Raw genomic sequence first — 112,380 nt, forward strand, 5'->3', positions numbered from 1 at the left:
ACACATCATTGGCGATGCTGATCACCTGGTAGCGCTGCCGGACGACGAGTTCCTCCCGTCCGATCCGCAGATGAAGATCCGGATTGTGTTCGGCCACCACTCTCTCCTTTCCCGCTGAATCCTTCCCACCGCGAGCCTACCGCCGCCGCCCGGGCTCGGACTCCGACCGGCGCCGAATCTCATGTCAGGGGCTGCGTCTACCGTGAGGACATGGATCAGAAGTCGAAACCGTTCGATTCCCACGCTTCCGAGTCGCTTGACCGTCACTTGCCGATGCCGTGGGATGAGCTGCTCGCCGCTGTTCGTCGATCCCCGCAGCTCTCCGCCGTCGAGGCGGCCCGCACTGTGAGGCAGAGGTCCGATCTCACGACCGATGGTCTCAGTCCTCTGCGCGCGGCGAGCACACCCACCTGGGACGGACTGCGCACCGTCATCAACACGGTGCAGCGGAAGAACCTGCTGCCGGACGATCTTCCGGACACGCGCAGCGCCTCCGTCATGCTCACCCATCTCCTCAGCGAACTCGCACTCAGCCTCTCCGGCCACCGTAGGCCAGGGCACGATGTCGGTGCGGCGTCGGCCGAGCCGAGGACTGAGGGTGCGCAGGCACGTTTCGAAACCGAGTGCACCACCTGGCTCATCAACGGACGACTCGGTGTGAGGGCCGCGGCAACAGGGTCACTCAAGGGCTATCTCAAATACGGAGAGCTCATGCCCGAGTTCTCCCGGGACCGCGTGCTGCGGACTGTCGACACGATCGAGGGACTCTTCGGAGGTGCGCTCGCCTTCGGGAACATGATCCGAGAGGAGATGCCGAGCCTGTTCGAACTCGGTGACAGCTTGGCTGTCTGAACCCTGGCAAAGCGCCCTCGACACTGGTGCACTGCCGCCCACCGGAGCAGAATGACCTTCATGTCCACCTCACCACGGCGTTGGAGCATTGCCACCGTCTACCCCGATATGTGGGCTGATCCCGGGAGCAACCGACCATGAGCCGAACAATCCAGGTGACCGTCGACTGCCACGACCCCGAAAGGCTCGCCCGCTTCTGGGCCGAAGTACTCGGCTACATCATTCCGGGTCCTCCCGGAGCGCGACTCGGTGCTGACGAGGACCCGATCGCTGCCTGGAAGGAATTCATCGCCGGCCTCGGCATCGAACTCGGTCCCGAAAACATGCGTGCCGCCATCGAAGACCCTGAACAGGTCGGTCCCCGGGTCTTCTTCCAAACGGTGCCCGAGCCCAAAACGGTGAAGAACCGCGTGCACCTCGACGTCCATGTGGCTCCGGGGCTCGACGGCGATGAGCGGATGGATGCACTCGAAGCAGAATGCAACCGACTGACGGAACTCGGAGGCACTCGGCTGCGCCGAGTCGATCCGGACCCGCCATTGGAACACGGCTTCATCGTCATGTCCGATCCTGAAGGCAACGAATTCTGCCTTGACTGACCAGCAGTCTCGAACCCCTTCAGATGAGATTGTTCTCAGAAACCACTGGTGAAAGGCGTTCCCTTGCTAGCGTGGCAGACATGAAGACGAATCGCATGGCAATGAGCACAGTGGCAGGACTGGCAGCACTCACTCTCGGCCTGGCCGGGTGTGGCGGAAGTGATTCCGGAAACGGAGCCGATGAGGCGCAGGACTCGCCCGCAGCAAGCGAATCGGCCCAGGCCAGCCCTGCCGGAGCCGAGGATCAGAGCGACGACGACCAAGACGATGACGGCGATGAAACCAAGTCGGCGGAGGAATCGTCCGGGAAGGGCCTGAGCGCCGGTGCCGACCTGAGCAAGGAATCGCCGGCCATCAGTGCCGAAGACGCGATCAAGACAGCCGAGGAGGAAGTCGGGAACGGAATCGTTCACGGCATCGAGCTCGACTGGGACGACAAAGACGGGGCCTGGCAGTACGAAGTATCCGTCCTCGACGGTAACACCGACCATGACGTCGAGATCGACGCAGAGACCGGGAAGATCGCCGAACACGAGCAGGACTCGACCGATGACAAAGAGAAGGCCATCGACCTCAACGACCCGATGACCTTCGACGACGCCCTCAAGCGTGCGCAGAAGAAAGCCGACGGAAAGCTCGTGAGCTGGAAACTCGAATTCGACGACGGCAAGCAGGAATACCAGTTCGACTTCGAGAACGGCAGCGAAAACACGGAAGTCACCGTTGACACCGACTCCAAGAGAGTCAGCGTCGATGACTGACACCGGTCGTCTCACGGTCATCGCCGGACCTATGTTCTCCGGAAAATCCGAAGAGCTCATGCGCAGGGTCCGGCGGGCCACAATCGCCGGAATCGATGTCCTCGTCGTGTCCCACTCACTCGACACCCGATCGGACATCTCCACGATCACCTCGCACACCGGGGTGAACATCCCCGCAGTGCCGCTCGGAGACGTCGCGTCCCTCGCCGAGGCGGCCCGACAGAAGGACTATGAACTCATCGCCATCGATGAGGCGCAGTTCTTCGGCCCAGAGCTCGTCCCCGTCGTCGAGGACCTCCTCAGCCGTGGACTCGACGTCATCGTCGAAGGACTGTGCGTAACCTTCGACGGGCAGCCGTTCGAACCGCTGCCCAGCTTCATGGCCGTGGCCGAAGACGTCCTCCGACTCACCGCAGTGTGCACCGTCTGCGGGAAGGACGCTGTGTTCCACCAACGCTTGGAGCAGACAGAGAACCCGAACGGCCCAGACGCAGCCCAGACAGCTCAGCCACCCGAGGCGACTCTTGCCGCGACAGAGATCGACGCCAGCCACATCGGTGGGCTGGATACCTATGTCGCTCGCTGCCGGCAGCACTTCACCGGGGCCGAGTAGCTTCACTGGACCCGTTCAACGGTCCTAGCCGTCGATGCTGTCCCAGACCTCTCGCCAGATCCGCGCGAGGTCTGGTATCTGATAGTGGGCGTTGAGGCCGCTCGGCTGCGGAACCACATGCAGCGCCACATCAACCGGCCACCCGTCGATCAGCGTCGTATCCTGCCGGCCGAGCTGAGCTTTCGGCACCTGAAAACCGGTGCGAAACGCTGTGATCCCGGCGATCGCGACCGCCCGGGGCCGGATATCGGCAAGACGCTCGATGAGGTGAACCGCACCCTCACGAAGCTCCTGCCGGGAGAGTTCGTCGGCACGGACAGTAGCTCGCCCGATGAGGTTGGTCAGACCGATTCCCCGACCGAGCAGCTGCTGTTCATCCGCGGGCTCGAGCCCGCGCGAGGCATCGACCTGGTGATCGGTGAGACCCGCCCGATGCAGAGACGGCCAGAAGCGATTGCCGGGACGTGCGAACGGGGCATTCACCGCGGCCGTCCACAGCCCCGGATTGATGCCGACGATGAGCAGCTTCAGCCCGGAGGGATCGGTCGGCAGGATATCGTCGATCGCATTCGGGTCGTCCGTGGCGAAAGCCGCAAGGTCGTCTTTGGTCGGTTTGCGACCACCCAGCGGGGATGGCCGACGTTTGCTGACGAAGTTGTCCTCACTCACACCTTTCACATTACCGTCGTACCATGAGCCACGATCATTTGACCCCACAGCCCGGAGAGTCCGCACCCTTCCATTTCGAGCACCGGTGGATCGCCGATGCTGGAATCGAGTCAGTCTGGACGGTTCTGGAACAGGTCGATGAGTGGCCTGGGTGGTGGCCGGGACTGACCGCTGCCGAGAGGGTCGTGGACGCACAGGCCGACGTTGATGCCGTCGATCTGCCGGTGACCCCCGGCAGCCGGGCCCGCCTCCTGGTCCGGGCCCCGATCGGGTGGTCTCTGCGGTTCTCCATCGAAGTCGACGAGGTCGATGCACCCCATCACATCCGGTTCTGGGCGAATGGTGATCTGCGCGGCGAAGGCCGATGGGCTCTGACCGCCTCCGAGGGGGTGACGACAATCGATTCTCTGTGGTGCGTGACGACGAGCAGAACGATCGTCAGGGCGATGCGACCGCTGTCCGGACTCATGCACGGAGCAGTGATGAGAGCCGGCGAACGGGGACTGCGATCACGGCTGGCCGACCGGTCCGGCTCCTGAGCGAACCGGTACCCAGGTCCTCGAATCTGCCGGTCGCTAGTCTCTCTGGTCTGCCGAGGCCCGAGCGGTGGCCTCCCACGCATCGATGCCCCCGGCAAGAGAGCGCAGACGGACTCCGGTCGGCACCGAACCGGACAGAATTCGGGCGGCCTCGGCCGATCTGGCCCCGGACTTGCAGTGGATGACGATATCGATGGGCGCCTCCGGCCGGCCGGAGGCACCGACCAGCGACTCAAGCGCCTGCCACCCGCGGTCTCGCAGGGCGCCGAGGGGCAGATGCACTGAGCCGGGGATGGCCGCCAGTTCACGTTCCCAGCCTTCCCGCACGTCGACGACGAGCACATCGTCTTCGACGGACAGGAATTCGGCGACGTTGATCTCATTCGCCGCAGGCTCTGCCACGCCGCCGCCGTCGAGGTCCACAGCACAGGCGGCAGCCACCTCGGTGAGGTCGGTGACCGGGGGACGGTCGGGATCGGGGGAGAACCGCAGGGTCGAGTACTCCCCGGTCAGCGCCTCATAGCGCAGCAGTCGACCGATGAATGGGGCACCGATGCCGCAGATGAGCTTGATCGCCTCAGTCGCCATCGCCGAGCCCACGGTTCCGCACAGCACGCCGAGGACTCCGCCCTCGGCGCAGTTGGGCACCGAATCGGGTTCCGGGATATCCGGGAACAGATCGCGCAGCATCGGCCCGTGACCGGGAACGAACGTGCTCACCTGACCGGCGAAGCGGAAGATCGTGCCCCACACCAGCGGTGTGTCGGTGAGTTCAGCGGCATCATTTGATAAGTACCGGGTGGCGAAGTTGTCCGCCCCGTCAACGACGACATCGTGTTCAGCGAAGAGACCGAGCGCATTCTCCGGGCTCAGCCGTTGCTCGATCGTGCGCACCTCGAGGTTCGGATCGAGCCGGTGCACGGCATCGGCGGCAGAGGCGACCTTCGGTCGGCTCACATCAGCATTCCGGTGGATGATCTGGCGCTGCAGGTTCGAGGCCTCCACCACGTCATCGTCGATGATCGTGATCGACCCGACCCCGGCGGCCGCAAGATAGTTGAGGACTGGAGCCCCGAGTCCACCGGCCCCGATGACCAGCACCGAGGCGGCCCGCAGACGCCGTTGTCCCTCGAATCCGAATCCCGGCAGGCTCAGGTGCCGGGAGTAGCGTTCCAGCTCCGTCCGGGACAGAGATTCAACGGGGTCAACGAGAGGAGGCAGCGATAGAGGAGTGGCGGCAGCGGTGGTCATTGTGCTGCGACCATTCCTTCGAACGGCGATGATGCCAATGCCAACGGTCGTTTGGGAATCCTCCCGGCTCCGGCCGCCAGATGCCCGGCCTCGACGGCCAAAGCCATCGCCCGGGCCATGGCGTGAGCATCGTGGGCGCGGGTGACCGCCGAGGCCAGCAGCACTGCGGTGCACCCGAGCTCCATCCCCAGAGCGGCATCGGAGGCGGTGCCGACACCGGCGTCGAGGATGACGGGCACCTGTGCACGGGAGACGATGGTCTCGATGTTGTGGGGGTTGAGGATGCCCAGCCCGCTGCCGATCGGAGCACCGGCCGGCATCACCACAGCCACGCCAGCGTCCTCCAGACGTTTCGCCAGGGCCGGATCGTCGTTCGTGTAGGCGAAGACCGTGAACCCGTCGAGGACGAGCTCCTCGGCTGCGGCGAAGAGTTCGATGGGATCCGGCAGCAGAGTGTCCTCATCGGCGATCACCTCGAGCTTCACCCAGTTCGTCTCCAGCGCCTCTCGGGCCAGTCGGGCGGTGAGCACGGCATCCCGGGCCGTATAGCATCCGGCGGTGTTCGGCAGCACCCGAATCCCCAGACGCTGGAGCATGGTGAACACCGAGTCCCGGGACTCGGCATCGAAACGGCGCATCGCCACTGTGGTCAGCTCGGTTCCCGAAGCCGCGAGTGCGTCTTCGAGGATGCTCAGGGAACTCGCCCCGCCCGTGCCCATCACGAGGCGAGACGACATCTCGACATCATCGATCGTCCAGGTCATCTCAGCCTCCCTGCACGGCGGTGACGATGTCGACGGTGTGCCCGTCGGCAAGGGTGCAATCGGACCAGGCACCGCGACGGATGACTTCACCGTCGACGGCCAGGGCGATGCCCAGGCGGCCGCCGTCGGCTGGTGTCCCATCGGGGTTCAGTTCCCGTCCGGTGACGTCGGCGATGAGGTCGAGCGCCGAGGTGGCACCCGGCAGCTCGTGGCGATCGCCGTTGAGGACGATGGTCGGTGAGTGTTCGCGGTCGGTCATGCGTTGCTCCTCATCGGGTAGGCAGTGGTGTGGTCTGTGGTGAAGCGGTGTGGGGACACGGACTCGAGCGCCCCGTCAGGAGGCCAGTCGCAAGTGACGCCCAGGGTGAGCTCGGCGCCGAGCCTGCCGCCGAACGGGGCCAAGAGGATGCCGTGGCGGAAGTACCCGGTGCTCACGATGCAGCCGGGATCGATGCGGCCGATCATCGGCAGGTCGTCGGGGGAACCGGGTCGGGCACGGGTGGTGATGTCGGTGATCTCCGCGTCGAGGATGCCCGGGACGAGTCGCTGCCCGTCGGCGAGCAGCCGGTGGATCGCTCCGGCCGGTGTTCCGGAGAGCCCGTCCTCACGGGAACTGGCACCGAGCACGATCTCGCCGTCCGGGCGAGGAACCAGGTAGACGGGGCGACCGTTGACCAGTCCGCGGATGGTGCGGCTCAGCAGCGGAGTCGCCTCGGCGGGGGCGCGCAGTCGCAGAACATCACCCCAGACCTCACGCAGAGGCAGCTGTGGGGCACCGACGATTGCGGACACAGCGCTGCCGGCGCAGATGATCACCTGATCGGCCTCCAACCGACGGCCATCGCCCAGCTCGACTCCCACAGTCGTATCGCTGTCCTTGATCAGGCCGGCCGCCCGCTGGCGGACGAAGCCTCCTGAGTCCGAGGACAGGACAGTCAGCAATGCGGCAGCGAGCCGCCGAGGGTCGATCGAGTGATCGCCTGGAATGTGCACTGCCCCGGCCACGGCAGGTGACAACGACGGCTCAACCCGGCGGGCAGCACTGCCGGTGATGAGCTCGGTGGCGAAACCGGATCGCGATTGTGCATCGCGCAGCTCCCGCAGAGCCTGCAGATCAGCTCGGTCACCGGCGCACACCAATGTTCCGGCATCCGAAAAGCCGAGATCGCTGCCGGCGGCGCTCGCCACCTCGGCGGAGAACTGAGGATACATCTGCGCGGAGGCTCGCATCAGCGGGTACAGGGGAGTCTGCCCCCAGACCACTTCGGCGGCGGGAGCGAGCATCCCTGCGGCAGCATGGCTCGCGCCCTGGGCTGGCGCAGGATCGATGATGGTGACTTCGGCACCGAGGCGGCGCAGATACCAGGCCGTGGACAGGCCGATGATCCCGGCGCCGACGACAATGACTCTCACAGCTTCTCCCTCCGGCGGCATGATCCGCATCAGGTCTGACGGTCGGCTCTTACGCCCTCTCAGCCTCGTTGGGAGGCTCCCGCGAACTCCTCTACTCTATGACCATGACCACACAGATGCCACCGCGCACCGCCGCGCAGCAGACGAAGAGAGCCTGGAGAGAGGCCAGACTGGCAGAAGCGAAGCTCTACCTGTGCACCGATGCCCGGACCGTTCAAGGCGACCTCGCCGAGTTCCTCGACGCCGTCTACCTTGGGGGAGTCGACATCATCCAACTGAGGGACAAGAGCCTCGAGGCCCGCGCCGAGATCGCGGCATTGGAGGTCCTCAAAGACATCGCCGCCCGTCACGACAAGCTCTTCTCCGTCAATGACCGTGCCGACGTCGCGCTCATCACCGACGCCGACGTCTTCCACGTCGGTCAAGGCGACCTCACCAGTGCTCAGGCCAGGGCCGTCCTCGGACCCGATGTCATCCTCGGCCGCTCGACCCATTCCCTCGAGCAGGCGCTCGCCGCCGAGGCGGACCCGGAGACCGACTATTTCTGTGTCGGGCCGGTCTGGGAGACCCCGACGAAGCCCGGCCGTGCCGCTGTGGGGACGGCACTGCTGACCGCCACCGCCGCCGAGGCAGCCAAACCGTGGTTCGCGATCGGCGGTATCGCGACAGGGGAGAGGCTGGACGCGATCCGGCAGGCGGGCGCGAGGCGTGCCGTCGTCGTCCGTGCGATAACCTCGGCTGAGGACCCCGCTGCGGCCGCGCGGGAGCTCAAGGAGGAGTTGGAATGACCCAAGCAGCTGACAGCGCATCCGACGGAATCGGTGCTGGTGCCGACCTGTCGATTCTCATCGCCGGAGCGGGGGCCACCGGCGGAGCGTTCGGCACCTATCTGCAGGAGGCCGGACGCGATGTCACGTTCCTGCTCCGGCAGGCACGGGCGGACACGGTCCGCGCGGAGGGGCTGCGCTTCACTGCACCCGGTGATGATCGGACGAATCAGGTCGATGTCATCACCGCTGAGGAACTCACAGCCGCACCACGAACCTTCGACCTCGTCATCGTCGCGGTCAAAGCGGGCGGACTCGACTCGGTCATCGCCGATATCGGACCGGCTGTGGGCGAGCAGACGACGATCATTCCGTTCCTCAACGGCATGGCTCAGATCGAGAAGCTGCAGAGCAGATACCCCGGACAGGTGCTCGGAGGGTTCGTCAAGATCGTCGGCACCATCAGGGACGGAGCCGTCGTCCAGCTCACCGACCTGGCCGTGATGACCATCGGAGATCTCCACGGCGCCGAAGTGCCCACACGCATTTACGAGGCTCTCGATGTGCCCGGATACAAACTCCAGACCGTCGGTGGAATCATCGACGGGCTGTGGGAGAAATGGATCTTCATCGCTGCGGCGGGAGTCGTCACCTGCCTGTTCCGCGCCCCGGTCGGAGCGATCATGGAAGCCGGCGGCAGATCGCACGTGCACGCCATCGTCGATGAGCTCGAAGCCGTGGCGGCTGCGGCCGGACACCCGGTGTCGGAAGCCTCCCACGCCATGACAATCAAGATGCTCACCGAGGACGGTTCCGCATTCACCTCATCCCTCTACCGGGATGTGACGGCAGGGCTGCCGAGCGAAACGGAGCACATCCTCGGCGACCTGTCGCGCAAGGCTGAGGAATTGGGAGCGGCGACTCCGCTGCTCGACCTCACGCTTGTGCAGCTGCGGGCAGGGGAAGCCCAGAAGCGGCTCTGACTTCGGCAGCGCCCGTGCGCAGCATCGCCAGATACGGCTCCTGCGGCTGAGTGTGGCCGACGTCTGACGAACCATGGGCGGCGGTGAACGTGACCATCGGGACACCGTCGACATCATCGAGGACGAGCAGCGTCTCGTATCCGCCAGGTCCCAGAGAGTGGGAGCTGCCGGCCGCCAGATCGAAGACGAGGCGTTCCAGCGGACTGTCTGGTTCGGGTGGGCGGTGCATCTCCTGTGCCGCCACATCGGCGAACTGTTCGGCGGTGATGAGGTAGGCCTTGGCGGGGGTCGGTCCGGGGACGAAATGATCGTAGAAGGCCATGCCGCCGCCCCACACCTTGGACTCGCCGGCGAAGTAGATCGTACCGGGCAGTTCGATCCCAGCTTCGACGCGGGGCAGTGTTCCGTCCCTGGCACCTGGATAGGTCACCATCGCCCCGGGCGGTCGCCCGCCCTGCAGATAGCAGGCGAGCCGATCGCGAGCCATGTTCGATCCGTAGCTGACGTACCACACATATGTTTGAGACATCCTTGCCATCGTGACATCTCGGTCTTGGAATTCGGTGAATCGGTGACGTGCGCGTCTTCTGCGGCGCCGGCGTAATCGGCGGACGAGTTCGGCACTGCCGGTGATGGCCAGGGCGATGCCGATGCCCACGGCGACGCCGAGCAGCGGCCGGTCCTCGAAGATCATTCCCCCGATGAGTCCGATCACCGTCGAATAGAGCGCCCAGGCAAGACTTCCGATCCCGTCCCAGAGCAGGAAAGTGCGGATCGGGAACCCGAGCAGACCGGAGCCGATGGTGGCCAGGCTGCGGCCCCCTGGAACGAATCGACCGGCGATGAGCACGGTCCCGCCTCGGCGAGAGAAGACCGTGTGGGCGGAGTCGAGCAGGTTCGCGATGCGAGCCCACCGTCGCCATCGGCCGACCCCGGTCGCAGCGAATCGGCCGACGAGGTGAGCCGCCAGATCCCCGAGGAGAGCCCCTCCGGCAGCGGCGAGGATGAGCCCTGCCGGGTGAGGGTGCCCCGTCGCGGCGAAGGTCGCAGCGGTGATGAGCAGAGTCTCCGACGGCACAATCGGCACGAGCGAGTCCAATGCCGCGGCCACGGCGATGAGCAGGTACACCCATGGAGAGGTGAGGGTGGCAGTGAGCAGCTCGAGTGCGAGATCCATACTCAACCACGCTAGGCACAAGGCGGCAGGGCCGGTACGCGGCCAGGCACACGGTCAGTGCGGCCGAACAACAGCCGCCATTGCGGAAAACCGGAATCCGAGACTGCGGCCGAACCCCTGGGAGGCGGCGACGGGCGTTGCTACGATCGACTCATGCCCTGGCCGAGCGCGCTGTCCACCCGCCTTCCTCCCGAAGTACGGATGTTCACCGCGCGGTGGGCGCGGTCCGTACTCGCTGTCGCATGGGGAGGTGTGCTGTGTCTGCCGCTGCTCATCGCCTCCGTGCTCCCGCCCACCTCACGCATGGCCGCGAAGGTGCGGAGCTGGGAACTCGCTCGGCACTCTCGCGGGTTCGGACTCGTCCTCGCCGACGAGCCGACCAAACGTCGGTTCCTGCTCGGCAACGGCCTGGTCGCAGCACTCGCCATCATCCCCACCGCGAACCTCCTCGGCGGATTCTTCGTCGTGACTCTCGGATCGCTCTTCCAAGGATTCTTCATCGGGGGAGCAGTCAACATCGGGTTCGACATGTGGTCGATCTCCCAACCCACGCTCTTCGTCGGTGTCCTCTACGGGGCGGCGAACCTCATCGGCGCCGTCGCCCTGGCCGAGGCGGCAAGCTGGGCACATGGTCGCATCGACGCTCATTTCGTCGAGGTGGAGCGTCCCTTCGCCGTGTACACCCGCATCAGCGAGCTGCTGACGACCCGTCGTGGAGTCGTGCTCGCCATCGACGAGGAACGACGCAGGATCGAACGGGACCTGCACGACGGCGTACAGCAGAACGTCGTCTCCCTGTCCGTGCTCATCGCCCGAGCCAGGCGCGCCTCTGACCCGGCGAAGTCCCAAGCGCTGCTCGACGATGCGCTGGTCCAGTCCCAGGACCTCATCGACGAGATGCGCGAAGTCGCCTGGCGGGTCTATCCCACTGCACTGGACGACCATGGTCTTCGAACCGTGCTCGAGAGGATCGCCGGTCGCAGTCCTATTCCGCTGACCCTCGTGACCGTGCCGGAAGGCAGATTTCCGCCCGCAGTGGAATCTGCCGCCTACTTCGTCGTCCGCGAAGCCGTCACCAACGTCGTCAAACACGCCGAGGCGTCCGCGATCACGGTGAGCATCGTCGCCGAGCCCTGGGCCGCGTTGACCGTGACCGTCTCCGATGACGGTGTCGGCGGAGCCGATCCGCGCGGGGGAGGGCTCCAAGGGCTCACACGGCGGGTCGGAGCACTCGACGGGAATCTCGAGGTCGACTCCCTTGAGGGCGCAGGCACCACAGTTCGAACTCGGATCCCGCTCGGGACCGACGCGCAGGACGGCAGCACGACGAAGGAGAAGAGACAGAAGTGATCACGACAGAAGTCCAGACCGAGAACCGGATGCGCGTCGTCCTCGCCGATGACGCGGTGCTGCTGCGTGAGGGTGTCCGCAGTCTGCTCGAAGACGAAGGGATCAGCGTCGTCGCGTCCGTCGGAGACGGAGGAGAGCTGCTGCGGGCGGTCGCCGAGCTGCGGCCGACCCTGGCGATCGTCGATGTGCGGATGCCTCCGACTCACACCACCGAAGGACTCGAAGCGGCGTTGGCGATCAAACGTCGCTTCCCGGATATCGGAGTCCTCGTCCTCAGCCAGTACGTGCTGCGCGAGTATGCGACCGAGCTGCTGAGCACCGAATCGGTGGGCGTCGGCTACCTCCTGAAGAACCGGGTGACCGACATCGACCGGTTCCTCGAGTCGGTACAGCGGATCGCAGAGGGAGGTACGGTCATCGACCCCGACGTCGTCCGGCAGCTGCTCACCACCTCGGAGAGGCAGAGCACACTGTCGACCCTGACCCCACGCGAGAGCGAAGTGCTCGAGGCGATGGCCGAAGGACTGTCGAACCGGGGAATCGGCGAACGGCTCTTCGTCTCGGTCAGCTCCGTTGAAAAGGCGATCAGCTCCATCTTCGATAAACTCGGCCTCCAGGCAGGGGAGACAACGAGCCGTCGTGTCGCGGCAGTGCTCGCCTACCTCAACCGAGAACGAGGAGAGAGATGAAGCGCCGACTGCCCGATCTGAGAGAACTCGCCCCCTTGCTGCAGTTCGACCTGCCCCGACTCGACCGGGTCGCAGCCAGATTGGAGTCGGCCGCAGACATCTGGGACCTTCGCCGCATCGCCAAGCGCGTGACGCCGACCGCGCCGTTCGACTATGTCGACGGTGCTGCTCTGGACGAGCGGACCTTGGTGAAGAACCGTGAGGCGCTCGGCAACGTTGAGCTCCTTCCGCGCATCCTCCACGGAGTCGATGCACCGGATACGTCGACGACGATCGCCGGTGCCCGAACCCGGCTGCCCTTCGGCATCGCCCCGACCGGCTACACCCGCATGATGCACTCCGAAGGCGAGGTCGCCGGAGTGCGTGCCGCGACGAAGGCCGGAATCCCGTTCTCACTGTCGACGATGGGCACGACCTCGGTCGAAGACGTCGCGCAGGCGGCGCCGGATTCCACCCGGTGGTTCCAGCTCTACCTGTGGAAGGATCGGCAGCGCAGCCTTGACCTGATCCAGCGGGCCGCCGCCAGCGGATACGAGACGCTGCTGGTCACCGTCGACACTCCGATCACTGGTCAACGTCTGCGCGATCACCGCAACGGTCTGACGATCCCGCCCCGACTGACGCTGGGAACCATCCTCGACGCCTCCTATCGACCCGGCTGGTGGTTCAACTTCCTCACCACCGAACCGCCGAAATACGCGTCGCTGTCGAACACCTCCCAGTCCCTCGCGGAGATGACGAAGACGATGTTCGACCCGACCCTCGACCTCGATGACCTGCGGTGGATCCGCGAACAGTGGAACGGACGCCTGTTCGTCAAGGGAATTCTCACCGCCGAGGATGCCCGCCGCGCTCAGTCGATCGGAGCCGATGGACTCGTCGTCTCCAATCACGGCGGCCGCCAGCTCGATCGGGCCCCGGACTCGCTGACCTCACTGGCCGAAGTCCGTGCGGAGGTCGGACCGGAGATGGAGCTGATCTTCGATTCCGGGATCATGTCCGGCACCGATGTTGTCGCCGCGCTGTGCGCCGGAGCCGACTTCGTGCTCATCGGCCGGGCGTACCTGTACGGGCTCATGGCCGGAGGCCAGCGAGGCGTCGAGAGGGCAATCGAGCTCATCGGACAGGAGATCCTCACCGCCATGGGGCTCATGGGTGCCCGGAGCATCTCTGATTTGGGTCCCGACCTCGTCCGCGGGCTGCCGCAGGCACCGGCCGCTGACGGGGAGTTGCGGACCGACGCTGTTTGAGCCTCGGCCCGACGAAGGAGTCCACGCATGATCATCGCGGTAACAGTCAACGAGCAGCTGAATCACGTGGACTCGGACGAGCCGCGCATTCTCATCGTCGGAGCCGGAATCGCCGGGATCACCCTGGCGCAGCTGCTCCGGGGTCGCGGGATGCACCCGATCCTCATCGATCGGTCGGCCGATTCCGGTCGGATGATCGGTGACAATCGTGCCGGATATATGCTCGCCCTCATGCCCATGGTCGATCCCATCATCGAAGAACTCGAGTGCCGGGAAGCCTACCTCGAAGCCAGCGTCGGCATCGATCGCTATATCGCCCATGCACATACCGGGAAAGTCCTCCGACGGGACCACCTCGGTGATCTTCTGGCCGACTTCGGCGACTATCGCGGAATCTCCCGCTCAGCGTTGCTCGACGTGCTCACCGGCAGCGACTGCCCGATCGCCTTCGGCACCACAGTGACCGGTCTGTCCGACGACGGCGACACTGTGACTCTGGCCCGGGAGGGCCAAGGAGGACAGCTCCAAGGAGGACAGAAGATGGGCCATGGCCGGGAGCAGATCCTCGAGTTCGATGCCGTCGTCATCGCAGACGGAATGAATTCCCACACCCGCCGGCTCGTGACCAGAGAACTCGCCGCGATCGCCACGAGCGACTCCGACGGTACCGCCGTTGCCGGCTTCGACACGTCCGCGCCGGTGTCGACAGTGGACACTGTCTGGGGCGGATGGGTCTGCTGGGCCGAGGCGGATGACGATCAGGGCGCCGTCGATGAGATCTGGGGCGATGGATTCTTCCTCGGCATGTATCCGGTCAAGGGCGCCATCGGCGTCTTTCTCGGCAGTCCCGACACCCGGCAGCCGCTCGGACCCCGGCGGTTCGCAGCCGAAGTCCGCAGTCGACTCACGGTGCTGACTCCGCGGATCGACGCCTGCCTCACCGCAGTCCAAGAGGCCGAAGCGCCGTTCTTCTGGCCGCTGAGAGATTCGCGGGCGCGCAGGTGGAGTCATGGTCGCGCGGTTCTGCTCGGCGATGCCGCCGCCGGGTTCCTGCCCACCGCCGGAGTCGGTGCCGGAATGGCGATGGAATCGGCCGGAGTGCTCGCCGACGAACTCTCCGCCCTGTCGACCGGGCCAGGTGCAGTCTCCAGCGAGGGTGGGCCAGCCGCACCCTCAGGTACTCGCAGGCCGGCCGCACCTTCCTCGATGGTCGCCGCGCTCGAACGCTTCGAGGCCCGCCAGCGGCCGCGAGTCGAGGCCGCTCATGACAATTCGCGGTCGCTGGCCCGACTGATGTTCGACAGGTCCCGCCTCTTCGCGTTCGCCCGCGACCAGGCGTTCCGCTTCATCAGCATCCGCGCCGCGCTCAAACCGATACTGCAGCTGCTCGAATCTCCGCCGAAGACGATGTGACCCTCCTCCCACCCTGCATCCTCATCGGCCGCCGACGTCGCCGTTTGTGGTAGGAATGGCCAGGGTCCTCGTGCGCGGACCTGCCGAACCACGAACGAGGATGACCATGGGAATGCCAACCGCCTCGGCGAACGAAGACCGCCGACTCCGACGGGGACTGAAGTCCCGCCACCTGCAGATGATCGCCATCGGCGGTGCCATCGGCACCGGACTATTCCTCGGCTCCGGCGGCACGATCTCACAAGCCGGCCCCGGCGGCGCCCTGCTGGCCTACGCCGCGATCGGCATCATGGTCCTCTTCGTCATGCAGTCCCTCGGCGAGATGTCGACCCACCTGCCCGTCGCCGGATCGTTCCACACCTACGGGACCAAATACGTCAGCCCCTCGTTCGGCTTCGCCATGGGCTGGAACTACTGGTTCAACTGGGCGATCACCTTGGCCGCCGAACTCGTCGCCGCAGGCGTCATCATGTCCTTCTGGTTCCCCGACGTGCCCTCGTGGCTCTGGGCGGCGGTCTTCCTCATCCTGCTGGCCGGGCTGAACTTCCTGTCGGCGAAGGCCTTCGGCGAAGGCGAATTCTGGTTCGCCGCCATCAAGGTCACGGCCGTGCTGGCGTTCCTCGTCCTCGGTGTGCTCATGATCGCCGGCATCCTCGGCGGAACCGCACCCGGGGTGAGCAACTGGACGACGGGAGAAGCTCCGTTCGTCGGCGGCTGGATGTCCGTCATCAGCGTGTTCATGATCGCCGGTTTCTCGTTCCAGGGCACCGAGCTCGTCGGCGTCACCGCGGGGGAATCGGAGAACCCGCGCAAGGACATGCCGCGCGCCATCCGCACCGTGTTCTGGCGCATCATGCTCTTCTACATCGGCGCCATCGCCGTTATCGGCTTCCTCCTGCCCTATACCGACCCCTCGCTGCTGGCCTCGGCGAACAATGAGGACATCACGGCCTCACCGTTCACTCTCGTCTTCGAACGCGCCGGAATCGCCGTGGCCGCCGGCATGATGAATGCCGTCATCCTCACCGCCATCCTCTCCGCCGGCAACTCCGGCCTCTACGCCTCCACCCGCATGCTCTATGCCATGGCCAAAGAGGGAACCGCGCCGAGGCTGTTCGCCCGACTCAACGAACGCGGAGTCCCCGTCATGGCGCTGCTGGCCACCGCCATGATCGGACTGTTCGGATTCCTCACCGAGATCATGGGCGACGGTGGAGCCTACACCTGGCTGATGAATGTCTCCGGACTCTCCGGCTTCATCGTCTGGGTCGGCATCGCCTGGTGCCACTTCCGGTTCCGCCGCGCCTATGTGCGGCAGGGGCACGCTGTAGCGGACCTGCCGTACAGGGCTCCGCTGTTCCCGATCGGCCCGATCATCGCGCTCATCATGCTCATCGTCGTCATCATCGGGCAGAACGTGCAGGCGATCGTCAACGGGCAGCTGCTCCAGGTCGCCAGCGCCTATGCAGGGCTTCCTGCGTTCCTGCTTCTGTGGATCATCCACCGCATCGTCACAGGCCGCCGCTCACGCATGGTCGCCCTCGATGACATGGACGTCGAAGGACTCGAGATCAAGGCTCCCTGATCCCTTGATCGATTCCTCGCCGAGGCGGCCGTGCGGTCGGATTCGAACCGCCGGAGAAATGGGTTAAGCTAGGCTCGCCTAACTACTCAAGAAGGATTCCATGCGCCGTATTCTCGCCCCAGTGATTGCCTCCGTTCTCGTCCTCGCCGGCTGCGGCGGAGGAGCAGATTCAGCCGACGAGGCCTCGGGGCCCACCGTCGACACGAAGTTCGGCGCCGTCGAGGTGCCCGCCGACCCGCAGAAGGTCGTGGCGCTGGGATGGGGCGATGCCGAGACCGCTCTGGCGCTCGGAGTTCAGCCCGTCGGCGCCTCGGACTGGGTCGAGTTCGGCGGCAAGGGCGTCGGGCCGTGGGCCGAAGATCTCTACGACGAAGCTCCGGAGATCATCGCGACGATGGAACCCGATTACGAGGCCATTGCCGCACTCGAGCCCGATGTCATCCTCGACACGAACAGCTCCGGAGAGAAGGAGCGCTACGACCGCCTCTCCGAGATCGCTCCCACGGTCGGAGTGCCAGAAGGCGGCGACAACTACCTGACGACGATGGACCAGCAGGTCGACCTCGTCTCCCAGGCGCTCGGCAAGGAAGACGACGGGAAGACGCTGCTCGACGACCTCGATGAGACCTACGCCGATGCGCGCGAAGCCCATCCTGAGTTCAAGGACAAGTCCGTGACCGTGGCAGCGAAGACCTCCGAGGGCTGGGGTGCCTACGTCGAGGAATCAGGTCGCGTGCAGGTCATGGAGCAGCTCGGCTTCAAGCAGTCCGAGACGATTGCCGGAATGAAGGCGGACGGCTTCTCCGTGCCGATCTCCGAGGAGAACCTCGATCAGCTCGACGCGGACCTGCTCCTGACGTTCCCGATCTACATCGAGGACAAGGATGTCACCGAGGATGCTGCCTACAAGCGCATTCCTGCCGTCAAGGACGGGCACGACCTCGTTCTGACCAACGACAATGACGACATCCGCAAGGCATTCTCACTCAACTCGATCCTCTCGGCCAAGTACACCGCGGAGGAGCTCCCGGGACTCATCGCCGACAAGGTGAAGTAACCGACTGACGAGCGCTGCTGCGCGCCCCTGCGCAGAACTCACACAGCGGCACGCCACGCATCCAGGCCGAGGTCGATGATGCGGGCGTGCCGCACATTTTGAAGCGAATCGATCGGCAGCCATTCCGCCCGATCCGTCGTCCCGTCGACCTCGAGCGTGCCCAAGGTGCCGCCGGTGATCCGCGCCTCGTAGACGACCCGTACGCCTTTGAAAGGACGATCCGTCGAATCGCTGAAGGCCGGATTGCGACGTGCCTCGGTGAAGGAGTGCGTCGTCAGTGGGCGGACGACCTCAGCGTCGAACCCGGTCTCCTCTTTGATCTCACGGACCGTGCCGGCTTCGATGCTCTCGTCGAACTCGATTCCGCCGCCGGGCAGCGTCCAGATCGCGTGCAGTCGGTCCTTTCCGCCGTTGAACCAGCTGAGGAGGATTTCGTCGTCGTCATTGACGATGACCGCGTAACCGGCAAGTCGGGTGTCATATTCGGAGAAGTGCATGACCTCACCCTACCCGCGTCAGCAGTGACCGCCGGGGGAGAACCTCAACAGGGCTGCTGATATGCAGAACGGCACGGGCTAGGCTGGGATCGTGACCATCATCAACAGTACTCGAATCGGCGAATCCGGGCGCCTGGTCGTCTTCCTCCACGGCCTTTTCGGCCGAGGCAAGAACTTCACCCGAATCGCCAAGGACATCGAGCCCGAATTCTCCAGTCTCCTCGTCGACCTGCCCAACCACGGCGAGTCCGAATGGACCGAGACCTTCGACTACGTCGAGCTCGCCGATGCCGTGGCGGCCCATATCGCCGAGGCGGTCGATCCCGGCGATCAGCCCGTGCACCTGGTCGGACATTCCCTGGGTGGAAAGGTCGCCATGGTGCTCGCCCTGCGCCACCCCGAACTCATCGACCGCCTCGTCGTCGTCGACATCGGACCCAACGCCGGCGGGTCCACCGGAGTCTTCGACCATCTGCTCTCCAGTCTCGCCGCCCTCGACCTCGACCGGATCGAATCGCGCACCGACGCGGATGAGGCGCTTCGGGACCCGATCCCCGAGGCCGCGATCAGGGGATTCCTGCTGCAGAACCTGCGCCCCACCTCGGCGGGCTATTCCTGGCAGCCCAACCTGCCGCTGCTGCATTCGAGCCTCGACATCATCGGGGACTTCCCGGACATGGGCGGTGCCGTCTTCGACCATCGGGTCCTCTGGGTCGCGGGCGAGAAATCGGACTACGTCGACCGTGACGACCTGCCGCAGATGCGCAGTCTGTTCCCTCGCACCACCCTTCTCACCGTCAAAGGGTCGGGTCATTGGGTGCACTCGGAGAAACCGCGTGAGTTCGTCTCAGCACTGTCGGCATTCCTCAGCCGCCCCTGAAAAGGAATATGCTGAACGCGCTCGACGTTGCCACAGCGAGCACAATTGGACTCAAACCCTCAGGAGGAATGCGTGAGCACTTCGATCCCGGCCGATCCCGCAGAGAAGTTCGCCGAATACGCGGACGGAACCCGACTGGTCAGCACCGATTGGGTGGCTGAGCATGCAGGCGATCCCGGACTCGTCATCGTCGAAAGCGACGAAGACGTGCTGCTCTACGAAACGGGGCATATTCCCGGAGCGGTCAAGGTCGATTGGCACACGGAACTCAACGACCCGGTGACCCGTGACTACGTCGACGGCGAAGGATTCGCCGCACTCATGTCCGCCAAGGGCATCTCCCGCGATGACACCATCGTCGTCTACGGCGACAAGTCCAACTGGTGGGCTGCCTACGCGCTGTGGGTCTTCACTCTCTTCGGCCACGAAGACGTCCGCCTCATGGACGGTGGTCGCGCGAAATGGCAGGCCGAGGGTCGTGAGATGACCACGGACAAGCCGCAGCCTGTACCGACCGAATACCCTGTCGTCGAACGCGACGATTCGGTCATCCGCGCCTTCCTGCCCGAGGTCCGCGACAGCCTCGGCGACCTGCCGCTCATCGATGTGCGCAGCCCGGAGGAATACACCGGCGAACGCACCCACATGCCCGCCTACCCGGAGGAAGGCGCACTGCGCGGCGGCCATATCCCCGGCGCGAAGTCGATGCCCTGGGGCAAGGCGGCCAACGAAGACGGCACCTTCAAGTCCGCCGCCGAACTCAAGGAGCTCTACACCGAGCAGGCAGGGCTGGGCACCAGCGATGAGGTCATCGCCTACTGCCGGATCGGCGAACGCTCCAGCCACACCTGGTTCGTCCTCAAGCACCTCCTCGGATACGAGAACGTGCGCAACTACGACGGCTCCTGGACCGAATGGGGTAATGTCGTCGGCGTGCCGATCGTCACCGGAGCGGAGCCCGGAGAGGTGCCCGGACGCTGATGAGCGAGACGACGACGCCCAAGACCGATGACCTGCCGGAGGCGCTGGCAGAGATCGTCACGGACTTCGCCGAAACCCCGGCCGATGACCGCCTCCAGGTGCTGCTGGAGTTCGCGACGGACCTTCCCGACCTGCCGGAGAAGTACACGGACCACCCGGAGCTGCTCGAGCCCGTGCCCGAATGTCAGTCGCCGATCTTCCTCGTCACCGAGGTGGCCGACCCCGAGGCGGGGGAGCGGGCGGAAGTGCGCCTGCACTTCTCCGCACCTCCGGAAGCACCGACGACGCGCGGCTTCGCCGGGATCCTGCACGAAGGGCTCGACGGAGCCACCGCCGAGGCGATCCTGTCGGTTCCGGCCGACCTGCCCCTGCGGCTGTCGATGTCGGAGCTCGTCAGCCCGCTGAGGCTGCGCGGAATGAGCGGAATGCTCTCGCGGATCCAGCGGCAGGTGTCCGAGAGGATCGGCAAGATCACAGCCGAGTGAGACCTCTCTCGCTTGGCTGAGGTGGTCCAGTGAGTTACAGTGTGGTTAGCCTGCCCTTAGTCACCTGACCGCCACCTCACTCAAAGGACCACCTCGATGACCGGTTCCGCCACCTCTGCCGAGGCGAAACCGCATACCGACACCAGTCATCCGACCGGTGGGAGCCTGCGGATCAGAAGAGTGCTGGGACTGGTCGCAGCGATCATTGCGCTCATCGTTGTGATCGCAGCCTCCTTGGCGATCGGCGCCAGGGACATGCCGATCTCGGAGGTCCTCCGAGCCTTCTTCGCGCCCACCGGCAGCGACGATCAGCTCGTCGTCCTGGAACTGCGCCTGCCGCGGACCGTGCTCGGCATCCTCGTCGGCATGGGATTGGGCCTGGCCGGCGGTCTCATCCAAGCCCTGACGCGCAACCCCCTGGCCGATCCGGGAATCCTCGGCGTCAACGCGGGTGCGTCCCTGGCGATCACGATCGGCGTCGCTTTCTTCGGGATCTCCTCGATCACCGGGTACATCTGGTTCGCGTTCGCCGGTGCCCTCGTCGCCACCGTCGGCGTCTATGTCATCGGGTCCGCGGGTCGCAGCCGCACGGTCGATCCGATTCGCCTGACTCTGGCCGGAGTCGCCGTCGCTGCTGTGCTCACCGGACTGACCAAAGCGATCCTGCTGACCAACGAACGCGCCTTCGACGCCTTCCGATCCTGGGACGTCGGCGCGATCGCCGGCCGCGATTTCGATACGATCACCGCGATCCTGCCGTTCATGGTCATCGGCACCGTGCTCGCACTGGCACTGTCCCACTCACTCAACGCCGTGGCCCTCGGCGACGACCTGGCCGCCAGCCTCGGCACCTCGGTCAACCGCACCCGAGTGCTCTCCATCCTCGCGGTGACCCTCCTGGCCGGAGCCGCTACGGCCGCCGCCGGACCGATCGGATTCATCGGTCTGATGATTCCGCACATCGCCCGGTGGATCGTCGGTCCCGACCAGCGCTGGATCCTCGGCTACTCACTCGTTCTCTCTCCCATTCTGCTCCTGGCCTCGGACGTCATCGGCAGAGTCGTGATGAAACCCGGCGAACTCCAAGTCGGAGTCGTCACCGCGTTCGTCGGTGCTCCGGTGCTCATCGCCCTTGTCCGTCGAAAGAAGGCGAGCGGCCTGTGAAGACCACCAACCTCGCGGTCACCGACCGCAGCCTCAATCCGCACCCGCATGCACTGCCGGGGGAGAAAGTCGACTTCGGCCGGCCCATGCTGCGAGTCTTCGGATTCCGCATCGACCTGCGGGTCGTCATCACCGCCGGAATCATCACGCTGATCGCGCTGGCCTGCGGCTTCGCCGGTCTCATGCTCGGCAAGTTCTCGCTGACTCCGACCGAAGTGTTCCAGGGCCTGTTCGGGGCGGCGGAGAAGCGCATCGTCAATACCGTCGTCGGGGAGTGGCGGGCACCGCGCATCATCGCCGGCATCGTCCTCGGTGCCGGACTCGGCGTCTCCGGAGCCGTGTTCCAATCGCTGACACGCAATCCTCTCGGTTCTCCGGACATCATCGGCTTCTCCACCGGTGCCTACACCGGCGGCATCGTCACGATCATCGTCTTCGGCACGAGCTTCGTCTCCACTGCGGCCGGTGCGATCATCGGCGGGCTCCTCACCGCCGTGGTCGTCTACCTGCTCACCTGGAAAGGCGGGGTCCAGGGCTTCCGGCTCATCATCGTGGGTATCGCACTGACGGCGATGCTCAACGCCTTCAACACCTGGCTGATCATGCGCGCCGATCTCGAGCTCGCCATGGCCGCTGCCACCTGGGGTGCCGGAACCCTGAATGGAATGGGCTGGTCGACGATCGCACCGGCGGCTGTGGCCACCATCATCCTCGGCCTGGCCTGCGGACTCTTCTCCCGAGATCTCGGCACTCTGGAACTCGGCGACGATACGGCGAAAGCCCTGGGCGTACGCAACGAGCCCATCCGTGCGGTGCTCATCGTCATTGCCGTCGCCCTCGTCGCCGTGGTCACGGCGGCCGCCGGACCGATCGCCTTCGTCGCCTTGGCCGCACCGCAGATCGGGCGGCGGATCGCGCGGGCACAGGGCACCAGCCTGCTGACCTCCGCAGCTGTCGGAGCACTGCTCCTCGTCGCCGCCGACCTCATCGCCCAGCATGCGTTCGGCGACATCCAACTGCCCGTCGGCGTGATCACCGTGAGCATCGGCGGCATCTACCTCATCTGGCTCCTCATCCAAGAAGCTCGGAAGGCATCATGAGCATTCCCAACCCTGCAGGCGCAGCCTCCCCGCTGATGGCCGAGAGCCTCGATCTGGCCTATGACCAGCGCCAGATCGTCAGCGATCTCGACGTGAGCATTCCCGACGGAAAGTTCTCGATCATCGTCGGCCCCAATGCCTGCGGCAAATCGACCCTGCTGCGGGCCCTCGCGCGACTGCTGCCGCCGGCGAAGGGCACTGTGCTTCTCGACGGGAACAACATCGAGAAGATGAAGACGAAGAAGATCGCCCAGCGTTTGGGTCTTCTCCCGCAGTCGTCCATCGCTCCGGACGGGATCACGGTCGCCGAGCTCGTCTCCCGCGGGCGCCATCCGCATCAGTCATTCCTGCGCCAGTGGACCGACGCCGATGAAGCAGCTGTGCTGTCGGCACTGCGGGCGACGAACACCGAAGAGCTGTCCTCACGGCTCGTCGACGAGCTCTCCGGCGGCCAGCGCCAGCGCGTCTGGGTGGCCATGGTGCTCGCCCAGGAGACATCCCTCCTGCTGCTCGACGAACCGACGACCTTCCTCGACGTCGCCTATCAGATCGAGCTGCTCGACCTGTTCTCCCAGCTCAACCACGAATACGGGCACACGCTGGTCGCCGTCCTCCACGACCTCAACCAAGCCTGCCGTTATGCCGACGAGATCATCGCCATGAAGGACGGTTCGATCGTCGCTCAGGGGGCTCCGGAGACGATCATCACCTCGGAGCTCGTCAACGAGGTCTTCGGCATCGACTGCACAGTAATCGACGATCCGGTCACGGGTGCGCCGATGATCGTGGCGGGAGCACCGAAGAAGACATTCGCTCAGCGCTGAGTCGGAGTCGACCGGACGACTACGTTCGTGTCTGATCCGAGTGCGGCCCCGCCTCGGCGGACGTGTGCGTCCCATCCGAAGTGCTCCTGCCTTTGAAGAGCGCTTTGACGCCGAAGATCACGCCGACCACGATTCCTCCCCAGATCGCGCCGAGGATGAGGGAGAAGAACGTGTTGACCAGCCAACCCAGGAAGCCGCCGATGACCGCGATCGCGGCGACGGGCTCCTCGAGGTGGTGGACGAAGCCGTAGAGGGCGTGGAAGCCGAGCTCATCGGTGCCGACGAGGATGATGTGTCCTCCGACCCACAGCATGGCGAAGGTGCCCACGACAGAGAGCAGAGCGAGCAGCTTCGGCATCGCCCCGACGAGGAACCGACCGAACTTCTGCTGTCCGGGGGAGTCCTTCTTCGCCATGTGCAGACCGATGTCATCCATCTTCACGATGAGCGCGACGACTCCGTAGACACCGACAGTGATCGCCACGCCGACGACGGCGAGGATGACGGCACGGCTGGTCAGGGACTCGGCGGCCACCTCGTTGAGGGCGATGACCATGATCTCGCAGCTGAGGACGAAATCGGTGGTGATGGCCGATCGCACGACCTTCTTCTCTGCCGCCTTGCCATCAGTCGTCTGCTCTGAGGCCGGGGTCTGCTTCTCGTGATGGGCGATCCACCCGAACTTCTCGAAGACCTTCTCGGCACCCTCATAGCAGAGGTAGGTGCCGCCGATCATGAGCAGCGGGGTGAGGAGCCAAGGCAGAAACTGGCTGAGCAGCAGAATGACCGGGAGGATGATGACGAGCTTGTTGAACAGCGATCCCAAAGCGATGCGCTGGATGATCGGAAGCTCGCGTTTGGGGTCCACTCCTTCGACGAACTTCGGCGTCACCGCGGCATCGTCGATGACGACGCCCGCGGCTTTGGCACTGGCACGTGACGCACCTGCGGCGACGTCGTCGAGGCTGGCAGCCGAGAGTTTGACGAGTGCGGCCACATCGTCGAGGAGTGCGATCAGACCCCCGGCCATCTAACGACCGCCGAGCTTGTGCGTGGGGCCAGGCGGCTGACGATGAAGGTCGCCGAGGTGGTTGTCCGCAGCATCGAAGAGCTGCAGACGGTCGCCATCGGGTTCGACCCTCTTGGCTTTGGGAACCCAGGTGACCATTCCGGGAGCGGCCTTGAGCGTCATGAGCGATGATTTGATCATCAAACCCTCGGGCTCAGCCGACCATGAGGTTACAAGGTTGTTGGCGCCGTCGCTACCGCGCAGTGAGCCGTCCTCGGAGAACTCGAGGAAGGCTCGCTCGTTCGTCTCGGCCGTCCAGCGGCCGATGAGTTCCTGTGTCATTTGTCTTCCTTCTCCAGTCCGCCGATGACTTTCCCGTTGCTGTCTTTGACCTTCATGACATCGCCTTCGATAGTCGCCGTTGAGGCTTTGCTCAGCCACGTGTCGACGCCGGCGCAGGCCTTCTGAGTCGACATGAAGGAGTCGATGGCGATCTCGTCGCCTTTGATCTTCCAGCTGGTGACGATCGCGTTGCAGCCGTCAGAGCCTTCGAGCGAGCCGTCGTCAGCGAATTCGAGGAACGGGTCGCCCTTCTCCGGTGAGGTCCACTTTCCGGTGGGATCGAGCTTAGAGACGTCGTCGCTGGGAGACGTGGTTTCGCTGGACTCGGTGGGGGAGGGGGAGCTGGGATTGCGTGGGTCGTTACCGGTGTCGCAGGCTGCCAGCGGCAGTGTGAGGGCTAGGGCGGCGAGTCCGAGCGCGAGCCTCGAGGCGGGCCTCGCAGGGACCAGGGTGCGAAGTATTGTGTGGTTCGGCATGCCCCTGATCATAACGGCACCGTTTTCGAGTGACCTGGACGAGCACAGGACAGCTTGTGTAGTCGGACTTCTGTAAGTTGTGTTCACCTGCGACATTGATGGTTCTTGCATTGCGTCGTGATCAAACCGTAACCTTTCACACGGTTGGAAATCTGACACCGGAGACGCGAACCGCCGAATCGGCGCGAAGCCCGTTGACGGGGTCGGGCAATCGAAGCATCGACAACGATCAAGGGAATCAACCTTATGCAGAAGAAACTCGTGCAGAGTTCGCTGGCAATCAGTGCCGCAGCTGCGCTGGGTCTGAGCGGCGCGCTCGTCGCCTCGCCGGCGATGGCTGACAACGCTCCGCAGAAGCTGGACCTCCAGAGTGAAGCTCATGTCCAAAAGGCACTTTCCGGTATCGAAGGCGTCAACGCCTACGGCACCGACGGTGGCGAGCTCAGCATCGGCGTTGCCAAGAAGACCGACGAGATCAAGAAGCTCGAGAAGAAGTACCAGAACATCAAGGTCACCGAGGGCATCAAGGAACTGAAGCCCTACGCGAAGAATGACCTCGTCGGCGGTGCCGGCTACCTGGTCAAGGCCGGCGAGAGTGGCGGAGCCTGCTCGACCGGCTTCTCCGGCTGGGATGGAGACGGCAAGCCCGTCGTCCTGACCGCCGGTCACTGCTCGAAGATCATCAACGAGCAGACCAACGAGTTCGATGGCGACACCACTGTCGATCAAACCGAGAAGCCCTCGATCTCCGAGGCCAACGGCGGCGAAGGCTTCCAGGCCTCCGGCAACGGCGTCATCGGCAAATGGGGCTTCCACAACTTCGGCGGCGACCTCCTTGAGGGCGCCGACCAGAACAAGTGGCCTGAGCCCAGCGAGTCCGACATCGACTTCGCCGTCATCAACGTTGACGAGTCAAAGTACAACGTCAAGAACGGCATCACCGACTGGTCGACCGCCGATTCGGACGATCTGGCCAAGTCGACCACCGAGATCACCGAGGTCGGTGCGCACAAGGACGGTGCCATCAGCAAGGCCGGTCGCACCACCGGTAAGACCGACGGCGAAGTTCTGCCCCGCTCGGAGTACGACTTCGACTACCAGAACGTCGGCGGTCGCTGGGTCCACGGATTCGGCGTGACCGCTCCGATCGACAAGCCCTTCTCGCAGCCGGGCGACTCCGGCGGCGGCGTCTACCAGGGCAACACCGCCGTGGGCGTCATCTCCGGCGGCGGCGACCTCGATGCGAACACCTCGTTCACCTGGGTTGCCGACCTGGACCACTCGCTCGAGGAATCCGGCACGGACTTCAACCTCGAGAAGCCGGGCGAGGAGACCCCTGAGGCACCTGCCGCTCCGAAGGCCGAAGACCAGACCATCGAGCCCGAGGGCAAGATCAAGGGCAAGGCCGAGGCCGGCGCCGAGGTCGAGGTCAAGTGGGAAGCCGCTGAGGGCGAAAAGGGCACCCAGGCGAAGCCACAGGCCGAGAACGGTTCTGAGACCGTCACGGCTGACAAGGACGGAAACTTCTCCGTCGAAGGCCCCAAGGCAGAGGGTGACTACAACTTCACTGCGACGGCGATCGTCGATGGACAGGAATCCAAGACGACCGAATTCGACGTGACCGTTGAGAAGGACGAGTCCGAGACCCCTGCTCCTGCCGAGCGTGAGATCAGCATCGATCCCAAGCAGATCGCCGCTTCCGACTTCGTGAAGGAAGACAACGGCGTGACGATCACGGTCAAGGGCTTCGACGAGGGCGAGAAGGTGACCCTCGAGGTTGCCAACGGACCCGAAGGCGTCGAAGGCATCAAGCTGGACGAGACCGCAAACGAGAACGGCGCTGCCGCATTCTCGATCTACGGCACCAGCGCCGAGAACCCCGAGGCCTACCTCGGTAAGTACGACGTCGAGGTCACCGGCGACAACGACACCGAGGATGAGTCGGCACTGACCGGTTCGTTCGAGGTTGTCGCTGACGAAGACGGATCCGGTGGCGGATCCGGCGGTGATGACGACGGCAACAACGACGACGGCAATGCCGATGGCGGAGCCGGCGACGGAAACGACGATGACGGAAACGGTGACGGCGGTTCTGACCTGCCTCGCACCGGTGCCGAGCTGACCGGCCTCGCTGCCGGAGCCGGACTGCTCCTTGTGGGCGGAACCGCGGTCGTTCTGACGATGCGTCGCAAGAACAACAACTGAGTGCAGTGATGCTGACCGTCTGACGGTCGGTTGAACTCACCGACGGTGCCCCCGGTCTTCTGACCGGGGGCACCGTCTATTCATGGCGGCGGTCTCCCGGAAGATGCCGGCAAGTCGCTTTGTACATCTGCTGAAGTTTCGGTCATTAAGTTCACAGTTTTGGACGTACTTTTTTGGTAGTTCCTGAGTGCGGCCCGTAACCTTATCGTGACTTAGGTCATCAACTTGTGACATTGATCCCTCAGAACAGAGAGACAACAACTTATGCAGAAGAAACTCGTGCAGAGTTCGCTGGCGCTGGCAGCAGCGACAGCACTCGGCCTCGGCGGCGCGCTTACCGCCGGTCCCGCAGCGGCAGATACGCCAGTCATGACTGAACAGCAGGCAGTCAAAGCGGCTAAACAGGTCAACGAAGTTAACGCGTTCGGCTTCGATGAGAAGACGAAGACCCTGCATCTCGGCGTAGAGAATGAAGCAGACGCTGACTCGGCTCAGATCCAAGATCTGAAGAAGAAGTACGGAGCCGATAAGGTCGAGGTCGTTTCCGGCATGAAGAAGGCAGAGCCTTACGCCAAAAACGACGCTGTGGGTGGCATGGGGTATATCTCAGACATTCCGAGCCAGCCAGGATACGTGGGAGCTTGCTCAACTGGATTCTCGGGATGGAACGCGGCCGGAAAGCCTGTCATCCTGACTGCAGGACACTGTGCTGAAGATTCCGGACCGGGCGAACTGGTGAAGCTGAAGGACGCTGAATTGCCGTCAACGGCCCCTGCAGTCACGGGCGATCACGAAAAAGGCGGCTATGATCCGCAGGGCATCGGGCCTCTCGGCGAGTGGGGTTTCAATAGATTTGGTGGGCCCGTAACCGATCCGAAAAACCCTGACGAAGCAGCCGAAGATGACATCGATTTTGCGGTGATCAACCTTGATGACTCGAAGTACAACGTTAAGCCTGAGGTTACCGATTGGAGCACGGCGAAGACGGATGATCTTTCCGGATCCACTATCGACATCAGCTCTGTCGCTTCTCATTCGCCGGGTGAGATCCAGAAATCGGGCCGAACGACTGGTCTGACAACTGGTCAGGTCGCCGCGGGTGAGCTGTGGCCATTCGACTTCCAGCAGGTCGGAGATCGTTGGGTGCATGGATTTGGAGTTACTTCGCCGGTTGGTGGAGACTTCTCGATGCCCGGCGATTCTGGCGGTGGAGTGTTCCAGGGAGATAAGGCCGTCGGAGTGATCTCTGGTGGAATTCCCGATCCAGTGACGATCGATGGAGAGACCTTTATGTGGGGCTGGGTCGCTGACCTGGACTACTCGCTGAAGCAGACCGGACAGAAGATCTCTTTCACCGACCCAAATGAAGAACCTCCGGGTGAGGATGATAAGGACGCAGATGCATCCGCAGCCGCCGAAGGCGACGATGCAAACGCTTCTGCCGCTGCCGACGGCGAGGACGCAGATGCATCCGCTGCCGCCGAGGGCGACGATGCGAACGCGTCCGATAGCGCTGACGCCGACGCCAAGGAAGCAGACGCTTCCTCCGCTGCAGAAGGCGACGACGCTGAAGCATCGGCCGACGCAGACGGAGCAGAAGCAGACGCTGCCGCTGATGGCGATGACGCCGATGCATCCGCTGCCGCCGACGGCAAGGATGACAAGGCCGATTCCGACGCTGACGGTGACGAGAAGCCTGAAGCTCCCAAGGTCGGAGACCAGACCGTCGTTGAAGGTGGAAAGATCACCGGCAAGGCTGCTCCGAACGCTGAAGTGAAGCTGACCTGGAAGCCCACTGGCGATGCCCAGGCGGGTTCCGCTCAGGCTCAGGCCGCACCGGCTGAGGGCAGCGTCACGGTCGAGACCGATGCTGACGGAAACTTCTCCACCGAGGCTCCTGCTGAGGCTGGCGAATACGCCTACTCCGCCACGGTCACAGCTAACGGACAGACCTCGGAAGCCGCTAACTTCACGGTGACTGTCCAGGCTGCAGAGGCCGAGCGCAACCTGACCGTCGAGCCGAAGGAGATCGCTGCTTCGGACTTCGTGAAGGAAGACAAGGGCGTGCAGATCACGGCTGAAGGCTTCGAAGAGGGAGAGAAAGTGACCCTCAAGGTTGTCGACGGGCCTGAAGGCGTCAAGGACTACGAGATGACGCAGACTGCCAACGCTGACGGAGTCGTCGGATTCTCGATCTACGGCACCAGCGCTTCGAACCCCGAGGCCTACCTCGGTAAGTACGACGTTCAGGTCACCGGCGCCAACGACACCGAAGACGAAGAGGCCCTCACCGGCTCCTTCCAGGTTGTTGCCGACGAAGACGGCAACGGCGGCGGCAACGATGGTGACGACAACGGCAACGATGATGGAAACGGTGACGGCGGCGGATCTGATCTGCCTCGCACCGGTGCCGAGCTGACCGGCCTGGCCGCCGGAGCCGGACTGCTCCTCGTCGGTGGAGCCGCTGTTGTTCTGACCATGCGTCGCAAGAAGAACAACTGAAACACACTCTGACGGTCACTCGTTGACCGACTGAGAGAAAGTGCCCCTGGCCGGAAGGCCAGGGGCACTTTCACGTCATCGGACGAAAGCACGGACCGCCGCCCCTGCAGACGGGGCGGCTTCGCTGAAGCCGAGCGACGTGTAGAAATCAGCCAGTCCGGGATCGGCGTCGGTGAGCAAGACGGTCTGTCGGACATCGGCGAAAGGTTCGAGGACGCGAGCGACCAGTTCAGCCCCGATGCCGCGCCGCTGCATTCCTGGAGCGACCAGGACATCTTGGAGGTAGACAAGTGTTCCGAAGTCACTGACCACACGCGCCAAACCGACGAGCACCCTTGCCTGGCGAGCACAAACCACGTGAGAAGAGTTGAGCACACTGCGGACCAGCCGTTCCGGGTCGTTCGTGTACGCCGACCATCCCACCGAATCGTAGAGCGCGAGCATCTCACTGCGCGATGGCAGAGTATTCGACGTATACGTGATCCCGGCACGAGCTTGCTCACGGAAATGACGGCGATCGTGCCAGTGCAGCTCGTTCACGACGCCTGTCTCCCATTCCTCGCGCAGGATCGCATAGCCGACCGAATCCAGCGGATCGCCGCCAATTACAGGCCACGAGCGGCGATAGTGAGCTTCTTTCGTCCAGCCCGCCCGGTCGAAAACCGACCTCATGGCGTGATTGTCTTCGCGGGTCTGACCCTCCAACCGATTTGCTCGTGTGCTGGAAAAGACATGAGCGGTAATGGCGGTCAATGCCTCAGCGCCGAGGCCCCGACCTCGAAATCGCGAAGCTAATCGAAGGTCGAACATCGGCGTCTCGTCACGAAGATCCTCGAGGCGGACGATGCCGATCCGACCACGCTCGCTGTGAACGAGCCAGAACGTCTCGGTCTCCTCACTGTTGAAGTAGCCGTCCGCGATCCGTTCGCGCACTTCTTCCTCCGAGCAGCCAGACATCCTGGCGTGGAAAGGGAACTCTTCCGTGGTGTAGAAATCAATAAGATGATCATCGTCGCAGCCATGTGGGTCGACCCGGGTCAGCTTCACACTCATGCGCTTAGACTAATCGGTGAGCGCTCACAGCAACTCAACGCAGAGATGAAAGCGCCAAAGTGCGCCCGACGTAGGAGTCCAGATATGAGCCTTGAAGACGATCCATTCGACTACCAGGTCACCAAATCCGGCATCCTCCTCATTCGTCGAGGCGGCCGCACCGTCACGGAGCTCGGCGGAAAGAAAGCTGCCGCGCTCATCCCCAAGCTCGGCCGAGATGACGACACCGACCAGCAGCTGCTGGCACGGGCGACAGGAAACTATCGCCACGGCAACGAACGGCAGTCTGGTCGGAATTGAATCTGGCTGGACGTTCGTTCAGTTGTTGGTACTGTATGTGATATGAGTCAATCGACCGTCAGTGAGTTCTCACAGGCCATCGCAGTCACCCGTCAAGGCGACCACAGCTTCACCGCCGAACTCGACGCCGGCTGGAAAGTCGCCGGAGCCGTCAACGGAGGCTACCTCCTCGGAGTCGCCGGACAAGCCCTGCGCACCGTCAATCCGAGCACCCCGGACCCCCTCGTCATCTCCACCTTCTATCTCGGACCGAGCAGAGAAGGCCCAGTCGACATCACCACGCGCACACTGCGCGAAGGTCGATCGACTGCGAGCTACGGCATCGAACTCTCCCAGAACGGGGCACCGACGATCTCGGCAATGGCCACGATGGGCAACCTCGGCGAGCTTCCCGACGATGTCGGCACGACAGCCACGCCGCCCCAGCTGCCCCCGCCGGAAGAGTGTGTCGGTGTCGCCGAAGCCAGCGAGGACTTCAAGAAGGCGGCGCCGCTCATCGAACGGTTCGATATGCGCCTCGACCCGGCCACCGCAGGATTCGCGGTCGGCAAACCCAGCGGTCGCGGAGTGCTGCAGGGTTGGATTCGGTTCGTCGACGGGACCGACCCGGACCCGCTGTCATTGCTGACTTTCCTCGACTCGTTTCCGCCGGTGATGTTCGACCTCGGTCGCTTCAACTGGGCGCCGACGATGGAACTGACCGCACATGTCCGCGCCCTGCCCGCCCCCGGCTGGATCAGCGCGCGACTGTCCACTCGGAACATCGCCGGCGGAATGTTCGAAGAGGACTGCGAACTGTGGGACTCGACCGGTCGCCTCGTCGCTCAGTCGCGGCAGCTGGCGCGCCAGCCCCGCGGCTGACGTGACGATGACGGCGGATAACCGACGATGACGCCTTCGACGTGCCATGTCGGTGGGGTGCTCTAGAGTCGGGTCAACACCTATCCGACTGCGAAAGGACTACGCTCATGGCGTCGCTGGCATCTTTGAGCATCACCTTTGACTGCCTCGATGTGGAAGCTCAATCGATCTTCTGGGCAGACCTCCTCGGTGCCGACATCGACCCCGGCGCCAATGAATTCGTTGCAAGCATCGGGGGAGTCCACAACAGCGAGTCGCCGACCCCGGGAATGCTCTTCCTCAAGGTCGACGAACGCGCCGAGGGGAAGAACCCGCTGCATATCGACCTCGACGATCCGCACTATCCGGCGGACGTCGACCGCGCGGTCTCCTTGGGTGCACATAAGCTCGCGTCTTTCGACGAATATGGGATCGAATGGACGACTCTGAAAGATCCTGAAGGAAATCTCTTCGACATCGGTCGGCGAAAACTAGACTGAGCCTCACACGCCTGGTTCGAACATCAGGCCGTCTGCATGATCAGAGAGGCTCAGCATGACCCTGCCATTGACCGATCCGAGCAATGCCCCGAACGAACGTCGTGGGCTCGAAGAATTCGTCGAGTACTTCCGACAGGTGGTCAGACGCAAGGCCGACGGGCTGACGCCCCAGCAGCTCGACCACACCGTGGCCTCATCGTCTCTGACGATCGGCGGCATCCTCCGCCATCTCACACTCGTCGAGGAGAGCTGGTTCGTCGAAGTGCTGCGGGGCAGAGAGCTGGGGGAGCCGTGGTCGAGCGTCGACTGGAACAGCGATCGCGATTGGGACTTCGAGTCTGCGTCAGGGATGACCGCGGACGAGCTCCTGGCTGACCACGAGCGGGCCTGTGAGAAGTCCCGTGAAATCCTCGCCGAGGTTGCCGACCTCGACACCCTCACCGCGCGTGGAGACAGTGGCGGAGAGAAGTTCAACGTCCGATGGATCCTCATCCATCTCATCGAAGAGTACGCACGCCACGCAGGTCATGCGGACATCCTGCGCGAAGACATCGATGGTGAGATCGGCGACTGAGTCGCGACTCATCTGCACGGGGTGGATCAAATAGGCTGGAAGGTATGACGAAGTCCCTGCCGACCGATACCGACACTGCGCCGAAGAGATCCAAAGCGCTCCTCCCGCTCGACCTGATCCGGGGCTTCCTCATCGGCAGCGCCGAACTCGTCCCCGGGGTCTCCGGCGGAACCATCGCCTTGGTCACCGGAGTCTACGACCAGCTCATCGACTCCGCATCTCACGTCGTTTCGGCCGCGAAGACCCTCGTGACAGGACCGAACCGTGCCGCGGGGGCACTGGCGGAACTGCGGCGCACCGACTGGTTCCTCGTCATCCCTGTTCTGTTGGGCATGGCCGCGGCAGTGTTCACCATCGCCGGTGTCATGGAAGGCTTCGTCACCAGCAACCCCGAGCTCTCCCGGGGTCTGTTCTTCGGTCTTGTCGCCGCCAGCATCGCGGTCCCGTTGAGGATGTTGCCGTCCCGTTCTTTACGGCAGCCCGTGATCCTCGGCGTTCTGGCGTTCATCGTCGCCGCCGCTCTCGCATTCTGGATGACGAGTCTGGCAGGTGGGGCAGACGTGGAGAATCCACCGCTCATCGCCGTCTTCTTCGTCGCCTCGATCGCCATCTGCGCACTCGTCGTTCCCGGAGTGTCCGGATCGTTCTTCCTGCTGGCAGTGGGCATGTACTCGACCACTCTACGGGCCGTCGACTCCCGCGACTTCGGGTACCTCGGAATATTCATGCTCGGCGCGATCCTCGGCCTGGCGGTCTTCGTCAACATCCTCAAATACTTTCTGCACAACCACCGGTGGTGGACCCTCATCGTCATGGCAGGCCTGATGCTCGGTTCCCTCCGTGCGCTCTGGCCGTGGCAGTCATCTGCACAGGTGGGCGGCGACGGCGAAGAACACGGAGCGGGCGGCCTGCTGGCCCCCGTCGATCCGGTGCTCGGTCCGATCCTGCTTGCGGTCCTCGGCGCGGCAATTGTCATCATCCTCATCATCGTCGAGGCGAAATCTGCGTCTGCGAAGGATGAAGCTGTCGGAGCCGATTCCACCACAGCGTGAACGCAAGAGAGTTTGTGCAAATTTCTCTCAAGATCCATTCAGAAAACGATCAGCGCCCACTAGCGTAAGAGAGTTGGATCACTTTCATCCTCTTTGACCAGTTCTCTGGAGACTCATGCGTCTGCGCACCCTGTCCTCGTTCACACTCGCCCTCGCTCTCATCGTCACCGGCCCCGCGGCCGCCTCCGCGACCGGCCTCGGCAGTGCCGATGCCCCCGCCGACTCTCAGGCGGCGACAACCGGAGAACTGACTCTGCTGGCGACGACCGACGTTCACGGCAACGTACTCAACTGGGACTACTTCGCGAACAAGCCCTACCCGGCAGGGGAGGAGCTGGGCATGTCCCGAGCCTCGACTCTCATCAAGGGAGTACGTGAGGACAAAGGTGCCGATTCCGTGCTCCTCGTCGACAACGGTGACACGATCCAAGGCAATCCATTGGCCTACTACTTCGCCAAACAGGAACCGATCACGACGAGTGGCCAAACCCACCCACTGGCCAAGACCTTTAACCACCTGGGATACGACGCACAGGTCGTCGGCAACCACGAATTCAACTATGGCCTCGACCTGCTGGCCACCTACCGCGACCAGATCGACTTTCCGCTGCTCGGAGCCAATGTCATCGACGATGCCGACGGAGAGACCCATTTGGACCCGTACGCGATGGTCGACAAGCAGGTCGATGGTGAGACGATCACCGTCGGCGTTCTCGGCGTGACCACACCCGGCAGCCGCATCTGGGACAAGAACAACCTGTCCGGGAAGGTGCACTTCGACGATCCGGTCGAGACGGCACAGAAGTACGTCCCCGAGATGAAACAGAAGGGCGCAGACGTCATCGTCGTACTGTCCCACTCGGGCAAAGATCCGAAGGGACAGAGCTGGGATCCGGACCAGCTGCAGGAGAACGTCAGCACCTCGGTAGCGAAAGTGCCCGGAGTTGATGTCCTCGTCGCCGGCCACACTCATCAGAACGAACCCAGTCAGGTCGTGACCCGTGACGACGGCACCCAGGTGCTCATCACCCAACCGAACTATTGGGCACGGTCAGTATCCGAGGTGGGACTGCCGATCAATCTTGACACCCACCACGTCGACTGGGGCGAGACCGAGCCGCACGCAGACGCTCTTGCCACCCAGGGGGAGGTCGCTGAGGACCAGGAGATCAAAGACCTTGTCGATGAGCAGCACCAGACCACGATCGACTACGTGAACACGAAGATCGGATCGGTCACCGAAACACTGTCGGCGAAGACCTCCTATTATGAAGACACGGCCATCCTCGACTTCATCTCCCACGTCCAAACCGAGACGATTGAAGAAGGGCTGAAAGGAACGGATTATGCCGATCTTCCCGTGATCTCGCAGGCATCACCCTTCAGCCGAACCGCAGAGTTCCCGGCCGGCGACATCACGATCCGAGATGTGGCCGGACTCTACGTCTACGACAACACTCTTGCCGGAGTTGAGATCAACGGTGCTCAACTGCGCGACTACCTCGAATACTCGGCACGCTATTTCAAACAGACCGAGGAAGGCGCCGAATTCGACCCGGTCGACGGCACGAACGCGATCGACGAAGTCTCGGAATCTCCGATCCCGGACTACAACTACGATGCTCTGGCCGGAATCGACTACGACATCAATGTCTCCAAACCGACCGGGGAGAGGATCGAGAACCTCACGCAGGCTGACGGCAGCGAAATCGGAGACGATGACCGGTTCATCCTCGCCATCAACAACTATCGTCAGTCCGGTGGAGGCGGCTATCCCGTCGACGGACTCAAAGAGGTCTACAACGAACAGGTCGAGGTGCGTCAGGCACTCATCGACTGGGCGGAGGAGAAGCAGATCGTCGACCCCGCCGACTTCTTCGACGAGAACTGGAAAGTCGTCACCAGCAGCCGTGCACCCGGCGGAGACGATGACGATTCCGGTGACAGCGAGGATTCCGACAGTTCCGGCGAAGCCACTGCCGAGGCAGGCTCGAATGCGTCCGCCGGAGGCGAGTCCGATGCCGGTGGTGCCTCCGACAGCTCGGGGCCCGGGAGCTCCGGAAGCGCTGACGGGGAGGACAATGCCGGAGAGGCAACATCCGAGAACGACGACTCGGCGAACAGTGCATCCGACGGTGGTACATCGGACGGCAATGCTGAAGGCAGCGAAGCTGACGATTCGGCAGCCGGTGCAGATGGCGGGGCTGACCTGCCGCGGACCGGCTTCGAGCTTGCCACAAGCATCGGCATCGCAGCTGCGATCATCGCACTCGGTTCGGCACTCGTGGTCGTCTCACGTCGCCGTCGTCGCTGAGCGGCTGTCGGCCACCGGTGGGGATCAGCGGTCCGAGAGGCGGTCGAATGACCGGTCTGCGTTCATCAGGTTCCCCTCGGCGCCGTCTCACGTAGAGTGAGGGTGACAGCAGTCAGCTCTGAAGAAGGAGAGAGTCAAGCATGGCCAACACAGCATTTCAGGGATCTCCGGTCAAGACCGTCGGCGAACTGCCCGCCAAGGGCGAACAGGCCCCGGCATTCAGCCTCGTCGGCGCCGACCTCGGTGATGTGAACTCACAGGACAATTCGGGCAAGCGCGTCGTGCTCAACATCTTCCCCAGCCTCGATACGGGAGTGTGCGCCGCCTCGGTGCGCAAGTTCAACGAACTCGCCTCCGGCCTGGAGAACACCACCGTCCTCTGCGTGTCCAACGACCTTCCGTTTGCCCAGGCCCGCTTCTGCGGCGCCGAAGGCATCGAGAACGTCGTGACGGCATCGGGGTTCCGCAGCTCGTTCGGCAAGGATTTCGGTGTGACCATGGTCGACGGTCCGCTCGCCGGTCTGCTCGCCCGGTCCGTCGTCGTCCTCGACGAGAAGGGCACCGTGACGTACACGCAGCTCGTTGACGAGATCACCACCGAACCCGACTACGATTCGGCAATCGCAGCTCTGGGAGCCTGATCTCCACTCCGCGGGCCGATGGCAGACCCGCGAAGTACGAACCGGGCGGGACGCACACGCGTCCCGCCCGGTTGTTCTATATCAGCAGCGAGCCGGTCGAAGTGGTTCGGAGCGCCGGCTGCTGACGAGGAGCAATTGGCGAAGTACTCACATATCGACGACTGTGATCGGCAGGGCATAGTCAACGCCGGCGAGTTCTCCACCGCTCGTGGCGATGCCGGGGATCATATCCTTCGGCGCCGGATGATCGCCGAGGGCGTCCAAATAGACCTCGTGTGCCTCAAGCGATCGCACACCACGGTTGACGTGCTCCGCGGTAAGCGCCACGGCGTGAGTGGGCTGGGCGCCATTGATGAGCAGCCGATCTGCCTTCCACGCTTCAAGTCCCTCATCCTTGAGATCGGTGAAGACCCAGGGATTGTCCGCATCGCGAATAGCGTCGACGGTGGCAACTCCGGCATGGCGGTGGTCGACATGATTGAGCCCCCATTGCACCTGGAGGTCGAAGGTCGTCACGACAACCGCATTCGGGCGGAACTCGCGGATCTTCCGCGCGATTGCCCGACGCAACTCGTGCGTGGGTTCCAGCAGACCATCCGGGAAGTCGAGGATCTCCAGATCGTCGACGCCGACGATATTGCATGCCCGACGCTGTTCCTCGGCGCGCAGCGGTGCCACTTCGTCCGGGCTCATGTCCCGGATTCCTGCTTCCCCTCGGGTGAGCAGAAGATAGGCGACTTCTTTGCCCTCATCGGTCCATTTCGACACGGCTGCCGAACCCCCGTATTCCATATCGTCAGGGTGGGCGACCACGCAGAGCACACGGTTGATATCGGAGTCATCGAAAAGCGGGATCTCAGTCATGAGTCCAGGCTAGGCGGCAGTTGACGCTTGCGCCAGAGACCGGGGACGACCAGATGATTGGGTACGATGTGGAGGACCCCACCGATCGAGTGAAGGCAGACAATGATGAACAGACCACTCGTAGCGGTGACGCTGGCCCTGGGCCTGACTCTCAGCGGATGTTCGGCGTTCAAGGTCAGCAGCTCCGAAGATGCGGGATCCAAACCGGCGAATGTGGGAATCGGCGACGGACAGTCGCCTTCGCCGACCGCAACCGGCCCGACGATTCCCGACGGGATGAGCGAGACCACTGTCGACCTGGGCGGACAATGTCCCGTCGAAGTCAGTTTGGCTTTGGGCGCCGCCTGGGCCGATGGCTCCGGCTACGACGGATATCGGCTCTACGAAGCTGATTCTGGCGCGATCATCACTGTCAACTGCATTGATGACGATGGGTCGTCACCACAGGGGTTGGTGGACAAGGCACGGGAAAGGATGTTCAGTACCTCGGGATCGTCCATGGCCAGTGAGTCCACCGGGTCACTGAGCGGGGGAGAGTACTGGGTTTTCCACGGCACACTCGCTCCAGACGACATGCGGGCCGTCGACAAAGAGGACTCCGTGATCTTCGGTGCCGTTGCAGGAGTATCCGTCGACGGTCGGCTCTTCAAGGTCAGCGTCGACATGCTCGCGCAAGCCGATGACATCGAGGCTCAGGACCAGTTTCGACAAATGCTGCCGACGATTCGCCTCGACGATCAGGTGCTCAAGGCCCCTGACCTGCGCTGAGGCTGTCGACTGCCAGACATGCGTTTGAGCAGTTCCCGGGCCGCTATCCTTCCGGCCCTGGTCGCGCCCACCGTGGAACTGGCTGATCCGTAGCCGACGAGGAACAGCCGCGGATCGTCTTTGACCGCGACCTCGGTTTCCATGGAGATCCCGCCATCAGGTGTGCGCAGGCGCAGCGGTGCAAGGTGTTTGAGTGCTGCTCGGAACCCGGTGTTCCAGAAGATCACGTCGACCTCTTCGACACGGGGTTCGTCGAACGGCGCCCATGATTCGGGCACTGCCAGGTGGTCGCTGGCCGAAGGGCCCAAGCCTTCCGACGTGGCAGGCAGCTCCGTGGCGCCGAGTCCGGGGAAGTGGACGCCGTGGGGAAGGATGCGGTCGAACATGCCTCGAGACACCAGAACTCCCGAGTCGATTCCGTCCCGGAATTCTCTGCGGATCGGCAGCCCGGTCGTGCGGACGACGCTGGCTGGGGCCAGACCGGACAGAGTTCGTTCGCGAACGGCTCGTTCGACTTCGAGGCCCCACTGGCCGTCGAATTCCCTGGACGTGAAGTTCGGGGGACGGCGTGTGGCCCAGAGAGTGTCGGTCACCTCGGCAAGTTCGAGGAGAAACTGCGTGGCGGAGATCCCGCCGCCGACGACGAGCGTGCGCAGTCCTCGGAAGTCCTCGACGTCACGGAAGTTCACGGTATGCAGCTGGTGGCCCTCGAACTCCGCGATGCCGGGGATGAAGGGGACGTAAGGCTGGGTCCAAGTGCCGGTTGCGTTGATGAGGTAGTCGCTGGAGAGCGTCACGTGTTCACCGTCGACGGTGGCAGTAATGGTGAACCGTCCCTGTCCGGGTTCTTCGGACCGGACGGTGTCCACTTCAGCCGGGCGGATGACGCAGAGTTCGAGTTCGCGTTCGAACCGGGAGTAGTAGTCGGACACCACCTCCGAGGCGGGGACGTTCGGGTCGGGCCGTCCGAGAGGAAACCCAGGTAGGTCGGAGATGTGGTTGGTGGTGCCCAAAGTCAATGAGTCCCACCGTTCTCGCCAGGCACCACCGGGGCCGTCTCCGGCATCGAGGATGATGAAATCTTTGCCCGGTGCGAGGCCGTCGCGCCACAGGTAGTGTGCTGCGGACAGTCCGGCCTGGCCCGCGCCGATGATGACGATAGGCCAATGAGATTCGATCAGGAGCTCGTTGATTCGGCACACCATGGGGCCATTGTTTCAGGTTTCTCTCGTCAAGGGCTCACTGATTATGTCCGGGCGATGGGCTGAGCCTTTCCGAATGAGAACGTCACGACGTCATCGGGCAGATTGGGCACAGTCTGGCCCGCGAGGATTTGAGTAGCAGTCTTCGTCGACAAGGTAGCGGTGATATCGGTAGACCTCGATGCCGATGTCGTTGCTGGCGACGTGAGCGAATCCGTCAATGGGAAGCCAAGGGCCGCCGTCGACCGAGAATTCTCCGCTGAATGTCGCGGTCATCGACGCGGATACCTTGCCGGATTCTTGGTATTCGTGTCCGATCTGGGGTGTGCCGCCGGGCAGTGGCTTCGCGCCCTTCACAGTAGTGGTCGTGCCCGAGCCGTCTCCGAAGTCCCAGTTGAAGCGCTCTGGGGTGACTTTGACCTTGACGGCATAGGTCAGCAGGGTCATGTCGATATAGCTGACGTCGATGTCCGTCCAGAAGGCGGCTGGTTTGCCGACGACGGCCCAATCCTTCGGCCAGGCGTAGATTGTGGGAGCCGGTATGTCGAAATTCTGAAACTGCGATTCAGGGATGTGCGTCGGGGGATCGGGCCGCGTTGGGGCGCCGCCTCCACCGCCCCCTCCGCCACCGGGGCCGGGTTCACTCACACACAGATAGCCGACGTCTTCAGTCGGGCAGTCAGGCTGACCGCCGCCGCCTCCTCCGCCGGCGCCACCTCCACCTCCGGAACCACCGCCGCCGTTGCTGCCTCCACCAGAGCCGCCACTTCCGGAGCCTCCGCCGCCGGAGTCGCCCCCGCCAGGAGGTGGCTGGGGTGCAGGGGGTTCTACAACTTTGCACTTCTTTAAGCTGAGTGCACTACATCCTGGCCCGGAATGGACACCACCAGACGGACCAAAACCGCTGAGCATGATCAGACAGAGTAGAGAAGCTATAAGCCCTATTTGCCGCAAGGCGTACTCCACAAGCTCTGAGACTCGATTTTCCAATCGCTGTTATCCAACTCAGCAAGAAACCTGACTCGGAGTGGTTCGGGTTCCTGATCAGGTAGCGACTCTCCAGCACCCACCTCTGCAAAATTGGAATTATCAACGCAGGTGAGAACTACGACTTCGTCTGTTCCTGAACCTACGTCTTGAATTACTCGATCTTCAATGCGGAACTCGCCTGCCATGTGCTTTTTATTCTTCTTGAGTTCCTTGGAATCCTGTTTAAGGGTTTCGAGCGCTTCCCCTTTTGCTGCGCCATCAATATTTTCAGTTTTCTTTCCGCCGCTTGAAAACGCCTCGTTCAATGTCGTCACATATTCATCCAACGCCACCAGCGCGCCCTCGACGGCCTTCTTTTCCTCTTTATCGAGGTCAAGGTCGGTTTCGTAGTCGGGGATGGCCACCTCGGCGGGACTATCGGTCGACCCTCCGTCGGTCTGCTGCGCGGGCAGGGTCGACGTCGGTGCGGCTACCGGCGAGTTGTCGGCACAGCCGACAACCGCGACCAAACTCAGCGCAGAGAAAACGGCAACGAATATTTGGGAAGGTCGACGATACGGTCGGGACGATCCAGTTCTCATTCCACGCCTCTGTGGTCTGCAACTGCGGCGCGACCCAGTCGGCCGACACCCGGATTCCCTACATTATTCGACAGGCACGCTTTTTAGAACAGGCGAAGTCGAATCTGTGGATAACTCACGCCCGAGTGCGTGGGAGTACCGACCTGTCGGCGACTGCGGCTACTTGTTCGCTGCCTTCGCAGCCTTGGCCGCGGCCTTCTGCTGTTTCTTGAAGGCACGCACCTCTTGCAGAGTGACGTCATCGACGACGTCGGCGATCGATCGGCGGGCGTCTGCGTCTCCATAGTCACCGGCAGCCTCCTGCCAGCCTTCGGTTTGGAGTTCGAACTGCTTGCCGAGCAGCGCCAGGAAGATCTTGGCCTTCTGATCGCCGAATCCGGGCAGCTTCTTCAGCCGTTTGAGGACCTCGGCGCCGCTGGGGTCACCCTCAGTCCAGATCGCCTCGGGCTTTCCGTCGTACTCGTCGACGATGGCCGCGGCCAGCTTCTGCACCCGGCCAGCCATCGACTTCGGGAACCGGTGGACTGCCGGAGTCTGCGCGAAGATGTCGAGGAAGTCATCCGGGTTCATCTCGGCGATCTCGTCGATATCGAGCTTGCCGAGTCGTTCGGCGAGCTTGGCCGGCCCGGCGAAGGCGCTCTCCATGGTCACCTGCTGGTCGAGCAGCATTCCGACGAGCAGAGCGAAGCGGTCTTCGGCCAAGAGTTGATCGGCCTTAGGATCTCCAGACAGGAACAGTGAAGTCATGACTCCATCTTCGCACGCCGCCTGCGGCTGTCCACTGCCGATATCATCGACAGATGATCTGCCCCTGCTCCGGAATGCCTCCCGGCACCGCCTACGACGACTGCTGCCGCCCGGCCCTCGACGGTGAAATCTGGCCCACCACCGCCGAGGCGCTCATGCGCTCCCGCTACACCGCCTTCGTCCGCGGCCACGAAGACCACCTCTTCCGCACCTGGCATGCCAAGACCCGACCCGACGATGTCGGCGTCGATGATGCCGCCACGTGGCTCGGTCTCGAAATCGTGTCCACCACGGGCGGGGGAGTCGACGATGCCACCGGCACTGTGCACTTCCGAGCACGATTCCGGGACCACCTCGGCGATCATGTCCTCGAAGAGAACTCCTCCTTCGTCCGCCGAGCCGGGCGGTGGATGTACCTCGAAGCGCTCGAGAGCTGACAACCGGCAACGGCTTCGAACACCGACCGCTGCGTCTATACTGGTGTTCGGCGCATCCAACGCCCAGCCGAGGTCGTGTTCCCAGCACATCGACCGCATGGCGAAGGGGAGAGAATCCTCGGACGAAACCGGCACGGTGATTTCCTGACCAGGTTTCGTGCTGGGGGAGACTTGGTCGTTTGAGGAAGTGACACCATGACCAAGGACAAGGATTTCAAGAAGCTCGTTCGCACGCGGATGACCGAAACCGGTGAGAACTACACCACGGCCCGCACCGCGCTGGTCGCCGCGAATCAGGGTCCAGGAATCAACAGCGATTCAGGCAGTGAATCCGTCATCGCCCCGGAGATCGCACGGTTTCGGGCGAAGACGCTGAAGACGTTCATGCCTAACGGTCGCATCGTCGCGATTCCGACGAAACGCCGCGCCCTCGTGCTCGTCCTCATCGAAGTCCTCGCCGCCTTCGACCCGGACCAGGTCTACGCCGAGAAGCGACTCAACGGCATCCTCGGAGAATTTCATCCGGACTTCGCCCTGCTGCGTCGCGAACTCATCGACTACCGCCTGCTCGAACGCAATGCCCACACCGGGGAGTACTGGGTCAACCCGAACCCACCGTCGCACACCGGTTCACAGGCGCAGGAGATGGCCGGACTCGAGGTATTTCTGCGCTGAACCGGCGACAGCGTATCCTTGAAGCTCGAACCACAAACGGGCAGACACGAGGAGCATCCATGGCCTATCACGCCGATTCGACCGATCTCGACGAAAAGGAGATTCTCAGCTGGGACATGTTCGGCCGATCGGCGCGTGAGATGGCGCAGACCATCGCGGATTCCGATTACGATCCCGAGATCGTCATCGCCGTAGCCCGCGGTGGACTGCTGCCCGCCGGAGCACTGGCCTATGCGCTCGGACTCAAGCTCTCCGACGCCATCAACGTCGAGTTCTACACCGACGTCCACGAGACCCTGCCCGACCCCATCCTGCTCGCCCCGATGCTCGACATCGAAGCGATCAAGGGCAAGAAGCTGCTCGTAATCGATGACGTCGCCGACTCCGGCCGCACCCTGGCCCTCGTCCTCGAACTGCTGCGCAAACACGGCGCGGAAGCCCAGTCGGCCGTCATCTACGCCAAGTCCGCATCGATCATCGATCCGGACTTCGTGTGGAAGCGCACCGATCAGTGGATCGTCTTCCCCTGGTCGGCCGAACCCCCGGTCGAACCCAGCAAGTAACCTGACCAAATGGAGGAGACACGGGACATCGCCGCCCCGTGCGGACGCGTGCGCGCCTACGTCAACGACGACGTGATCCGCGCACGAGGCATCCGCTATGCCCGCGCAGGTCGTTTCCTCCCTCCCGTCGATGAACCTCCGGTGGACTTCATCGACGGCGGTCAACCCGGCCCGGCAAGCCCGCAGCTGCGCCGCGACCCGAACGCCGGAATGACCTTCGACCAGCTCGGCGGGCTGCCCATCAGCGAAGACTGTCTGCGCGTGAGCGTGACCATGCCGAAGGACACCATCACCGAGGCGGGGCTTCCCGTCCTCGTCTGGATCCACGGCGGAGCCTACGTCGCCGGGGCCGGGGACGCGGAGATCTACGATCCGCACGCCCTGGCCGCCGAGCAGAACATCATCGTCGTCTCCGTGACCTATCGCCTCGGAGTCCTCGGATACCTCGGAACCGGTCGAAACGAGCACCTCAATCTCGGAGTGCTCGACCAGATCTCTGCCTTGCGCTGGGTGCAGACGAACATCTCCGCCTTCGGCGGCAACCCGGACAACGTCACGATCGCCGGGCAGAGCGCCGGAGCAGACGCCTGCGCCCACCTCATGATCGCCGAAGGCACCGAAGGACTCTTCCATCGTGTGCTCATGGCCTCAGCACCCTTGGGGCTCGCCGGCGGCACCGACGCAATGAACTGGGCAATGGGGAAAGTCGCTGCGAAGATCGACCCTGAAGCCAGCGTCGACGACATCCTCCGCGCACAGGAAGAAGTGCACAGGGCCGCCCTTGTCGGTGGTCTGCATGCCGGAATGTGCTTCGGAGTCCGCTACGGTCAATACCCTCTGCCATCGCGATCGAAGGCCGCCGAGGCCTGGGTCGAAGTCGCCCCGAAATTCGACGTGCTCATGACCCGCACGGAACGCGAGATCGCGTTCTTCGCCGGTTTTGTTCCCGCACTGCGTCGCCTCCACGACCGCACCCTGACCTCTCCGATGCTCGAATCCCTCATCTCCGGAATCACGTCGGCGGTCTACACCCGGGCCGGCCGCGAATTCTACGACCGCCACCGGATGTCCGGCGGTCAAGGAGCCCGCCTGCTCATCGTCTCCCGCGGAGACGGCAGCTTCTTCGACGCCGCGCACTCGGGAGATCTGCCGCTGATCTTTCCCGGAGACATCTGGCACGAGTCTTTCCTCGACTACGGTGCGACCACCGATATCGCCGGTCCCGAGCTGCGCCGGATCTGGGGTGTCTTCGCCACCTCGGGCACACTGCCGCGCGTGCGGGTGCCCGGACTCATCGACATCATGGGCTGAACAGCCTCGACTGCGCAATCCCTCGATTTCGCCATCCCCGAACTGTCGTCTTTTCACAACCCCCGTGTCACCGGCGTGCACTACCGTTGGACCATGGACGCACATCAGATCTCGGCAGCCCGTCTGATCTCTCAGGGACTCGTCGGACCTCCATCCCAGTCACCGACAGGAACCGACCTCTCAACCGCCGGCGCAGTCGTCGAGCATCTCGGCTGCGTCCAGGCCCAGGCTCTCGGCGGAGCACTGGTCTCCATAGCCCTGCGCCTAGGACCGGATGTCACTGACGGTGTGGCCGCGGTCCGTGCCGCCATCGATGCGGGAGAGATCGTGCGTTCCTGGACCCAGCGCGGCACCATCCATCTGACCACGGCCAAGGACATCGGGTGGATCCTCGGCCTCACCGGGGCACGGATCATGAAATCCACGGCCAAGCGGCGCGAGTATTTCGGCATCACCGACGCCATGCTCGATACTGCAGCGGAACTCGCCACAGCGGCCATCCGGGACCGGGGACCGCTGACGCGCGAAGAGCTGCTCGAGGCGTTCGCTCCCATCGGTGCCGGAGACGAATACGGCCACGCCCGATACCTCATCACGTCCCTGGCGCTGCAGAACATCATCGTCCAAGCCCCCGTGATCGAAGGCAAGGATGACATGAAATACGTGCTCACCGCCGATTGGGTGCCCACACCCACAGACTTGGACACCGAGGCGGCCGACCATGAATGGATGAGACGCTTCGTCACCAGCCACGGACCGGTCACGATCGATGACGCGACACGGTGGACGGGACTGCCGAAGACGAGGATGAGAAAGGCCATCCACGCCGGAATCGCTGCCGGAGAGATCGTGAGCACCGACATCGACGGCACCGACTACGTTCACGCACCGGATCTTGAGGACCGACTGGCCGAATGGGAGACGGCGGCGCAGGAGACCATGCTGCTGCCGGGATTCGACGAGATCATCCTCGGGTACAAGGATCGCAGCGCCACACTCGACCCTGCGAATGAGAGACTCGTTGTGCCCGGAGGCAACGGAATGTTCAAGAACACGGTGGTGACCGGCACCCGCGCACGCGCGACCTGGAAACGATCACCTCGCAAGACCGGTCCGCGAGTCCTCGTCGACACCTTCCCAGGGGAGAAAGCTGACCTCGAGGCCGTCGAATCGGTGAGTGCAACTCACCCGGCCTTCGTCTGAGCACGCAGAGACGACCGACGGTGGACGATCGCCACATGCCAAGCACACAGTGGGCCGGCCAGGTGGGTGAAGGCGACCGACCGGCATCGCCCGTGGGCCGAATTGCCGTTGGGATCATCCTCAATCCCAAACATCCGGCGACCCTGCGATCGTATGCCGAGCTCGTGCCGGAACTGCGCAATGCCGGCGCGCACTACCGAAGCATGACCACCAGCGTCGACCGTTCCGGTCGTTGGCAAGCCGAACAGCTCGTCAAGTGGGGCGCCGACATCGTCATCATCCTCGGTGGCGACGGCACCATCCGAGCGACAGCCCCGGTGCTCGCCGAGGCGGACATCCTGACGTTCCTCGTCCCGACCGGGACCGCGAACGTGCTCAGCCGCCATATCGGCCTCCGATCCTCCCGGCACGCCATCGACCATTGCATGCGCACGATCGCGTCGATCATCTGTGGCGGTCCGCCGACCTTCCGTGCAGTCCCGATCAATACTGCGGAGTTCCAGAGGGCCGACGGCAACCGGCATCGCACCGAGTTCGTCAGTCTCGCAGGAGTTGGGGGAGATGCCCGGGCCGTCGCCTACCACCATGCTTCGCTCGGGCTGCTCGGCTATGCCTGGGGAGCCGCGCGGGCCCTCTTCGCCGCGGACTTCACCGCAAGGACAGACTTCACCGCAAGCATGAAGGACACCGCAAACATGAGGCGCATCGCAAACACAGTGGAGGGAACCGCCTCGGCACCGGTGTGGTCGGTGATGGCGTCGAAGGTGGCTCGTCCTGCAGGACCCGTCGCCGTGTTCCCCGAAGCGCACATCGATGCTCAGACCTTCTCCATGCTCACCGTCGGCCCGTTCCCGCACTCACCCATGGCGCGGTGCCGAGCCTGGGCAGAAATCGCCGCGGCATGCCTGCAAGGCAGACCGGGCGCCCACGCGCTCATGACCTATCGCCGTACGACCGAGACGACGGTCACCGTCGAATCACCGGTACCAGCACAACTCGACGGAGACCTCATCGGCGACTGTCTGGAACTGCGGGTGAGCGCCGGTGAGAAGACACTGCGGGTATCAGCGCCGGCGTCGTGAGGTGCCGAAGATTCCGCGTGCGATCTCGCGTGCCGCGGTCCTTGTGAACTGTTTGAACGCCGAGGACTTCACGACCTGGGAAAACAGGTTCTCGTTGTCTTTCTTCGCCGACTTCTTCCCAGAGCCGCCTGATTCCTCAGGGAAGTCGATCTTGTCCGCCGAGGCGTCGCGACCCTGACTCTCGGCGGGCGCATCGGCAGATGCTGACTTCTGTTCCTCGGCGTGAGCTTCTGACCCGCCTTCGAGGCGCTCGGCGAGGATCTCGCGGGCAGATTCGTTGTCGATCGGCGTGCCGTACTTCTCATGCTGGGGCGACGCCGCCACAGCCGCTTTGATCTCGTCCTCGCTCATCGGCCCCATCTTCGACTCCGGGGCTCGCATCCGCGTCGGTGCCACGGGGGTCGGAGCACCATCGGGGTCCATGACGGTGACCACGGCTTCGCCGATGCCGAGCGAGGTGAGCAGCTCTTCGAGGTCGTAGTCGGACTTCGGGAAGGTCTGCACGGTCGCTTTGAGCGCCTTCGCGTCGTTGGGTGTATGTGCCCGCAGCTGGTGCTGAATGCGCGAACCCAACTGTGCGAGCACATCTTCGGGAACATCCTTCGGCGTCTGAGTGACGAAGAAGATGCCGACACCCTTCGAGCGGATGAGCCGCACGGTCTGCGTCACCGACTGGAGGAAGGCCTTCGACGCGCCGGCGAAGAGCAGGTGGGCTTCGTCGAAGAAGAACACAAGCGAGGGCTTGTCCGGGTCGCCGACCTCCGGCAGGTCCTGGAACAGGTCGGCCAACAGCCACATGAGGAACGTGGAGAACAGGGCCGGCGACTGACTGAGTTTCTGCAGTTCGAGCACAGAGACGATTCCGGCACCGTTGTCGTCGGTGCGCAGCAGATCAGCGGTGTCGAATTCCGGCTCTCCGAAGAAAACGTCTCCGCCCTGGGCGGCGAGTTCGGAGATCTTGCGCAGGATGACGCCGACGGTGGCCTTCGACGCCCCGCCGATGCCTTCGAGATCGGCCTTTCCTTCGTCAGAGGTGAGGAAGGTGAGTACGGCTTTGAGATCGGAGAGGTCGAGCAGCGCCAGCCCTGCCTGATCGGAATAGTGGAAAACCAGAGAGAGGACAGATTCCTGGGTGTCGTTGAGTTCGAGCACTTTCGCCAGCAGGATCGGACCGAAGGAGGTCACCGTCGCTCGCAGGGGCGTGCCGAGTCCCGAATCACCGAGAGTGTAGAACTCGGTCGGATTGGACCGCGACTGCCAGTCCTGACCGGCGGCATCGAGGCGCTTGCGCAGTTTGTCGGATTCGACACCGGCAGCGCCGATGCCCGAGAGATCGCCCTTGATGTCAGAAGCGAACACCGGTACTCCGGCCCGGGACAGCTGCTCGGCGAGCACCTGCAGGGTCACGGTCTTACCGGTTCCCGTGGCACCGGCGACGAGGCCGTGCCGATTGAGCATGGACAACGGAATGGAGATCGGGGTCTCCTTCGACGGCTCTTCACCGTCCAGGGCGACCCCAAGATCGAGTGTCTCGCCGTCGAAGGTATATCCGTCTTTGAGTGTCTGCAACGCCTGCTCAGTCATGAGTCAATCTTTACACAGCGGCACCGAGGTGGTGGAGGAATTCTGCGTGGATTCGTCCATCCGTGCCCAATTCCGGGTGGAAGCTGGCACCCCAGACCGAGCCCTGCCGGACGAGGACGGGCACGTCGTCGTGACGGGCGAGCACCTCGGTGTCGGGCCCGAGTCCGAGGATCTGCGGGGCCCGAATGAATGTGCCCTCGACCGGTTCGTCCAGTCCGCGTACGGTCAGCGGGGCGGTGAAGGACTCGCGTTGACGACCGTAGGCATTGCGGGCCACGGTGACAGCGAGCCCGCCGAGGCGGTCATACCCACCCAGCGAATCGTCGCTGAGCCGGTCGGCCAAGAGAATGAGTCCGGCACAGGTGCCGAAGACCGGCAGACCGCCGGCCATCTGTTCGCGCAGAGTCGCGAAGAGATCCGTGCCGGCGGCGATGCGCACCATGGCCGTGGACTCACCACCGGGCAGAACGAGCGCATCGAGGCCCGCGAGGTGTTCGGACTTGTTGACTTTGCGGGTGTCGACCCCCAGGGAGCCGAGCATGAGCAGGTGCTCACGGAAGGCTCCCTGGAGGGCGAGGACGCCGACTCTCACCAGCCGCGCTCGGCCAGGCGGTGCGGTGCGGGGACGTCGGTGACGTTGATGCCGACCATCGCATCGCCGAGTCCGCGGGAGGCCCCGGCCACGGCCTGCGGGTCATCGAAGTGCGTGGTCGCCTCGACGATGGCTTTCGCGCGTGCCTCCGGGTTGCCGGACTTGAAGATGCCGGAGCCGACGAAGACACCGTCGGCGCCGAGCTGCATCATCATCGCTGCGTCTGCCGGGGTGGCGATGCCGCCGGCGACGAAGGTCACGACGGGCAGACGACCGAGGCTGGCGACCTGCTTGACCAGGTGGTACGGGGCCGCGATCTCCTTGGCCGCGACGTAGAGCTCGTCTTCGCACTTCGCTCCCAGTGCACGGATCTCGGAGTTGATGGTCCGCAGGTGGCGCATCGCCTCGGAGACGTCGCCGGTTCCTGCTTCGCCTTTCGAGCGGATCATCGACGCGCCCTCCTGGATCCGGCGCAGAGCCTCACCGAGGTTGGTTGCTCCACAGACGAACGGCACCTTGAAGACGGACTTGTCGATGTGGTTGACGTAGTCGGCGGGGGAGAGGACCTCTGATTCGTCGATGTAGTCGACACCGAGGGTCTCGAGGATCTGGGCCTCGACGAAGTGTCCGATGCGGGCCTTGGCCATCACCGGGATGGACACGGCGCTGATGATCGAGTCGATGAGGTCGGGATCGCTCATCCGGGCGACTCCACCCTGTGCGCGGATGTCGGCTGGGACGCGTTCGAGGGCCATGACTGCGGAAGCGCCGGCCGCCTCGGCGATGCGTGCCTGCTCTTCGTTGACGACGTCCATGATGACGCCGCCCTTGAGCATCTGAGCCAGTCCGGTGTTGAGCAGGGTCTGTGTTTCGGTCATTGTGGTGTAGGTCCATTCACTGTCGCGGAGTCGATCCGGGTCGACACGGGGAGCAGGACAGATCGATCTCTGTCTGCTGCCAGGGAGTCGGAGGGATCGTGGTTCTTCGGGGTGAACGGCCGTTCCCGACAAGCCTAAACCGATACGTGGCTCAACGAGAGAGCCAGAATCGGGGAAGTATTTTAGGCCAGATATAGGCGATCGCTTTATCATCGACTCATGGTCACGAAGTCACAGGACGGCACTCAGGCCGAAGGCATTGCTCTGCCGGTGAACGTCGACAAGGGTCTGTCGACTCCGCTGCCGGATCAGCTCACTCAGGAGTTGCGTCGTCTGATCTCGGACGGGACTCTGCGCCCGGGGGATGCTGTGCCCTCGAGTCGTCGGCTGGCCAAGCATCTCGGAATCTCTCGCGGCAGTGTGGAGACCGCCTATGCGCAGCTTGCCGTGGAGGGATTCCTCATCGCCGCCGAGCGTTCGGCCACGCGGATCAATCCCGACCTGCCCGCCGCCTCGACGACGGTGGGTCCCAAGCACCGAGTTCCGGACTCGCCGAGGCGGCGCCTGCGCAACTATGTCGACCTGCGCCCGGGGTTCGGCGGCGACGACCCCCTGCGTGAGCCGGCCTTTCGCCGGGCCTGGAGAGAATCACTCGACCTCGACCCGGGCCCGATCGATCCCTTGGGCCAGCCCCGAGCTCGGTGGGCGATCGCCGACTATCTGCGGCTGACTCGGGGGATGGCCGTCGACCCCGACGAGATCATCCTCACCAGCGGGTCTCGCGATGGTCTGCGGCTGCTGCTGAGCCTCGGCGTCTCCGGATCCATCGCCGTGGAGAATCCCGGTTTCCCGGGTCTGCGCCAGGCGATGACCGACCATAAGCTCGTGCCCCTGGAGATGGTCGGCTCCTCGCCGGCACCGGCCGATGTGGCAGCGGCCGTCGTGACACCGAATCACCAGTTCCCGCACGGAACACCGATGCCGGTCGACCAGCGTGCCCGCCTGCTCGACTGGGCGGCTCGGGGAGACGTTCTCATTGTCGAGGACGACTACGACAGTGAGGCCCGTTTCACCCGCACCGTGCTGCCGACCCTCTTCGACCTCGCATCATCCACCGGCAGCTCCGCTCAGGTCGTCCACATCGGCACCTTCTCCGCTCTGCTGACCTCGGCCGTATCGACCGGATACGTCATCGCTCGCGGACCGATCTCGGAGGAGCTCATGAGCCTGCGCGCGGCACTCGGACCGGCGTACTCGCCGATCCTGCAGATGGCCATCGCCTCCTACCTCGGCTCCGGTGGGCTGCGTCGCCGCATCACCCGGGGACGGCGGCGACTCCGGGCCGCCGAGGAGGTCGTGTCCGAGATCGGCCCGATTCCCGGTCTCGTCCACGAGGGGCGCACCCTCGTCATCGAAACGTCTCAGATGCAGGCCGCAAGCCTCCTGCGGGAGCTGGCCGAGCGCGGCATCCTCGTCGCCTCGTTGGCTCGCGGCTGGACCGGTGGCGACGAGATTAGACACGGTCTGGTGATCGCCCATTCGAACGTCGAGGCCCCTGCACTGCGAGAGGCCCTTGGAGAGGTGAAGACCCTGTTGAGTAGGATTCAGTCATGAGGAATTCCGGATTTGCAGTCGACGGCATCATCAAGCTGCTGCTGGCCGTGCTCGGCTTCATCTTCATCGGCGGCCTCGAGGACTTCTTCCTCGCCCCACGCTGGCTGGTCGTCACCGCACTGGTGCTGCTCTTCCTCAGCGCCGCCACCCAGATCTCCTATGCCGTGACCAAGGGGGAGAAGCGCTATCTGAAGTTCCCGATGGTCTTCGATGCGCTTCTCATCGTCGCGGTCGTCGTCGGCCTCATCCTCGCCGCTGCGAGCAACCCTGCCGGCGCCTGGATCCTCTTCGGACTGGTCGGTGTGGGCTCGTTGGGCATCGCCGTGGTCTTCACGACCGGTGAGAACGGCCCGTCCTTCAGCGAAGACGAGCCGCAGAACCCCTGACCACTGCCGCGCGGCGCTCTACGCCGATCAAGCACTCCCGCACGGCGCTCTCCACCGATCAAGCGTTCGCGCACGGCCCTTTCCGCCGATCAAGCGTTCCCGCACATTTGTGGTCGTCTACGGGCACATATCCGCTGTAGGCCTTGATCGGCGGGGAATTCTCGCTGTGGTGCGACGGCGCGGTCAGCGGTTGAAGGCGATGGCCGCGATATGGCCGTCGGGAATGCCGGCCCCGAGATCGTGGATGTCGACATCCGGATGCGGTGAGTTCGGTTCCGGCCCAGCGCCGATGTAGTCAAGACCCGGATCGCGAGCCAGGCCCGTGCTCAACGCCTTGAGAAAAGCTTCGGTGCGCGCCCACACACGGACGAAGCCGGCAGCGAAGTCGTCATCGGGAAGTGCTTCGAGCTCGGCGCGTTCTCTTTCATGGAGCAGTTGCATCGCCTCCAGCGCGACGTCTCGCTCGGGGATCGCTTCGATGTCGAGTCCGACCGGATCGTCGGAGACAGCGATGAGGACGAGGCGACGAGACCTCGAGACCGAGAACTCGCACTCGTCGTGACGCGGTTTGCCCGCCGAATCGAGACGGATCTTGATCGCGGCGGGGTCCTGACTCAGATGCGCCCCGAGCACATGGCGGAGGACGACGCGGCCGGCAGACCAGGTGGCGGCCGCCTCGGCGTCGAATTCCTTCGCATAGTTGCGTTCCTGCTCGGTGAGCACGGAATCGTCATCGCGCGCCCACGCCGCCTCGGCCGACGTATCGGCGAGGATGAGGGTGACGGGCAGTTCGGTGGGCAGTTCGTTGAAGCTGGGGTGGTGCGCCATCGATCAGCGGCCCAGGGCCTTGTTGATCTTCTTCAGTTTGCGGTTGAGCACGAAGATCCGCACCGAACCGATGATTCCGGCGATGAGGATGCCGCCGATCGCAGCGAAGAGCATCGCCACGCCCAGGGGCAGTTCGAACTGCCAGCCGAAGTACTTGAACTCGGCCGGGACATTGTTCTGCAGAATGAAGATGAGCAGCAGGACGACGATGAGGGCGCCGAGGATGAGGGAGACCCACATTCCCGCCGACATTCCGGATCCGGCCTTCGTCGACGGCAGTTCACCGGTGTGTCCCGCCGGAGGCTGTGTCTGCTCATGCCTCTCCTGCGGGGACATCTCTCGGGTCTTGTCCACCGCAGCGGTCTCGCCCGTCGCGGGAGTATCGCTGCCGAGGACTGAATCGGTTTCGGCCAGGAGCTCTTCGGGCGTCTGCGAATCGCCACGCGGGTCTTGAGTACTCATGCGCCCCATCATAACTGCTGATGGGGCGCATAAGGCAGGTTTGCAGAAAGAGTCCCGGCAACGGCTGCCGGGACTCTTTCCTAAGCGGTGTCGATCAGTTGATCAGACGGTCTTGCTCAGCGAGGAGATGATCTCATTGAGCGTGGCCGAAGGGCGCATGGCGGCTTCGGTCTTCGCATCGTTCGGGTAGTAGTAGCCACCCAGGTCGACCGGGCTGCCCTGAACCTCGAGGAGCTCGGCCACGATGGCGTCCTCCTTCTCAGCCAGTGCCTTCGCCACGGGGGCGATGGCCTCGGCCAGAGCTTCGTCCGCGGTCTGCTCGGCCAGCTGCTGTGCCCAGTAGAGGGTGAGGTAGAAGTGGCTGCCGCGGTTGTCGATCTCGCCGACCTTGCGCGACGGCGACTTGTTCTCTTCGAGGAACTTGCCGGTCGCGGCGTCGAGGGTGTCGGCCAGCACGCCGGCCCGCTCGTTTCCGTGGACGTTGAACTCGTGGCGGAAGGACTCTGCCAGGGCGAGGAACTCACCGAGCGAGTCCCAACGCAGGTGGTTCTCCTCGACGAGCTGCTCGACGTGCTTCGGAGCCGAGCCGCCGGCACCGGTCTCGAACAGTCCGCCGCCTGCGATGAGCGGAACGACGGAGAGCATCTTCGCCGAGGTGCCGAGCTCGAGGATCGGGAACAGGTCGGTGTTGTAGTCGCGGAGCACGTTGCCGGTCACCGAGATGGTGTCCTTGCCCTCACGGATGCGGTCGATGGAGAACTGAGTGGCCTCCACCGGGTTCATGATGCGGATGTCCAGGCCCTCGGTGTCGTGGTCCTTAAGGTATTCCTCGACCTTCGACGTGATGTTGCGGTCGTGGGCGCGGGTCTCGTCGAGCCAGAACACGGCCGGAGTCTCGGACAGGCGGGCACGGGTGACGGCGAGCTTGACCCAGTCGCGGACGGGGATGTCCTTCGTCTGGCAGGCACGCCAGATGTCACCGGCAGCGACCTCGTGGCTCATGAGCACATCGCCGGCGGAGTTGACGACCTCGACGGTTCCGGCCTCCGGGATCTCGAATGTCTTGTCGTGGCTGCCGTACTCTTCGGCCTTCTGCGCCATGAGACCGACGTTGGGCACGGTGCCCATGGTCCGCGGGTCGAAGGCGCCCTTGGCCTGGCAGTCCTCGATGACGGTCTGGTAGACGCCGGCGTAGGAGGAGTCGGGGATGACGGCCAGGGTGTCCTGGGTCTGGTCATCCTTGTTCCACATCTTGCCGCCGACGCGGATCATCGCCGGCATGGAGGCATCGACGATGACGTCGGAGGGCACGTGGAGGTTCGTGATGCCCTTGTGCGAGTTGACCATGGCAAGGTCGGGCCCGTCGGCCAGACCCTTCTCGATTCCGGCTTTGACTCCGGCAGCTGCGTCGGCAGGCAGGGTGTCGAGCCCGGCGAGGATGGCGGCCAGTCCGTTGTCGGAGGTCAGTCCCGCCTCGGCGAGGACGTCACCGTACTCGGCGAAGACGCCGGGGAAGAAAGCTTCGATGACCTTGCCGAAGAGGATGGGGTCGGAGACCTTCATCATCGTGGCCTTGAGGTGGACGGAGAAGAGGACGCCGTCGGCCTTGGCCGCGGCGATCTGGTCCTTGACGAATTCGTCGAGGGCGGCGGCGTTCATCTTCGTCGAATCGACGATCTCGCCGGCCAGAACGGGTAGGGACTCCTTGAGGACCTTGGTCTCTCCCGCAGCGGTGCGCAGGCGGATCGACAGGGTGTCATCGGCCTCGATGATCACGGACTTCTCGTTGTCGCGGAAGTCGTCCGAGCCCATGGTGGCGACGCGGGTCTTCGAGTCCTTGGACCATTCGCCCATCGAATGCGGGTGGGCCTTGGCGAAGTTCTTCACTGCCTGCGGAGCGCGACGGTCGGAGTTGCCCTCACGCAGCACCGGGTTGACGGCCGAACCCTTGACCTTGTCGTAGCGTGCCCGAACGTCCTTCTCCTCGTCGGTCGAAGGCTCTTCCGGGTAGGCGGGCAGGTCGTAGCCCTGGGACTGAAGTTCGGTGATCGTCGCCTTCAGCTGCGGGACGGAAGCCGAGATGTTGGGCAGCTTGATGATGTTGGCATCGGGGGTCTTGGCGAGATCGCCCAGCTCCGCGAGTGCGTCGCCGACCTGCTGGTCCTCGGGCAGACGGTCGTTGAACTGGGCCAGTACGCGTGCGGCGAGAGAGATGTCTCTGGTCTCAACCTCGACACCGGCCGACGTGGCGAAGGCTTCGATGATCGGCTTGAGCGAATACGTCGCCAGAAGCGGCGCTTCATCCGTGCGCGTGTAAATGATTTTAGCCATAGTTAAGGACCACTCCGCATCTTCTTGGGGTTTATCGCCCTCCATCCTACCTTCTGGGCCATTTCGGTAGGCGGCCCCGGCCGATGATGGTGCTCACATCTCCAGGTGGCACCCGGTAGTCTTCTGTGTCGGCACGGACAACAGAAAGAGGACGACAGTGGCCAAACTCTACTTCCGGTACGGGGCGATGAATTCCGGCAAGTCGACCGCTCTTCTGCAGGCGGCATTCAACTACGAGGAACGCGGCCAGCGCGTTCTGCTGGCCAAGCCGCTGATCGACACCAAAGGCGCATCGCAGATCGTGTCCCGATTGGGTGTCACCCGTGAGGTCGACTTCGTCATCCCCGCCGACGGTGACGTGGAGCGGATCTACGCCGAACATGCCGACTACGTCGACCACGATGCCCTCATCGAGTCCATCGACGCCCCGAAGGTCCCGGTCGCGTGCCTGCTCATCGACGAAGCGCAGTTCCTCAGCCCCGTCCAAGTGGATTCGCTCATGCGGATCGCCACCACCGCCTCGGTGCCGGTGATGTGCTATGGAATCCGCACGGACTTCCAGACGAAGGCGTTCCCCGGTTCGGCGCGGCTGCTCGAGATAGCCCACACCCTCGAGGAGCTCAAGACGATCTGCCGCTGCGGTCGCAAGGCCATGTTCAACGGCCGCCTCGTCGACGGACAGTTCATCTTCGACGGCGATCAGGTCGCCATCGACGGCAATTCCGTGACCTATGAGTCACTGTGCCCGAGCTGTTATCTCGAGTACTCCGGCGGTAGGCTGTCAACGACAGACTCCTGACCGATCCCGACACTGCTTCCCCGTCGAATCCAACTCATCGACGACCGTCGTATCCAGTCGAAATCCGTTCGCACTTTCAGTTCTCAAGGAGCCTCCATGCGCATCGCCGTTCGTGCCTTCAACGACAATCCCGGTTCCCCCGTCCTCGTCTTCGGCAACGCTCTGGGCACTCGGATGCCTTTGTGGACGCCCGTCGCCGCGCGTCTGGCCGACGATTTTCAAATCTACCTCACCGACCTACCCGGACATACCCTTCCCGCTGGCGATTCCCTCGCCGAGGCGGCCGCCCCGCTGACGGTCGAAGCGCTGGCTTCCGGTGTCGTCGAGTCCCTCGCCGAGCTCGGGGTGGAGTCCTTCACCTACTGCGGAGTCTCGATCTCCGGCGGCGTCGGTCTGACCCTGGCACTCAACCACCCCGAATCGCTGACCGGACTCGTCGTCTGTGCGACGGCCGAGAGGTTCGGCACTCCGGAATCCTGGGACGAACGCATCGGCGAAGTCCGCGCCGCCGGCACCAAGGGACTTGTCGATGACACCGCCGATCGGTGGTTCGCCGCCGGGTTCCTCGGCGAGGACATCGCCACCGGTCACCTCGTCCTGTCCGACCTCGCCCTGGTCGATGACGAGGCGTACATCGCGGCCGCCTCGGCGCTGAAGACCTACGATCTGAGTGGGAAGCTCGGCTCGATCGCCACCCCGACGCTCGTCATCGCCGGTGCTCAGGATCCCGGCTGCACTCCCGAAGCGATGTCGGAGATGGCCGAACAGATCGAGGGCGCTCACTTCGCCACGATCCCGGACTCCGCTCATCTGCCGATGGTCGAACACCCCGAGATCGTCGTCGACCACATCCAGGAGTTCTGCGGCCAGCTCTAGACGGGCGCGGCCTGCCGTGTCTTCGCCGTTCCGGTATTCGGGATCGCTGTCTGAGTCCGGGCGGAACTGGCAGACTGATGTCATGACTGAGCTGTTCGAACCGCTGACGCTGCGCGGAACCGAGATTCCCAATCGCATCTGGCTGGCACCGATGTGCCAGTACTCCTGCGAAGCCGAAGACGGAATGCCCGGTCCCTGGCATCTCGTCCACCTCGGTGCCCGGGCGCAGGGCGGATTCGGGCTCATCCTCACCGAAGCCTCCGCTGTCGTCCCCGAAGGTCGGATCTCACCACAGGACGCCGGAATCTGGAACGACGACCAGGCGGAATCGTGGTCGGCCGTCGTCGACTTCGTCCACTCCCAGGGCAGCGTCATCGGAATCCAGCTCGCCCATGCCGGCCGCAAGGCCAGCACCTATCGTCCCTTCACCGGCGAACCGAAGGGCAGCGTCCCCGAGTCCGAGGGCGGATGGCCGACGTTCGGCGCCAGCTCCATCGCCTATCCGCAGCTGGCCGAGCCCGTGGAGATGACGAAGGACGACATCGCCGAGGTGGTCGCCGCCTTCGCGGCCGCTGCCCGACGTTCGATCGATGCCGGGTTCGACGTCGTCGAGCTCCACGCAGCCCACGGCTATCTGCTCCATTCCTTCCTGTCCCCGCTGTCGAACCAGCGCAGCGACGAATACGGCGGCGATCTCGCCGGTCGGTCCCGACTGCTCCACGAGGTCTATGCGGCCGTCCGCGCCGAGGTCGGTGAGGATGTGCCGGTGTTCGTACGCATCTCGGCCAGCGAATGGACCGACGGCGGATTCGACATCGCCGAAGCCGCCGATGTCAGCCGTGCGCTGTCGGAGGCTGGAGTCGACCTCATCGACGTCTCCTCGGGCGGCAACTATCCGGTGCGGATCCCCATCGGTCCCGGTTACCAGGTGTCGCTGGCCGCGGCGATCCGCGCCGAGGGCGTGCCGACCGGAGCCGTCGGACTCATCACCGATCCGAAGCAGGCCGAGACCATCCTCAGCACGGGACAGGCCGACGCGATCTTCATGGCCCGAGCAGCCCTGCGCGAACCTTCCTGGCCGCAGCGGGCCGCCCATGTCCTCGGAGCCGAACCCGGACCCTACCCTCCGCAGTACACCCGCGGAGCCTGGTGACCTGTCCCTGAACCTCGGAAGCATCAGCACAGATTGAGGAGTTTGGAAATGCACACGATCGAAACCGAGCACGTCATCATCCGCTCTATCGCGGTCTCCGAGATGGCGAACAACGTCTATCTGCTCACCGCAAAAGAGACCGGCTCCCAAGTGCTCATCGACGCCGCCGACGACGCCGAGGCGATCACCGAGCTCATCGACTCGGGAGCCCAGGACACCGACGCGGAACCCATGCTGCGAGCGATCATCACCACACACCAGCACTGGGATCATATTCGGGCACTGCGGGCCACCTCGGAGAACTATCCGGAGGCGATGACGATCGCCGGTGCCGCGGACGCGGCCGCCATCACCGAGGCGGAAGGAGTGGAGATCGCGCATTCCGTCGATCACCTCGATGTCGGGGACTTCGGCGGATTCGTCCTCCAAGCCATCGCACTGCGAGGGCACACTCCCGGCTCGATCGCGCTGCTTCTGCGAGACGGAGGTCAGACGATCCTGTTCTCCGGTGACTCGCTGTTTCCGGGCGGGCCGGGCAAGACCTGGTCGGCCGAGGATTTCACCTCTCTCATGGACGACCTCGAGGAGCGGATCTTCGGCGAACTTCCGGACGAGACTCTCGTCCTGCCCGGACATGGGGATTCGACAACCCTGGGCGAGGAACGGCCGAAACTGGGGGAGTGGCGCGAACGCGGCTGGTGACCGCAGTTCGCTCGTCAGCTCGGCAGTGCTGCGAAGCCGATGAGCGCCCAGACGATGGCGAGGAGACCCACGGCGATGATGCCGAAGTTCCATCTCGTCTCGATGACACGCTGCCCACCGGGGTTGGCGAGTTCTGCGTCGCTGAGCGACGAATAGCGCTCGAGCACGGTGTCGACGGCCGGGCTCGGATTCTCGACGAGCTGGCGCATACCGTGCTCATCCTTCTCCCACTTCTTGCCTTTGCCGGCCAGCGGCCATGAGGCGAATTTCTTCTCGTGGGTGCGCACGCTCAGACCGAAGTGGGTCTCGAAGCCGTCGACGAGGTTCCACGGGATCGTCACGGTCTGCAGGGGGTTGACCAAGATGAGCTGCTGTCTGTGCAGCTCGACACGGGGATGCCGATAGCAGACGAAGACCAAGGTGCCGACGGCCAGCGGGATGCCTGCTGCGGCCAGACCGCGCAGCGTGAAATCGCCGAAGAGGATTGAGAGCACGCCCAAGGCGCAGAGGCCGCCGACGATGAAGAACAGGGCCGTCGAACTCGTCGTCCGTACGACGGTCGGCTCGGTCTCATTGCGATCTATCTCACTGTCAGCCACCTGATCATCCTATCCATTGAGACTGAACAAAAGTTGTCTGTTCCCTTGGTTTCGAAACGGTAACGATTCCGAAATTTGCTCAGTATGTGGACTCCGTCACAGTCGCCGGTGAATTAACTTTGTTGCAATCCATGTGAAAAACATGAACGCGGTCACATGCGCTTCGGTCTCTGCCGAAATGCTTCACGTGACCGGAATGCACTCCGGTTTTGGGGTGCAAGAACGAGGGTGACTCGCCCTAGAACAACAAGGAGAGAACGTGAACAAGCGCTTCCTCGCGGCCGGTGCCTCTGTGGCTGCCGCTGCAATGGTGCTCACCGCCTGCACACCCCCTGGCGGAGGCGATGACGACGAAGCATCGAAGGACACCGCCATCAATATCGGTTGGAACGAATCGTTCCGATCGATGAACACGCTGACCGCCAACGGCAATGCAACCTCGAACGCCATTCTCACCTACATGATGAATGACAACTTCGGGTACTACGACGGTGACCTCGAAGTTCAGGACGGAGCCCTCGGCAAGGTCGAACAGGTCTCCGAAGACCCGCTCAAGGTCAAGTACACATTCAATGATGATGCCAAGTGGTCCGACGGCACTCCCGTCGACGCCGCCGACCTGGCGCTGACTTGGGCCGGCACCTCGGCGAACTTCAACACCGTCGAAGCCAACAACAACGACGACGGCTCGGTGAAGAAGAACGACGCAAAGACCGTCTACTTCGATTCCTCGACCGCCGGTTCGGCTCTGATCAAGAAGTTCCCGGAGATCTCCGATGACGGCAAGGAGATCACCCTCGAGTACTCCAAGCCCTTCGCTGACTGGCAGACCGAATTCGGCACCGGTGCCGACGGCGTCGGTGTGCCCGCCCACATCGTGGCGAAGAAGGCTCTCGGGGTCGACGATGCCGAGAAGGGCAAGGAGGCCATCCTCAAGGCCATCAAGGACAAGGACACCGAGAAGCTGTCGAAGATCTCGAACACCTGGAACACCGGGTTCGACTTCACTTCGATGCCGAAGGACGAGGACCTGCTGGTTCACAACGGTCCGTACAAGATGACCAAGTTCGAAGAGGGACAGTACGTCACCCTCGAGCTTGACGACAAGTACACCGGTCCGGTGAAGCCGAAGGTCAAGACCGTCACGGTCCGCTACAACGGCGATCCGATGGCGATGATCCAGGCGATCGAGAACGGTGAGGTCGATATGACTCAGCCGCAGGCGACCGCTGACGTCCTCTCCGCCGCCGAGAAGATCGACGGAGTCAATGTCGATGCCGCCGATGGTGCGACTTATGAGCACGTCGACTTCACTTTCGACAACAAGGGTCCCTTCGACCCTGCCGCCAACGGCGGCGACAAGGAGAAGGCGAAGAAGGTCCGTCAGGCGTTCCTCAAGGCGCTGCCGCGTGAGGATATCGTCGAGAAGATCATCAAGCCCCTCAACGACAAAGCAGTCACCCGTGATTCGTACTCGCAGGTGCCGGGCTCGCCGATGTACGACGCGATCACCAAGGTCAACGGCGTCGCCGATGCCGCAGATGGAGACGTCGAGGCCGCGAAGAAGCTGCTCAAGGAAGCCGGAGTGGACTCCCCGACCGTCCGAGTCATGTACGACAACACGAACTCGCGTCGCCAGCAGGAGTTCCAGCTGATCAAGGAATCGGCTGAGAAGGCCGGCTTCAAGATCAAGGACGTCGGAGATGTCAACTGGGGCACCCGCCTCGGCGACGGCACCTACGATGTGTCGCTGTTCGGCTGGCAGTCCGAGGGCACCGGCGTGACCGAGAACGATGCGAACTTCCGCTACGGTGCGCAGAACAACTACGGCGGCTACAAGAGCGAGAAGATGAACAAGATTCTCGACAAGCTGCTCGTGTCCAAGGAAGAGGAACAGCAGGATCTCCTCATCGACATGGAGAAGCAGCTGACCGAAGATGCCTTCGGCGCGCCTATCTTCCAGTTCCCTGAACTGACGATCTACCGTGACAGCGTGAAGAACGTGAAGTCGACCGCTGTGTCGCCGACGATGTTCTGGAACTACTGGGAGTGGGAAGTCAACTGATCCGCGACTGACGCGATCGGTTCTTCTCCACTCAAGCCTTCTGTGGGGATCACTGTGTGGTCCCCACAGCGGCGTTTTCGGAAGATTGAAACGGAACTCCCACCATGATCAGATTCATCCTCCGACGATTGCTGTCGACAGCGCTCGTGCTCCTCGTCGTCACCTTCGTCCTCTACCTGCTCCTCAACGTCGCGCTCGACTTCTTCTGGGACCTGCGCGCGAGCACATCACCGAACATCGAAGCTCTCTACGAGTCGCGTCGCAGGCTTCTCGACCTCGACACTCCGGCAGTCGTCCGCTACTTCAAATGGCTGGCAGGAGTCGGCGGCTGCGCCATCGGCCAATGTGACTTCGGCATCGCCTGGAAGTCCGGCCAGGAAGTCACCGAACAGCTGCAGGGCGCGATCATCAACACGATCAAGCTCATCACCGCCTCGACGATCGTGGCCATCATCCTCGGCATCGCCGTCGGCATGATCTCGGCCATCCGCCAGTACTCGGGCTTCGACTACTTCATCACCTTCGTCTCGTTCCTCCTCTATTCGCTGCCCGTCTTCTGGGTGGCGGTGCTGCTCAAGCAGTACGGAGCGATCGACATCAACAACTTCATCAACGATCCGACCCTGGAATCCTGGTGGCCGATCATCATCGGCTGCGTGGCCATGGGGCTGTTCTGGATGGGGGCACTCGGGGGCAGCGCGAAGCGACGCGTCATCACCTTCGTCGCCGCAGCGGTCATCACCTTCGGCACCATCTACTACATCCTCGCCAGCGGCTGGATGCAGCAACCGACGATCGGCCTCCTCGGCGTGGTCGTCATCGGCGCCGGTGCGGCCATCGTCATGACGTACCTGTCGACGGGGCTGAAGAACCGCCGCGTGCTCTACGCTTCACTCATCACAGTGGTCGTCGGCGCGCTGCTCTACTGGCCGCTGATGAACCTCTTCTACTACGTCGACATGAACTGGCTGTGGATGTTCGGGCTCTTCATCGTCGCGATTGCCGTCGCCATCGGCATCGGCCTGGCATTCCGCGGCCCGGACCCCTGGGACACCGCGCGTACGACGAGCTTCACCGCCATCATCGTGGCAGTGCTCATCTTCGCCGACCGCGTGCTGCAGGGCTGGCAGGAGTACTCAGACGACCCGGCTATCAACAATCGTCCGATCGCGACGATCGGTGCATCGGCGCCGAACATCGACGGCGACTTCTGGATCACGAACCTCGACTCGTTCACTCACCTGCTGCTGCCGTCGATCGCCCTCGTCCTCATCTCCTTCGCCTCGTACACCCGCTATACCCGCGGTTCGATGCTCGAGGTCCTAGGCCAGGACTACATCCGCACGGCACGGGCCAAAGGCCTCAACGAACGTACGGTGATCATGCGGCACGCTATGCGCAATGCGCTGCTGCCATTGGCCTCGGTCGTTCCTGTCGACATCATCACGATGATCGGCGGCGCCGTCATCACGGAGACGATCTTCGGTTGGAACGGCATGGGCAAGCTCTTCATCGACTCGCTGAGACAGGCAGAGCTCGACCCGGTCATGGCCTACATCCTGATCACAGGCCTGCTCGCTATCATCGCCAACCTGGTCGCGGACTTCCTCTATGCCGTCCTCGACCCGAGAATCCGAGTGAACGCATGAGTACTGACAACGACAAACAGAACGCTCTCGCCCTCGACGAAGTCGGGGACAATGCGATCGAGTCGAAGGAGACCGAAGGTCTTTCCCAGGGCAAGATCGTCCTGCGCAAATTCCTCCGTCACAAAGGCGCGATGATCTCGATCGTCGTCCTTGTGCTGGTGGCCATCTTCGCCTTCAGCGCCCAGGGATTTGCGGGAATCCCCGGTTGGTGGAAGTTCAGCCATACGGCGTCCGGGCCCGTGGTCAACCCCGGCGGAGCCCCGACCTGGTCGTTTGCGAACTTCTTCTCACTCGGCGATCATCCCTTCGGTCAGGATGAGATCGGTCGTGACAACTTCGCCCGAGTGATGAAAGGGACGCAGATCTCTCTCGTCGTCATGTTCATCATCGGAATCGTCTGCCTGATCATCGGCACGGTCATCGGTGCTGTTGCGGGCTACTACCGCGGTTGGGTCGATTCGGTGCTCATGCGCATCACCGACGGCTTCGTCATCCTGCCGGTCATCGTCGTCGGATCGATCCTCGGTGTGCTTGTCGGCGGAGCGAACGGCCCGCTGCTCGGTGTGGCCCTCGGGTGCATCCTCTGGGTGGGTCTTGCACGTCTCGTCCGCGGCGACTTCATGTCGCTGCGCGAACGGGAGTTCGTTGATTCGGCCCGCGTGGCCGGAGCCAGCGACTTCCGGATCATGTTCAAGCACATGCTACCCAATGCCATGGGCGTCATCATCGTCAACACGACGCTGATCATGAGTCAGGCGATCGTGCTCGAAGCCTCGCTGAGCTACCTCGGCTTCGGCATCAAACCACCCGGCATCTCGCTGGGACAGCTCATCAGCGAATACCAGACCTCCTTCGCCACTCGTCCGTGGCTGTTCTGGTGGCCCGGCTTGTTCATCATCGTCATCGCCCTGTGTGTGAACTTCATCGGGGACGGTCTGCGCGACGCGTTCGACCCGCGGATGAAGACCATCCCGAGCTGGAGGAAGATGAAGAAGGCCGAGCGCATGGCACAGAAAGAGGCGAAGTGATGGCTGATAAGAATGCAGACGCCCAGCCGAAGAAGGGCTCCCCGATCCTCGAGGTCAATGACCTTGGAGTCCAGTTCTGGGTCAGTGACGAATGGTGGATGGCCGCCGAGCACCTCGACTACACGGTCAATGCCGGCGAGGTTCTTGCGATCGTCGGCGAGTCCGGCTCCGGAAAGTCTCAGTCGAGCATGTCACTGCTCGGTCTCCTGCCGAGCAACGGCCGTGCGACCGGCTCAGCGAAGCTCAACGGGCGTGAACTCATCGGCATGCCGCCGGAGAAGATGCAGGCCGTGCGCGGCAACGACATCTCCGTGATCTTCCAGGAGCCGATGACTGCGCTCAACCCGGTCTACACCGCCGGGTACCAGATCGTGGAGACCCTGCGCGTCCACCTCGACATCGGTCCCAGTGAGGCGAAGCAACGGGCGCTCGAGCTCATGCGGCTCGTGGAAATCCCTGATCCGGAGGATCGATTCCATTCGTTCCCGCACCAGCTCTCCGGCGGTCAGCGACAGCGCATCATGATTGCGCAGGCTCTGGCATGTCAGCCTAAGCTGCTCATCGCCGATGAGCCGACTACGGCGCTCGACGTCACGGTGCAGGCCGAGATCCTCAAGCTCATGCGCGAACTGAAGTCGAAGCTCGACGCCGGAATCATCCTCATTACCCATGACATGGGCGTGGTGGCGGATATGGCCGACCGCATCATCGTCATGCGTGCCGGCAAGGTGGTCGAATCGGGTACCGCGGAGGAGATCTTCTACAACCCGCAGCATCCGTATACGAAGCAGCTCCTCGAGGCTGTTCCCCACCTCGGCGAGGGTACCGACAGCGAAGCATTCGGCGCCAGCATCGGCGATGTCGAGGCCTCGCTGTCCGATATCACCTCCGATCAGGCTTCGCACGCCGATGACCCGGTCGGCCAGCCGGCCACCGGGGCCGGCGGTGACGGTCTCTCCGAGGCCGGAGCGGCCGATATGGCCGTGGCCGAGGCGCGCGCTCAGGTGACCGCGCAGGACCGTCCCGATATCGAGATGGACTCCACGGAGACGTACTACCATCCCGGTTCGCAGGCGGACTTCTCGAAGCCCTCTGCCCTGCAGCTGCGTGACGCCGCGATCGAGTACCCCGCAATCGGACGGAAGAAGGCCTTCCGCGCCGCTCATCACATCAATCTCATGATCGCCCCCGGCGAAGTCGTGGGCCTGGTGGGGGAGTCCGGTTCGGGTAAGACCACGATCGGGCGCGCCGCTCTGGGGCTGCTGCCCACCGTCGAAGGCGATATGGTCGTCAACGGCACGAGCATCAAGGGTCTGAGCAACAAGCAGATGAGGCCCCTGCGCAAGGAAGTCGGGATCGTGTTCCAGGATCCCGGTTCCTCGCTCAACCCACGACTGCCGGTCGGGGAGTCGATCGGTGAGCCGCTCTACCTCCACGAGGGGATGAAGGGGCCGGAGCTGAGCAAGCGGGTCGAGGAGCTGCTGACCGCGGTCGAACTGCCGACTTCGATGCGCAACCGCTACCCGCATGAGCTCTCCGGCGGTCAGCGTCAGCGCATCGGCATCGCCCGTGCCCTGACCCTGCGACCGAAGCTGCTCATCGCGGATGAGCCGACCTCGGCGCTCGACGTGTCCGTGCAGGCGAAGGTCCTCGACCTGTTCGAAGGCCTGCAGAAGGAATACGGCTTCGCGTGTCTGTTCATCAGTCACGACCTGGCCGTGGTCGAGCGCATCGCCGAGCGCATCGCGGTGATGCGCCACGGCTACCTCGTCGAGATCGGCAAGTCCTCGCAGGTTGTGTCGAACCCTGTCCACCCGTACACACAGCGTCTGCTGTCGGCGGTTCCGGTTCCGGATCCGCAGGAGCAGCGCAAGCGCCGGGAGGCCAGGGACGCGGTTCTCGAAGCCACGATGAACGCCTGAGTCCGCTCAAGCTGACGGCCACCTGCACGCGAGAGCGTGCGGGTGGCCGTATAATTGTCTGTTGGGTCCGGGCTGGACCGATCTCTCTATCTCAAAAAGGTTCTTGATGACTGAAGCCATCACACGACGGGAAAACCGCCGAAACGTAGCAATCGTCGCACACGTCGACCACGGCAAGACCACGCTGGTCGACGCCATGCTCCGGCAGACCGGTGTGTTCAGCGAACACGGCGACTTCGCCGAACGCGTCATGGATTCAGGCGACCTCGAACGCGAGAAGGGCATCACCATTCTCGCGAAGAACACCTCCGTCCTCTACAACGGACCCTCGGCCGGCGAGGACCCCATCGTCATCAATGTCATCGACACCCCCGGCCACGCCGACTTCGGCGGTGAGGTCGAGCGCGGACTGTCCATGGTCGACGGCGTCGTCCTCCTCGTCGACGCATCGGAAGGCCCGCTGCCGCAGACCCGCTTCGTCCTGCGCAAGACGCTGGCCGCGAAGCTGCCCGTCATCCTCGTGATCAACAAGACCGACCGTGCCGATGCCCGCATCGACGGAGTCGTCGAGGAAGCTCAGGACCTGCTCCTGGGTCTGGCCTCCGACCTCGCCGACGAAGTCCCCGACCTCGACGTCGACTCCGTCCTCGATGTGCCCGTCGTCTTCGCCGCCGCGAAGGCAGGTGCCGCCTCCCTCGAACAGCCCGCCGATGGAGCGGTCCCGGACAACCCCGACCTCGAACCGCTGTTCAAGACCATCCTCGAGACGATCCCGGCACCGGAGATCAACTCCGACGGCATCCTCCAGGCACACGTCACGAACCTCGACGCCTCGCCGTTCCTCGGGCGTCTGGCTCTGCTGCGCATCTTCGGCGGCACGCTGAAGAAGGGCCAGCAGGTCGCCTGGGCTCGCGGTGAAGAGATCAGCTCGGTGAAGATCACCGAGCTGCTCGAGACCCAGGGCCTCGACCGGGTGCCCGCCACGGAGGCCTCGGCCGGTGACATCGTCGCCGTCGCCGGCATCCCCGACATCATGATCGGCGACACGCTCACCGACATCAACAATCCGAAGCCGATGCCGGCGATCGTCATCGACGATCCGGCGATCTCGATGACCGTGGGCATCAACACCTCCCCGCTGGCCGGCCGTGAGAAGAACACTAAGGTCACCGCCCGCATGGTCAAGGACCGTCTCGACCAGGAGCTCGTCGGCAACGTCTCGCTCAAGGTCGTCCCGACCGAACGTCCCGACGCCTGGGAGGTCCAGGGCCGCGGTGAGCTGGCTCTGGCCATCCTCGTCGAGCAGATGCGTCGTGAAGGATTCGAACTCACGGTCGGCAAGCCTCAGGTTGTGACCAAGCAGGTCGACGGCAAGGTCCATGAGCCCTTCGAGGAGCTCACGGTCGATGTGCCGGAGGACTACCTCGGCGCCGTGACCCAGCTGCTGGCTGCCCGCAAGGGTGTCATGTCGACCATGACGAACCACGGCACCGGCTGGGTGCGGATGGAGTTCAAGGTTCCCGCACGCGGCCTCATCGGATTCCGCACTCGCTTCCTCACCGAGACCCGCGGCACCGGAATCGCGAACACGATCTCGGCCGGATACGGGCCGTGGGCCGGCAACATCGAGTTCCGCATCAACGGTTCGCTCGTGGCCGACCGCGCGGGAACAGTGACCCCGTACGCGATGATCAACCTGCAGGACCGCGGAACCTTCTTCGTCGAACCGACCTCCGAGGTCTACGAAGGCCAGATCGTGGGCGAGAACTCGCGCGCCGACGATATGGACGTCAACATCACGAAGGAGAAGAAGCTGACGAACATGCGTTCGGCTTCTGCTGACAGCTTCGAGAACCTCACTCCGCCGCGCAAGCTGACTCTCGAGGAGAGCCTCGAGTTCGCTCGAGAGGACGAGTGCGTCGAGGTCACCCCGGGTGCCATCCGCATCCGCAAGGTCGAACTCGATCAGAAGGAACGCGCAAAGCTCTACGCGAAGATGCGCCGCCAGAACGCCTGAGCCGGAATCCTTGATCCGGCAGCACCGAATGACCTCGAGCACCCAGGAACCAATGACTGTTACGCCACGCGTCCTCTTCGTGCACGCTCATCCCGACGATGAGACGATCACGACAGGCGGCACGATCGCCGAATTGGTCTCCGAGGGTGCCGAGGTCATGGTGCTCACCGCCACCCGCGGTGAGGGCGGCGAGGTCATCCCCGCAGAGCTGAAGCGGCTCGAGGGTGACCGGGCCGGTCTCGCCCGGGTCCGGGAGCAGGAGATCGCCGAGGCGATGCGTGCTCTCGGCGTGCGCATGCACACCTTCCTCGGCGGGACCACGCGCACCTTCGAGGATTCGGGAATGGAATGGGGGCCGGACGGTCACGCTCGGCCCGCGTCATCGATGACCGACAATGCTCTGTGCGCAGCTGACATCACGACCGTGGCCAGACACATCGCCGCTGTCATCGATGCCTTCGAACCGCATGCGATCATCACCTATGCCGCCAACGGGGGCTATGGTCACCCCGACCATGTGCGGGTGCACGAGGCCACGACTGCGGCATTCGACTTCGCCGAATGGCGGACCGGTCGGCTGCTCTACGTCGACATCCCCACCGAGGTGGCCCGCCGTTCGTTCGACCCGCACCAGGCAGGCTTCGCAGACACCGGATTCGCCCCCGCCGACACGATCCCGGCCAAACCACCGGTCGGTCAGATCGTCATCGACCAGGACGTCAGCGCGGTGCTGCCGGCGAAACGGGCAGCACTGGAAGCCCACCGCACCCAAGTGAGTGTCGCCGGCGGCTTCTTCGCCCTGTCCAACGGCGTCGGCCAGAAGATCGGCGACCGCGAATACTTCTCTATCGGAGCGGGGGCGCCGATCCCGTCCGAGATCCTCAGCGCCGGACCGGCCCCGCACGTGCTCACCGGACTCGACATCGCAGCGGTGGACGCTCAGGAGAACACGGCGGCGCAGCCCCTGCGACGGAGTCGCGCACCGCGGAAGCCAGGAGTCTTCGCCTACCTCCACTCCGCTGTTCTCGGACTGCTCATCGCCTTCCTCGGCACCATGCAGCACCTCAACGTCACGGTGGTCAACCTCGGCGAGACCCCGATCATCCTGCCGTGGGGGCTCGTGCTGGCCCTGGCCCTGGCCGCAGCGGGGCTGTGGCACCTGAAGACGATGTATCGCAGCAGCGCCCCGATGCTGGTCGCCGCCGTGATCATCGCCGTACTGTCCTTCGTCTTCGGTCAGCCGAAGTGGCTGCCCGGCGCCGATATGATCGTCACCGGACTGCTGCGTTCCGTTGTGTGGCTGCTCGGGCCGATGGTCCTGGCTGCTGTCTTCTCCTTCATCAACGTGCGCGGGCACGATCGCACTCGCTAGACTCGTGCGAACCGCACCGAATCAGTCGTTATCGACACCCTCGGGAGAATGATGCCGACCAATACCTTGTCCGATGGAACCTCGAACGCAGGCGGGCCCGACCCGTCCGACAACGGCGCCCGGAAGAAGAAGATCTGGCCCTTCATTCTCGTGGCCTTCGTCGTGCTGGCCGCCATCTATGTGGTGATCGGCTTCTTCAGCGGTCGTATGCTCGCACCGGGGACGACCGTGGCTGGGATCGACATCGGCGGCAAGTCAGCGACGGATGCCGAGAACACCCTGCGCAACGACCTGCGCGAGGACGCGGAAAAGGACATCGTCCTCAAGGCCGGAGAGCCGACGGCGAAGCTCGACCCGGAGACGGCCGGAATCACCTTCGACTCGGAAGCGACAGTCGAACGCATCACCGGCTTCAGCCTCGACCCCACCGTCATCTGGGACCGCCTGTTCGGCGAAGACGAGGTCGACCCCGTCATCAAGGTCGACGCTGAGAAGTTCGACAAGGCGACCGCGAAGGTCACCGAGTCACTGGCCGTCGAACCGAAAGACGCCGAACTCGAGTTCGACAAGACCACACCGAAGGTCAAGGACGGCAAGAAGGGCCAGACCGTCGACACCGCCGCCGTGCGCACAGCCGTCGACGATCATTGGCTGCGCACCGAGGATGCTCTCCCGGTCAGTCCGACGAGCGTCGATCCCGATATCACCACGCCCGAAGCCGAAGACATGGCCGACGGATTTGCGAAAGACGCCGTGAGCAAGGACCTCACGATCACGGCGAAGCCTGCGAAGGATGCGGACTCGGAGGTCAAGGGCGGTGACCTCACCGTGTCCCCGAAGACCGTCGCGAAGACTCTGACGTTCAAAGCCGAGGACTCGAAGCTCAAGCCAGTCTTCGATCAGGAGGCTCTGCAGAAGGCCGTGCTGGCGGCGAACAAGGACATCGGACGACCGGCCGAAGACGCGAGTTTCGAGATCAAGGACGGCAAGCCCGAGGTCGTGCCGTCCCGCAATGGAATCGGAATCAAGGCCAAGGAACTGACCGGCGCGGTCACCGACGCCATCAACGGCAAGGAGGACAAGCCCACGGTCACACTGGCCTCGGTCAAACCCGAGTTCACGACGAAGGACGCGAAGAAGGCCGATGTCTCCGACACCGTGTCCCACTTCTCCACCGGCTACAGCTCGGAACCCAACCGCGATACGAACCTGCGGGTGGCCGCGAAGAGGGTCTCCGGCACGGTTCTCAAACCGGGTGAGCAGTTCTCCCTCAATGAAGCTCTGGGCCAGCGGACCGCCGCAAACGGCTACAAACCTGCCGGCGTGATCTCCGAAGGGCAGATGAAGGAAGACTATGGCGGCGGCGTCTCACAGGTGTCGACGACCCTGTTCAATGCGGCGTTCTTCGCCGGCTTCGAACTCGACGAACACCAGGCGCATTCGCGCTATATCTCCCGCTATCCTGAAGGCCGGGAGTCGACCCTCGACTGGTCATCGATCGATATGAAGTTCACGAACAGCTCGAAGACTCCGGTCGTCCTCGACATGTACCTCAAAGACGGTGAGGTCCACGCGAAGGTCTTCGGCGTCAAGAAGTACGATGTGTCGGCCGACGCCTCGGATAGGTTCAATCACACCTCACCGGGGTCGGTCACCGAGAGCGGTCCATCGTGTTCTCCGCAGTCGCCGAAGGGCGGCTGGTCGATCCGGATCACTCGGACCATGAAGGACATCGCTTCGGGTCAGACCACGAAGGACGGCTTCACCACGGTCTACCGTCCGGTGAACAAGGTCGAGTGCAAGGGCTGAGCCCCCTTCGCGGGATTCCGACCGGCTGGCCGGTCAGCGTGCTTCGGCGTACCAGGACCGGTGACGCACTGTGGCTCCGAGAGAGGCGAAGAGGCCCAGCGATGCCTCATTGCTCGACTCGATGTCGACGAGGTAGGATCGGACCCCCCGTTGAGCGAGCAGCGCCGCCGCGGCTGCGGCCACCGAACGTCCGGCACCGCGTCGCCGCAGATCGGGACGGGTGATGAGGTTGGTGATGACACCCCACTTGCTGCGCTCGACCACCCTGCAGGCCGCCACCATAGTCCGGGATCCATCGGGATGCTCGGCATAGGCGGTGACGAACTCACACGGCTGATCGGCTTCAATGAGTGTCTTGAACGCCTCAGCCGAACCCGATTCCTCACCGGGGCTGCGCTGCGACGTCCATGCGGCGAAATGCTCGGAGGTCGGTGCATCGGAGACGTCGATGATCAGACCTGCCGCGGCCGCCTCGGCGGGGGAGGACGCACCGCCGGCTGCCTCTGCCGTGGCGCCGGTGAGCAGAAGTGTGGCCTCGGAAGGGGTGTAGCCGCGAGCTGAGAGCAGGGGAGCGAGCCCCTCACATTCTGGTGCCAGCGTCGAGGAATCGTCAGCGGAATAGATCTGGACGCGGCTCGGCTTGCCTCGGGTCCGATACCACTCCTCGACGGCGTCGAGCCCCTGTTCCCACCCGAGTCCGGTGTCGGTCACAGGCAGGCAGGAATTGGCGCGCCGGGTCGCGGATTCCGAATGACGCAGCAGCCAGCCCTTCTGCAGCAGGCTGACCTCGGCGGCCGCCTCGGAGCCTTCGTTGCGCAGATTCTCCACGTGCAGCCAGGACACGTCGTGAGGAAGCCAGGCGGCGGCCGAGATGCGCCGCAGATCCACGGCGGAGACGATCTCATGTGTGCGCCCGGCCTTCGTCGGAGCCGGGGGCACCTCGTGGACGAGGAGGATCTGGTCGCGAGCGATGCGCAGGGGACCGCGCTTCGTATCGATCTCGAGCCCCGCCTCGTCGACGGCTGTGACGACGCCGAGGGCATCCGACGTCGAATGGGTGTCACCGGGTGCGAGCGAATACCGCACGACCACTCGTCTGCCGGGCTGCAGATCGTCCACTTCTGGCCTTCCTCCGCGAAATTGATGCCCTCCCACCCTATGACACGCACGTCCCGGTCGGGTGCAGGCGTGAGCGGGGATGTCAGATGCAATGCGAATCACCTGAGACCGGTGGTCACGAGAATCGGGCGAAGGCGTATTGTGGGATGTATATGCGCACCATCTGTGAGTCTTTCGAGGAGTCAGCCCAGTGACGTACATCATTGCCCAGCCCTGTGTCGACCTCAAGGACAAGGCCTGTATCGACGAATGCCCCGTCGACTGCATCTACGAGGGCGAACGCAGCCTGTACATCCACCCCGACGAATGCGTCGACTGCGGTGCGTGCGAACCGGTGTGCCCCGTCGAGGCCATCTTCTATGAGGACGATGTGCCCGATGAGTGGGAAGAGTACTACAAGGCCAACGTCGAATTCTTCGACGACCTCGGTTCGCCCGGCGGTGCCGCGAAGCTCGGCAACACAGGCAAGGACCACCCGATCATCTCCGCCCTGCCGCCGCAGAACCACGACGACTGACCGATGACGAACACCTTCGGACTCAACCTCCCGGACTACCCCTGGGACCGTCTCACGGAATACCGCAACCGGGCCGCCGAGCATCCCGACGGAGTGTGTGACCTCTCCATCGGCACTCCGGTCGACCCCACCCCCGAGGTGATCCGGCGTGCTCTGTCGGACGCAGGGGATGCGCACGGGTACCCGACGACCGCCGGAACCGCACAGCTTCGTGAAGCCATCGCCTGGTGGTACGAGAACTGGCATTCTGTTCAGCTCGATCCCGCCACCGAGATCCTGCCGACTGTGGGCTCGAAGGAGCTCGTAGCCTGGCTGCCGACCCTGTTGGGGCTGCGCGAGCGAGGACTGGCCGTCGCCTGTCCCTCCGCCGCCTACCCGACCTACGAGATGGGTGCGACGATCGCGGGCGTCGAATGCCGCCGCCTCGACGCCGCGCAGATCATCGACGGGGAGTCATTGGACGGTGTCGGTCTGCTGTGGATCAACACGCCGAGCAACCCGACCGGTGAGGTCCTCGACGTCGACACCCTCGCCGAGGTGGTTCGCCGTGCTCGTGCCGCCGGAGTCGTCGTCGCATCGGACGAATGCTACGGACTGCTCAATTGGGAATCCGATGAGCCGGCGCCGAGCGTGCTTGCAGCCGCGGGGGAGTCGAATGCCGGTGTGCTGAGTGTGTACTCGATGTCGAAGCAGTCGAACCTCGCCGGCTACCGCGCGGCGTTCGTCGCCGGTGACGCCGAGCTCATCTCCGACCTCACCCGCTCACGCAAACACGCGGGAATGATCGTGCCGTTCCCGATTCAGGCAGCCATGGTGGCCGGACTCCGCGACACCGAGCACGTGCTGGCGCAGAAGGAGACCTACCGGTCGCGACGTGAGCAGCTGCGTTCAGGTCTCGAAGAATACGGATTCCGCATCGACCATTCGACCGCCGGTCTCTACCTGTGGTCGACCGCGGACAAGAACTGCTGGGAGTCCCTGTCCGACCTTGCCGAACTCGGCATCGTGGCGGGTCCCGGAGAGTTCTACGGAGCAGCGGCTGCCGACCATGTGCGGATTGCGCTGACCGCCACCGACGAACGCATTCGAGCCGCGGCCGAGCGCCTTGGGGCCGCCGCGAAATGATTGCGGGGGTGGGGCACGGTGCGAAGGAGCCGACGGTTTCCGAGCGTCCGCTAAGTTCCTGCTAAGACTTCATGCAGGACGAAAAACTGTTATCTGCCCTGGTCAGACGTATTACCACCCAGTAAATGAAGCGTGCAGTGATTTTCTGATTCCCGCAGTTGTCGGTAGTCTTTGAAAGAACTGTGCAAAACACCTCAGGAAGTTCTTGGGGTCGGTCAACGGTGAGGAGATCGAATGACTTCGGAGGCGAACCTCAGGATCGCTGATACGGAGCTGACACTGCCCGAGGTGTCAGCAACAGCGGGCAACAACGGATACCGTATCGGTTCTCTGCTCAAAGAGACCGGCGCGGTCACATACGATCCAGGGTTTGCCAACACTGCAACCACCTCGTCGTCCATCACCTACATCGATGGTGACAACGGTGAGCTGCAGTACCGCGGGTACCCGATCGAACAGCTCGCGGAACAGTCGAACTTCGTCGAAGTCTGCTACCTCCTCATCTACGGTGAGCTGCCGACTCAGGAACAGTACGATGCCTTCGACGCTCGCCTGCGCGGACACACCATCGTCCACGAGGACCTGCGGCGCTTCTTCCGTGCGTTCCCGTACGACGCTCATCCGATGCCTATGGTTGCAGCTGCCGTCGCGGCTTTGTCGACGTTCTACCAAGATGACCTCGATGTCTTTGACGAAGACCAGATCGACACCTCGTCGTTCCGTCTGCTCGCGAAGATGCCGACCATCGCGGCACTTGCGCATCGGAAGAACATGGGCCTGCCGGTCATCCACCCGGATAACTCGCTGAGCCTCGTGGAGAACTTCCTGCGAGTGAACTTCGGTGTTCCCGCTGAGGAATACGAACCGGATCCGCTGGCGGTCAAGGCCATGGATCAGCTGTTCATCCTCCACGCCGATCACGAGCAGAACTGCTCGACCTCGACGGTTCGGCTCGTCGGCTCGTCGCAGGCCAACGTGTTCCAGTCGATCTCGGCCGGCGTCAACGCCCTGGCCGGACCGCTGCACGGCGGCGCGAACTCCGCAGTGCTCGAGATGCTCGAGCAGATCGCGGCCTCCGATGACGGACCGAAGAAGTTCATGGAACGCGTGAAGAACAAGGAAGACGGCGTCCGTCTCATGGGCTTCGGCCACCGCGTGTACAAGAACTACGATCCGCGCGCGAAGATCATCAAGAAGACGGCTGACGAGGTTCTCGCTCGGTCCGGCGGCGACCCGCTGCTCGAACTGGCTCAGCAGCTCGAAGAGATCGCGCTGGCCGATGACTACTTCGTCGAGCGCAAGCTCTACCCGAACGTCGACTTCTATACGGGCCTCATCTACAAGGCTCTCGGATTCCCGACGAATATGTTCACCGTGCTCTTCTCGGTCGGTCGCCTGCCCGGCTGGATCGCCCAGTGGCGCGAGATGATCAAGGACCCCGAGACGAAGATCGGCCGTCCCCGCCAGATCTACACGGGCGAATACAACCGGAACTACAAGGACATCAGCGAACGCTGAGTCCCGAGGCGCTCGGCCGTCCGCTTCACCGCGAACGGCTGAGCGCAGTCACGGCATGATGAGTGTCGCAGCAGACGCAACGGCGTCGGAGCAGAATCCTCTGCCCGACGCCGTTGCGCATTCACGAGTCGGTGTCGTGCGGCCGCTCCTTCCCCCTCCCGCGCCGGCTGCGATGTTCCGCGTTGCCTTTTGCCGCAGGTGCGTTTCTCCGGCAGGCCTCCCGCCGCTAACACTTCCTCACCGCGGGCCTTCGTTCGCCATCCCGCACCGGTAGTGCCACTATGCGCTGGTGGTGGCTTCTCCTACACGTACCGGGGCATGCGTCACCGTTCGTGCCACAACCTCCTGCAGGAACGCGTTGATGTGCCAGTGCCGGTGGGGGATGCGGGGCTTCCCGGCGAAGAACCATCGAAGGCACGCTGCTTCTGCAGCTGCCAGCAACCCTCACCGCTGGTGACTGTACCTACACTTCCTTGATCATCCCTCACCCTTCGTTCCACAACCGCCTGCAGGAACGGGGCGTTATGGCACGCGCGAGGTGTTTTGCCTCTAGCGGAGTGGCTTGAGACGAGGCATGGTGGATGCATGCTCGCAAGCGAGGCAGATGCGTCCTTGTTCGCAGGGGCTTCAGCGAAGGGACGCGATATCGCAGGAGTGAATGCGCTGAGGGCGCGTCCACATGATGTGAACGCGCCCTCGGCTGCTCATCGCAGGCGATTCGGCTTCAGCCTCACCGTCCGCAAGGTGCCCTCATCTTTCCAGCGAACGGCAGGTCGGTCGATCAGACCCGTTTCGCCGGTCGCCGGCGGCTGGCTCAGTGGAGGTCGGGGTTGAGCTCGATGCCCTTTGAGTCGCGAGCGATCGCCTCGACGGTGCCGGTGACAGAATTGCGGCGGAAGAGGATGTTGTTCTTCCCGCTGAGTTCGGCGGCTTTGACCACGGCATCGCCTTCGCCGGGGACCGTCACGCGAGTGCCTGCAGTGATGTAGAGACCGGCTTCGACGATGCAGTCATCGCCGATGGAGATGCCGACACCGGCGTTCGCACCGAGGAGGCTGCCCGAGCCGATGGAGATGCGGTGCGTGCCGCCGCCGGAGAGAGTGCCCATGATCGAGGCTCCGCCGCCGATATCCGATCCGTCTCCGACGACGACGCCCTGAGAGATGCGGCCTTCGACCATGGCCGACCCGAGCGTCCCGGCGTTGAAGTTCACGAAGCCTTCGTGCATGACGGTGGTGCCGGGAGCCAGGTGAGCGCCGAGGCGGACACGGTCGGCGTCGGCGATGCGCACACCGGAGGGGATGACGAAGTCCGTCATCCGCGGGAACTTGTCGAGCCCGTACACGGCAACAGGGCCGCGGGCGAGGAGCTTGGCGCGAGTGACCTCGAAGTCCTCGGGGGAGCAGGCGCCGAAGGAGGTCCACACGACATTGGCGATATGACCGAAGATTCCGTCGAGGTTGACATCGTTGGGGGTCACGACGCGGTGGGACAGTGCGTGCAGACGCAGGTAGGCGTCGGCCGCCGAGGCGGGACCGGCGTCGAGATCGATCGTGGTGGTGACGACCTCGGAGCGGGTGCCGCGGGCCTCATCGGTGCCCACCAGGGCGTCGAGACCGTCGTCGGCGGCGCGAGCGGTGGCGGCCGCCTCGGCGGTGTCGTGGGTATCACCGGTGCTCAAGGCGGGGTACCAGACGGAGAGGACGGTGTCGGAATGGATCGTGGCGAGTCCACGTGCGGAAACGATGCGTTCTGTCATGCCTCAAGCCTAGACGGTGGCGCCGTACTAGGCTAAGAGACATGACTGTCGATCCATCTGCTGAGACTGATGCCATATTCGCGCCCGCCGGCGACCTCGGCGAGTACCTGTTCGCCGCGGTGGGTGACCCGGCCGAACTCACCGGCCGACTGTGCGCCATCGAATCCGTGTCCGGGAACGAAACCGTCCTGGCCGATGCCGTCGTCGCTGTCCTGGAGAGGATCAGCGCGGGTCCGGGACCGGAGCTGGAGATCCTCCGCGACGGAGACACCGTCATCGCTCGCACGAACCTGGGTCTGGCCGAGCGCATCGTCGTCGCCGGCCACCTCGACACCGTTCCCGTCGAAGACAACCTTCCGCCCGTGCGCACCCACATGTCCGGAGACGAGTACCCCGATGATGAGGTCATCTGGGGACGGGGCGCCTGCGATATGAAGGCCGGAGTGGCGATGCAGCTGTCCACCGCGGCCGCGCTGACCAGTCCCAACCGCGATGTCACCTGGGTCTTCTACGACCATGAGGAGGTCGATGCCTCACTCAACGGACTCGGCCGCGTCTCCCGCAACCATCCTGATTGGCTGGTCGGTGACTTCGCGATCCTCGGCGAACCCTCGAACGCCTCCGTCGAGGGCGGCTGCAACGGAACCATCCGCGTCGACGTCACCACCACCGGAGTCCGCGCTCACTCGGCTCGTGCATTCATGGGTGTCAACGCCATCCACGCCGCCGCCGAGATCCTCACCCGGCTCGCCGAATTCGAGACCGGCACCATCGCGGTCGATGGGCTCGACTATCGCGAATCTCTGTCCGCCGTGAACATCCGCGGGGGAGTCGCCGGCAACGTGGTCCCCGACGAGTGCGTGGTGTCCGTGAACTACCGCTTCGCTCCGAGCAAGTCAGCTGCCGAGGCGGAATCCGTCCTGCGCGAGCTGTTCACCGGTTTCGACCTCGTCGTCACCGATGCCGCCGAGGGGGCCCGCCCCGGACTCGACAGGGCGATCGCCCAGGACTTCATCGACACACTCGGACTGTCCCCGGCACCGAAGCTCGGCTGGACGGATGTGTCCCGATTCAGCGCACTCGGCGTTCCGGCTGTGAATTTCGGTCCCGGCAACCCTCTGTACGCCCATAAGTCGGATGAGCATGTGAGAGTCACCGAGGTGGAGCAGGCCACCGCAACTCTGCGCAGCTATCTTCAGGGCCGGTGAACGAGATGACCAGAGCGACAGACGACGTCGATGGCGAGCTTTCGAGTGCTCCCGGGCGCCATTCTGCCGACGATCCGGCGGACGACCCGATAGGTGACCGGGGAGACGACACAACAGGCCACCCAACAGGCGACCCGGGCTTCTACAGCAAGGGCCCGCTGCGGCTGAGCGGTGACCAGGTGCCGGAGACGACGACGGACCAGCGCCTCCTCGATTCGAAGTCGGGCACCGACTGGGTGCATGAGGACCCGTGGCGTGTCATGCGCATCCAGGCCGAGTTCGTCGAAGGATTCGGCTCGCTGGCCGAGATCGGTCCTGCAGTGTCGATCTTCGGCTCAGCCCGTCTGAAAGCCGACACCCAGGCCTATGCGGACACCCGCGAGATCGCTCGCCGCATCGCCGAGAACGGCAATGCGATCATCACCGGCGGGGGACCCGGAATCATGGAGGCCGGCAACCTCGGTGCCTGTGAGGGCGGGGGAGTGTCCATCGGGCTCGGCATCGAGCTGCCCTTCGAGACCGGACTCAACAAGCATGTCGAACTCGGCGTGAACTTCCGCTACTTCTTCGTCCGCAAGACCATGTTCCTCAAATACTCGCGCGGATTCGTCGTCATGCCCGGCGGCCTGGGCACTCTGGACGAGCTGTTCGAGGCCTTCACCATGGTCCAGACCGGCAAGATCACCTCATTCCCGATCGTGTTGTTCGGGACCGACTACTGGCGCGGGCTCGTCGACTGGATGCAGAACACCCTGCTGGCCGCGGGGACGATCAGCGAAGCGGACATGCACATGTTCACTCTCACCGATGACATCGACGAAGTCGTTGCCGCAATCGGACCGGCACGCGGCCAGGACTCGGTCGTGGCGAATCCTGCGAACGGTCGACCATGAGGGGCGACATCTCATCAGTTCCGGAGGGCGAACGGTTCGATCTCGCCCGTGCCCGGCCCGGAACCCCGGCGATCATGGCCGTGATCAACCGCACCACAGATTCGTTCTACGAATCCGCCGCCACTCTCGAGGAGGCGTCCACGGCGGTGGAGGCGGCCGCCTCGGCGGGTGCTCAGATCGTCGATATCGGGGGAGTGCGCGCCGGCCGCGGACGGGAGATCACCGTGGCCGAGGAGATCGACCGAGTGTGCCCGACCATCGAGGCCGTCGCCAGGTCCCACCCGCACGTGCTCATCAGCGTCGACACCTGGCGTCATGAAGTGGCTGAGGCCGCCTGCCGGGCCGGTGCGGGACTGCTCAACGACACCTGGGCCGGGAGCGACCCGAAGCTCGCCGAGGTGGCCGCCCGACATGATGTCGGCATCGTCTGCTCCCACACAGGGGGATTGGATCCGCGCACCGACGCCCACCGCAACCGCTATGGCCTGCAGGCCGGTGACGTCGTCGATTCCACATTGGCAGGCGTCATCGACCTCGCCGAGGCGGCGCGTGCAGCAGGGGTGCGCGAAGACCGGATCATCATCGATCCCACTCCCGACTTCGGGAAGAACACGTACCACTCGCTTCGTCTGCTGCGTGAACTCGACCGATTCGCCGCCACCGGCTATCCGGTGCTGCTGGCGATCTCACGCAAGGATTTCGTCGGTGAGGCCATCGGTGAGGTCGCCCCGTCGGACCGGCTGTACGGAACGATCGCCGCGACCGCGCTGGCCATCGAGAAGGGAGCGGCGATGATCCGCACCCACGATGTCAGGGCCACTGCCGACGCCATCGACGTGACCGTGGCGATCACCGGCGAAGGGGCTCCGAGACACACCGTGCGCGGACTGCGCTGAGCATTCCGTGCAGGCGCCTATGTGAAAATGGGGGCATGCCTCTGTGGATTGTCATCGGTGTCGCAGCTGCGGTCTTCGTCCTCGTATTCGTCGTCGCAGCGACCTTCAACGTCTTCTCTTCCGAAACCGTCGACGAGGCTGAAGAGAGCTGGACCGGGTTGCCGGCGGAGTTCACCAGCAAGGACCTGGAATCGGTGAGGTTCCGTCCCGCCCTGCGCGGCTACCGGATGGAAGACGTCGACGCTGCCATGGCGATGCTGCGGGTGCGCCTGAGCGAACTCGAAGCCGCAGCCGCCCCCGCCGAGGCGGCACTCCCAACCAGCCCGACAACCGCCCCTGACGGACCGGAAACGGCTGCCGGACCACGATGAGCCGCCCCGCAGACCTCCCCGGAATCACCCTCGCCCCCGAAGTCTTCGACTCCTCCCGTTTCAGCCGCCTCGGCGCACTGTTCATGGCTCTGCCCGTATGGCTGCAGGCCGTGGCAGTGTACTTCGCCTCCCGCGTCGTGAGCATGTCGATCTTCGCCGCAGTCCTCAAACGGCAGGACCCGGCGAACTGGTCGTCGTCGCCGGTGACGACGACGCTCAATGACTTCCTCAATTTCTGGGACGGCGGCTGGTACGGGCGCGTCGCCGATGAGGGCTATCCCCGCATCCTGCCCGTCGACGAATCCGGAGCGGTCGCGGAGAACCAGTGGGCGTTCTATCCGCTGCACCCCTCGATCGTGTCCACTCTGGCCGACCTCACGGGGCTGAGCTACGAGGTCATCTCGCCGATCGTGTCCACGATCGCGGCTGGTCTGGCCTCGATCGTCATCCTCCACCTCTTCCGGAAGTACGTCGATGCCGGTCAGGCGCTGATGGGCCTGGCGCTCGTGATGTTCTTCCCGCCGGCCGCGATCTTCTCCACCGGCTATGCCGAATCACTCACCCTCCTGCTGCAGGCGTCGGCGCTCTTCCTCGTCGTCGAACGCCGCTATCTCACCGCGATCCCGGTCGTCGCCTTCATGGATCTGTCGCGGCCGATCGGTGTGGCGTTCTCGTTCTTCATGCTCTTCCACCTCATCGACCGCTTCCTCCGCCGCCGCAGCGATCCGTATCCGACCGGCGAGGTGATCCGGTCCTGGACCCTGGGTGTGCTCTCCTGCGCAGCGGCCCTCATCCACCCGGTCCATGCCTGGTGGGCAACGGGATCGCTGACGGCCTATACCGACACCGAGGCGGCCTGGCACACCGGCGAGACCACGTTCGTCGTCCAGTGGGTGGCTCGGTCGATCAGCCTCATCGGTCCGCTCGGTCCGGTGCTGCTCGTCATCGTCGTCGCCGGAATGCTCGCGTTGATCTTCTCCCCGGCGGGAGCGCATATGGGCCGGACGCTGCAGCTGTTCTGCCTCGGCTACGGCCTGTACCTGCTCATCTTCTTCAACCCGCAGACCTCCACTCTGCGTCTGCTGCTGCCGTTGTTCCCGCTGGCCCTGACGTTGTCGCTGGTGCGCTCACGAGGCTATCGGGCCGCGATGCTGGTGGCTTATATCCTGCTTCAGATCGTGTGGGTCGCCTACCTGTGGCACTTCACTCCGCCTGCCGATCTGCCGCCGTGACCGTCGGTCGGGCCGCCGTGATCGCCTGCTGATCTGCCGCCGTGACCGTCCGTTGGGCGGGAGAGTTACCGGGAACGCGCGGATCATGGAATAATCGTAGGTACATCATTCGGTCCACCTGGTGTGAACCGTCTTTGAATGACAACGGAAGGAAGAGCCCATATGGCAGCCCAGAAACCCCGCACCGGCGACGGACCTCTGGAAGTGACCGAAGAAGGCCGAAGCATGGTGATGCGGCTTCCAGTCGAAGGCGGAGGCCGTCTGGTGATCGAACTCAGCAGAGATGAAGCCACCGGACTCCACGACACTCTCGCCCAGACGCTGGGGCTCTGAGCCGACGGCCGCGGAACACGGCCGGACGGAGACGCACGAACAGCAGAGACTTACCTGTAAGTCTCTGCTGTTGTCGCATTCACCGGGTCTTCTGCAGCAGCAGCAGCCCTTCTCCGATGGGCAGCAGCACCCGCTCGAGGTGCTCCTGTTCCGCGATGCGGTTGAGCATGCTCCGTGCCGCCTGGGTCCGGGGACTGCGATCGACGGGATCGGCGACGGCGCCCTTGAGCAGAGTCTTGTGGATGACCAGCAGGCCCTGGGCATCGAGCAGTCGGAGCGAGGGCTGGATCATCCTCTCCAGGTTGCCCGGCTCCACGTCGATGAAGACCATGTCATAGGCCGAAGGCGCAAGGCGTTTGAGCACCTCTTCGGCTCGACCGCTCATCAGCCGCAATCGCCCCGGCCGGATTCCGGCCATGTCGACGAGGTCTCGAGCTGCGCTCTGGGTCGTCGAATTCGTGTCGATCGACGTCAGTATCCCGGCGGTCGGCATCCCGCGCAGAAGTGACAGTGTCGACGTTCCCACACCGGTGCCGACCTCGACCGCCGCAACCGGGGTGAGCAGTCGGGCCAGCAGCGTCAGCGTCCTCGCCGTGGTTTGGGACACCGGTGCGATCCCGAACTCATGAGAGTGGGTGCGAGCGGCGTCGAGCAGCGGATCGGGACCGTTGTACTGTTCCGAGAAGGTGAGATCACCTGCATTTTCGCGTGCCAACCGGCCCCTCCCTTCTGGTGCTGAGTTCTCCCAAGTCTAACCGCAATCGGGGTCGGTTCCGTGGCTGCGCCACAGCCGATCGAGTTCATCGAGATCGAGGAACGCCGCGCGTCCGACCCGCTCATGAGAATGCGGTGTGCCCTCCTCTTCCCAGTGGATGCGGGCTCGGGCGAAGATCTCAGGCGGCAGGATCCCGGCCGCGTTGACGACTCGCCACCAAGTGACGTTCGATCCGAATTCACGCATCACCCGTCCGACGTAGCGGGGCGAGCAGTCGGCAACGGCGCCGACTGTCCCATAGGCGACGACGCGCGCCGTGGGCACGAGTTCGATGACGCGCAGCACTCGTTCGACGGCTATCTCGTCCACTGCACCTCCCGGCAGGATCGGGATGTCGAACCTGAGCTGACCATGAGTCGATGCTACCTCCGTGCACGGTAGACTTGAGACCATGTTCGGTATCAACGGCACCGAAATGGTGATTCTGGTCGTTGTGGCGTTGGTCGTCATCGGACCCAAACGCCTGCCCGAATACGCTCAGAAGCTGCGGGACTTCGTGCGGCAGATGCGTCGCATGGCCGAAGGCGCAAAAGACAGCGTCCGACGCGATTTCGGCGACGACTTCAAGGACGTGGACTGGCAGAAGCTCGATCCGCGCCAGTACGATCCCCGCCGCATCGTACGTGAGGCACTCGTCGAAGAGGATGCGGCCATCCGCGAGTCCAAACGTCAGGAGCGGGCCTCTGAGGAATCGTCATCCGCTGAGTCCTCCGGTGCTGCCCTGTCCGCTCAGACCGACACCGAGGCGGCCCCCACCCGAGAGAAGTCACCCATCGAACGATTCCAAGCTCAGATCGACCAGCGCGACCGTTCCGCTGCGGCACCGTTCGACCCCGAAGCCACCTGAGCCACCCTTCGGAAGCCACCTGGGCTTGAGGCCGACGGCGTCTGCTGGGAATGTTGCATTCCCGCCTCCGTGCAAGCGTCAGCCGCTCAGTTCTTCATCACCGCGGGATGCTCGGGATTCGAGCACAGCTCATCGCCGTAGCCGCGGCAGAAGTACGACCCGCCCTTCTTCCACTCGATCCCGGAGAAGAGCTCGCGCACGGTCACTGCGTAGAGGCCCTTGTCCGCCACGGCTGAGAACACCTCCGGAGCCGCCTTCGCGGTCGACGGATGAATGGAATGCATGAGCACGATTGATCCGGGCCGAGTCTGAGACTGCACGCGTCGGACCGTCTTCTTCGCATCTCTGTGCTGCCAATCTCCGGTATCGACGTCCCAGATGATCGCAGGGTCGCCCAGAGCATGTGCTGCGCGTTTGTCGAGGGCACCGTACGGCGGACGGACGAGGGGCTCGTCCTTCACCCCGACCGATCGCAGCGAACTGTCCGTCCGGTCGAGTTCTCTGCGGATCGTCGCCGAGGAGGTCTTGTCCATCTGCACATGCGAAAACGTGTGATCGTCGACTTCATGGCCGGCGGCGATGATGCGCTCGGCCACTTCGGGGTAGGCATCTGTGTTCTTCCCGAGGAAGAAGTATGTCAGTCGGATGTTCGCCTGAGCGGCGGCGTCGAGGATCGTCTGCTCGGTCTTCGCCTCTCCGGGACCGTCGTCATAGGTCAGCGCCACACAGGGCAGCAGCGCGCAGGAGAAGTCGGGGGAGCGCAGATCGATCGGCGGAGGCAGTTCGAGACTGCTGTGCAGCGCCTTCTGGACACGGACGCCGATGGAGGACAGATCGGTGTCGGAGACCGCGTCGTCATTCATCGTCAGCGTGCCGGTGTCATCGGCTCCGACGGCTGCCGGGTCGACCGGTGCGGCGAAGAGCCGGCGGGCATTGACTGTGCTGTCGTGGGCGAGATCGGTCAGCAGCAGCCTTGTCTGCGGATGCGGCGACTGAACATCGACTGCGGTCACGATGAATTTCCCCCCGCTGGCCAACACCCGAGTGCTGATGTCCACAGCACGCGGGTCGACTCGAGACGCAGGAGCGTCATCGATGCTGGTCTGCGCTGGTATGAAAGCCGTCGCCGGCCACCTGTGGACAGGTGCTGTCTGAACGGGGTCGAAGGCAGCACGGTCGGCAAAGCCTCCGGAATCGTCGATCAGGGACAGCACATGTTCTTCGATCGCCGCGTTCAAAGAGGCGGCCGTGGGCAGTCCGAAGGTGTGGACGTCCAGTCGAGGCGTGCGCTCGTCTGAGACGACCGCATAGCTGCGCAGCACCGAGGAGAGAGTGTCCCGGTTCTCGGCGGCGACCGCTCGCTGCGAGGGTTCTGCCGACCGTCCGGGGGTGGGGCCATCTCGAAGCGCAGTGACGACAGCTCCGGCCAAGAGGACGAGGACGGTCAGAGCGCTGAGGCCGGCGAAGACAGAGTAGACGAGGGTGTCACGAGGGGAGAGGGGAGACACTGACTCAGACCGGGCTCAGGCCCAAGGATCTGCCGGACAGACCGCGACTGCGTCGCCGCAGCGAGTCCGCAAGGGTGTCGAAAGCCCTCGCCGCAGGCGAATCGGGACTGCCGAGCACGACCGGGGTGCCCGCGTCCGAGCCTTCCCGCAGACGAGTGTCCAAGGGAATCTGAGCGAGCAGTGGAACCTCACGGTCGAGGGTAGCGGCAAGGTTCTCGGCCACGCTGGCACCTCCGCCGGAGCCGAACACCTCCATCCGGGTGCCGTCGGGCATCTCCATCCACGACATGTTCTCGATGACTCCCGCCAACGTCTGCTTCGTCTGTGTGGCGATGGACCCCGCGCGCTCGGCTACCTGGGCGGCCGCCGACTGCGGTGTGGTGACGACGAGGAGCTCGGATCCGGGCAGCAGCTGGGCCACGGAGATCGCGATATCACCTGTGCCGGGAGGCAGATCGAGCAGCAGCACATCGAGGTCGCCCCAGAACACATCGGTGAGGAACTGCTGCAGAGCGCGATGGAGCATCGGACCGCGCCAGACGACGGCCTGGCTCGGCGGGACGAACATGCCGATGCTCATCACCTTCACGTCGTGGGCGACCTGCGGCAGGATCATCTCATCGACTCGGGTCGGCTTGCCGGAGAGACCGAGCATGCCCGGGATGGAGAAGCCGTAGATATCGGCATCGACGATGCCGACGCGCAGGCCCTTGTCCGCCAGCGACACGGCAAGGTTCGCGGTCACCGACGATTTGCCGACGCCGCCTTTTCCGGACGCGACGGCATAGACCTTCGTCAGCGATTCCGGGCGATTGAAGGGGATATCGCGGGTGCCGGAGCCCTGCAGCTTCTCCTTCATCTCCTTGCGCTGTTCGGGGGTCATCGTGCCCAGAACGACAGCCACCTCGGTGACTCCGTCGACGCCGGCCACCGCAGTCTCGGTGTCTTTGGTGATCGTGTCCTTCAGCGGGCACCCGGCGATCGTGAGGAGAACTGTGACGGTGACCTTGCCGCCTTCTATCACGATCGATTCGACCATATCGAGTTCGACGATGCTGCGGCGGATCTCAGGGTCGATGACCCCGGTCAGCGCCTCTCTCACGGCGTCCTCTGAGGGACCAGTCATGCCCACGTCCTTTCCTTCCCGGAACAGTGCTCCCGGGCCTTCAACACTACCGCTTCGGCGGTCGTCTCGTCATCCGCCTCGAGGGCCGCCTCGGCGCTGCTCGGAGGCCCGGGGGTCGACCTTGCCGGCCTTGTCTTCGTCCTGCCTCTCCTCCTCGAGCTCCTTGAGCAGATCCTTGAGCTCGGAGCGGATGAAGTCACGAGTGGCGACCTCACGCATGGCGATGCGCAACGCAGCCACCTCTCGTGCGAGGTACTCGGTGTCGGCCAGGTTGCGTTCGGCGCGCTGCCGATCATGTTCGAACTCGACGCGGTCCCGGTCGGTGCTGCGGTTCTCCGCGAGCAGGATCAGCGGAGCAGCATACGAGGCCTGCAGGGACAGGATGAGGGTCAACAGCGTGAAGTTGAGCGACCGCGGGTCGAACTGCCACGACTCCGGCAGCAGGGTGTTCCACAGCAGCCACACCGCACAGAACACGGTCATCCCGACGAGGAACGCCGGAGTGCCCATGAACCGGGCGAACGCTTCGGCACCGCGTCCGAAGGTCTCGGGGGAGACGGTGAAGCTGGGCAGTCGGCGCTTGCTCGACCGTGGGATCTCGAAATCATCGACGGCCATATCTACCCCCTGCTGCGATCGTCTCGACCGGTGGTTCGCCAGTCCTCGGGCAACAGCTCGTCGAGGACGTCATCGACGGTGACCACACCGACGAGGCGATCGTTGTCGTCGGTGATCGGCACCGACACCAGATTGTATGCGGCCAGCAGCTTCGCCACCTCGCCGAGCGGAGTCTCCGGCGACAGCGGCTCGACCTCGGTGTCGAGCATGATGCCCACGGCCTCGTGCGGCGGATGACGCAGCATCTCCTGGATGTGGACGAGACCCAGATACTTGCCCGTCGGGGTCTCCACCGGCTGCCTGCAGACGAAGACCGCGGCGGCCAGAGCCGCAGGCAGGTCTTCCCGTCGGACATGGGCCAGCGCCTCGGCGACAGTGGCTTCCGGGGTGAGGATGACCGGTTCGGTCGTCATCAGACCGCCGGCGGTGTCATCGTCGTACGCCAGCAGCGTACGCACATCTTCGGCCTCGTCCGGTTCCATCAGAGTCAGGAATCGCTCGGCCTGTTCATCACTGAGCTCGCCGAGGAGGTCGGCCGCATCGTCTGGAGCCATCTCCTCGAGCACGGTCACGGCTCGTTCGGTCTCGAGCCCAGTGAGGATCTCGATCTGAGTCTCGGCCGGCAGCTCCTCGACGACATCGGCAAGGCGTTCGTCATCGAGGGCTCGGGCCACCTGGAGGCGGCGAGCGGCGTTCATCTCGAAGAGCACATCGGCGAGGTCGGCAGGCTTCGTGTCCTGATAGGCGGCGATGAGCTGGGTGGCTTCCTGATCGACCTCGGAATCCACAGGATGGTCGGCATCCGTCCAGTCGATCTGCTTGGTCTCGCCGCGGCGGCGGAACGCGGCGAAGGCGCTGCGTTCGGGCACACGACGCACGAACAGCCTGGTGACCTCCCAGTCCTTGTTCACCTGCTGTTCGATGCCGACGTCCTCGACGAGCACCGGTGAGTTGTCCTCGCGCAGACGCAGCCGTCGGTCGAGCAGGTCATTCATCACCAGAGTCTCGGATTCACGCTGTTCGAAGCGGCGCATATTCACCAGGCCGGTGGTGATGACCTGCCCGGAATCGATCGCGGTGACCCGGCCCATCGGCACGAATACGCGGCGACGGCCCGGCACTTCGACGACGAGGCCGATGACTCGGGGAAACTGCCGCATCGTCGCACGATAGACGACGACAGCGTCACGGACACGGCCGACCTGATCGCCGAGAGGGTCGAACACGGGGGCGGAGACGAGTCGGGCGACGAAGACTCTTTTCGGTGGACCACTCATGTTCTCAGACTACGTGGTGCATGGAGTTTTCAGTGATCGCCTCCACGAATTGAATCGAGATCACATTCGCGGGCGATGAACGCAGTGGGCGTGGGGTTCCACTCGGCCTCTTTTCCTATTCATCAAGCAGTCCTGCCGGCTTCACCTCGTTGTCGCCCCATCTCCTTAGGGTCGGTTCTCGGCACATTCCGCCACAGTCGAATACAGGAGAAATCCATGCAGACACGACGAATCCACCCCCGCTCCGCCGCTGCCGGCCTCGGAGCCTGCGCCGCACTCGCGCTCTTCGCTCCGCTGCTCTCGCCCACGGCGGCGACAGCGGCGAACGCCCCGGCCGAGATGTACGAAGGCCACGTCCAGGTCGACCGCGGCAAGGCCGCCGACCCGAAGAAGTTCACCGGTCAGGTCTTCGATGACGTGAACGAGAACTCGAAGCTCGACGGCGACGAGAAGGGAGTGGCCGGAGTCGCGGTGTCCAACGGCGTCGACGTCGTCCAGACCGACGGCGAGGGCCGCTACGAGCTGCCCGTGCGGGACAACATGACCGTCTCCATCACCCAGCCTTCCGGCTGGCAGGTTCCCGTCGACGAGGACAAGGTCGCCCAGTTCAGCTACAACCACCTGCCCGAAGGGTCCGGTGACCTCAAGTACGGCGGCATCGAACCGACAGGGGACACGCCGAAGGCCGTGAACTTCCCGATGGTCGAGTCGAAGGCCTCCGCCGCATCGGAGCAGAACTGCCCGATCGCCGCGGACACACAGGGCTATGACAAGACGGAGATGGGCTACGCCCGCGACGGTGCCGTGGGCGACCTCGCTGACCGCAACGACTACGGCGCCTGCGGTGTGCTGCTGCTCGGCGACAACGTCGGCGACGACCTCAGCCTCAACGACGAGCTGCGCGACATCTACTCGCAGACCAATGGACCCGTGCGCGTGGCCCCGGGCAACCACGACCAGGACTACGACGCCGTCGACGACGCTCACGCCCTCGACACGTTCCGCGACCAGTTCGGTCCCTCCTACTTCTCCTACGATGTGGGAAAGACCCACTTCGTCGTCCTCGACAGCATCGAATACGAGGGCAAGGCGAACAAGAAGAAGTACAAGGAGAACATCACCGACGAGCAGCTGACCTGGCTGGCCAACGACTTGAAGAACGTGCCGAAGAACGCGCAGGTCGTCATTGCCACCCACGCGCCGATCCTCACTCACAAGCAGGTCGTCGTCGACAATGCGAAGGACTTCTACGACGTCATCGCCGACTACCCGAACGCTGTGACCGTCGGCGGGCACACGCACACGCAGGAGAACCTCGTGGCCGGTGAGACGCGGAAGGAATGGGCCGAAGCCGGAATCGAGAAGCTGCCGAACACGCAGATCGTCGCCGGTGCCGTCTCCGGCGACTGGTACTCCGGCGGGCTCAACACGGATGGGCTGCCGTACTCGTTCACTCAGGACGGTTCCGAGCCGGGCGTTCTCACCCTCGAATACGACGGTGCTTCACGCAGCGAACGCTACACGGTGCGCAACGAATCCGACGATCACCAGCTGCTGCTCGGTGTGAACTCGCCGGAGTGGCGCGACTGGGCGCAGAAGGCCCAGGACTGGCAGGACGCGGACAAGGCGGGCACTGCTCCGAAGGAGATCTCCGAACGCGTCGTCACCCGTGACGACCTCAAACAGGGCGAGACGTGGCTGACCTCGAGCTTCCTCGCCGGGACCTCGGACGCTCGCGTGGAGGTCAGCTTCGACGGCAAGGCGCCGAAGACCTCCGAGCACACTCAGCCGGGCAAGGGCGAGGCCTTGGCCAAGGGCTGGGAGTACACCGATCCGTACACGGCGTCACAGAATCTGCGCACTTCCGGCAATGTGGGCCAGTCGAGCTCGCACCTGTGGCGGACCGAGATCCCCTCGGACCTCGACCTGGGAACCCACACCGCCGAGGTGACCGGAACCGACCGCTATGGTCGTGACTTCACCGAGTCGGTTCGATTCACCGTGGTCGAGGATGAAGCCGCTGCGAAGACCGAATCGCAGAAGCTGCTGCGTCAGGACGGCTTCGATGCTCAGCAGAAGAAGGAAGTCCGGGATCCGCAGGGTCTCGACTCCGAAGAGGCACAGTCGGCGCGCAATGACTGACAGCTGAAGAAGGAGCAGCAGCTCCGCGCGGCAGTCGGAAGACGCCGCTTGACAGCTGTGGTGAAGAGAGAGCAGCGGGGCCCGCCGAACGGCGGGCCCCGTCTCCATATTCAGAGAGCGTTGAACTCCGAAGTGAAATCCGGTGCGATCTCGCTCAGCGTCGGCGGGTGCCCCCACGAGCCGTCGACGGGTGTCGCCGAAACATGAGCGTCGAGGATCGCCAAGCTCAGCGCATCGGCCGCCGCCGCGGAGATCATCACGAGCTCTCGGGTGGCGGCGTCACGGTCGGAGGGCAGATCCTGGGCTCCGGTGGCGACGCCGAAGACCGTATCGCCGTCGAAGAGGGTGTGCGAAGGCTGCACAGCTCGGGAGATGCCGGCATGCGCACCCGATGCCATCCGCGTGGTCTGCGCCGTATCGAGTCGTGCGTCGGTTGCGACGATCGCAATCGTCGTGTTCTTCGCTGCAGTCCCCGGGTCTGCCGGAGGAGTGGCGGGGAGATTCAGCACCTTCGGCAGATCGAGACCGGTCGAGCGCAGCAGAGGGTCCAACCACAGACCGCCCGACGGCGTGCCGATCGTTCCCAGCGAATTCGCCACGACGAGTGCCGCGACCGTGGTTCCGCTGGGCAGCCGGACGGCATAGGATCCGAGCCCTCCGCGCACGCTCTGGAACCCGGACCGGGCTCCGACACCTGCCCCGATGCTGCCTCGGACCTCGTCTGTCCGTCCGGACAGCGCCGCTCGTGTCGCCTCGGCGCCTTCGTCGGGTCTCGGCGGTGTCACGGAACCGTTTCCGCGGCCGAGGTCGAAGATCGCGGCGGCGGGAACGATCGGAATGACCGCATCGGCAAGTCCGGGAGCAGGGAATCCGAGTCCCGCCTCGGCGAGCGTGTCGACGACTCCGGAGACGGCCCCCAGCCCGAATGCGGATCCGCCGGTGAGGACGATGGCATCGGCGCCGTAGGAATGTGTTCCCGGCGCGATGACATCGGTCTCACGGGTGGCGGGACCGCCCCCGCGGACGTCGACGCCGATGGTCGAACCACTCGGCGGCAGCACGGTGGTGATCCCGGTCAGCCGGGTGTCGGTGAGCTCACCTGCATGGCCGAGGCGGATACCGGGGATTTCGAGGATTCCGCGCCCGCGGAACGGGCCGGGTCGTGCCTCGTGGCCCGAACCGCGAGCGGTATCCGAGGTCATCAGCGGTCCTGGGCCCGCCCCTGCACCCAGGCCTCGATCTCGGCGCGGGTGCGGGGGAAGTCGGCCGAGAGATTCTCCACTCCGTCGGCGGTGACGAGGACGTCGTCCTCGATGCGGACACCGTTGCCGCGGAACTCCTCGGGCAGGAGCAGGTCGTCGGACTTGAAGTACAGTCCGGGTTCGATGGTGAAGACCATTCCCGGTTCGATGGTGGCGTCCAAGTACATCTCCGCTCTCGCCTGCGCACAGTCATGGACGTCGAGGCCGAGGTGATGACTGGTGCCGTGGACCATCCACCGGCGGTGCTGCTGCCCTTCCGGTGACAGCGAAACGGCTGCGGAGACCGGAAGCACGCCGAACTCTTCGAGACGCTTCGCGATGACCTCCATGGCCGCCTCGTGGACCTCACGGAACTTCACAGGCCGGTGGGGGTGCTCAGCGGCCACGGCGAATGCGGCATCGGAGGCGTCGAGCACGGCATCGTAGATCTTCGCCTGCACCGGAGTGAAGGTGCCCGAAACGGGCAGGGTGCGGGTGATGTCCGCGGTGTAGAGCGAATCGGCTTCGGCTCCGGCATCGACGAGGATGAGGTCACCGTCCCGGACCTGACCGTCATTGCGGATCCAGTGCAGGGTGCAGGCATTGTTGCCCGAGGCGGCGATCGTGTCGTAGCCGACTCCGTTGCCGTCGGAGCGAGCGGCGGTCTCGAACGCGGTCTCGACGACACGCTCACCACGACGGTGTCCGAGTGCCTTCGGCAGTGCTGCCACCACGTTGTCGAAACCGGCGCGGGTGATGGCGACGGCTTCGCGCAGCTGCGCGATCTCGTGGTCGTCCTTGATCAGGCGCAGCTCGGAGAGCAGCTGGGCGAGTTCGGCGTCTCCGGCCTCGGACGTCTCGAGATCGGCCTGGACCTGGGTGCGAGCCAGATCGATGACTCCGTCGATGCGGACGTCGGCCTGTCGGACGAGGCGCACCGAGATGGCCCCGAGATCCTTTGTGATGGCGTCATCGACGGTGGCGGAGCTCTCCGTTGCGATGCCGGTCATGGTGGACATCGCTTCGAGATCGGCACGCGGTCCGACCCAGTACTCTCCGTAGCGGGAATCGGAGAAGAACTCCTCCGTATCGGCACCGGCGCGGGGACGGAAGTACAGCGTCACATCGTGGCCGTCGCCCTCAGGTTCGAAGACGAGCACGGCGTCGGGTTCGGAATCGGCTTCCAGACCCGTGAGGTGGATGAACGAGGAATGAGCGCGGAAGCGATAATCGGTGTCGTTCGAGCGGACCTTGAGTCCGCCGGCGGGAACGACGAGCCGTTCGCCGGGGAACGCCGCCGAGACCGCGTCCCGACGGGCCGGGGTGAAACCGGCGGCGGCGAGAGCCTCGGCGTTGAGGGGAGTGCGATCCCAACCGGAGGCGACGAAGTCGCGGAAGGCTGCGGAGTTCGGGCGATGCGAGCGGTTGTTGACGCGGTCTGCGAGGTCCTGAGTCGAGTCTGGGGTATCTGAGTTCTGCTCTGTCATGCCGCCAGTCTAGACGGGCGGAGTGACATGGTGTGTACAGGTGGAAGTCGGAACGACAGATGCAGATAGACTGTGACCATGGTCATCGATCTCCATGTGCACACCGCGTTTTCGGACGGGACCCAGACCCCGTCCGAACTCATCTCAGAAGCCTCGATGGAGGGCATCGACGTCGTCGGACTCACCGACCACGACACCACCGCAGGATGGACCCTTGCCGAAGATGCCGCCCGCGTCTACGGGCTCGGCCTGGTGAGGGGAATGGAGATCTCCTGTCGCTACGAGGGGATCAGCGTGCACCTGCTCTCCTACCTCCACGACCCGTACGATACGGGTCTGGCCGAGGTCGTGCAGGAGACGAGGCGGGCGAGACTCGACCGCACCCACCTCATCATCGAACGACTGGCCGAAGACTATCCGATCGACATGGATGCGGTGCTCTCCGTCTCGGGCGAGGACGCTACGATCGGACGTCCGCATATCGCCGATGCGTTGGTCGCAGCCGGCGTCGTCGAGTCCCGCACCGAAGCGTTCTCGTCGATTCTGTGCAGCCAGGGAAAATACCATGTATCCCTGCCGACGATCGATCCGATCACCGCGATCGGGCTGATTCGGGAGGCCGGGGGAGTCTCGGTCTTCGCTCATCCGCGCGCGGCCATGCGCGGTCGGGTCGTACCCGATTCGGCGATGACCGAATTCATCGCCGCCGGTCTCGACGGACTCGAGGTCGACCATAGGGACAACCCTCCGCAGGAGCGAGAGGCGATGCGACGTCTGGCGCATGAGCACGACCTCATCGTCACCGGCTCCAGCGATTACCACGGCACGGGCAAACCCAACCGCCTCGGCGAGCACGTCACCTCCGACCATATGCTCGCAAAGCTGCTCGAGCGTGCGGCTTCACGGCCGGGTGGTGTCGACTACATCCAGGGCTGAGCCCGACTCCGAGCTGTGCCAGTCTTCATCTGGGGGCTGAGGTCAGCCGAGGATTCGGCGCAGATGGAGCTTTCCCCAGGCGAAGCTCAGCGCGTACGACAGAGCCGCCATGAGCGCGAGCAGTCCCACATACTGGATGACGAGCAGGACCGGTGTCGCATCGACGTCGAAGAGACGCTCGAAGAAGAGTTCGAGGAAGAACACGTGGACGAGGAATGCACCGAATGATGCCGTCGCCATCGTCGTGAAGACCTTCTTGGCCCGCTCGCCGAGGCGGATGCGCGAGACGAGCAGGATGACGCTGACCGCGAGTCCGACGATGAGCGGGTTCGCGTTCTCGATCGGATAGGACCGTCGCGACTCCCACCACAGCACACCGAGCGCCGACACCGCGAAGAGCAGACACAGCGTCCAGATCGGCGGACGCAGCTCATGTGCGTGCTGGATGACGAAGGCCCCGACGACGAAGTACACGACCTGATATGTCGCGAAACCCCACTTCCACGCGTCCTGGTCGGAGCCGATGATCTCGAGGGCGAACGGTGCCCACACGGTCGATCCTGCGAGGACGAGAGCGAGAGCCGCGAGCTTCCACGGTCGCTGTCCCTTCCAGAACAGGACGAGCGCGCCGAAGACGAGGATGAGCGGAATGTACGCGTAGAGATACCACAGGTGGAAAGCCGGGCGACCGGCCTCGAGGAAGCTGCGGACGAGGTCATGGCGGACATCGACTTCATCGGTGTCGAAGAGGTTGAAGCCGAGCACGAAGATGACCGACCAGGCGGCCAGCGGGACGACATGGCGGACGATGCGGTCCCACATCTTCGCTTCGGTGCGCGGAGATGCACCGGCGAGCACGGCCCAGCCGGCGATCATGAAGAACATCGGCACGGCCCACGGATTGACCGCCTCGGCGAGGTGGCCGAGCCACCAAGCATCGCTGCCCTCGTCGGATCGGCCGATGAGGACGCCGCCCGAATGGCCGATCATGACCGTGAGCCCGGCGAGCACTCGCATGACATCGACGTCGTAGCGGTGCGCCTTCGGATTCTTCGGCTTCGCGGCCGGGGCAGGCTCCGTCGTCGGCTTTCCGGCTCGGGCAGGTCCTGCCGTCGGCTCCGCGGGGGAGAGGTCGACCCGGGTGGGAGCTGCGGGGGACTCGTCGTCCAACCGGCGTGAACCGAACAATGACTCACTCTCGTTCGTACTCGATGACATGGCGTCCGAACATCATCGGTCACAGAATTGAACGGGATCAGGGGTCGAATTGAACACAGGATGAACGACGGGCCCCGACCGGGTGGTCGGGGCCCGTCGTGCAGACGGTGCGGGGCATCGGTCTCGCCCGCGGAGAGGTCAGTCCTCGCTGGAGTCGGTGGCCGGGTGACCGCCCTGGCCCGCCTGGTCACCCTGCGCGCGGTTGACCGGCTTGCCGCCGCGGGTGCGGCGACGTGAGCGCTGGCGGCGAGGCTTGCGGCTCTCCTCGCCGGATGCGGACGAGGCGTCACGACGATCGGATGAGCCGCCTCGGCGAGATTCCGAACGGCCACGGCCGGAACCGCGACGATCGGACCCACGGCCCTTGCGCTCACCGGTGGACTTCTCGTCCTCGCCTTCGGGGTGCTGGCGCGGCAGCCGGCCCTTGGTGCCCTTCGGGATGCCGAGGTCGGAGAAGAAGTGCGGGGACGTCGAATAGGTTTCTACTGGTTCGTCGAAATCGAGTCCGAGGGCTTTGTTGATGAGACGCCAGCGGGGCATGTCATCCCAGTCGACCAGGGTCATGGCGACACCGGAGTTGCCGGCTCGACCGGTGCGTCCGATGCGATGGACGTAGGTCTTCTCATCCTCGGGGCACTGATAGTTCACGACATGGGTGACATCGTCGATGTCGATTCCGCGGGCCGCGACATCGGTGGCCACGAGCACGTCGACCTTTCCGTCGCGGAAGGACTTCAGAGCCTTCTCGCGCTGTGACTGACCGAGATCGCCGTGGAGAGCCTTGACCGCGAAACCGCGATCCTCGAGTTCGGCGGCGAGCTTGTCGGCGGTGCGCTTGGTGCGGGTGAAGATGATCGTGCGACCACGGCCCTCGGCCCGGAGCATACGGGCGACGAGCTCGGATTTGTCCATCGAATGGGCGCGGTAGACGAACTGTGTGGTGTTCTTCCCCGTCAGCGAGAGGTCCTCATGGTCCTGCGCACGGATGTGAGTTGGCTGGTTCATGTAGCGGCGGGCCAGGGTGATGACCGCTCCCGGCATGGTCGCGGAGAACAGCATCGTCTGCCGGTGGGCGGGCACCGCGTTGATGATCTTCTCGACATCGGGCAGGAAGCCGAGGTCGAGCATCTCATCGGCTTCGTCGAGGACGACGGTGCGGACGCGGTGGAGTTTGAGGATCTTGCGGCCGTAGAGATCGAGGAGGCGGCCGGGAGTGCCGACGACGACGTCGACGCCGGACTTGAGCCGGTTGATCTGCGGATCGAAGTCCATGCCGCCGTAGATGGTCATGATGTCGATGTCACGCTGCACCGAGGCGGTGACGAGATCGGCTGCGACCTGCTTGGCCAGCTCACGGGTGGGAACGACAACGAGGGCCTGCGGCAGCCGTGGCTCCTTGGCATCGCCCACGCTGTCGGGTGTCGAGCCGGGGTCGGAGGTGACCGACGAGTCCTCGGTCTTGCCTACGACTCGCTGGAGCAGGGGGATTCCGAATCCCAGGGTCTTTCCAGTGCCCGTCTTGGCCTGCCCGATGATGTCGGCTCCCGACAGTGCCACGGGCAGTGTCAGCGCCTGAATGGGGAAGGGGTGGGTGATTCCTGCCGAGGCCAGCGAGGCCACGATCGGTCCGGCGACTCCCAGGTCCGCGAAATCCGCTTCTGTCTCCGCCATATTCCAAACTCCTTTTAGCGCGTACGCGCTTGTCATGGTGCGAACCGGTAGTCTTGAACTATGCCCGATTCTGTCCCATTGGCCGGTAATGATGCTGCAACGCTCGCACTTCTGGCGTTCGGCGAGCTGACCGGTTTCGAACGTATGGCCACAAACGCGACGACCGCAGCGGATCTGGATGACAAGGTCATCCTGGCGCGGCTGGCCTCTCAGTCATTCGCGAACTTCGATCAGCTCTCACAGCACATCGATCAGATGGGCCAGGATGTGATCGAGCTCTGTCAGCATTTCGAACCGACCTTCAGCACTCTGGCTGAAAGGACTCGTCCTCGCGACTGGTACGAAAGCCTCATGAAGGGATTCGTCTTCGACGGAATCATGAATGATTTCTACCGCACGGCGGTGGACGAACTCGCGGAGCCCGGATACAGCCTGGCTATTGCAATTCTCGATGATACACGTGCCAGCGAATATGCGCGCAATCGTCTGACATCCGAAGTGGCCGTCGACACACAGCTGGCCTCGCGGCTGGCTCTATGGGGCCGCAAGCTCGTCGCCGAGACCCTGGGGCGGGCACGCAGTCTGCTCACCGATCCGTTCCTCGGCCTCGACGAAGATCTCGTCGTCGAGCTGATCCCGGCGGTGACGTCGAATCACTCGAAGCGGATGTCGGCGCTCGGTCTCGTCGCCTGATCCCACGAGGGACGCCTGGTTCGGCAGCGGACCACTATTTCGTGTCTGCATGACGATCCTGCGGCGGATCGTGCGACGGACTCGCGATCCCGCGAGGGACGCACGGTTCTGCCGCGAACGCGGATGGGCCCCGGTCATTGCGACCGGGACCCATCTGCTCAGGCGCAGCTCAGGCGCTGAAGCCCACGCGACGTGAAGTCTCGGCACCGATTTCGAGGTAGCCGAGCGAGGCGGAGGGAACGTAGACCTGACGGCCCTTCGTGTCGGTGAAGGTCAGCAGTCCATCGGACTGGATCTTCTCTTCGACGCGGGCGGCGAGCGCCTTCGCATCTTCGTCCGTTTCGAGGGTGATCTCGCGTTGAGTCTGCTTGACGCCGATCTTGATTTCCATGGTGCTCCTTGTGCCGATGCTCGGTGATCGATGACGGATTGGACTGTGTTCAGCTTAACGTCCGCTGGCTCGGGTTTCTTCCCCGTGGATTCCGCTGAAGGCTGAGCGGCCGGTGGAACGTCACCGATCTGCGAACGACCGCAGTCCGCCCCAGCTCATCTGGGTGAGCAGCTCGACGGCCGTGTCGACGTCGACACCGCGCTGCGAGTCGATCTGTTTGACGACGACCTCGGCGGTGCCGATGAGAGCCCGGCACAGCAGCTGCGCCTCATCGTCGCTGAGGCGGGCGAAGTTCTTCAGAGCCGACACCACGCGTGTCGCCGAACTCTCCCGCAGCGCGCGCAGCTTCTGTTCGGCCTTCGGCTCGTAGACGTCAGAATTGAAGATGATGACGAACTCTTCGCGGTGTGAGACCACGAAGTCGAAATACGCGCGATAGGTCGCGTGGACCTGCTCATGCGGATCGGTCGTCGATCCCAGAGCTTCGGCCAGCCGCGAGTCGAGGAGCGTCGCCGAGGAATCGATGAGCGCCAGGTAGAGGTCCTGCTTGGAATCGAAGTGCTGATAGAGCACGGGCTTGGACACACCGGCTGCCTCGGCGATCATGTCCATCGAGGTCGTCCGATATCCACGGGTGGCGAAAACTGAGCGTGCGACTCCCACTAATTGGTCGCGGCGCTGGTCACGGGGCAATCTCTGTTGTGGACTCGACATTCTTCAATGCTACGCGAAGACAGGCCGTGCACCGGGCATCCGCGCGATCACATTGACGGCGCGCCGGTCAGGGGCTCGGAAGTCTCATGTCAGCGGGCCGTGATGGAATACGAGTATGGATGAGATGTCGCAGCGAATGGGCAGCACCCTGCTCTCCGGCGGCTGCCTGAATATCATCGGGCGGCCGGGTACCGGGAAGACGACTCTGCTCGAGTCGCTCTATGCACAGCTGGTGTCGACGACCGACCCCGCCTCGGTCCTCGTTCTCACACCCGACCGCGATCACGCCGACGTGCTCCGCAATCGTCTCGAGCTGCCCGCCGACGCAGTCCTCTCCTCCGCCCCGGCCCGCAGTCTGGCGTCGTTCGCGTATGGGATCGCCCGTGCCGCACATACGACGCGAACCGGGGAGGACCTCGAATTCATCTCCGGTGCCGATCAGGATGTGTTCCTCGCCGATCTCCTCGCCGGTCACGAACTCGGTCGTTCCCGCGGCCCGGCGTGGCCGTCGGAGATCACCGCCGAGGTGCGCTCGACCTCGGCCTTTCGAACCGAGGTCCGCGACGCGCTCAACCGAGTGATGGAGTTCGACTTCGGAATGCGCACGCCGGACCCGTCGCCGGAGACCGCGGAGCACGTGTTCGACTTCGGTCGCAGCGCCCTTGCCCGTGCCCTTGCCGACAACCCCGACCCTCGATGGCAGGCCGTAGCTGAGATCCTCGACGAATATCTGGGCATCATGTCGATGCCCGGCTACGGGGGCGTCGACTCCGCGACCGTCCTCGCCCTCGCCGCTTTCGAGATCCTCCGAGAACCCGCCGATGTGATCGCCGGACGATCGTGGACGTTCGCCCCCGACCGATTGCCCACAGTGGTTCTGGCCGACGGGGTCCAGGACTTCCCTGCCGCCAGTTGGGGGATCCTCGAACAGCTGCGCTCCAGGGGGAGCGCGATCGCTCTGTTCGGCTCACCCGAGACGGTGACCGGACGTTTCCACGGAGCCGACGCTTCGATCATCGATCGGGCGACGGCCGAGGACGTCTTCGAAACGGTCGTGCTCGATCGCCAATGGGATGTCGACCCTGCATTGGCGACGACCATCGACGGCTTCGGCGCCAGGATCACCACACGCTGGTCGACCGGTCATATGCCGCGCCCATGTCCCATTGAGGATGCCACTGATTCCGCGGCTTCCGCTGAGGCGTCAGCGCCCCTGCCGCAAACAGCTCCGACAGCGGCACCGGCCGAAGTGCTGCCTCCCGCGTCGTCCGAGCCTGCCGTGGAGACACACGTATTCGAAGGCAGTGCGTCCGGACACCGATATCTGGCCCGTCGGATCACGAACTTCGTCGAACAGGGGCACAGCTGGTCCGATGTCGCACTTATCTGCCGCAATTCGTCGAGCGCCCGCGCGATCGCCAATGAGCTGAGAGCCTCAGGGGTCTCGATCGCCACTCTCATGCAGCCACTCAACGTCGACCCCGCGACCGCGCCGCTGTTGGATCTGCTCTCGGTCGCCCCTGATTTCGACGATGACGAGTCGATCGCCGACCTCGCCCTGTCCCTGGCCGGCAGCATCTACGTCCGCCTCGACCCCGTGCAGATCCGCCGTTTCCGACGAGCAGTGCGCAGACAGTTCCCGGCATCCAGCAGCACGGCGGCGCTGGCTCAGGCACTGCGCAGTCCGATCGACGATTCGTCCCCACAGGGGCTCGCCACGATCTCACGGATGCTGCACGCCGCTGCTGAGGTCGGCACCACCGACCCCCACCAAGCGCTCTGGAGCATTTGGGACGCGGCGGGAGTCGCTGAGAAATGGCAGAACGAAGCCCTGCGCGACCCGGAATCGGTGACCAACGGCTATCTCGATTCGGTGCTGCGACTGTTCGCCCTGGCCGAGAAGATCGCCGACCGCGGCGGTTTCACCGCTCGCTCGTTCGCGGGCATCGTCGCAGAACAGGACATCGCCCAGGACTCCCTGGCCGATTCCGCAGGATTCGCCGATCACGTGCTTGTGGGCACCCCCTCATCACTGGCGCATGTGCGTGTGCCTCTGGTGATCATCGCCGAAGTCAACGAGGGCGTCTGGCCGAATCCGAAGCTGCGCGGCGGAATCCTCGGCCTCACCGACCTCACGGCGGTGCTCGCCACGGGTGAGACGGTCACCGGCGACCCCGGCTACCACGCGCATGCGAAACGGACTAATCTGCGCGAAGAGGGCGAGCTGTTCTTCACCGCCCTCAGCCGAGCCCAGGAACGCGTGATCGTCACCGCCGTCTCCGATGCGGAGACCGAACCGTCCCCGTTCTTCGATGTGCTCGCCGCAGGCTCCGCCAAGGGCACCGACGCGGCCGATGGCTATGCGATCACCCACGAGGATGAGCTGCCTCCGCTCACGATGCCGGAGATGGCAGCACACGCCCGCGCTCACCTGCTGCAGACAGCCGCCGCGGCCGATGTCGAAGCTGCGGTGCCATCGCTGGGGGCTTCGGACGCCGCCATGACCGAAAGTTCGGAGAGTTCTGCGACTCCGGACTCGGACACGCAGTCATGGGCGGCGCTGATGCGGGCGCTCTCAGCCGCCGGCGGTACGGTGGAGTCGCCGGCGCAATGGCGCGAGGCAGAGGACATCACCACGAATGAGCCGCTCTTCACCGACTCCGATACCGTTCGCGTCTCACCCTCCCAGGTCGAAGCATTCACCGACTGCTCCCTGCGGTGGTTCCTCACCCGTAACGGCGGCGACCGCCCGATGTCGACAGCCCAAAGTCTCGGAACCATCATCCACGCCGCCGCTGAGAACTATCCGGAGGGCCCCACCTCCGCGATCCGCAGCTTCGTGGAAACTGAGTTCGCGTCCTTGGAATTCGACGCCGAATGGGAACGCGAACGGGAATTCGGCGTGGCGATGAACATGGCCGACCGCCTCGGCGACTACATCAAGAAGACACCGGGTCGCCTCGTCGGAGTCGAAGCACAGGTCTATGCGGTCGGCGTCGACTCGAACGGACGCGAGTGGAAGGTCACCGGACGCCTCGACCGAGTGGAGGAAGTCGAGGGCGGACTGCGCATCGTCGACTTCAAGACCGGCAGGAACGTCGTCGCGGGCAAGGAGATGGACCGGCATGCGCAGCTGGGTGTGTATCAGGAAGCCATCAATTCCGGCACCATCAGGATCGGTGATGACCAGGAGCTCGACGCACATGCCTTCGGCGCTGAACTCGTCTTCCTGCGCAAGTCGGCTCGCACCGTGCGGGAGCAGTCGTCGCTCGACGTCGATAAGAACCCCGACTGGGCACGTGAACTCATCGACGACGTGTCCGGCAGGATGCGTGCCGCGACATTCCCTGCCCGGGTGGACCCGCAGAAGTGCAAGTCGTGCCCTGTCCGATCATCGTGCCCGGCGATCGGCCCGAAGATGTTGGAGGAGAACTGATGCGCTTCACCGCCGAGCGGCTTGCCGAGCTCACAGCGGCCGATCCTGCCCAGGCGTTCCCTCCGAGCCCGGAGCAGAAGGTGATCATCGAGGCCGACCCGGCACAGTCGATGAAAGTCACCGCCGGGGCCGGATCGGGAAAGACCACAGTCATCTCGCAGCGCGTGGTGTGGCTGGTCGCCAACGAGTTCGTCTCTCCCGAAGAGATCCTCGGCCTGACCTTCACCCGCAAAGCCGTCGGAGAACTCGGCGGACGCATCCGAGTGCTTCTGTCGCGTCTGCGGCACAACCTCGGCCGAGGTCAGGACCTTTCCCTGCCCGGTCTCGACAATCCGACCGTGTCCACATACAACTCCTATGCCGCATCCATCGTCAGCGAACACGGGGTGAGCATCGGCATCGAACCCGAAACTGTCCTCCTCGATGACGCTGCGGCACACACCATCGCCGGGACTCTCATCGATTCGACGCCACCCGACGAGATCCCCGGCGATTTCTCCCGCGAGACGATGATCGCCGACGTCATCGCCCTGGCGGGGCAGATGAATGATCACGGTCGTGATGTCGACGATGTCACGGACTATCTCGAGCAGTGCCTGGCTGCCCTGGTGTCCAGCAAGGGCAAGCCCGTCGATCCCAATGGACGACGGGCGAAACTTGAAGCGAAGATCCGAACGGCCCGACTGGCTGACGCCTATATGCGCGCGAAGCGGCGCAATCTGGCCATGGACTTCTCTGACCAGGTGCGTTTCGCCCAACGCATCCTCGACGAGGTGCCCGCCGCGGCCGAGGCAGAGAGAGCCAGGTGGAAGATCGTCCTCCTCGACGAGTTCCAAGACACCTCGGTGGCTCAGCTGAAGCTCTTGCGCGACCTCTTCCACGCCACCGCGGTGACCGCAGTCGGTGATCCCCGACAGGCCATCTACGGTTGGCGCGGCGCCAGCGCCGACAACATGATGCGTTTCTCATCGGACTTCAGCGACGTCGAATCCCTGTCACTGAGCACAAGTTGGCGCAACGACCGCTCGATCCTGCAGGTGGCCAACCGCATCGCCGCCGGACTTGCTGACAGCAGCGAGTCCCCGCTGTCGGCTCGCGATGGTGCGGGCGAGGGCGAAGTCAGTGTCGAGATCAGCTCGGGTGCTCACGATCCCGATTTCCTCACCACAGGCCTGCGCGCACTCACGGAATGGTTCCACACGGTCCCCGCAGGGTCGTCGAAAGCCGTGCTGTGCCGCAAACGTGCCCACTTCGCGCCGGTCGCGGCGGCGCTGGAAGCCGCCGGATTCGCCGTGCACGTGCACGGTTCCTCCGGGCTGCTGACCGATCCCTTCGTCGCAGATCTGCGCGCGGTGCTCACCGCTGCGGTCGATCCTATGGCCGGCGACGAGATCATGAGGCTCGTCAGCGGACGCATGCTCGGCCTCGGCGCAGGCGACATCGCGAGGCTGCAGGCCTTCACTCGCCGTCAGACCGAGCGGCGAGCGTCCGAGCGGGCCGAACCGGCCGCCGAGGAGGTCATCGCCGAAGCCATCGACCAGGCGACGATCGTCGAAGGCATCGATGAGCTCATCGAAGTGCAGCGCGTCCTCGGCCAAGGAGCGCGGACAGCTGCTGACAGGGGACTCGTCGCCGACTATCAGCAGTCCGGTCTGAGCTCGGAAGCGCTGCATCGTCTGGTCCGGTTGGGTCGCGCGCTGCGGGCCACCCGGTCGGGAACGGGCACCGTGGCCTCGATCATCCGCACCGCGATGTCCGAGACCGGAATCGATTCGGACATCTGGGGCCTCAGCGATTCGCTGCGGAATCTGCACAGAGCCTCCGTCGACGCCTTCCTCTCCGCGGCCAGCCAGTACTCGGCCACCGATGACAAACCCTCGATCACAGGCTTCCTGTCCTGGCTCAGCCTTATGGAAGCTCATGATGCGCTGAGCGTCGCCGAACCGACGACGGCAGCCGACGCGATCAACATCATGACGGTCCATGCTTCGAAAGGTCTGGAATTCGACGCTGTCGCCGTTCCCTCTCTGGTGGTCAAGGACTTTCCCACCGAGCCGCGGGACAAGGAAGGGTGGATGGATCGCACGGCTCTGCCGTACCCGTTGCGCGGTGACCGCGCACACCTCGTCGACTTCGACCTGCGGGAGGCCGAATTCGATACGAAGAAGGCCCTGGATGAGTGGATCGGAGACTTCATCCGCCCACGGATCGCCGATGCACACGAGGGGGAGGAGCGACGCCTCGCCTATGTGGCGTTCACCCGTGCGAAGAGACATCTGTGGCTCGGTGCGGAACTGATGGGTTCACGCGCGGTTCCGGACGATCCCTCGCCCTTCCTCACCGAAGCGATCGACGCCTTGGGCCTCGAAGTGGAGATTCCGGAACCTGCCGACGAAACGGCGGAGGACCGCATCGAGACCACTCCATGGCCGGTACCGCGAACGAAACAGGTCGCCGCCGCACAGCGAGCCGCCGGTTGGGTCGAAGCGAGCCCGGACCTCAGCTTGGAGTCCTTGGCCGAGAATCCGGGAACGATCGGGCGCTTCGCCGCTCAGGCCCTGCGCATCGGCGACCGGCCCGAAGCCGTGTCCGCGGCGGCCATGCCCGACCGACTGTCGGCAACGGCCCTGGTCGCGTGGAGGAGGGACCCGCAGAGTTTCCGTACACAGACCCTGCGTCCGATCCCGACTCCGCCCAGCCGGGCAGCCGAGATCGGAACGACCTTCCATTCCTGGGTGGAACAGCACTTCGGCCAGTCGAGCATCGATATCGGCGAAGACGAATCGGTGAGACCGATCGACGCCGCGACGGTCGAGCGGCTGCAGGCGACGTTCTCGGCCTCCGAGTTCGCGACGCGTCGGGCCGACCATGTGGAGATGTCCTTCGAACTCGTCCTCGGCAGGTTCCGGGTGCCGGGGAAGATCGATGCGGTCTTCATCACCGGGGACCATGCCGAGGTTGTGGATTGGAAGACCTCGAAGAAACCCGATGCGGCAGTGCTCGAGGTGATGAAATGGCAGCTGGCGCTCTACCGGTTCGCGATTCTGCGGGTGCATCCGGAGATCGCCGAGGTGACGGGGACGTTTTACTTCGTCGGCAGTGATGACATCGTGCAGTTCACAGACCTGCCTGGTGAGGACGACGTCGTCGAATGGCTGGAAGCCAACGACATGGGCTGAGATCAGCGGATCCTGCCGGTCTCTTCCCCGTCATCAGTTTCGTCGACGTCCCGAGTCGGTTCGGTCCGCACCTGCGATCCCGGCTCGGAGTCGAACTCCGAATCGTCATCCGAGGGCGCCGACGGAGGCTGAGCTCCGGGAATGAACACATCGGGGGCCGCGGTCTCCGTGATCGCGGCTTCCACGTCGGGGGCATCAGCCGCTGTCGGTGCAGAGGAATCAGGGCCCGCTCCGCGAGTGTCCCCACCGTCTGCAGGTTCGGTCGCGGACTCAGGAGTCGGTTCCTCAGCAGAGGCGGCTGCATCGGCGGAGGAACCGAACAGGACCTCGTTGAACGAGCTGAGGAGCCCGGCGGCATCCTCGATGGAGGTCTCGTCCCCGGAGTCGACTGCCTCGAGCAGCCAGTCGAGCACCGCGAATTCGGCCAACAGCTCGGCACGAGCGATGACATGCTCATCGGCGCGGGGCCGGGAATTGCGGTACTCCTCGTAGAAAGTCGGCAGGGCGGCAGGATCGATCAGCGCGGAAGCCGCCGCCAGATCGATGGCCGGGTCGGCGACGCGCAGACGACCGATCTCGGCGAGTGCGAGCACTCGCTCCTGATCGGTATAGACGCTCGTCTCATCGAGAGAGCCGTGGATGGGCGTGGCGAGGAAATGCCAGAGCGCCACCTTCTCGAATTCTTCCTCCCAATGCTGCAGCAGAGACGAGGGAACTCGTCCGGTGCTCGCCGCCTGATCGAGGCGCTCAAGGATGAGGAACTGCGATCGAGAGGGATCCTCCACCGGGAAACCGGCATCGGAGACGGGCTCGGGTGCAGCCGAATGCAGAGTCGCCAGAGCCTGGGCCAGCGAACTGGCCCGCGCCGTGTCGGCGATGGGCACATCTCCCAGTGGCGCTCCCGGCAGCGGATCGGCCAGTGTCACAGTCGTCGGGGATGACGTGTCGAAGTAGTCGGCGGCCACCTCGGTGATGGCCCGCAGGCGCGGCCATACGAAGTCAGCGTGCGGATACATGGCCTCGTAGATCCGTCCCGCCTCGGCGGCCGAGCCGATGTCCGCAGTGCGATCGAGCTGGGTCTGAGCCGTTGCGACGAGCTGCTGATCGTCATCGCCGAGCAGGACTCTGACTCCGGCATCCAGCGGCGGCAGGGGTGTCCATGTCGTCGGGACGAAGCCGTCGAGCATCGTCGCCGCGATCGCAGTCAACTTGAGCGCCTTGGTATCCACCTTCCCCAATCTACCGTCTGGGTTCGGCTGAGACACGGGACTCGCCGTCGAGCGTGTCTGCCGAGGGGACTTTCGGGTCCTGTCAGGAATTCACTGCCACGGTCGTCGTGTCAGGACGCTGAGATATCGTGGAGGGCATGAAGCCATTGCCTCCAGTGCAGCCGATCAGCCTCGCCCGACACGGAATCGATCGGGACCATCTGACTCGGGGCCACGACGGAGATCTCAGCGAGATCTGGGCCTCAGGGGCCCTCGCCGTCTTCGAACATCGCGGATCGCTGCTCGTCGCCGCCGGTGGGCTCTTCCTGACCGACCGCGAAGCGGTGCCGGTGGGCCAGACGGAGGTCTACCTCGGCCGTGATCCGCACGGCACCCGCTATATCGGGGTGTCCTTGGACGACGACGGTCGCAGCCATGTCGATTCCCGATTGGACGCCTCGCGCGCCCGGGACGCCACCGACCTGCTGACTGCGCCGGGAGAGGGGATCGACAGTTCCGAACCCGTCTGGCTCACCCTGCGTCATCTCGCCGAAGCCCTCGACGATGTGCAGGTATCCCTGGCCTGCGAGATCGTCGGTTTGGGAAACTGGCATCGTGCACACCGGTTCTCCCCGCGCAACGGCACCCCGACCACTCCGGTCATGGGCGGATGGGTCCGCCGCGATCCGGAGACCGGAAGCGAACACTTTCCCCGCACCGATCCGGCAGTCATCGTCGTCATCGTCAACACCGATGAGGACGGAGTCGAACGTGTCCTGTTGGGTAACAACGCCGCCTGGGAATCCGACCGATATTCGCTCCTGGCCGGATTCGTCGAACCGGGTGAGACGCTCGAACACGCGGTGATCCGCGAGATCTGGGAAGAAGCTCATCTCGAAGTCACCGAACCGCGGTATCTGGGCTCTCAGCCGTGGCCGTTTCCCTGTTCTCTCATGCTCGGCTTCTCAGCCGTCGCTCCCAGCCGAGACTTCGCCGCCGACGAGGCGGAGATCGCCTCGCTGCGCTGGTTCACCCGGTCAGAGCTGCGCACTGCCATTGCGAACGGCGAAGTGCGCGCCCCATCGACGATCTCCATCGCCGGTCAGCTCCTGTACAGCTGGTTGGACAACGCATGAACGCTTCGGCCACGGCCCTGCTCGAGGCCTTGGACGAGGAACAGCGCGCTGTCGCCACCCATTTCGACTCACCGGTGATCGTCCTCGCCGGTGCCGGCACTGGTAAGACCCGCGCAATGACGCACCGGATCGCCTTTGGAATTGCGTCGGATGTGTTCCCTGCCAACCATGTCCTCGCGCTGACATTCACCGCCAAGGCGGCGGGGGAGATGCGCTCACGCCTGCGCGGGCTCGGAGTCCCCGCGGTCCAAGCCCGCACGTTCCACTCCGCAGCGCTGCGTCAGCTGCGGTTCTTCTGGGACCGGTTCGCCGAAGGAGACTTTCCGCGGATCATCGAGAACAAGACGGGCATCATCGGCTCGGTCATGCAGAGCCTCGGGTTGGAGACCAGTCGGGAACTGACCAGAGACGTCGCTTCGGAGATCGAGTTCGCGGCGTCGTCCCTGCTCGGCGTCGACGACTATGCGACGAAGGCAGCGGCCCGGGACCTCCCCGGTCAGCTGAGCGTCGACGATATGGTGCGGATCTTCGAAGCCTACGGGGAGGCGAAGACACGGGGACGGCTGTTCGATTTCGATGATGTGCTCCTCGTGCTCTCGGGAGTTCTGGCCGAGTATCCGGCGATCGCAGCCGAGATCCGCGAACAGTACAGGCACTTCGTCGTCGACGAGTTCCAAGACGTCTCGCCGCTCCAATACGATGTTCTCTCCCGGTGGCTGGGCCCCCGTGACAATCTCTGCGTCGTCGGCGATCCCGCTCAGACCATCTATACCTTCGCGGGAGCCGATGCGAGCCTGCTCGGTTCGCTCAGCACGTCGATGCCCGAAGCCAGAACGATCCGGCTGGTGCGCAACTACCGGTCGTCGCAGGCCATCGTGTCCACGGCGAACAATCTGCTGCGACACACCTCTCGGACCGCGCTGACCCTGCGCACCGACAACCCGATGGGCCACCAGCCGCGCATGGTGGAGTATCCGACCGACGAGGCCGAGGCCACCGGGGTCGTCCAGGCCATCTCGGCAGAGATCCAGGCCGGACGCCGTCCGCGCAACATCGCAGTCCTCTTCCGCACGAACGGACAGAGTCCCTCCTACGAACAGGCGCTGGCCGCAGCCGGGATTCCCTATGTGCTGCGCGGCGGAGAGCGCTTCTTCGCACGCAAGGAGGTCAAAGAGGCCGTTCTCATGCTCAAAGCCGCACGCGCGACCTCGAGCGGACAGCGTCTGCCCGAAGCCGTAACAGAGGTTCTCGGCTCTCTCGGATTCACCCGAGAACCGCCCGCCGCCGGAGCCGGCAGACAGCGTTGGGAATCGCTCAAAGCCCTCGTCGACCTCGCCGAGGAGCATCAGCACGGTGAGGAACTCCCTGTGCCGATGGAGGTCTTCCTCAGCGACCTGTCGGATCGTGCCGAGCACCAGTTCGCTCCGGACATCGAAGGCGTCACTCTGGCGTCGTTCCACGCAGCGAAGGGTCTGGAATGGGACAGCGTGCACCTGGTGGGTCTCAGCGAAGGCCTGCTGCCCATCAGCTATGCCCAGACGCCTCGAGCCATCGCTGAGGAACGCCGCCTGTTCTACGTGGCGCTGACGCGTGCAGGCACAGACCTGCGGATGAGCTGGTCGCTGGCCCGGTTCGACTCCAAACAGAAACCACGGAGGTCGTCACGCTTCCTCGCCGAACTCGGTCAGTCGGGACCGACGATGGGAGACGGCCGCACAGCGTCGAACTCTGCGGCGCTCAACCGCTGCCGCGGCTGCGGGAGGGCATTGGTCTCGCACATCGACCGTGCACTCGGACGATGTGCGGACTGTCCTGCCGACATCGATCTCGAGCTGCTGGACCGTCTGCGCCGCTGGCGGGTGCGCATCGGAATGGAGCAGGGACTGCCGCCGTACCTCGTGCTCACGGACACCTCGCTGTCTGTCATCGCGGAGGTTCGTCCCCGCACCCTCGACGAACTGGCTCGGGTTCCCGGCATCGGTGCGACGAAGCTCGAACTCTATGGAACTCACTTACTGGGTCTGCTCGGCGACTGACCCGAAATCCGGGACCGGCGTGCGACACTGGCAGCGATCATGGAAGGTCATTCCGCTGTCCGTGACCTCGCCGGCATCCAAGGTGACCACGCGTCGGATCGGTGTTGTTTCGGGGCGCAGCAGCGCCTGACGCAGCATCTGAACAACATGCGCCGAACCGAGGATGCGTGCGGCGGGATCGCTCAGGCTCTCACGCTCCGGCAGGGCGCGCAGACGCGGATGCTGATCGAGCCAACCGGCATCGCTGTCCTTCCGGTGCAGGCAGGAACACACAGAGCAGGGTGTCGAACCGGGCCGAATGAGTCCCGTGATCTCCACAGACTGCTCACCGAGGACGACCTGACAGTGGTCGACTTCGCGATCACTGAGCCACATGGCGGAGTTGAGGTCCGGAACAAGGTGAGAACTCGTGACCACCACCGGTGAAGCCATGAGATCGAGCTCCTCGACACGGCGAGCCGCGGCGATGGCGAATCCGAGCGCCGCCAGCTGACTTTCGACATGGGAGCGCAATGGACCCGTGACCAGCACAGGCCGGGACCCGAGGAGCTGAGAGACCCGATCCGGCGACAGATTGAATATGCGAGCCGCGGCGAAGACCGGGGACCCCTTCGGCACGGCGCCGCCGTCCGCGTCGGCCGGAATGAGGACACCCGCCTCGCCGAGGAGGGTGATGAGGGAGCTCGCCCTGCTGAGGTCGACCCCGAGTTCCTGAGCGCGTGAATAGAACTGAGCCGAGCCGATGCCGAGGCGGAGATCTTCGATGAGACTGGCGTCACCGAGCAGCAGCCCATCGATGAGCACAGGATCATCTGCGCCGAACTGGATGCACGAGGACGAACGCCAGGTGATGGGAACACTCGGAAAAATTCTGAACATCTCGCCCCCTTCGCCTCGCCATCGTGGAGACTTCCACAGTAGTGAACGAGAGACAGAATGGCCACGGCGGGAGAGAAGCTGTGGACAACCCTGTGGAAAAACGGCTGAGGACAGGCCGGAAACGCGTCCCGGCATGCCCTCAGCCGCATAGTGCCCCAGGCGCTCGCGAGGACTCGTGCGGCTTCCCCTTCCGCACGCATCCTCGGGTTTTCCGGGGTCAAGCATAGAACTTATTCCGCAAAAGCCTCCGCGTCAATGCACCGTCATGCACAGACACGTCAACAGTCTGTGGATAACCTGTGGGAATCGCCGTGGAGTCTGTGGAGGAAAG

General features: G+C 64.1%; 105 protein-coding genes and 1 riboswitch (1 of these 106 cut by a window edge). Of the genes, 65 read left to right on the top strand and 40 right to left on the bottom strand.

Annotated elements, in window-relative coordinates:
• Positions 1-97 carry the 5' end (the start) of a YrhK family protein gene (locus AC3CD9_RS03960; protein WP_488366405.1) on the bottom strand. The gene continues 191 nt to the left of window position 1, outside the view, so only the first 97 of its 288 coding nucleotides appear in the window; the start codon lies at positions 95-97; the stop codon falls past the left edge of the window.
• A 113-nt stretch (positions 98-210) separates the two neighbouring features.
• On the opposite strand from AC3CD9_RS03960, the gene AC3CD9_RS03965 reads away from it, so the two are divergent.
• From AC3CD9_RS03965 to AC3CD9_RS03980, 4 genes are all read left to right on the top strand, one after another.
• The gene (locus tag AC3CD9_RS03965; RefSeq protein ID WP_488366406.1) at positions 211-852 is read left to right on the top strand and encodes a hypothetical protein; all 642 of its coding nucleotides are present in this window, start codon (positions 211-213) and stop codon (positions 850-852) included.
• 137 nt (positions 853-989) lie between these two features.
• Positions 990-1,451, top strand: a complete 462-nt coding sequence (locus AC3CD9_RS03970) for a VOC family protein (protein ID WP_488366407.1) — start codon at positions 990-992, stop codon at positions 1,449-1,451.
• A gap of 80 nt (positions 1,452-1,531) precedes the next feature.
• Positions 1,532-2,212 (top strand): PepSY domain-containing protein, encoded by a 681-nt coding sequence (locus tag AC3CD9_RS03975; RefSeq protein WP_488366408.1) that lies wholly within the window; start codon positions 1,532-1,534, stop codon positions 2,210-2,212.
• Positions 2,205-2,825 (top strand): thymidine kinase, encoded by a 621-nt coding sequence (locus AC3CD9_RS03980; protein ID WP_488366410.1) that lies wholly within the window; start codon positions 2,205-2,207, stop codon positions 2,823-2,825. The genes AC3CD9_RS03975 and AC3CD9_RS03980 overlap by 8 nt, the downstream gene beginning before the upstream one ends.
• A 24-nt stretch (positions 2,826-2,849) precedes the next feature.
• On the opposite strand, the gene AC3CD9_RS03985 is transcribed toward AC3CD9_RS03980, so the two are convergent.
• Positions 2,850-3,494: a mismatch-specific DNA-glycosylase gene (locus tag AC3CD9_RS03985; RefSeq protein ID WP_488366412.1), complete on the bottom strand. Its 645-nt coding sequence runs from the start codon at positions 3,492-3,494 to the stop codon at positions 2,850-2,852.
• 23 nt (positions 3,495-3,517) lie between these two features.
• On the opposite strand from AC3CD9_RS03985, the gene AC3CD9_RS03990 reads away from it, so the two are divergent.
• Positions 3,518-4,033 (top strand): SRPBCC family protein, encoded by a 516-nt coding sequence (locus AC3CD9_RS03990; RefSeq protein WP_488366413.1) that lies wholly within the window; start codon positions 3,518-3,520, stop codon positions 4,031-4,033.
• Positions 4,034-4,069: 36 nt separating this feature from the next.
• Here the strand turns inward: AC3CD9_RS03990 and moeB are convergent, their stop codons facing one another.
• The 4 genes from moeB to thiO all read right to left on the bottom strand — a co-directional run bounded on the left by moeB (position 4,070) and on the right by thiO (position 7,461).
• Positions 4,070-5,284 carry a molybdopterin-synthase adenylyltransferase MoeB gene (gene moeB / locus AC3CD9_RS03995; protein WP_488366415.1) on the bottom strand — a complete coding sequence of 405 codons (1,215 nt, stop codon included), beginning with the start codon at positions 5,282-5,284 and terminating at the stop codon, positions 4,070-4,072.
• A complete protein-coding gene (locus AC3CD9_RS04000; RefSeq protein ID WP_488366416.1) occupies positions 5,281-6,048 on the bottom strand; it encodes a thiazole synthase in 768 nt (255 codons plus the stop codon). Before AC3CD9_RS04000 ends, moeB begins: the two co-directional genes overlap by 4 nt.
• 1 nt (position 6,049) lies before the next feature.
• A complete protein-coding gene (gene thiS / locus AC3CD9_RS04005; RefSeq protein ID WP_488366417.1) occupies positions 6,050-6,307 on the bottom strand; it encodes a sulfur carrier protein ThiS in 258 nt (85 codons plus the stop codon).
• Complete coding sequence (thiO, locus tag AC3CD9_RS04010; protein WP_488366418.1) at positions 6,304-7,461, bottom strand: glycine oxidase ThiO; 1,158 nt, start codon at positions 7,459-7,461, stop codon at positions 6,304-6,306. Before thiO ends, thiS begins: the two co-directional genes overlap by 4 nt.
• Positions 7,451-7,554, bottom strand: a riboswitch (TPP riboswitch). Its footprint overlaps the gene before it by 11 nt.
• A gap of 11 nt (positions 7,555-7,565) precedes the next feature.
• Here thiO and thiE point away from each other — a divergent pair.
• Together thiE and AC3CD9_RS04020 are read left to right on the top strand one after the other, a co-directional pair.
• On the top strand, positions 7,566-8,249 hold the full coding sequence (thiE, locus tag AC3CD9_RS04015) for a thiamine phosphate synthase (RefSeq protein WP_488366419.1): 684 nt from the start codon (positions 7,566-7,568) through the stop codon (positions 8,247-8,249).
• Positions 8,246-9,211, top strand: a complete 966-nt coding sequence (locus AC3CD9_RS04020) for a ketopantoate reductase family protein (RefSeq protein ID WP_488366420.1) — start codon at positions 8,246-8,248, stop codon at positions 9,209-9,211. The genes thiE and AC3CD9_RS04020 overlap by 4 nt, the downstream gene beginning before the upstream one ends.
• Here AC3CD9_RS04020 and AC3CD9_RS04025 read toward each other — a convergent pair.
• Positions 9,165-10,388 (bottom strand): DedA family protein, encoded by a 1,224-nt coding sequence (locus AC3CD9_RS04025; protein WP_488366421.1) that lies wholly within the window; start codon positions 10,386-10,388, stop codon positions 9,165-9,167. The two genes, AC3CD9_RS04020 and AC3CD9_RS04025, sit on opposite strands and share 47 nt — an antisense overlap.
• A gap of 153 nt (positions 10,389-10,541) precedes the next feature.
• Between AC3CD9_RS04025 and AC3CD9_RS04030 the strand changes: the two genes are divergently transcribed.
• From AC3CD9_RS04030 to AC3CD9_RS04055, 6 genes are all read left to right on the top strand, one after another.
• Positions 10,542-11,738 carry a sensor histidine kinase gene (locus AC3CD9_RS04030; RefSeq protein ID WP_488366422.1) on the top strand — a complete coding sequence of 399 codons (1,197 nt, stop codon included), beginning with the start codon at positions 10,542-10,544 and terminating at the stop codon, positions 11,736-11,738.
• A 29-nt stretch (positions 11,739-11,767) separates the two neighbouring features.
• Complete coding sequence (locus tag AC3CD9_RS04035) at positions 11,768-12,427, top strand: response regulator transcription factor (protein WP_488367498.1); 660 nt, start codon at positions 11,768-11,770, stop codon at positions 12,425-12,427.
• Complete coding sequence (locus tag AC3CD9_RS04040) at positions 12,424-13,677, top strand: alpha-hydroxy acid oxidase (RefSeq protein ID WP_488366423.1); 1,254 nt, start codon at positions 12,424-12,426, stop codon at positions 13,675-13,677. The genes AC3CD9_RS04035 and AC3CD9_RS04040 overlap by 4 nt, the downstream gene beginning before the upstream one ends.
• 27 nt (positions 13,678-13,704) lie before the next feature.
• Positions 13,705-15,090: an FAD-dependent oxidoreductase gene (locus AC3CD9_RS04045; RefSeq protein WP_488366424.1), complete on the top strand. Its 1,386-nt coding sequence runs from the start codon at positions 13,705-13,707 to the stop codon at positions 15,088-15,090.
• Positions 15,091-15,196: 106 nt separating this feature from the next.
• Positions 15,197-16,675 carry an amino acid permease gene (locus AC3CD9_RS04050; RefSeq protein WP_488366425.1) on the top strand — a complete coding sequence of 493 codons (1,479 nt, stop codon included), beginning with the start codon at positions 15,197-15,199 and terminating at the stop codon, positions 16,673-16,675.
• A 100-nt stretch (positions 16,676-16,775) separates the two neighbouring features.
• Complete coding sequence (locus AC3CD9_RS04055; RefSeq protein ID WP_488366426.1) at positions 16,776-17,732, top strand: ABC transporter substrate-binding protein; 957 nt, start codon at positions 16,776-16,778, stop codon at positions 17,730-17,732.
• Positions 17,733-17,770: 38 nt separating this feature from the next.
• On the opposite strand, the gene AC3CD9_RS04060 is transcribed toward AC3CD9_RS04055, so the two are convergent.
• Complete coding sequence (locus AC3CD9_RS04060; RefSeq protein WP_488366427.1) at positions 17,771-18,229, bottom strand: NUDIX hydrolase; 459 nt, start codon at positions 18,227-18,229, stop codon at positions 17,771-17,773.
• Positions 18,230-18,320: 91 nt separating this feature from the next.
• Here AC3CD9_RS04060 and AC3CD9_RS04065 point away from each other — a divergent pair, with 91 nt between their 5' ends.
• The 6 genes from AC3CD9_RS04065 (at position 18,321) to AC3CD9_RS04090 (ending at position 23,663) form a co-directional block, all read left to right on the top strand.
• Positions 18,321-19,109 carry an alpha/beta fold hydrolase gene (locus AC3CD9_RS04065; protein WP_488366429.1) on the top strand — a complete coding sequence of 263 codons (789 nt, stop codon included), beginning with the start codon at positions 18,321-18,323 and terminating at the stop codon, positions 19,107-19,109.
• A 72-nt stretch (positions 19,110-19,181) separates the two neighbouring features.
• Positions 19,182-20,090: a sulfurtransferase gene (locus tag AC3CD9_RS04070; RefSeq protein WP_488366430.1), complete on the top strand. Its 909-nt coding sequence runs from the start codon at positions 19,182-19,184 to the stop codon at positions 20,088-20,090.
• Positions 20,090-20,575, top strand: coding sequence for a SufE family protein (locus AC3CD9_RS04075; protein WP_488366431.1), 486 nt, complete (start codon positions 20,090-20,092; stop codon positions 20,573-20,575). The genes AC3CD9_RS04070 and AC3CD9_RS04075 overlap by 1 nt, the downstream gene beginning before the upstream one ends.
• Positions 20,576-20,671: 96 nt before the next feature.
• The gene (locus AC3CD9_RS04080) at positions 20,672-21,739 is read left to right on the top strand and encodes an iron chelate uptake ABC transporter family permease subunit (RefSeq protein ID WP_139466886.1); all 1,068 of its coding nucleotides are present in this window, start codon (positions 20,672-20,674) and stop codon (positions 21,737-21,739) included.
• A gap of 86 nt (positions 21,740-21,825) precedes the next feature.
• A complete protein-coding gene (locus AC3CD9_RS04085; RefSeq protein WP_488367500.1) occupies positions 21,826-22,839 on the top strand; it encodes a FecCD family ABC transporter permease in 1,014 nt (337 codons plus the stop codon).
• Positions 22,836-23,663, top strand: coding sequence for an ABC transporter ATP-binding protein (locus AC3CD9_RS04090; protein ID WP_488366432.1), 828 nt, complete (start codon positions 22,836-22,838; stop codon positions 23,661-23,663). Before AC3CD9_RS04085 ends, AC3CD9_RS04090 begins: the two co-directional genes overlap by 4 nt.
• Positions 23,664-23,682: 19 nt before the next feature.
• Here AC3CD9_RS04090 and AC3CD9_RS04095 read toward each other — a convergent pair whose 3' ends face one another.
• The 3 genes from AC3CD9_RS04095 to AC3CD9_RS04105 are packed head-to-tail and all read right to left on the bottom strand — an operon-like array spanning position 23,683 to position 25,490.
• Positions 23,683-24,693: a DUF808 domain-containing protein gene (locus AC3CD9_RS04095; RefSeq protein WP_488366433.1), complete on the bottom strand. Its 1,011-nt coding sequence runs from the start codon at positions 24,691-24,693 to the stop codon at positions 23,683-23,685.
• Positions 24,694-25,014, bottom strand: a complete 321-nt coding sequence (locus AC3CD9_RS04100; RefSeq protein WP_488366435.1) for an META domain-containing protein — start codon at positions 25,012-25,014, stop codon at positions 24,694-24,696. It lies immediately after the preceding gene.
• The gene (locus AC3CD9_RS04105) at positions 25,011-25,490 is read right to left on the bottom strand and encodes an META domain-containing protein (RefSeq protein WP_488366436.1); all 480 of its coding nucleotides are present in this window, start codon (positions 25,488-25,490) and stop codon (positions 25,011-25,013) included. The genes AC3CD9_RS04100 and AC3CD9_RS04105 overlap by 4 nt, the downstream gene beginning before the upstream one ends.
• A gap of 246 nt (positions 25,491-25,736) precedes the next feature.
• Between AC3CD9_RS04105 and AC3CD9_RS04110 the strand changes: the two genes are divergently transcribed.
• Both AC3CD9_RS04110 and AC3CD9_RS04115 read left to right on the top strand, forming a co-directional pair.
• Positions 25,737-27,695, top strand: a complete 1,959-nt coding sequence (locus AC3CD9_RS04110; protein ID WP_488366437.1) for a S1 family peptidase — start codon at positions 25,737-25,739, stop codon at positions 27,693-27,695.
• A gap of 264 nt (positions 27,696-27,959) precedes the next feature.
• A complete protein-coding gene (locus tag AC3CD9_RS04115; protein ID WP_488366438.1) occupies positions 27,960-30,197 on the top strand; it encodes a S1 family peptidase in 2,238 nt (745 codons plus the stop codon).
• 75 nt (positions 30,198-30,272) lie between these two features.
• On the opposite strand, the gene AC3CD9_RS04120 is transcribed toward AC3CD9_RS04115, so the two are convergent.
• Positions 30,273-31,250: a GNAT family N-acetyltransferase gene (locus AC3CD9_RS04120; RefSeq protein ID WP_488366439.1), complete on the bottom strand. Its 978-nt coding sequence runs from the start codon at positions 31,248-31,250 to the stop codon at positions 30,273-30,275.
• Positions 31,251-31,334: 84 nt separating this feature from the next.
• On the opposite strand from AC3CD9_RS04120, the gene AC3CD9_RS04125 reads away from it, so the two are divergent.
• The 7 genes from AC3CD9_RS04125 to tpx all read left to right on the top strand — a co-directional run bounded on the left by AC3CD9_RS04125 (position 31,335) and on the right by tpx (position 37,471).
• The gene (locus AC3CD9_RS04125) at positions 31,335-31,550 is read left to right on the top strand and encodes a hypothetical protein (RefSeq protein ID WP_488366440.1); all 216 of its coding nucleotides are present in this window, start codon (positions 31,335-31,337) and stop codon (positions 31,548-31,550) included.
• 42 nt (positions 31,551-31,592) lie between these two features.
• Positions 31,593-32,411, top strand: coding sequence for a thioesterase family protein (locus AC3CD9_RS04130; RefSeq protein ID WP_488366441.1), 819 nt, complete (start codon positions 31,593-31,595; stop codon positions 32,409-32,411).
• A 107-nt stretch (positions 32,412-32,518) separates the two neighbouring features.
• Positions 32,519-32,890 carry a VOC family protein gene (locus AC3CD9_RS04135; RefSeq protein ID WP_101544850.1) on the top strand — a complete coding sequence of 124 codons (372 nt, stop codon included), beginning with the start codon at positions 32,519-32,521 and terminating at the stop codon, positions 32,888-32,890.
• 55 nt (positions 32,891-32,945) lie between these two features.
• Complete coding sequence (locus tag AC3CD9_RS04140; RefSeq protein ID WP_488366442.1) at positions 32,946-33,464, top strand: DinB family protein; 519 nt, start codon at positions 32,946-32,948, stop codon at positions 33,462-33,464.
• Positions 33,465-33,508: 44 nt separating this feature from the next.
• Positions 33,509-34,516 (top strand): DUF368 domain-containing protein, encoded by a 1,008-nt coding sequence (locus tag AC3CD9_RS04145; RefSeq protein ID WP_488366443.1) that lies wholly within the window; start codon positions 33,509-33,511, stop codon positions 34,514-34,516.
• Positions 34,517-34,631: 115 nt separating this feature from the next.
• Entirely contained in the window at positions 34,632-36,830 is a 2,199-nt protein-coding gene (locus AC3CD9_RS04150) for a bifunctional metallophosphatase/5'-nucleotidase (protein ID WP_488366444.1), read from the top strand.
• Between the two features lie 140 nt (positions 36,831-36,970).
• Complete coding sequence (gene tpx, locus AC3CD9_RS04155) at positions 36,971-37,471, top strand: thiol peroxidase (protein ID WP_488366445.1); 501 nt, start codon at positions 36,971-36,973, stop codon at positions 37,469-37,471.
• Positions 37,472-37,618: 147 nt separating this feature from the next.
• Here the strand turns inward: tpx and AC3CD9_RS04160 are convergent, their stop codons facing one another.
• The gene (locus AC3CD9_RS04160; protein WP_488366446.1) at positions 37,619-38,335 is read right to left on the bottom strand and encodes a PIG-L deacetylase family protein; all 717 of its coding nucleotides are present in this window, start codon (positions 38,333-38,335) and stop codon (positions 37,619-37,621) included.
• Positions 38,336-38,440: 105 nt separating this feature from the next.
• On the opposite strand from AC3CD9_RS04160, the gene AC3CD9_RS04165 reads away from it, so the two are divergent.
• Positions 38,441-39,103, top strand: coding sequence for a hypothetical protein (locus AC3CD9_RS04165; protein WP_488366447.1), 663 nt, complete (start codon positions 38,441-38,443; stop codon positions 39,101-39,103).
• On the opposite strand, the gene AC3CD9_RS04170 is transcribed toward AC3CD9_RS04165, so the two are convergent.
• From AC3CD9_RS04170 to AC3CD9_RS04185, 4 genes are all read right to left on the bottom strand, one after another.
• A complete protein-coding gene (locus AC3CD9_RS04170; RefSeq protein ID WP_488366449.1) occupies positions 39,073-40,308 on the bottom strand; it encodes an NAD(P)-binding domain-containing protein in 1,236 nt (411 codons plus the stop codon). The two genes, AC3CD9_RS04165 and AC3CD9_RS04170, sit on opposite strands and share 31 nt — an antisense overlap.
• A gap of 90 nt (positions 40,309-40,398) precedes the next feature.
• Positions 40,399-40,953 (bottom strand): hypothetical protein, encoded by a 555-nt coding sequence (locus AC3CD9_RS04175; protein ID WP_488366451.1) that lies wholly within the window; start codon positions 40,951-40,953, stop codon positions 40,399-40,401.
• Between the two features lie 293 nt (positions 40,954-41,246).
• A complete protein-coding gene (locus tag AC3CD9_RS04180; RefSeq protein ID WP_488366452.1) occupies positions 41,247-41,876 on the bottom strand; it encodes a hypothetical protein in 630 nt (209 codons plus the stop codon).
• Between the two features lie 159 nt (positions 41,877-42,035).
• The gene (locus AC3CD9_RS04185) at positions 42,036-42,623 is read right to left on the bottom strand and encodes an HhH-GPD-type base excision DNA repair protein (protein ID WP_488366453.1); all 588 of its coding nucleotides are present in this window, start codon (positions 42,621-42,623) and stop codon (positions 42,036-42,038) included.
• A gap of 53 nt (positions 42,624-42,676) precedes the next feature.
• Between AC3CD9_RS04185 and AC3CD9_RS04190 the strand changes: the two genes are divergently transcribed.
• The 6 genes from AC3CD9_RS04190 to AC3CD9_RS04215 all read left to right on the top strand — a co-directional run bounded on the left by AC3CD9_RS04190 (position 42,677) and on the right by AC3CD9_RS04215 (position 47,894).
• Positions 42,677-43,060: a YchJ family protein gene (locus AC3CD9_RS04190; RefSeq protein WP_488366455.1), complete on the top strand. Its 384-nt coding sequence runs from the start codon at positions 42,677-42,679 to the stop codon at positions 43,058-43,060.
• Positions 43,061-43,255: 195 nt separating this feature from the next.
• Positions 43,256-43,735 carry a DUF2087 domain-containing protein gene (locus AC3CD9_RS04195; protein WP_488366456.1) on the top strand — a complete coding sequence of 160 codons (480 nt, stop codon included), beginning with the start codon at positions 43,256-43,258 and terminating at the stop codon, positions 43,733-43,735.
• A gap of 59 nt (positions 43,736-43,794) precedes the next feature.
• Positions 43,795-44,298: a phosphoribosyltransferase gene (locus AC3CD9_RS04200; RefSeq protein WP_172169068.1), complete on the top strand. Its 504-nt coding sequence runs from the start codon at positions 43,795-43,797 to the stop codon at positions 44,296-44,298.
• 9 nt (positions 44,299-44,307) lie between these two features.
• On the top strand, positions 44,308-45,609 hold the full coding sequence (locus AC3CD9_RS04205; RefSeq protein WP_488366458.1) for a carboxylesterase family protein: 1,302 nt from the start codon (positions 44,308-44,310) through the stop codon (positions 45,607-45,609).
• A 93-nt stretch (positions 45,610-45,702) separates the two neighbouring features.
• Positions 45,703-46,812 carry a winged helix DNA-binding domain-containing protein gene (locus AC3CD9_RS04210; protein WP_488366459.1) on the top strand — a complete coding sequence of 370 codons (1,110 nt, stop codon included), beginning with the start codon at positions 45,703-45,705 and terminating at the stop codon, positions 46,810-46,812.
• 35 nt (positions 46,813-46,847) lie between these two features.
• Positions 46,848-47,894 (top strand): diacylglycerol/lipid kinase family protein, encoded by a 1,047-nt coding sequence (locus AC3CD9_RS04215; RefSeq protein WP_488366460.1) that lies wholly within the window; start codon positions 46,848-46,850, stop codon positions 47,892-47,894.
• Here the strand turns inward: AC3CD9_RS04215 and AC3CD9_RS04220 are convergent.
• The 3 genes from AC3CD9_RS04220 to pdxS are packed head-to-tail and all read right to left on the bottom strand — an operon-like array spanning position 47,877 to position 50,948.
• Positions 47,877-49,478 carry a helicase HerA-like domain-containing protein gene (locus AC3CD9_RS04220; RefSeq protein WP_488366461.1) on the bottom strand — a complete coding sequence of 534 codons (1,602 nt, stop codon included), beginning with the start codon at positions 49,476-49,478 and terminating at the stop codon, positions 47,877-47,879. The two genes, AC3CD9_RS04215 and AC3CD9_RS04220, sit on opposite strands and share 18 nt — an antisense overlap.
• A 10-nt stretch (positions 49,479-49,488) precedes the next feature.
• Positions 49,489-50,070, bottom strand: a complete 582-nt coding sequence (pdxT, locus tag AC3CD9_RS04225; protein ID WP_488366462.1) for a pyridoxal 5'-phosphate synthase glutaminase subunit PdxT — start codon at positions 50,068-50,070, stop codon at positions 49,489-49,491.
• Complete coding sequence (pdxS, locus tag AC3CD9_RS04230; protein ID WP_488366463.1) at positions 50,067-50,948, bottom strand: pyridoxal 5'-phosphate synthase lyase subunit PdxS; 882 nt, start codon at positions 50,946-50,948, stop codon at positions 50,067-50,069. The genes pdxT and pdxS overlap by 4 nt, the downstream gene beginning before the upstream one ends.
• Before the next feature lie 219 nt (positions 50,949-51,167).
• Between pdxS and pdxR the strand changes: the two genes are divergently transcribed.
• The gene (gene pdxR / locus AC3CD9_RS04235; protein ID WP_488366464.1) at positions 51,168-52,562 is read left to right on the top strand and encodes a MocR-like pyridoxine biosynthesis transcription factor PdxR; all 1,395 of its coding nucleotides are present in this window, start codon (positions 51,168-51,170) and stop codon (positions 52,560-52,562) included.
• The gene (locus AC3CD9_RS04240; protein WP_488366466.1) at positions 52,559-52,948 is read left to right on the top strand and encodes a hypothetical protein; all 390 of its coding nucleotides are present in this window, start codon (positions 52,559-52,561) and stop codon (positions 52,946-52,948) included. The genes pdxR and AC3CD9_RS04240 overlap by 4 nt, the downstream gene beginning before the upstream one ends.
• Before the next feature lie 183 nt (positions 52,949-53,131).
• On the opposite strand, the gene AC3CD9_RS04245 is transcribed toward AC3CD9_RS04240, so the two are convergent.
• The 3 genes from AC3CD9_RS04245 to AC3CD9_RS04255 form a co-directional block, all read right to left on the bottom strand.
• Positions 53,132-53,776, bottom strand: coding sequence for a 4'-phosphopantetheinyl transferase family protein (locus AC3CD9_RS04245; RefSeq protein ID WP_488366467.1), 645 nt, complete (start codon positions 53,774-53,776; stop codon positions 53,132-53,134).
• A 3-nt stretch (positions 53,777-53,779) separates the two neighbouring features.
• Positions 53,780-54,238 carry a LapA family protein gene (locus AC3CD9_RS04250; protein WP_488366468.1) on the bottom strand — a complete coding sequence of 153 codons (459 nt, stop codon included), beginning with the start codon at positions 54,236-54,238 and terminating at the stop codon, positions 53,780-53,782.
• A gap of 102 nt (positions 54,239-54,340) precedes the next feature.
• Positions 54,341-56,569 (bottom strand): NADP-dependent isocitrate dehydrogenase, encoded by a 2,229-nt coding sequence (locus tag AC3CD9_RS04255; protein ID WP_488366470.1) that lies wholly within the window; start codon positions 56,567-56,569, stop codon positions 54,341-54,343.
• Positions 56,570-56,726: 157 nt separating this feature from the next.
• Here AC3CD9_RS04255 and AC3CD9_RS04260 point away from each other — a divergent pair, with 157 nt between their 5' ends.
• The 4 genes from AC3CD9_RS04260 to AC3CD9_RS04275 all read left to right on the top strand — a co-directional run bounded on the left by AC3CD9_RS04260 (position 56,727) and on the right by AC3CD9_RS04275 (position 60,099).
• Entirely contained in the window at positions 56,727-57,368 is a 642-nt protein-coding gene (locus tag AC3CD9_RS04260; RefSeq protein ID WP_488366471.1) for a thymidine kinase, read from the top strand.
• 96 nt (positions 57,369-57,464) lie between these two features.
• Entirely contained in the window at positions 57,465-58,244 is a 780-nt protein-coding gene (locus AC3CD9_RS04265; RefSeq protein WP_488366473.1) for an alpha/beta fold hydrolase, read from the top strand.
• Between the two features lie 82 nt (positions 58,245-58,326).
• Positions 58,327-59,397 carry an NADH:flavin oxidoreductase/NADH oxidase gene (locus tag AC3CD9_RS04270; protein ID WP_488366475.1) on the top strand — a complete coding sequence of 357 codons (1,071 nt, stop codon included), beginning with the start codon at positions 58,327-58,329 and terminating at the stop codon, positions 59,395-59,397.
• A 48-nt stretch (positions 59,398-59,445) separates the two neighbouring features.
• A complete protein-coding gene (locus AC3CD9_RS04275; RefSeq protein WP_488366476.1) occupies positions 59,446-60,099 on the top strand; it encodes an MBL fold metallo-hydrolase in 654 nt (217 codons plus the stop codon).
• A 14-nt stretch (positions 60,100-60,113) separates the two neighbouring features.
• Here AC3CD9_RS04275 and AC3CD9_RS04280 read toward each other — a convergent pair whose 3' ends face one another.
• The gene (locus AC3CD9_RS04280; RefSeq protein ID WP_488366477.1) at positions 60,114-60,698 is read right to left on the bottom strand and encodes a hypothetical protein; all 585 of its coding nucleotides are present in this window, start codon (positions 60,696-60,698) and stop codon (positions 60,114-60,116) included.
• Positions 60,699-60,957: 259 nt separating this feature from the next.
• Here AC3CD9_RS04280 and AC3CD9_RS04285 point away from each other — a divergent pair, with 259 nt between their 5' ends.
• The 7 genes from AC3CD9_RS04285 to AC3CD9_RS04315 all read left to right on the top strand — a co-directional run bounded on the left by AC3CD9_RS04285 (position 60,958) and on the right by AC3CD9_RS04315 (position 72,560).
• Complete coding sequence (locus AC3CD9_RS04285; RefSeq protein WP_488366478.1) at positions 60,958-62,763, top strand: ABC transporter family substrate-binding protein; 1,806 nt, start codon at positions 60,958-60,960, stop codon at positions 62,761-62,763.
• A 104-nt stretch (positions 62,764-62,867) separates the two neighbouring features.
• Entirely contained in the window at positions 62,868-64,412 is a 1,545-nt protein-coding gene (locus AC3CD9_RS04290) for an ABC transporter permease (RefSeq protein WP_488366480.1), read from the top strand.
• Positions 64,409-65,440: an ABC transporter permease gene (locus AC3CD9_RS04295; RefSeq protein ID WP_101544900.1), complete on the top strand. Its 1,032-nt coding sequence runs from the start codon at positions 64,409-64,411 to the stop codon at positions 65,438-65,440. The genes AC3CD9_RS04290 and AC3CD9_RS04295 overlap by 4 nt, the downstream gene beginning before the upstream one ends.
• Positions 65,440-67,362, top strand: coding sequence for an ABC transporter ATP-binding protein (locus AC3CD9_RS04300; RefSeq protein ID WP_488366481.1), 1,923 nt, complete (start codon positions 65,440-65,442; stop codon positions 67,360-67,362). Before AC3CD9_RS04295 ends, AC3CD9_RS04300 begins: the two co-directional genes overlap by 1 nt.
• A gap of 106 nt (positions 67,363-67,468) precedes the next feature.
• The gene (gene typA / locus AC3CD9_RS04305) at positions 67,469-69,379 is read left to right on the top strand and encodes a translational GTPase TypA (RefSeq protein WP_488366482.1); all 1,911 of its coding nucleotides are present in this window, start codon (positions 67,469-67,471) and stop codon (positions 69,377-69,379) included.
• 52 nt (positions 69,380-69,431) lie between these two features.
• Entirely contained in the window at positions 69,432-70,751 is a 1,320-nt protein-coding gene (locus AC3CD9_RS04310; protein WP_488366483.1) for a PIG-L family deacetylase, read from the top strand.
• A gap of 48 nt (positions 70,752-70,799) precedes the next feature.
• Positions 70,800-72,560: a VanW family protein gene (locus tag AC3CD9_RS04315; protein ID WP_488366484.1), complete on the top strand. Its 1,761-nt coding sequence runs from the start codon at positions 70,800-70,802 to the stop codon at positions 72,558-72,560.
• Between the two features lie 33 nt (positions 72,561-72,593).
• Here the strand turns inward: AC3CD9_RS04315 and AC3CD9_RS04320 are convergent, their stop codons facing one another.
• Positions 72,594-73,679 carry a GNAT family N-acetyltransferase gene (locus tag AC3CD9_RS04320; RefSeq protein ID WP_488366485.1) on the bottom strand — a complete coding sequence of 362 codons (1,086 nt, stop codon included), beginning with the start codon at positions 73,677-73,679 and terminating at the stop codon, positions 72,594-72,596.
• A gap of 190 nt (positions 73,680-73,869) precedes the next feature.
• On the opposite strand from AC3CD9_RS04320, the gene fdxA reads away from it, so the two are divergent.
• From fdxA to AC3CD9_RS04335, 3 genes are all read left to right on the top strand, one after another.
• Positions 73,870-74,196, top strand: a complete 327-nt coding sequence (fdxA, locus tag AC3CD9_RS04325; protein WP_025776980.1) for a ferredoxin — start codon at positions 73,870-73,872, stop codon at positions 74,194-74,196.
• Positions 74,197-74,199: 3 nt separating this feature from the next.
• Positions 74,200-75,321, top strand: coding sequence for a succinyldiaminopimelate transaminase (gene dapC, locus AC3CD9_RS04330; RefSeq protein WP_488366487.1), 1,122 nt, complete (start codon positions 74,200-74,202; stop codon positions 75,319-75,321).
• A 234-nt stretch (positions 75,322-75,555) separates the two neighbouring features.
• Entirely contained in the window at positions 75,556-76,839 is a 1,284-nt protein-coding gene (locus AC3CD9_RS04335) for a citrate synthase (RefSeq protein ID WP_101544913.1), read from the top strand.
• Between the two features lie 814 nt (positions 76,840-77,653).
• On the opposite strand, the gene dapD is transcribed toward AC3CD9_RS04335, so the two are convergent.
• Positions 77,654-78,598, bottom strand: coding sequence for a 2,3,4,5-tetrahydropyridine-2,6-dicarboxylate N-succinyltransferase (gene dapD / locus AC3CD9_RS04340; protein WP_488366488.1), 945 nt, complete (start codon positions 78,596-78,598; stop codon positions 77,654-77,656).
• Between the two features lie 41 nt (positions 78,599-78,639).
• Here dapD and dapE point away from each other — a divergent pair, with 41 nt between their 5' ends.
• From dapE to AC3CD9_RS04370, 6 genes are all read left to right on the top strand, one after another.
• Positions 78,640-79,806: a succinyl-diaminopimelate desuccinylase gene (gene dapE / locus AC3CD9_RS04345; RefSeq protein WP_488366489.1), complete on the top strand. Its 1,167-nt coding sequence runs from the start codon at positions 78,640-78,642 to the stop codon at positions 79,804-79,806.
• Between the two features lie 5 nt (positions 79,807-79,811).
• The gene (locus AC3CD9_RS04350; RefSeq protein ID WP_488366490.1) at positions 79,812-80,699 is read left to right on the top strand and encodes an LOG family protein; all 888 of its coding nucleotides are present in this window, start codon (positions 79,812-79,814) and stop codon (positions 80,697-80,699) included.
• Positions 80,696-81,595, top strand: coding sequence for a dihydropteroate synthase (gene folP / locus AC3CD9_RS04355; RefSeq protein ID WP_488366491.1), 900 nt, complete (start codon positions 80,696-80,698; stop codon positions 81,593-81,595). Before AC3CD9_RS04350 ends, folP begins: the two co-directional genes overlap by 4 nt.
• Positions 81,596-81,630: 35 nt before the next feature.
• Positions 81,631-81,966 carry a DivIVA domain-containing protein gene (locus AC3CD9_RS04360; RefSeq protein WP_488366492.1) on the top strand — a complete coding sequence of 112 codons (336 nt, stop codon included), beginning with the start codon at positions 81,631-81,633 and terminating at the stop codon, positions 81,964-81,966.
• The gene (locus AC3CD9_RS04365; RefSeq protein WP_488366493.1) at positions 81,963-83,198 is read left to right on the top strand and encodes a hypothetical protein; all 1,236 of its coding nucleotides are present in this window, start codon (positions 81,963-81,965) and stop codon (positions 83,196-83,198) included. Before AC3CD9_RS04360 ends, AC3CD9_RS04365 begins: the two co-directional genes overlap by 4 nt.
• Before the next feature lie 162 nt (positions 83,199-83,360).
• A complete protein-coding gene (locus AC3CD9_RS04370) occupies positions 83,361-83,531 on the top strand; it encodes a DUF3117 domain-containing protein (RefSeq protein WP_064485784.1) in 171 nt (56 codons plus the stop codon).
• A 79-nt stretch (positions 83,532-83,610) separates the two neighbouring features.
• On the opposite strand, the gene AC3CD9_RS04375 is transcribed toward AC3CD9_RS04370, so the two are convergent.
• A complete protein-coding gene (locus AC3CD9_RS04375) occupies positions 83,611-84,246 on the bottom strand; it encodes an O-methyltransferase (protein ID WP_410710187.1) in 636 nt (211 codons plus the stop codon).
• A gap of 36 nt (positions 84,247-84,282) precedes the next feature.
• The gene (locus AC3CD9_RS04380; RefSeq protein WP_488366494.1) at positions 84,283-84,615 is read right to left on the bottom strand and encodes an MGMT family protein; all 333 of its coding nucleotides are present in this window, start codon (positions 84,613-84,615) and stop codon (positions 84,283-84,285) included.
• An 82-nt stretch (positions 84,616-84,697) separates the two neighbouring features.
• Here AC3CD9_RS04380 and AC3CD9_RS04385 point away from each other — a divergent pair, with 82 nt between their 5' ends.
• On the top strand, positions 84,698-85,153 hold the full coding sequence (locus tag AC3CD9_RS04385; protein WP_488366495.1) for a twin-arginine translocase TatA/TatE family subunit: 456 nt from the start codon (positions 84,698-84,700) through the stop codon (positions 85,151-85,153).
• 86 nt (positions 85,154-85,239) lie between these two features.
• Here the strand turns inward: AC3CD9_RS04385 and AC3CD9_RS04390 are convergent, their stop codons facing one another.
• From AC3CD9_RS04390 to AC3CD9_RS04405, 4 genes are all read right to left on the bottom strand, one after another.
• Positions 85,240-86,661: a polysaccharide deacetylase family protein gene (locus AC3CD9_RS04390; RefSeq protein WP_488366496.1), complete on the bottom strand. Its 1,422-nt coding sequence runs from the start codon at positions 86,659-86,661 to the stop codon at positions 85,240-85,242.
• Positions 86,662-86,665: 4 nt separating this feature from the next.
• Positions 86,666-87,787: an Mrp/NBP35 family ATP-binding protein gene (locus AC3CD9_RS04395; protein ID WP_488366497.1), complete on the bottom strand. Its 1,122-nt coding sequence runs from the start codon at positions 87,785-87,787 to the stop codon at positions 86,666-86,668.
• A 69-nt stretch (positions 87,788-87,856) separates the two neighbouring features.
• Entirely contained in the window at positions 87,857-88,405 is a 549-nt protein-coding gene (locus tag AC3CD9_RS04400; RefSeq protein ID WP_488366498.1) for a DUF1003 domain-containing protein, read from the bottom strand.
• A 2-nt stretch (positions 88,406-88,407) separates the two neighbouring features.
• Positions 88,408-89,682, bottom strand: coding sequence for a magnesium transporter MgtE N-terminal domain-containing protein (locus tag AC3CD9_RS04405; RefSeq protein ID WP_101544936.1), 1,275 nt, complete (start codon positions 89,680-89,682; stop codon positions 88,408-88,410).
• Positions 89,683-89,898: 216 nt separating this feature from the next.
• Between AC3CD9_RS04405 and AC3CD9_RS04410 the strand changes: the two genes are divergently transcribed.
• Complete coding sequence (locus tag AC3CD9_RS04410) at positions 89,899-91,824, top strand: calcineurin-like phosphoesterase C-terminal domain-containing protein (RefSeq protein ID WP_488366499.1); 1,926 nt, start codon at positions 89,899-89,901, stop codon at positions 91,822-91,824.
• 110 nt (positions 91,825-91,934) lie between these two features.
• Here AC3CD9_RS04410 and AC3CD9_RS04415 read toward each other — a convergent pair whose 3' ends face one another.
• Both AC3CD9_RS04415 and AC3CD9_RS04420 read right to left on the bottom strand, forming a co-directional pair.
• A complete protein-coding gene (locus AC3CD9_RS04415) occupies positions 91,935-93,026 on the bottom strand; it encodes a P1 family peptidase (protein ID WP_488366500.1) in 1,092 nt (363 codons plus the stop codon).
• Positions 93,026-94,552 (bottom strand): aminopeptidase P family protein, encoded by a 1,527-nt coding sequence (locus tag AC3CD9_RS04420; protein WP_488366501.1) that lies wholly within the window; start codon positions 94,550-94,552, stop codon positions 93,026-93,028. The genes AC3CD9_RS04415 and AC3CD9_RS04420 overlap by 1 nt, the downstream gene beginning before the upstream one ends.
• 78 nt (positions 94,553-94,630) lie before the next feature.
• Between AC3CD9_RS04420 and AC3CD9_RS04425 the strand changes: the two genes are divergently transcribed.
• On the top strand, positions 94,631-95,488 hold the full coding sequence (locus AC3CD9_RS04425) for a PHP domain-containing protein (RefSeq protein WP_488366502.1): 858 nt from the start codon (positions 94,631-94,633) through the stop codon (positions 95,486-95,488).
• A 42-nt stretch (positions 95,489-95,530) separates the two neighbouring features.
• On the opposite strand, the gene AC3CD9_RS04430 is transcribed toward AC3CD9_RS04425, so the two are convergent.
• Positions 95,531-96,676: an acyltransferase gene (locus tag AC3CD9_RS04430; protein WP_488366503.1), complete on the bottom strand. Its 1,146-nt coding sequence runs from the start codon at positions 96,674-96,676 to the stop codon at positions 95,531-95,533.
• Between the two features lie 168 nt (positions 96,677-96,844).
• Positions 96,845-98,377: a DEAD/DEAH box helicase gene (locus tag AC3CD9_RS04435; RefSeq protein ID WP_488366504.1), complete on the bottom strand. Its 1,533-nt coding sequence runs from the start codon at positions 98,375-98,377 to the stop codon at positions 96,845-96,847.
• Positions 98,378-98,437: 60 nt separating this feature from the next.
• Between AC3CD9_RS04435 and AC3CD9_RS04440 the strand changes: the two genes are divergently transcribed.
• On the top strand, positions 98,438-99,070 hold the full coding sequence (locus AC3CD9_RS04440) for a ferritin-like fold-containing protein (protein ID WP_488366506.1): 633 nt from the start codon (positions 98,438-98,440) through the stop codon (positions 99,068-99,070).
• 169 nt (positions 99,071-99,239) lie between these two features.
• Here AC3CD9_RS04440 and AC3CD9_RS04445 read toward each other — a convergent pair whose 3' ends face one another.
• Together AC3CD9_RS04445 and AC3CD9_RS04450 are read right to left on the bottom strand one after the other, a co-directional pair.
• Positions 99,240-99,461 carry a DUF3107 domain-containing protein gene (locus AC3CD9_RS04445; RefSeq protein ID WP_139466946.1) on the bottom strand — a complete coding sequence of 74 codons (222 nt, stop codon included), beginning with the start codon at positions 99,459-99,461 and terminating at the stop codon, positions 99,240-99,242.
• A 120-nt stretch (positions 99,462-99,581) separates the two neighbouring features.
• A complete protein-coding gene (locus tag AC3CD9_RS04450; RefSeq protein WP_488366507.1) occupies positions 99,582-100,175 on the bottom strand; it encodes a TetR/AcrR family transcriptional regulator in 594 nt (197 codons plus the stop codon).
• 115 nt (positions 100,176-100,290) lie between these two features.
• Between AC3CD9_RS04450 and AC3CD9_RS04455 the strand changes: the two genes are divergently transcribed.
• Together AC3CD9_RS04455 and AC3CD9_RS04460 are read left to right on the top strand one after the other, a co-directional pair.
• Complete coding sequence (locus tag AC3CD9_RS04455; protein WP_488366508.1) at positions 100,291-103,611, top strand: PD-(D/E)XK nuclease family protein; 3,321 nt, start codon at positions 100,291-100,293, stop codon at positions 103,609-103,611.
• On the top strand, positions 103,611-106,790 hold the full coding sequence (locus AC3CD9_RS04460; protein WP_488366509.1) for an ATP-dependent helicase: 3,180 nt from the start codon (positions 103,611-103,613) through the stop codon (positions 106,788-106,790). Before AC3CD9_RS04455 ends, AC3CD9_RS04460 begins: the two co-directional genes overlap by 1 nt.
• A gap of 2 nt (positions 106,791-106,792) precedes the next feature.
• Here AC3CD9_RS04460 and AC3CD9_RS04465 read toward each other — a convergent pair whose 3' ends face one another.
• The gene (locus tag AC3CD9_RS04465; protein ID WP_488366510.1) at positions 106,793-108,019 is read right to left on the bottom strand and encodes a protein kinase family protein; all 1,227 of its coding nucleotides are present in this window, start codon (positions 108,017-108,019) and stop codon (positions 106,793-106,795) included.
• A gap of 137 nt (positions 108,020-108,156) precedes the next feature.
• Between AC3CD9_RS04465 and nudC the strand changes: the two genes are divergently transcribed.
• Positions 108,157-109,134 carry an NAD(+) diphosphatase gene (nudC, locus tag AC3CD9_RS04470; protein ID WP_488366511.1) on the top strand — a complete coding sequence of 326 codons (978 nt, stop codon included), beginning with the start codon at positions 108,157-108,159 and terminating at the stop codon, positions 109,132-109,134.
• Complete coding sequence (locus AC3CD9_RS04475; RefSeq protein WP_488366512.1) at positions 109,131-111,170, top strand: ATP-dependent DNA helicase UvrD2; 2,040 nt, start codon at positions 109,131-109,133, stop codon at positions 111,168-111,170. The genes nudC and AC3CD9_RS04475 overlap by 4 nt, the downstream gene beginning before the upstream one ends.
• Here the strand turns inward: AC3CD9_RS04475 and AC3CD9_RS04480 are convergent.
• The gene (locus AC3CD9_RS04480; protein ID WP_488366513.1) at positions 111,147-112,049 is read right to left on the bottom strand and encodes a hypothetical protein; all 903 of its coding nucleotides are present in this window, start codon (positions 112,047-112,049) and stop codon (positions 111,147-111,149) included. The two genes, AC3CD9_RS04475 and AC3CD9_RS04480, sit on opposite strands and share 24 nt — an antisense overlap.
• Positions 112,050-112,380 lie beyond the last annotated feature (331 nt).

It is taken from the genome of Brevibacterium sp. MGP-B1, assembly GCF_057766545.1.

What these genes read in the sequence shown, in the direction of transcription:
- AC3CD9_RS04450 (WP_488366507.1), bottom strand. Translation starts at nt 100,175, where the DNA reads ATGTCGAGTCCACAACAGAGATTGCCCCGTGACCAGCGCCGCGACCAA.
- AC3CD9_RS04405 (WP_101544936.1), bottom strand. Translation starts at nt 89,682, where the DNA reads ATGAGTGGTCCACCGAAAAGAGTCTTCGTCGCCCGACTCGTCTCCGCC.
- AC3CD9_RS04170 (WP_488366449.1), bottom strand. Translation starts at nt 40,308, where the DNA reads ATGGTGTGCCGAATCAACGAGCTCCTGATCGAATCTCATTGGCCTATC.
- AC3CD9_RS03975 (WP_488366408.1), top strand. Translation starts at nt 1,532, where the DNA reads ATGAAGACGAATCGCATGGCAATGAGCACAGTGGCAGGACTGGCAGCA.
- AC3CD9_RS04245 (WP_488366467.1), bottom strand. Translation starts at nt 53,776, where the DNA reads ATGGCGCACCACCCCAGCTTCAACGAACTGCCCACCGAACTGCCCGTC.
- AC3CD9_RS04120 (WP_488366439.1), bottom strand. Translation starts at nt 31,250, where the DNA reads ATGAGTGTGAAGCTGACCCGGGTCGACCCACATGGCTGCGACGATGAT.
- AC3CD9_RS04435 (WP_488366504.1), bottom strand. Translation starts at nt 98,377, where the DNA reads ATGGCGGAGACAGAAGCGGATTTCGCGGACCTGGGAGTCGCCGGACCG.
- AC3CD9_RS04445 (WP_139466946.1), bottom strand. Translation starts at nt 99,461, where the DNA reads ATGGAAATCAAGATCGGCGTCAAGCAGACTCAACGCGAGATCACCCTC.
- AC3CD9_RS04220 (WP_488366461.1), bottom strand. Translation starts at nt 49,478, where the DNA reads ATGACTGAGCAGGCGTTGCAGACACTCAAAGACGGATATACCTTCGAC.
- AC3CD9_RS04135 (WP_101544850.1), top strand. Translation starts at nt 32,519, where the DNA reads ATGGCGTCGCTGGCATCTTTGAGCATCACCTTTGACTGCCTCGATGTG.
- AC3CD9_RS04095 (WP_488366433.1), bottom strand. Translation starts at nt 24,693, where the DNA reads ATGGCCGGGGGTCTGATCGCACTCCTCGACGATGTGGCCGCACTCGTC.
- AC3CD9_RS04160 (WP_488366446.1), bottom strand. Translation starts at nt 38,335, where the DNA reads ATGACTGAGATCCCGCTTTTCGATGACTCCGATATCAACCGTGTGCTC.
- AC3CD9_RS04310 (WP_488366483.1), top strand. Translation starts at nt 69,432, where the DNA reads ATGACTGTTACGCCACGCGTCCTCTTCGTGCACGCTCATCCCGACGAT.
- AC3CD9_RS04385 (WP_488366495.1), top strand. Translation starts at nt 84,698, where the DNA reads ATGTTCGGTATCAACGGCACCGAAATGGTGATTCTGGTCGTTGTGGCG.
- AC3CD9_RS03970 (WP_488366407.1), top strand. Translation starts at nt 990, where the DNA reads ATGAGCCGAACAATCCAGGTGACCGTCGACTGCCACGACCCCGAAAGG.
- AC3CD9_RS04210 (WP_488366459.1), top strand. Translation starts at nt 45,703, where the DNA reads ATGGACGCACATCAGATCTCGGCAGCCCGTCTGATCTCTCAGGGACTC.
- AC3CD9_RS04360 (WP_488366492.1), top strand. Translation starts at nt 81,631, where the DNA reads ATGCCTCTGTGGATTGTCATCGGTGTCGCAGCTGCGGTCTTCGTCCTC.
- AC3CD9_RS04090 (WP_488366432.1), top strand. Translation starts at nt 22,836, where the DNA reads ATGAGCATTCCCAACCCTGCAGGCGCAGCCTCCCCGCTGATGGCCGAG.
- AC3CD9_RS04400 (WP_488366498.1), bottom strand. Translation starts at nt 88,405, where the DNA reads ATGGCCGTCGATGATTTCGAGATCCCACGGTCGAGCAAGCGCCGACTG.
- AC3CD9_RS04035 (WP_488367498.1), top strand. Translation starts at nt 11,768, where the DNA reads ATGCGCGTCGTCCTCGCCGATGACGCGGTGCTGCTGCGTGAGGGTGTC.
- AC3CD9_RS04085 (WP_488367500.1), top strand. Translation starts at nt 21,826, where the DNA reads ATGCTGCGAGTCTTCGGATTCCGCATCGACCTGCGGGTCGTCATCACC.
- AC3CD9_RS04125 (WP_488366440.1), top strand. Translation starts at nt 31,335, where the DNA reads ATGAGCCTTGAAGACGATCCATTCGACTACCAGGTCACCAAATCCGGC.
- AC3CD9_RS04200 (WP_172169068.1), top strand. Translation starts at nt 43,795, where the DNA reads ATGGCCTATCACGCCGATTCGACCGATCTCGACGAAAAGGAGATTCTC.
- AC3CD9_RS04195 (WP_488366456.1), top strand. Translation starts at nt 43,256, where the DNA reads ATGACCAAGGACAAGGATTTCAAGAAGCTCGTTCGCACGCGGATGACC.
- AC3CD9_RS04140 (WP_488366442.1), top strand. Translation starts at nt 32,946, where the DNA reads ATGACCCTGCCATTGACCGATCCGAGCAATGCCCCGAACGAACGTCGT.
- AC3CD9_RS04100 (WP_488366435.1), bottom strand. Translation starts at nt 25,014, where the DNA reads ATGACACAGGAACTCATCGGCCGCTGGACGGCCGAGACGAACGAGCGA.
- AC3CD9_RS04300 (WP_488366481.1), top strand. Translation starts at nt 65,440, where the DNA reads ATGGCTGATAAGAATGCAGACGCCCAGCCGAAGAAGGGCTCCCCGATC.
- AC3CD9_RS04410 (WP_488366499.1), top strand. Translation starts at nt 89,899, where the DNA reads ATGCAGACACGACGAATCCACCCCCGCTCCGCCGCTGCCGGCCTCGGA.
- AC3CD9_RS04315 (WP_488366484.1), top strand. Translation starts at nt 70,800, where the DNA reads ATGATGCCGACCAATACCTTGTCCGATGGAACCTCGAACGCAGGCGGG.
- thiS (WP_488366417.1), bottom strand. Translation starts at nt 6,307, where the DNA reads ATGACCGACCGCGAACACTCACCGACCATCGTCCTCAACGGCGATCGC.
- AC3CD9_RS04415 (WP_488366500.1), bottom strand. Translation starts at nt 93,026, where the DNA reads ATGACCTCGGATACCGCTCGCGGTTCGGGCCACGAGGCACGACCCGGC.
- AC3CD9_RS04255 (WP_488366470.1), bottom strand. Translation starts at nt 56,569, where the DNA reads ATGGCTAAAATCATTTACACGCGCACGGATGAAGCGCCGCTTCTGGCG.
- AC3CD9_RS04335 (WP_101544913.1), top strand. Translation starts at nt 75,556, where the DNA reads ATGACTTCGGAGGCGAACCTCAGGATCGCTGATACGGAGCTGACACTG.
- AC3CD9_RS04275 (WP_488366476.1), top strand. Translation starts at nt 59,446, where the DNA reads ATGCACACGATCGAAACCGAGCACGTCATCATCCGCTCTATCGCGGTC.
- AC3CD9_RS04055 (WP_488366426.1), top strand. Translation starts at nt 16,776, where the DNA reads ATGCGCCGTATTCTCGCCCCAGTGATTGCCTCCGTTCTCGTCCTCGCC.
- AC3CD9_RS04110 (WP_488366437.1), top strand. Translation starts at nt 25,737, where the DNA reads ATGCAGAAGAAACTCGTGCAGAGTTCGCTGGCAATCAGTGCCGCAGCT.
- dapD (WP_488366488.1), bottom strand. Translation starts at nt 78,598, where the DNA reads ATGACAGAACGCATCGTTTCCGCACGTGGACTCGCCACGATCCATTCC.
- AC3CD9_RS04425 (WP_488366502.1), top strand. Translation starts at nt 94,631, where the DNA reads ATGGTCATCGATCTCCATGTGCACACCGCGTTTTCGGACGGGACCCAG.
- AC3CD9_RS03990 (WP_488366413.1), top strand. Translation starts at nt 3,518, where the DNA reads ATGAGCCACGATCATTTGACCCCACAGCCCGGAGAGTCCGCACCCTTC.
- pdxS (WP_488366463.1), bottom strand. Translation starts at nt 50,948, where the DNA reads ATGACCGAAACACAGACCCTGCTCAACACCGGACTGGCTCAGATGCTC.
- AC3CD9_RS04165 (WP_488366447.1), top strand. Translation starts at nt 38,441, where the DNA reads ATGAACAGACCACTCGTAGCGGTGACGCTGGCCCTGGGCCTGACTCTC.
- AC3CD9_RS03965 (WP_488366406.1), top strand. Translation starts at nt 211, where the DNA reads ATGGATCAGAAGTCGAAACCGTTCGATTCCCACGCTTCCGAGTCGCTT.
- AC3CD9_RS04150 (WP_488366444.1), top strand. Translation starts at nt 34,632, where the DNA reads ATGCGTCTGCGCACCCTGTCCTCGTTCACACTCGCCCTCGCTCTCATC.
- tpx (WP_488366445.1), top strand. Translation starts at nt 36,971, where the DNA reads ATGGCCAACACAGCATTTCAGGGATCTCCGGTCAAGACCGTCGGCGAA.
- AC3CD9_RS04105 (WP_488366436.1), bottom strand. Translation starts at nt 25,490, where the DNA reads ATGCCGAACCACACAATACTTCGCACCCTGGTCCCTGCGAGGCCCGCC.
- AC3CD9_RS04075 (WP_488366431.1), top strand. Translation starts at nt 20,090, where the DNA reads ATGAGCGAGACGACGACGCCCAAGACCGATGACCTGCCGGAGGCGCTG.
- AC3CD9_RS04475 (WP_488366512.1), top strand. Translation starts at nt 109,131, where the DNA reads ATGAACGCTTCGGCCACGGCCCTGCTCGAGGCCTTGGACGAGGAACAG.
- AC3CD9_RS03980 (WP_488366410.1), top strand. Translation starts at nt 2,205, where the DNA reads ATGACTGACACCGGTCGTCTCACGGTCATCGCCGGACCTATGTTCTCC.
- dapE (WP_488366489.1), top strand. Translation starts at nt 78,640, where the DNA reads ATGACTGTCGATCCATCTGCTGAGACTGATGCCATATTCGCGCCCGCC.
- AC3CD9_RS04215 (WP_488366460.1), top strand. Translation starts at nt 46,848, where the DNA reads ATGCCAAGCACACAGTGGGCCGGCCAGGTGGGTGAAGGCGACCGACCG.
- folP (WP_488366491.1), top strand. Translation starts at nt 80,696, where the DNA reads ATGAGGGGCGACATCTCATCAGTTCCGGAGGGCGAACGGTTCGATCTC.
- AC3CD9_RS04480 (WP_488366513.1), bottom strand. Translation starts at nt 112,049, where the DNA reads ATGTTCAGAATTTTTCCGAGTGTTCCCATCACCTGGCGTTCGTCCTCG.
- AC3CD9_RS04440 (WP_488366506.1), top strand. Translation starts at nt 98,438, where the DNA reads ATGCCCGATTCTGTCCCATTGGCCGGTAATGATGCTGCAACGCTCGCA.
- AC3CD9_RS04350 (WP_488366490.1), top strand. Translation starts at nt 79,812, where the DNA reads ATGACCAGAGCGACAGACGACGTCGATGGCGAGCTTTCGAGTGCTCCC.
- AC3CD9_RS04060 (WP_488366427.1), bottom strand. Translation starts at nt 18,229, where the DNA reads ATGCACTTCTCCGAATATGACACCCGACTTGCCGGTTACGCGGTCATC.
- AC3CD9_RS04240 (WP_488366466.1), top strand. Translation starts at nt 52,559, where the DNA reads ATGAGGAATTCCGGATTTGCAGTCGACGGCATCATCAAGCTGCTGCTG.
- AC3CD9_RS04025 (WP_488366421.1), bottom strand. Translation starts at nt 10,388, where the DNA reads ATGGATCTCGCACTCGAGCTGCTCACTGCCACCCTCACCTCTCCATGG.
- AC3CD9_RS04180 (WP_488366452.1), bottom strand. Translation starts at nt 41,876, where the DNA reads ATGAGAACTGGATCGTCCCGACCGTATCGTCGACCTTCCCAAATATTC.
- AC3CD9_RS04455 (WP_488366508.1), top strand. Translation starts at nt 100,291, where the DNA reads ATGGATGAGATGTCGCAGCGAATGGGCAGCACCCTGCTCTCCGGCGGC.
- moeB (WP_488366415.1), bottom strand. Translation starts at nt 5,284, where the DNA reads ATGACCACCGCTGCCGCCACTCCTCTATCGCTGCCTCCTCTCGTTGAC.
- pdxR (WP_488366464.1), top strand. Translation starts at nt 51,168, where the DNA reads ATGGTCACGAAGTCACAGGACGGCACTCAGGCCGAAGGCATTGCTCTG.
- AC3CD9_RS04020 (WP_488366420.1), top strand. Translation starts at nt 8,246, where the DNA reads ATGACCCAAGCAGCTGACAGCGCATCCGACGGAATCGGTGCTGGTGCC.
- AC3CD9_RS04190 (WP_488366455.1), top strand. Translation starts at nt 42,677, where the DNA reads ATGATCTGCCCCTGCTCCGGAATGCCTCCCGGCACCGCCTACGACGAC.
- AC3CD9_RS04130 (WP_488366441.1), top strand. Translation starts at nt 31,593, where the DNA reads ATGAGTCAATCGACCGTCAGTGAGTTCTCACAGGCCATCGCAGTCACC.
- AC3CD9_RS04460 (WP_488366509.1), top strand. Translation starts at nt 103,611, where the DNA reads ATGCGCTTCACCGCCGAGCGGCTTGCCGAGCTCACAGCGGCCGATCCT.
- AC3CD9_RS04045 (WP_488366424.1), top strand. Translation starts at nt 13,705, where the DNA reads ATGATCATCGCGGTAACAGTCAACGAGCAGCTGAATCACGTGGACTCG.
- AC3CD9_RS04040 (WP_488366423.1), top strand. Translation starts at nt 12,424, where the DNA reads ATGAAGCGCCGACTGCCCGATCTGAGAGAACTCGCCCCCTTGCTGCAG.
- AC3CD9_RS04145 (WP_488366443.1), top strand. Translation starts at nt 33,509, where the DNA reads ATGACGAAGTCCCTGCCGACCGATACCGACACTGCGCCGAAGAGATCC.
- AC3CD9_RS04080 (WP_139466886.1), top strand. Translation starts at nt 20,672, where the DNA reads ATGACCGGTTCCGCCACCTCTGCCGAGGCGAAACCGCATACCGACACC.
- nudC (WP_488366511.1), top strand. Translation starts at nt 108,157, where the DNA reads ATGAAGCCATTGCCTCCAGTGCAGCCGATCAGCCTCGCCCGACACGGA.
- AC3CD9_RS04265 (WP_488366473.1), top strand. Translation starts at nt 57,465, where the DNA reads ATGCGCATCGCCGTTCGTGCCTTCAACGACAATCCCGGTTCCCCCGTC.
- AC3CD9_RS04185 (WP_488366453.1), bottom strand. Translation starts at nt 42,623, where the DNA reads ATGACTTCACTGTTCCTGTCTGGAGATCCTAAGGCCGATCAACTCTTG.
- typA (WP_488366482.1), top strand. Translation starts at nt 67,469, where the DNA reads ATGACTGAAGCCATCACACGACGGGAAAACCGCCGAAACGTAGCAATC.
- AC3CD9_RS04270 (WP_488366475.1), top strand. Translation starts at nt 58,327, where the DNA reads ATGACTGAGCTGTTCGAACCGCTGACGCTGCGCGGAACCGAGATTCCC.
- AC3CD9_RS04365 (WP_488366493.1), top strand. Translation starts at nt 81,963, where the DNA reads ATGAGCCGCCCCGCAGACCTCCCCGGAATCACCCTCGCCCCCGAAGTC.
- AC3CD9_RS04295 (WP_101544900.1), top strand. Translation starts at nt 64,409, where the DNA reads ATGAGTACTGACAACGACAAACAGAACGCTCTCGCCCTCGACGAAGTC.
- AC3CD9_RS04395 (WP_488366497.1), bottom strand. Translation starts at nt 87,787, where the DNA reads ATGACTGGTCCCTCAGAGGACGCCGTGAGAGAGGCGCTGACCGGGGTC.
- thiE (WP_488366419.1), top strand. Translation starts at nt 7,566, where the DNA reads ATGACCACACAGATGCCACCGCGCACCGCCGCGCAGCAGACGAAGAGA.
- AC3CD9_RS04115 (WP_488366438.1), top strand. Translation starts at nt 27,960, where the DNA reads ATGCAGAAGAAACTCGTGCAGAGTTCGCTGGCGCTGGCAGCAGCGACA.
- AC3CD9_RS04250 (WP_488366468.1), bottom strand. Translation starts at nt 54,238, where the DNA reads ATGAGTACTCAAGACCCGCGTGGCGATTCGCAGACGCCCGAAGAGCTC.
- AC3CD9_RS04000 (WP_488366416.1), bottom strand. Translation starts at nt 6,048, where the DNA reads ATGACCTGGACGATCGATGATGTCGAGATGTCGTCTCGCCTCGTGATG.
- AC3CD9_RS04290 (WP_488366480.1), top strand. Translation starts at nt 62,868, where the DNA reads ATGATCAGATTCATCCTCCGACGATTGCTGTCGACAGCGCTCGTGCTC.
- AC3CD9_RS04370 (WP_064485784.1), top strand. Translation starts at nt 83,361, where the DNA reads ATGGCAGCCCAGAAACCCCGCACCGGCGACGGACCTCTGGAAGTGACC.
- AC3CD9_RS04420 (WP_488366501.1), bottom strand. Translation starts at nt 94,552, where the DNA reads ATGACAGAGCAGAACTCAGATACCCCAGACTCGACTCAGGACCTCGCA.
- AC3CD9_RS04030 (WP_488366422.1), top strand. Translation starts at nt 10,542, where the DNA reads ATGCCCTGGCCGAGCGCGCTGTCCACCCGCCTTCCTCCCGAAGTACGG.
- dapC (WP_488366487.1), top strand. Translation starts at nt 74,200, where the DNA reads ATGACGAACACCTTCGGACTCAACCTCCCGGACTACCCCTGGGACCGT.
- AC3CD9_RS04050 (WP_488366425.1), top strand. Translation starts at nt 15,197, where the DNA reads ATGGGAATGCCAACCGCCTCGGCGAACGAAGACCGCCGACTCCGACGG.
- AC3CD9_RS04205 (WP_488366458.1), top strand. Translation starts at nt 44,308, where the DNA reads ATGGAGGAGACACGGGACATCGCCGCCCCGTGCGGACGCGTGCGCGCC.